This is a genomic window from Dokdonella fugitiva, from assembly GCF_014138265.1.
Taxonomy (GTDB): domain Bacteria; phylum Pseudomonadota; class Gammaproteobacteria; order Xanthomonadales; family Rhodanobacteraceae; genus Dokdonella_A; species Dokdonella_A fugitiva_A.
In genome coordinates, this window is record NZ_JACGXL010000005.1 from 277357 (window position 1) to 390214 (window position 112858).

General features: G+C 70.1%; 98 protein-coding genes and 1 pseudogene (1 of these 99 cut by a window edge). 58 read left to right on the top strand and 41 right to left on the bottom strand.

All coding sequences use genetic code 11. From position 1 onward, the window contains the following. Together FHW12_RS15930 and FHW12_RS15935 are read left to right on the top strand one after the other, a co-directional pair. On the top strand, window positions 1–156 hold the final stretch of the coding sequence (locus FHW12_RS15930; protein WP_182532026.1) for a queuosine precursor transporter. 600 nt of this gene lie to the left of the window's left edge; the window shows 156 of its 756 coding nt (coding positions 601–756); its start codon lies off the left edge, out of view; the stop codon is at window positions 154–156. A gap of 134 nt (window positions 157–290) precedes the next feature. After that, window positions 291–725 carry a Rid family hydrolase gene (locus FHW12_RS15935; RefSeq protein WP_182532027.1) on the top strand — a complete coding sequence of 145 codons (435 nt, stop codon included), beginning with the start codon at window positions 291–293 and terminating at the stop codon, window positions 723–725. Window positions 726–764: 39 nt separating this feature from the next. Here the strand turns inward: FHW12_RS15935 and FHW12_RS15940 are convergent, their stop codons facing one another. After that, the gene (locus FHW12_RS15940; RefSeq protein ID WP_182532028.1) at window positions 765–2120 is read right to left on the bottom strand and encodes an MATE family efflux transporter; all 1356 of its coding nucleotides are present in this window, start codon (window positions 2118–2120) and stop codon (window positions 765–767) included. A 294-nt stretch (window positions 2121–2414) separates the two neighbouring features. Between FHW12_RS15940 and FHW12_RS15945 the strand changes: the two genes are divergently transcribed. Next, complete coding sequence (locus FHW12_RS15945) at window positions 2415–3572, top strand: class I SAM-dependent methyltransferase (protein ID WP_182532029.1); 1158 nt, start codon at window positions 2415–2417, stop codon at window positions 3570–3572. On the opposite strand, the gene FHW12_RS15950 is transcribed toward FHW12_RS15945, so the two are convergent. Then, window positions 3569–4267, bottom strand: a complete 699-nt coding sequence (locus FHW12_RS15950) for a hypothetical protein (RefSeq protein WP_182532030.1) — start codon at window positions 4265–4267, stop codon at window positions 3569–3571. The genes FHW12_RS15945 and FHW12_RS15950 overlap by 4 nt on opposite strands. An 81-nt stretch (window positions 4268–4348) precedes the next feature. Here FHW12_RS15950 and FHW12_RS15955 point away from each other — a divergent pair, with 81 nt between their 5' ends. The 4 genes and pseudogenes from FHW12_RS15955 (at window position 4349) to FHW12_RS15970 (ending at window position 7936) form a co-directional block, all read left to right on the top strand. Next, window positions 4349–4924, top strand: coding sequence for a TetR/AcrR family transcriptional regulator (locus FHW12_RS15955; RefSeq protein ID WP_182532031.1), 576 nt, complete (start codon window positions 4349–4351; stop codon window positions 4922–4924). Window positions 4925–4981: 57 nt separating this feature from the next. Beyond that, window positions 4982–6631 (top strand): annotated as a pseudogene (abc-f, locus tag FHW12_RS15960) (ribosomal protection-like ABC-F family protein); the annotation flags it as partial. Window positions 6632–6958: 327 nt separating this feature from the next. Continuing rightward, the gene (locus FHW12_RS15965; protein WP_182532033.1) at window positions 6959–7399 is read left to right on the top strand and encodes a hypothetical protein; all 441 of its coding nucleotides are present in this window, start codon (window positions 6959–6961) and stop codon (window positions 7397–7399) included. A 45-nt stretch (window positions 7400–7444) separates the two neighbouring features. Then, window positions 7445–7936 carry a hypothetical protein gene (locus tag FHW12_RS15970; protein WP_182532034.1) on the top strand — a complete coding sequence of 164 codons (492 nt, stop codon included), beginning with the start codon at window positions 7445–7447 and terminating at the stop codon, window positions 7934–7936. Window positions 7937–7942: 6 nt separating this feature from the next. Here FHW12_RS15970 and FHW12_RS15975 read toward each other — a convergent pair whose 3' ends face one another. Then, window positions 7943–8758 carry a transglutaminase-like domain-containing protein gene (locus FHW12_RS15975; RefSeq protein ID WP_182532035.1) on the bottom strand — a complete coding sequence of 272 codons (816 nt, stop codon included), beginning with the start codon at window positions 8756–8758 and terminating at the stop codon, window positions 7943–7945. A 254-nt stretch (window positions 8759–9012) separates the two neighbouring features. Here FHW12_RS15975 and FHW12_RS15980 point away from each other — a divergent pair, with 254 nt between their 5' ends. Genes FHW12_RS15980 through FHW12_RS15990 form a run of 3 tightly spaced genes read left to right on the top strand, consistent with a single transcriptional unit; the run spans window position 9013 to window position 11196 of the window. Beyond that, entirely contained in the window at window positions 9013–9399 is a 387-nt protein-coding gene (locus FHW12_RS15980) for a YajD family HNH nuclease (RefSeq protein ID WP_182532036.1), read from the top strand. Between the two features lie 22 nt (window positions 9400–9421). Next, window positions 9422–10486 carry a class I SAM-dependent methyltransferase gene (locus tag FHW12_RS15985; RefSeq protein ID WP_182532037.1) on the top strand — a complete coding sequence of 355 codons (1065 nt, stop codon included), beginning with the start codon at window positions 9422–9424 and terminating at the stop codon, window positions 10484–10486. Beyond that, window positions 10483–11196: a pseudouridine synthase gene (locus tag FHW12_RS15990; protein ID WP_182532038.1), complete on the top strand. Its 714-nt coding sequence runs from the start codon at window positions 10483–10485 to the stop codon at window positions 11194–11196. The genes FHW12_RS15985 and FHW12_RS15990 overlap by 4 nt, the downstream gene beginning before the upstream one ends. 196 nt (window positions 11197–11392) lie before the next feature. On the opposite strand, the gene FHW12_RS15995 is transcribed toward FHW12_RS15990, so the two are convergent. Next, the gene (locus FHW12_RS15995) at window positions 11393–12871 is read right to left on the bottom strand and encodes a PLP-dependent aminotransferase family protein (RefSeq protein ID WP_182532039.1); all 1479 of its coding nucleotides are present in this window, start codon (window positions 12869–12871) and stop codon (window positions 11393–11395) included. Window positions 12872–12956: 85 nt separating this feature from the next. Between FHW12_RS15995 and FHW12_RS16000 the strand changes: the two genes are divergently transcribed. Further along, the gene (locus tag FHW12_RS16000; protein WP_182532040.1) at window positions 12957–13763 is read left to right on the top strand and encodes an MBL fold metallo-hydrolase; all 807 of its coding nucleotides are present in this window, start codon (window positions 12957–12959) and stop codon (window positions 13761–13763) included. A gap of 10 nt (window positions 13764–13773) precedes the next feature. Beyond that, on the top strand, window positions 13774–14250 hold the full coding sequence (locus FHW12_RS16005; protein WP_310735262.1) for a cupin domain-containing protein: 477 nt from the start codon (window positions 13774–13776) through the stop codon (window positions 14248–14250). 1 nt (window position 14251) lies between these two features. On the opposite strand, the gene FHW12_RS16010 is transcribed toward FHW12_RS16005, so the two are convergent. Next, window positions 14252–15103: an NAD(P)H-binding protein gene (locus tag FHW12_RS16010; protein WP_182532041.1), complete on the bottom strand. Its 852-nt coding sequence runs from the start codon at window positions 15101–15103 to the stop codon at window positions 14252–14254. A 143-nt stretch (window positions 15104–15246) separates the two neighbouring features. On the opposite strand from FHW12_RS16010, the gene FHW12_RS16015 reads away from it, so the two are divergent. From FHW12_RS16015 to FHW12_RS16025, 3 genes are all read left to right on the top strand, one after another. Then, window positions 15247–16197 (top strand): AraC family transcriptional regulator, encoded by a 951-nt coding sequence (locus FHW12_RS16015; protein WP_182532042.1) that lies wholly within the window; start codon window positions 15247–15249, stop codon window positions 16195–16197. Between the two features lie 464 nt (window positions 16198–16661). Next, window positions 16662–17840: an SPFH domain-containing protein gene (locus tag FHW12_RS16020; protein ID WP_310735263.1), complete on the top strand. Its 1179-nt coding sequence runs from the start codon at window positions 16662–16664 to the stop codon at window positions 17838–17840. A 5-nt stretch (window positions 17841–17845) separates the two neighbouring features. Continuing rightward, the gene (locus tag FHW12_RS16025; protein ID WP_259393098.1) at window positions 17846–19327 is read left to right on the top strand and encodes a hypothetical protein; all 1482 of its coding nucleotides are present in this window, start codon (window positions 17846–17848) and stop codon (window positions 19325–19327) included. A 296-nt stretch (window positions 19328–19623) separates the two neighbouring features. On the opposite strand, the gene FHW12_RS16030 is transcribed toward FHW12_RS16025, so the two are convergent. Together FHW12_RS16030 and FHW12_RS16035 are read right to left on the bottom strand one after the other, a co-directional pair. Then, window positions 19624–20106, bottom strand: a complete 483-nt coding sequence (locus FHW12_RS16030; protein WP_182532043.1) for a YajQ family cyclic di-GMP-binding protein — start codon at window positions 20104–20106, stop codon at window positions 19624–19626. 88 nt (window positions 20107–20194) lie between these two features. Next, a complete protein-coding gene (locus FHW12_RS16035) occupies window positions 20195–21103 on the bottom strand; it encodes a DUF2167 domain-containing protein (RefSeq protein WP_182532044.1) in 909 nt (302 codons plus the stop codon). Window positions 21104–21256: 153 nt separating this feature from the next. Between FHW12_RS16035 and FHW12_RS16040 the strand changes: the two genes are divergently transcribed. From FHW12_RS16040 to FHW12_RS16050, 3 genes are all read left to right on the top strand, one after another. Next, window positions 21257–22048 (top strand): phosphodiester glycosidase family protein, encoded by a 792-nt coding sequence (locus tag FHW12_RS16040; protein WP_182532045.1) that lies wholly within the window; start codon window positions 21257–21259, stop codon window positions 22046–22048. 161 nt (window positions 22049–22209) lie between these two features. Further along, window positions 22210–23625 (top strand): MBOAT family O-acyltransferase, encoded by a 1416-nt coding sequence (locus FHW12_RS16045; protein WP_182532046.1) that lies wholly within the window; start codon window positions 22210–22212, stop codon window positions 23623–23625. Window positions 23626–23640: 15 nt separating this feature from the next. Then, complete coding sequence (locus tag FHW12_RS16050; RefSeq protein WP_182532047.1) at window positions 23641–24867, top strand: hypothetical protein; 1227 nt, start codon at window positions 23641–23643, stop codon at window positions 24865–24867. A 199-nt stretch (window positions 24868–25066) separates the two neighbouring features. On the opposite strand, the gene FHW12_RS16055 is transcribed toward FHW12_RS16050, so the two are convergent. The 3 genes from FHW12_RS16055 to FHW12_RS16065 form a co-directional block, all read right to left on the bottom strand. Beyond that, window positions 25067–25687: a DUF1415 domain-containing protein gene (locus FHW12_RS16055; protein WP_182532048.1), complete on the bottom strand. Its 621-nt coding sequence runs from the start codon at window positions 25685–25687 to the stop codon at window positions 25067–25069. Beyond that, window positions 25684–27051, bottom strand: a complete 1368-nt coding sequence (gene dbpA / locus FHW12_RS16060; protein WP_182532049.1) for an ATP-dependent RNA helicase DbpA — start codon at window positions 27049–27051, stop codon at window positions 25684–25686. The genes FHW12_RS16055 and dbpA overlap by 4 nt, the downstream gene beginning before the upstream one ends. Window positions 27052–27554: 503 nt before the next feature. Then, on the bottom strand, window positions 27555–28022 hold the full coding sequence (locus FHW12_RS16065; RefSeq protein ID WP_182532050.1) for a hypothetical protein: 468 nt from the start codon (window positions 28020–28022) through the stop codon (window positions 27555–27557). Window positions 28023–28453: 431 nt separating this feature from the next. On the opposite strand from FHW12_RS16065, the gene FHW12_RS16070 reads away from it, so the two are divergent. The 4 genes from FHW12_RS16070 (at window position 28454) to FHW12_RS16085 (ending at window position 31564) form a co-directional block, all read left to right on the top strand. After that, on the top strand, window positions 28454–30025 hold the full coding sequence (locus tag FHW12_RS16070) for a hypothetical protein (protein ID WP_182532051.1): 1572 nt from the start codon (window positions 28454–28456) through the stop codon (window positions 30023–30025). A gap of 388 nt (window positions 30026–30413) precedes the next feature. Beyond that, the gene (locus tag FHW12_RS16075) at window positions 30414–30728 is read left to right on the top strand and encodes a DUF3658 domain-containing protein (RefSeq protein WP_182532052.1); all 315 of its coding nucleotides are present in this window, start codon (window positions 30414–30416) and stop codon (window positions 30726–30728) included. Window positions 30729–30777: 49 nt separating this feature from the next. Continuing rightward, the gene (locus tag FHW12_RS16080; RefSeq protein ID WP_182532053.1) at window positions 30778–31146 is read left to right on the top strand and encodes a hypothetical protein; all 369 of its coding nucleotides are present in this window, start codon (window positions 30778–30780) and stop codon (window positions 31144–31146) included. Continuing rightward, window positions 31136–31564, top strand: coding sequence for a hypothetical protein (locus tag FHW12_RS16085; protein ID WP_182532054.1), 429 nt, complete (start codon window positions 31136–31138; stop codon window positions 31562–31564). The genes FHW12_RS16080 and FHW12_RS16085 overlap by 11 nt, the downstream gene beginning before the upstream one ends. Here the strand turns inward: FHW12_RS16085 and FHW12_RS16090 are convergent. After that, entirely contained in the window at window positions 31561–32808 is a 1248-nt protein-coding gene (locus FHW12_RS16090; RefSeq protein WP_182532055.1) for an NAD(P)/FAD-dependent oxidoreductase, read from the bottom strand. The two genes, FHW12_RS16085 and FHW12_RS16090, sit on opposite strands and share 4 nt — an antisense overlap. Window positions 32809–32841: 33 nt before the next feature. Between FHW12_RS16090 and FHW12_RS16095 the strand changes: the two genes are divergently transcribed. Continuing rightward, complete coding sequence (locus FHW12_RS16095; protein ID WP_259393100.1) at window positions 32842–33891, top strand: sulfite exporter TauE/SafE family protein; 1050 nt, start codon at window positions 32842–32844, stop codon at window positions 33889–33891. Here the strand turns inward: FHW12_RS16095 and FHW12_RS16100 are convergent. After that, complete coding sequence (locus FHW12_RS16100; protein WP_182532056.1) at window positions 33824–34552, bottom strand: AraC family transcriptional regulator; 729 nt, start codon at window positions 34550–34552, stop codon at window positions 33824–33826. The genes FHW12_RS16095 and FHW12_RS16100 overlap by 68 nt on opposite strands. An 80-nt stretch (window positions 34553–34632) precedes the next feature. Between FHW12_RS16100 and FHW12_RS16105 the strand changes: the two genes are divergently transcribed. The 4 genes from FHW12_RS16105 to FHW12_RS16120 all read left to right on the top strand — a co-directional run bounded on the left by FHW12_RS16105 (window position 34633) and on the right by FHW12_RS16120 (window position 38787). After that, window positions 34633–35577 carry a proline racemase family protein gene (locus tag FHW12_RS16105; protein ID WP_182532057.1) on the top strand — a complete coding sequence of 315 codons (945 nt, stop codon included), beginning with the start codon at window positions 34633–34635 and terminating at the stop codon, window positions 35575–35577. Window positions 35578–35632: 55 nt separating this feature from the next. Then, window positions 35633–36538 (top strand): dihydrodipicolinate synthase family protein, encoded by a 906-nt coding sequence (locus FHW12_RS16110; RefSeq protein ID WP_182532058.1) that lies wholly within the window; start codon window positions 35633–35635, stop codon window positions 36536–36538. A gap of 20 nt (window positions 36539–36558) precedes the next feature. Beyond that, window positions 36559–38136, top strand: a complete 1578-nt coding sequence (locus tag FHW12_RS16115) for an aldehyde dehydrogenase family protein (protein ID WP_182532059.1) — start codon at window positions 36559–36561, stop codon at window positions 38134–38136. Between the two features lie 78 nt (window positions 38137–38214). Beyond that, the gene (locus FHW12_RS16120) at window positions 38215–38787 is read left to right on the top strand and encodes a hypothetical protein (RefSeq protein WP_182532060.1); all 573 of its coding nucleotides are present in this window, start codon (window positions 38215–38217) and stop codon (window positions 38785–38787) included. A gap of 198 nt (window positions 38788–38985) precedes the next feature. Here FHW12_RS16120 and FHW12_RS16125 read toward each other — a convergent pair whose 3' ends face one another. Beyond that, window positions 38986–39351: a YciI family protein gene (locus FHW12_RS16125; protein WP_182532061.1), complete on the bottom strand. Its 366-nt coding sequence runs from the start codon at window positions 39349–39351 to the stop codon at window positions 38986–38988. A 235-nt stretch (window positions 39352–39586) separates the two neighbouring features. Here FHW12_RS16125 and FHW12_RS16130 point away from each other — a divergent pair, with 235 nt between their 5' ends. Then, complete coding sequence (locus FHW12_RS16130) at window positions 39587–40480, top strand: acyltransferase (protein WP_182532062.1); 894 nt, start codon at window positions 39587–39589, stop codon at window positions 40478–40480. Between the two features lie 214 nt (window positions 40481–40694). Here FHW12_RS16130 and FHW12_RS16135 read toward each other — a convergent pair whose 3' ends face one another. From FHW12_RS16135 to FHW12_RS16155, 5 genes are all read right to left on the bottom strand, one after another. After that, window positions 40695–41045, bottom strand: a complete 351-nt coding sequence (locus FHW12_RS16135) for a DUF3147 family protein (RefSeq protein ID WP_182532063.1) — start codon at window positions 41043–41045, stop codon at window positions 40695–40697. Between the two features lie 27 nt (window positions 41046–41072). Continuing rightward, on the bottom strand, window positions 41073–42269 hold the full coding sequence (locus tag FHW12_RS16140) for an NAD(P)/FAD-dependent oxidoreductase (protein WP_182532064.1): 1197 nt from the start codon (window positions 42267–42269) through the stop codon (window positions 41073–41075). Continuing rightward, complete coding sequence (gene hutI / locus FHW12_RS16145) at window positions 42266–43495, bottom strand: imidazolonepropionase (RefSeq protein WP_182532065.1); 1230 nt, start codon at window positions 43493–43495, stop codon at window positions 42266–42268. Before hutI ends, FHW12_RS16140 begins: the two co-directional genes overlap by 4 nt. 148 nt (window positions 43496–43643) lie before the next feature. Next, window positions 43644–45038 carry a hypothetical protein gene (locus FHW12_RS16150; protein WP_182532066.1) on the bottom strand — a complete coding sequence of 465 codons (1395 nt, stop codon included), beginning with the start codon at window positions 45036–45038 and terminating at the stop codon, window positions 43644–43646. Window positions 45039–45192: 154 nt separating this feature from the next. Next, window positions 45193–47826: a fibronectin type III domain-containing protein gene (locus FHW12_RS16155; RefSeq protein WP_182532067.1), complete on the bottom strand. Its 2634-nt coding sequence runs from the start codon at window positions 47824–47826 to the stop codon at window positions 45193–45195. A 196-nt stretch (window positions 47827–48022) separates the two neighbouring features. On the opposite strand from FHW12_RS16155, the gene FHW12_RS16160 reads away from it, so the two are divergent. Continuing rightward, window positions 48023–49441 (top strand): formimidoylglutamate deiminase, encoded by a 1419-nt coding sequence (locus FHW12_RS16160; RefSeq protein ID WP_182532068.1) that lies wholly within the window; start codon window positions 48023–48025, stop codon window positions 49439–49441. Window positions 49442–49474: 33 nt separating this feature from the next. Here the strand turns inward: FHW12_RS16160 and FHW12_RS16165 are convergent, their stop codons facing one another. After that, window positions 49475–50713: an ectonucleotide pyrophosphatase/phosphodiesterase gene (locus FHW12_RS16165; protein WP_182532069.1), complete on the bottom strand. Its 1239-nt coding sequence runs from the start codon at window positions 50711–50713 to the stop codon at window positions 49475–49477. A 71-nt stretch (window positions 50714–50784) separates the two neighbouring features. Beyond that, on the bottom strand, window positions 50785–51387 hold the full coding sequence (locus tag FHW12_RS16170) for a cysteine dioxygenase (RefSeq protein WP_182532070.1): 603 nt from the start codon (window positions 51385–51387) through the stop codon (window positions 50785–50787). A gap of 181 nt (window positions 51388–51568) precedes the next feature. Between FHW12_RS16170 and FHW12_RS16175 the strand changes: the two genes are divergently transcribed. Continuing rightward, complete coding sequence (locus FHW12_RS16175; RefSeq protein WP_182532071.1) at window positions 51569–52627, top strand: NADH:flavin oxidoreductase/NADH oxidase; 1059 nt, start codon at window positions 51569–51571, stop codon at window positions 52625–52627. A 45-nt stretch (window positions 52628–52672) separates the two neighbouring features. Here FHW12_RS16175 and FHW12_RS16180 read toward each other — a convergent pair whose 3' ends face one another. After that, window positions 52673–53932, bottom strand: coding sequence for an MFS transporter (locus FHW12_RS16180; protein WP_182532072.1), 1260 nt, complete (start codon window positions 53930–53932; stop codon window positions 52673–52675). Window positions 53933–54076: 144 nt separating this feature from the next. Here FHW12_RS16180 and FHW12_RS16185 point away from each other — a divergent pair, with 144 nt between their 5' ends. Further along, a complete protein-coding gene (locus tag FHW12_RS16185; protein WP_259393102.1) occupies window positions 54077–54775 on the top strand; it encodes an AraC family transcriptional regulator in 699 nt (232 codons plus the stop codon). Here the strand turns inward: FHW12_RS16185 and FHW12_RS16190 are convergent. The 5 genes from FHW12_RS16190 to FHW12_RS16210 form a co-directional block, all read right to left on the bottom strand. Next, window positions 54757–55314, bottom strand: coding sequence for a GNAT family N-acetyltransferase (locus tag FHW12_RS16190; RefSeq protein ID WP_182532074.1), 558 nt, complete (start codon window positions 55312–55314; stop codon window positions 54757–54759). The genes FHW12_RS16185 and FHW12_RS16190 overlap by 19 nt on opposite strands. A gap of 82 nt (window positions 55315–55396) precedes the next feature. After that, entirely contained in the window at window positions 55397–56281 is an 885-nt protein-coding gene (locus FHW12_RS16195) for an Hsp33 family molecular chaperone HslO (RefSeq protein ID WP_182532075.1), read from the bottom strand. A gap of 142 nt (window positions 56282–56423) precedes the next feature. Beyond that, entirely contained in the window at window positions 56424–56774 is a 351-nt protein-coding gene (locus FHW12_RS16200; RefSeq protein ID WP_182532076.1) for a hypothetical protein, read from the bottom strand. 202 nt (window positions 56775–56976) lie between these two features. After that, a complete protein-coding gene (locus FHW12_RS16205; protein ID WP_182532077.1) occupies window positions 56977–59997 on the bottom strand; it encodes a serine/threonine-protein kinase in 3021 nt (1006 codons plus the stop codon). Beyond that, window positions 59994–60557 carry an ECF-type sigma factor gene (locus FHW12_RS16210; protein ID WP_182532078.1) on the bottom strand — a complete coding sequence of 188 codons (564 nt, stop codon included), beginning with the start codon at window positions 60555–60557 and terminating at the stop codon, window positions 59994–59996. The genes FHW12_RS16205 and FHW12_RS16210 overlap by 4 nt, the downstream gene beginning before the upstream one ends. Window positions 60558–60687: 130 nt before the next feature. Here FHW12_RS16210 and FHW12_RS16215 point away from each other — a divergent pair, with 130 nt between their 5' ends. Further along, the gene (locus FHW12_RS16215; RefSeq protein WP_182532079.1) at window positions 60688–63165 is read left to right on the top strand and encodes a right-handed parallel beta-helix repeat-containing protein; all 2478 of its coding nucleotides are present in this window, start codon (window positions 60688–60690) and stop codon (window positions 63163–63165) included. A gap of 147 nt (window positions 63166–63312) precedes the next feature. Here the strand turns inward: FHW12_RS16215 and mfd are convergent, their stop codons facing one another. Next, window positions 63313–66807, bottom strand: a complete 3495-nt coding sequence (gene mfd / locus FHW12_RS16220; protein ID WP_182532080.1) for a transcription-repair coupling factor — start codon at window positions 66805–66807, stop codon at window positions 63313–63315. A gap of 252 nt (window positions 66808–67059) precedes the next feature. Here mfd and FHW12_RS16225 point away from each other — a divergent pair, with 252 nt between their 5' ends. Beyond that, complete coding sequence (locus FHW12_RS16225) at window positions 67060–68172, top strand: efflux RND transporter periplasmic adaptor subunit (RefSeq protein WP_182532081.1); 1113 nt, start codon at window positions 67060–67062, stop codon at window positions 68170–68172. Window positions 68173–68185: 13 nt separating this feature from the next. Continuing rightward, on the top strand, window positions 68186–71311 hold the full coding sequence (locus FHW12_RS16230) for an efflux RND transporter permease subunit (protein ID WP_182532082.1): 3126 nt from the start codon (window positions 68186–68188) through the stop codon (window positions 71309–71311). A 43-nt stretch (window positions 71312–71354) separates the two neighbouring features. On the opposite strand, the gene FHW12_RS16235 is transcribed toward FHW12_RS16230, so the two are convergent. Together FHW12_RS16235 and FHW12_RS16240 are read right to left on the bottom strand one after the other, a co-directional pair. After that, window positions 71355–71846 carry a carboxymuconolactone decarboxylase family protein gene (locus FHW12_RS16235; RefSeq protein WP_182532083.1) on the bottom strand — a complete coding sequence of 164 codons (492 nt, stop codon included), beginning with the start codon at window positions 71844–71846 and terminating at the stop codon, window positions 71355–71357. A gap of 169 nt (window positions 71847–72015) precedes the next feature. Further along, a complete protein-coding gene (locus tag FHW12_RS16240) occupies window positions 72016–72591 on the bottom strand; it encodes a GNAT family N-acetyltransferase (RefSeq protein WP_182532084.1) in 576 nt (191 codons plus the stop codon). 130 nt (window positions 72592–72721) lie between these two features. Between FHW12_RS16240 and FHW12_RS16245 the strand changes: the two genes are divergently transcribed. From FHW12_RS16245 to FHW12_RS16265, 5 genes are all read left to right on the top strand, one after another. Further along, entirely contained in the window at window positions 72722–73093 is a 372-nt protein-coding gene (locus FHW12_RS16245; RefSeq protein WP_182532085.1) for an MmcQ/YjbR family DNA-binding protein, read from the top strand. Between the two features lie 30 nt (window positions 73094–73123). Continuing rightward, entirely contained in the window at window positions 73124–73465 is a 342-nt protein-coding gene (locus FHW12_RS16250; protein ID WP_220484491.1) for an MmcQ/YjbR family DNA-binding protein, read from the top strand. Between the two features lie 76 nt (window positions 73466–73541). Then, window positions 73542–74450 carry a cation diffusion facilitator family transporter gene (locus tag FHW12_RS16255; RefSeq protein ID WP_182532086.1) on the top strand — a complete coding sequence of 303 codons (909 nt, stop codon included), beginning with the start codon at window positions 73542–73544 and terminating at the stop codon, window positions 74448–74450. Window position 74451: 1 nt separating this feature from the next. Beyond that, window positions 74452–75579, top strand: a complete 1128-nt coding sequence (locus FHW12_RS16260; RefSeq protein WP_182532087.1) for a sensor histidine kinase — start codon at window positions 74452–74454, stop codon at window positions 75577–75579. Continuing rightward, window positions 75572–76342 (top strand): LytR/AlgR family response regulator transcription factor, encoded by a 771-nt coding sequence (locus FHW12_RS16265; protein ID WP_182532088.1) that lies wholly within the window; start codon window positions 75572–75574, stop codon window positions 76340–76342. Before FHW12_RS16260 ends, FHW12_RS16265 begins: the two co-directional genes overlap by 8 nt. Before the next feature lies 1 nt (window position 76343). On the opposite strand, the gene FHW12_RS16270 is transcribed toward FHW12_RS16265, so the two are convergent. Next, on the bottom strand, window positions 76344–77117 hold the full coding sequence (locus tag FHW12_RS16270; protein ID WP_220484492.1) for an MBL fold metallo-hydrolase: 774 nt from the start codon (window positions 77115–77117) through the stop codon (window positions 76344–76346). 96 nt (window positions 77118–77213) lie between these two features. Beyond that, on the bottom strand, window positions 77214–77651 hold the full coding sequence (locus FHW12_RS16275; RefSeq protein WP_182532090.1) for a hypothetical protein: 438 nt from the start codon (window positions 77649–77651) through the stop codon (window positions 77214–77216). 162 nt (window positions 77652–77813) lie between these two features. On the opposite strand from FHW12_RS16275, the gene FHW12_RS16280 reads away from it, so the two are divergent. Further along, window positions 77814–79769 (top strand): pyrroloquinoline quinone-dependent dehydrogenase, encoded by a 1956-nt coding sequence (locus tag FHW12_RS16280; protein ID WP_182532091.1) that lies wholly within the window; start codon window positions 77814–77816, stop codon window positions 79767–79769. Window positions 79770–80016: 247 nt separating this feature from the next. Here FHW12_RS16280 and FHW12_RS16285 read toward each other — a convergent pair whose 3' ends face one another. Beyond that, entirely contained in the window at window positions 80017–80514 is a 498-nt protein-coding gene (locus FHW12_RS16285) for a Slp family lipoprotein (RefSeq protein ID WP_182532092.1), read from the bottom strand. Here FHW12_RS16285 and FHW12_RS16290 point away from each other — a divergent pair. Beyond that, window positions 80513–80962: a GNAT family N-acetyltransferase gene (locus FHW12_RS16290; protein WP_182532093.1), complete on the top strand. Its 450-nt coding sequence runs from the start codon at window positions 80513–80515 to the stop codon at window positions 80960–80962. The genes FHW12_RS16285 and FHW12_RS16290 overlap by 2 nt on opposite strands. Before the next feature lie 50 nt (window positions 80963–81012). Here FHW12_RS16290 and FHW12_RS16295 read toward each other — a convergent pair whose 3' ends face one another. Beyond that, a complete protein-coding gene (locus tag FHW12_RS16295; protein WP_182532094.1) occupies window positions 81013–82428 on the bottom strand; it encodes a hypothetical protein in 1416 nt (471 codons plus the stop codon). A gap of 128 nt (window positions 82429–82556) precedes the next feature. On the opposite strand from FHW12_RS16295, the gene FHW12_RS16300 reads away from it, so the two are divergent. Further along, window positions 82557–84779: a winged helix-turn-helix domain-containing protein gene (locus FHW12_RS16300; RefSeq protein ID WP_182532095.1), complete on the top strand. Its 2223-nt coding sequence runs from the start codon at window positions 82557–82559 to the stop codon at window positions 84777–84779. Here FHW12_RS16300 and FHW12_RS16305 read toward each other — a convergent pair. Then, a complete protein-coding gene (locus tag FHW12_RS16305) occupies window positions 84776–85963 on the bottom strand; it encodes a cation:proton antiporter (protein ID WP_182532096.1) in 1188 nt (395 codons plus the stop codon). The two genes, FHW12_RS16300 and FHW12_RS16305, sit on opposite strands and share 4 nt — an antisense overlap. A gap of 141 nt (window positions 85964–86104) precedes the next feature. Between FHW12_RS16305 and FHW12_RS16310 the strand changes: the two genes are divergently transcribed. The 3 genes from FHW12_RS16310 to FHW12_RS16320 all read left to right on the top strand — a co-directional run bounded on the left by FHW12_RS16310 (window position 86105) and on the right by FHW12_RS16320 (window position 90120). Then, window positions 86105–87571: a WS/DGAT/MGAT family O-acyltransferase gene (locus FHW12_RS16310; protein WP_310735265.1), complete on the top strand. Its 1467-nt coding sequence runs from the start codon at window positions 86105–86107 to the stop codon at window positions 87569–87571. A gap of 438 nt (window positions 87572–88009) precedes the next feature. Continuing rightward, a complete protein-coding gene (locus FHW12_RS16315) occupies window positions 88010–88330 on the top strand; it encodes a hypothetical protein (RefSeq protein WP_182532097.1) in 321 nt (106 codons plus the stop codon). A gap of 164 nt (window positions 88331–88494) precedes the next feature. After that, a complete protein-coding gene (locus FHW12_RS16320; protein ID WP_182532098.1) occupies window positions 88495–90120 on the top strand; it encodes a hypothetical protein in 1626 nt (541 codons plus the stop codon). A 27-nt stretch (window positions 90121–90147) separates the two neighbouring features. On the opposite strand, the gene FHW12_RS16325 is transcribed toward FHW12_RS16320, so the two are convergent. After that, a complete protein-coding gene (locus FHW12_RS16325) occupies window positions 90148–91878 on the bottom strand; it encodes a tetratricopeptide repeat protein (RefSeq protein WP_182532099.1) in 1731 nt (576 codons plus the stop codon). A gap of 175 nt (window positions 91879–92053) precedes the next feature. Here FHW12_RS16325 and dapB point away from each other — a divergent pair, with 175 nt between their 5' ends. The 6 genes from dapB (at window position 92054) to FHW12_RS16355 (ending at window position 95983) form a co-directional block, all read left to right on the top strand. Then, on the top strand, window positions 92054–92857 hold the full coding sequence (gene dapB, locus FHW12_RS16330; protein WP_182532100.1) for a 4-hydroxy-tetrahydrodipicolinate reductase: 804 nt from the start codon (window positions 92054–92056) through the stop codon (window positions 92855–92857). Window positions 92858–92974: 117 nt separating this feature from the next. After that, window positions 92975–93580, top strand: coding sequence for a hypothetical protein (locus tag FHW12_RS16335; RefSeq protein WP_182532101.1), 606 nt, complete (start codon window positions 92975–92977; stop codon window positions 93578–93580). A gap of 134 nt (window positions 93581–93714) precedes the next feature. Continuing rightward, window positions 93715–94221 (top strand): hypothetical protein, encoded by a 507-nt coding sequence (locus FHW12_RS16340; RefSeq protein WP_182532102.1) that lies wholly within the window; start codon window positions 93715–93717, stop codon window positions 94219–94221. Between the two features lie 110 nt (window positions 94222–94331). Beyond that, on the top strand, window positions 94332–95177 hold the full coding sequence (locus FHW12_RS16345) for a helix-turn-helix domain-containing protein (RefSeq protein WP_182532103.1): 846 nt from the start codon (window positions 94332–94334) through the stop codon (window positions 95175–95177). 30 nt (window positions 95178–95207) lie between these two features. Beyond that, entirely contained in the window at window positions 95208–95567 is a 360-nt protein-coding gene (locus FHW12_RS16350; RefSeq protein WP_182532104.1) for a VOC family protein, read from the top strand. Window positions 95568–95569: 2 nt separating this feature from the next. Continuing rightward, window positions 95570–95983 carry an SRPBCC family protein gene (locus FHW12_RS16355; protein WP_182532105.1) on the top strand — a complete coding sequence of 138 codons (414 nt, stop codon included), beginning with the start codon at window positions 95570–95572 and terminating at the stop codon, window positions 95981–95983. Here the strand turns inward: FHW12_RS16355 and FHW12_RS16360 are convergent. Next, window positions 95974–96588, bottom strand: a complete 615-nt coding sequence (locus tag FHW12_RS16360) for a TetR/AcrR family transcriptional regulator (protein WP_182532106.1) — start codon at window positions 96586–96588, stop codon at window positions 95974–95976. The genes FHW12_RS16355 and FHW12_RS16360 overlap by 10 nt on opposite strands. Before the next feature lie 50 nt (window positions 96589–96638). Here FHW12_RS16360 and FHW12_RS16365 point away from each other — a divergent pair, with 50 nt between their 5' ends. Further along, the gene (locus FHW12_RS16365; RefSeq protein ID WP_182532107.1) at window positions 96639–97130 is read left to right on the top strand and encodes a hypothetical protein; all 492 of its coding nucleotides are present in this window, start codon (window positions 96639–96641) and stop codon (window positions 97128–97130) included. A gap of 3 nt (window positions 97131–97133) precedes the next feature. On the opposite strand, the gene FHW12_RS16370 is transcribed toward FHW12_RS16365, so the two are convergent. Further along, a complete protein-coding gene (locus tag FHW12_RS16370) occupies window positions 97134–98564 on the bottom strand; it encodes an aldehyde dehydrogenase family protein (protein ID WP_182532108.1) in 1431 nt (476 codons plus the stop codon). A gap of 144 nt (window positions 98565–98708) precedes the next feature. Here FHW12_RS16370 and FHW12_RS16375 point away from each other — a divergent pair, with 144 nt between their 5' ends. The 3 genes from FHW12_RS16375 (at window position 98709) to FHW12_RS16385 (ending at window position 104693) form a co-directional block, all read left to right on the top strand. Continuing rightward, window positions 98709–99281, top strand: a complete 573-nt coding sequence (locus FHW12_RS16375) for an ECF-type sigma factor (protein WP_182532109.1) — start codon at window positions 98709–98711, stop codon at window positions 99279–99281. Between the two features lie 75 nt (window positions 99282–99356). Further along, window positions 99357–101876: a choice-of-anchor Q domain-containing protein gene (locus tag FHW12_RS21645; protein ID WP_182532110.1), complete on the top strand. Its 2520-nt coding sequence runs from the start codon at window positions 99357–99359 to the stop codon at window positions 101874–101876. Between the two features lie 126 nt (window positions 101877–102002). Continuing rightward, a complete protein-coding gene (locus FHW12_RS16385; RefSeq protein WP_182532111.1) occupies window positions 102003–104693 on the top strand; it encodes a serine/threonine-protein kinase in 2691 nt (896 codons plus the stop codon). On the opposite strand, the gene xseA is transcribed toward FHW12_RS16385, so the two are convergent. After that, window positions 104680–106035, bottom strand: coding sequence for an exodeoxyribonuclease VII large subunit (xseA, locus tag FHW12_RS16390; RefSeq protein WP_182532112.1), 1356 nt, complete (start codon window positions 106033–106035; stop codon window positions 104680–104682). The two genes, FHW12_RS16385 and xseA, sit on opposite strands and share 14 nt — an antisense overlap. A gap of 61 nt (window positions 106036–106096) precedes the next feature. Then, the gene (locus FHW12_RS16395; protein WP_182532113.1) at window positions 106097–107557 is read right to left on the bottom strand and encodes a phospholipase D-like domain-containing protein; all 1461 of its coding nucleotides are present in this window, start codon (window positions 107555–107557) and stop codon (window positions 106097–106099) included. 91 nt (window positions 107558–107648) lie between these two features. Here FHW12_RS16395 and FHW12_RS16400 point away from each other — a divergent pair, with 91 nt between their 5' ends. The 3 genes from FHW12_RS16400 to FHW12_RS16410 are packed head-to-tail and all read left to right on the top strand — an operon-like array spanning window position 107649 to window position 111321. Further along, the gene (locus tag FHW12_RS16400) at window positions 107649–109319 is read left to right on the top strand and encodes a hypothetical protein (protein WP_182532114.1); all 1671 of its coding nucleotides are present in this window, start codon (window positions 107649–107651) and stop codon (window positions 109317–109319) included. Window positions 109320–109364: 45 nt separating this feature from the next. Continuing rightward, on the top strand, window positions 109365–110615 hold the full coding sequence (gene ispG, locus FHW12_RS16405; protein WP_182532115.1) for a flavodoxin-dependent (E)-4-hydroxy-3-methylbut-2-enyl-diphosphate synthase: 1251 nt from the start codon (window positions 109365–109367) through the stop codon (window positions 110613–110615). Then, window positions 110608–111321, top strand: coding sequence for a phosphatase PAP2 family protein (locus FHW12_RS16410; protein ID WP_182532116.1), 714 nt, complete (start codon window positions 110608–110610; stop codon window positions 111319–111321). Before ispG ends, FHW12_RS16410 begins: the two co-directional genes overlap by 8 nt. A 32-nt stretch (window positions 111322–111353) precedes the next feature. On the opposite strand, the gene FHW12_RS16415 is transcribed toward FHW12_RS16410, so the two are convergent. Then, window positions 111354–111950, bottom strand: a complete 597-nt coding sequence (locus FHW12_RS16415; protein WP_182532117.1) for a hypothetical protein — start codon at window positions 111948–111950, stop codon at window positions 111354–111356. Beyond that, the gene (locus FHW12_RS16420; protein ID WP_182532152.1) at window positions 111947–112816 is read right to left on the bottom strand and encodes a DMT family transporter; all 870 of its coding nucleotides are present in this window, start codon (window positions 112814–112816) and stop codon (window positions 111947–111949) included. The genes FHW12_RS16415 and FHW12_RS16420 overlap by 4 nt, the downstream gene beginning before the upstream one ends. Between the last annotated feature and the right edge of the window lie 42 nt (window positions 112817–112858).

Consider the following 112858-nt stretch of genomic DNA (forward strand, 5'->3'; position numbering starts at 1 on the left):
ATGAAGGTGCTCGTCGAGATCGTGCTGACGCCGGTGACGTACGCGGTGATCGGCTTCCTCAAGCGGCGCGAGGGCGTCGACACCTACGACGAGCACACGCATTTCACGCCGTTCAGCCTGCGCGACGAAGGCGAGCAACGCACGCCGCGCCCATGATCACGGGAGATTCCCCGATGAACGCTTCGACATCCTCCGGGAGCGGCGCAAGCCGCGATGTTCTTGCTGTGCAGACGTCGAAGGCCGCAGCGCGCGCCGTTCGCGCCTCGCTGCGAGGCCTGCTGCTCGGGATCATGCTCGCCTTCGCCGGTCACGCATCCGCCGCTGACGACGCCGAGTACTTTCCGGTCACCCACGCACCGCCCGGCATGAACCTGCCGTTCTCCGAAGCGGTGCGGGTCGGCGGCATGCTCTACCTGTCGGGCGAAATCGGCACGGGCGCCGACGGCAAGCTCGTCGCCGGCGGCATCGCGGCCGAAGCGAAGCAGCTCATGGACAACATCGGCGGCACGCTCGCGCGCCACGGTTCGTCGTGGGATCGCATCGTGCAGTGCACGGTCGCGCTCGCCGACATCAAGGACTGGCCTGCGTTCAACGAGGTCTATCGCGGCTACTTCAAGCAGCACTTCCCGGCGCGCATGGCCTACGCCGCCAGCGGCCTCGCCCTCGGCGCGCGTGCCGAGGTGCAGTGCAACGCGCTCGTCGATCGAGCTGCCCGGCACCACTGAAGCCGCGACGGGCGGCCTTCGGCCGCCCGTCGTGGTGCGTCACGCCGGCGTCGGCACCACCTCGCGCGTGCGCCGGCCGATGTCGCGCAGGAGCAGCGTGATGATGAGGATCGCCTGCAAGGTCACCGTCGCGACCGACACGTACCACACCTCGTGCAGTTCGAAGCCGGGTCGCGTCGACAGCCAGTAGGCGACGCTCGCGAACACGGTGACGCGCGTGGCCGTGCAGTAGAGCGGCGGCAAGGTGTGGCCGAGCGCCTGGAACATGCCGGCGCAGGTGAAGATCAGTCCCTGCGCGACGAAGTTCCACGAGATGATGCGCAGGAACTCGCTGCCGATGCGCACGACCTCGGCGTCCTTCGTGAAGAAGCCGACGAGCAGGTCCGGGCGCCAGTGGCAGAACAGCGTGAGCACGGCCATGATCACGCTGCCGATCAGCGCGGCCTTGTCGAACGTCTCGCGCACGCGCGGCAGCAGGCGCGCGCCCGCGTTCTGGCCGGCGAGCGGCGCGACCGCGAAGGCGACCGCCATCGCCGGCAGGAAGATCGCCTGCATCACGCGCGAACCGACGCCGAAGCCCGCCTGCGCGGCCGGCCCGAACGGTCGGATGATGAGGTAGACGAGGGCGAGGAACAGGAACATCAGCGCGAACTCGCCGCCCGGCGGCACGCCGATCTTGAGGATGCGCTTCCAGGTCGCCGGATCGGGCCGCAGCAGCGCCGCGTCGACGCCGACGTATTTCTCGAGGCGCGCGAAGTACGCGACCATCATCACGACGCCGACCGCGATCGCCAGCGAGGTCGCGAGACCCGCGCCGGCGATGCCGAGCGGCTTGCCGGTGCCCCAGCCCGCGATGAGGACGGGCGCGAGGATCGCGTTCAGCACGACCGTCGCGACCTGCACGACCATGCCCGGCTTGGCGAGGCCGGTGCCGCGCAGCGCCGAGCCCATCGCGATCAGCGCGAACTGCAGCGCGAGCCCGGGCAGGAACCAGTGCAGATAGGTCGTGCCCTGCGCGGCGGTCTCGGCGTCCGCGCCGAGCGCGCGCGCGTACGTGCCGGCGAGCGCGTAGCCGCCGGCGAGCGTGATCGCGGCGAACAGCGCCGCGAGCAGCAGGCTCTGGTTGAACACGAGGTTCGCGTCGGCCTGGTTCTTCGCGCCGACCGCGCGCGCGATCAGCGCCATCGCGCCGACGCCGAGCACCTGGGTCAGCCCCATGATGAAGAACTGCAGGTTGCCGGCGGTCGCGACGCCGGCGATCGCGGCGTCGCCGAGTTGCGCGACGAAGTAGAGGTCGACCAGCACGTACAGCGTCTGGAACAGCATGCCGATCGCGATCGGTACCGCGAGTGCGACGAGATGGCGCGTGATCGAGCCTTGCGTCAGGTCCTTCATGGCGGCGTTCCCGTGGAAGAGGGCGGCGCATTCTGCGCCGTCCGCGACCGCCTGTCGCGACTCGTTCGGCGCGCCGCATGGCGGTACAATGTCGACGAGGGGATCGCTCTCGCCGAGCGAATTCCGCCCGCTGGAACGGGGGCCGGATACCGCGATGACGCTGCCCTCGACCGCGCACGGACTCCGTCGCCGGGCGCAAGCAGCCGCAGCGCGATCGCTGCAGCGAAGGCCCCCGCGCGATCGCCGCGACAGTGCGAGACGCGCCATCCGTTTCTGCTTGTCGTGGAGTCCCGAGTGCCGGATCGCAACGAATCGTCGCTGTACGCCCAAGTGTCGGCGATGTGCGCGGACGCGCGCTGCCTGCGCGCGGTGCTCGCCCAGGCGCAGGGCCTGCCGGCACGGGCGCCGTTCGAGGCGCGCATCCACCCGCGCGACCAGATGCTGCTGCATTCGCTGCGCGAGCATCGCGACGCGGGCGCGGCGTTCAGCCAGTACTTCGCGATCGCGTTGCAGCAATACGCAGCGGCGAACGAGGTGGTGCGAGCCGTGTTCGGCGACGCCCGCGACCTGCGCGTGCTCGATTTCGCCTGCGGCTACGGTCGGTTGCTGCGCTTCCTCGGCCTCGCGTTGCCGCGCGGCCAGCTGTGGGCGTCGGAGTTGCAGGAGGACGCACTCGCGTTCGTCGCCGACGCGTTCGGCGTGCCCACGATCGCGTCGCACGCGGATCCGGCGCGGTTCGATCCGGCACAGCGTTTCGACGTGATCTGGGTCGCCTCGCTGTTCTCGCACCTGCCCGACGCGCTGTTCGACGCCTGGATGCGCCGGCTGTACGGCCTGCTGACGCCGCGCGGCGTGATCTGCTTCAGCGTGCGCGACGTCGCGTTGCTGCCGCACGGCGTCGCCGCGCCCGTCTCCGGCCTGGCCTATTCGGGCGCGAGCGAGAACGCGGACCTCGGCGCCGACATTTACGGTACGACCTACGCGGACGAAGCACGCGTGCGCCGCGCGGTGCACGCCGCGGCCGGCGGCGAGCGTCCGCTGCATCGGCTGCGGCGCGCGCTCGCGAACGAGCAGGATCTCTACGTCGCCGCCGCCGATCCCGCGCGCGACCTGTCCGTGCTGGCCGGCTTCCGGCGCGGCGCCTGGGGCTGGCTCGACCGGCGCGAACTGCGCGACGGCCGGCTGGAGCTCGAAGGCTGGGCCGCGTCGCTCGACGACGGCGCGGTCGCGGCGGTCGAGCTCGAGATCGACGGCCGCGTGCACGCGTGCACGACCGGAATCGAACGTCCCGACGTCGCCGCCGCGTTCGGCGACGCGCGCCTCGGCCGCGCCGGCTGGCGGTTCGAGACCACGCTCGGCGCGCGCGTCACGCAGGCATTCGTCGTCGCCAGCGCGCGTTCGCTCACCGGCGAACGCGCGTTGCTGTACGTGGGCACCGTGGGCGCCGCCTAGGCGACGGGGTGCGCCGCCGCGGACAGGCGTCCGCGCAGCAACTGCACGCCGAGCGCGACGTTCCATGCGCTCGCGCAGAGAACCGCGAGCAGCATCCCGCGCACGTCGAGCGTGAGCCAGCCGCCGAGTAGCGCGAGCGCGAGGGCGCCGCCGACGAGCACGCCGCTCGCGCCGAGCAGGCGCTGGGTGCGCGTGCGCAGGATCGCGAGCGACCACAGCACGATCGCGATCGCGCGCGCGACCTCGCCGAGGTCGGCGAGCGACTGGTTCATCGCCCAGCCGAAGTGCAGCAGCGCGCGCAGCTGTTCGAGCGCGACCGTGTCGGCGCCCGCGTAGTGTGCGGCGACGCGACCGACCGCGAAGCCGTTGATCGTCGCCGCGCCGATGCCCGCAGCCGTACCGATCGCATAGGCGACGAGCGCCGCGCGTACGAGCGGGCGGCCGGCGCCGAACACGCGCGAGAATTCCGCGAAGCCGAACAACAGTGCCGCGAGCAGCGCGATCAATGCGCCGTGCACGACGCGGTTGAGCGCACCGACGCGCGCGACCTGCTCGACGAACACCGCCATGTCGCGCGTCGATCCCGACGGGTGGTGTGCCATCATCAGCAGCGCGAGCAGCGAGGCGGCGACGATGATTGCGCCGGCGGTACGCATGTCGGAGAAGGGAAGCGCGGAAGGGGAGCGTTCGGTCATGGCATCGTCCTGGAAGTCGGGCTGCGCGGAGCTTAGCGGCAGGCGTGGCTCGTGCGGCGACGCGCGGACGCGATTCCGGACATGTCGGCGCGATCGTCCGGAAACGGCAGCGTCGCGATGACCGGCGAGCGCGGCGCGGCACGCGAGGACGCACGCCGGCGGCGCACGCGCAAGGCGTTGCAGCAGGCGTTCATCGCACTGTTCTTCGAGCGCGGTTTCGACGAGATCGGTGTCGCCGACGTCGCCGCGCGCGCAGGCGTCGGTCGTTCGACCTTGTACGAGCACTACCGCGGCAAGGACGAATTGCTGCTCGACACCGTGCGCTATCCGTTCGACCGGCTCGCCGTCGTCGTCGAAGCGGACCCCGCGGCGGCGGACGTCGTCGCGGCCTTGCGCCACTTCTGGGACAACCGCGCGAACGCGCGCGCGCTGCGGCGCGATTCGTCGCGGCGCGCGCTCGCGCGCGTGTACGCCCGGCTCGTCGCCGCACGCCTGGCGAAGCGGGCCGACGCCGGTGCGGCGACCGCGCGCACGGCGGCGCTCATCGCGCAAGCCCAGCTCGGCGTGCTGCTCGGCTGGCTCGCGGGCGACATCGACGCGACGCCCGAGCAACTCGCCGGCGCGCTCGTGCGGATGGTCCGCGGCTTGTCCGGATGATGCCGGGAAGGCGCGCGTCGGCTACACTATGCGGCTCCGCGATACCTTTCGAACCCCATGATCGCTCTGAAGAATTTCGCCCTGCGACGCGGCGAACGCCTGCTCCTGTCCGACGTCGACATCGCCCTGCACGCGGGCGCGAAGGTCGGCGTGGTCGGCCGCAACGGCTGCGGCAAGTCGAGCCTGTTCGCCGTGGTGATGGGCGAAATCGAGCCCGACAAGGGCGACATCGACCTGCCGAACCGCCTGCGTATCGCCAGCGTCGCGCAGGAAACGCCTTCGCTGCCCGATCCCGCGATCGATTTCGTCGTCTCCGGCGACACCGAAGTGCACGCGGTGCTCGAGGCGGAACGCGCCGCGACCGCGGCCGAGGACTGGGACGCGGTCGCCGCCGCGCACCAGAAGCTCGCCGAGATCAACGGCTACGACGCCGAGGCGCGCGCAGGCCGCCTGCTGCACGGCCTCGGCTTCAAGCCGGACACGCACCGCATGGCGGTGGCCGAGTTCTCCGGCGGCTGGCGCGTGCGCCTCAACCTCGCGCGCGCGCTGATGATGCCGTCGGACCTGCTGCTGCTCGACGAGCCGACCAACCACCTCGACCTCGACGCGGTGCTCTGGCTCGAGCAGTGGCTGCAGAAGTATCCGGGCATGCTGCTCATGATCTCGCACGACCGCGAGTTCCTCGACGGCCTGTGCACGCACACGCTGCACCTGCACGAGCAGCGCGCGAAGCTCTACAGCGGCGACTACACCAGCTTCGAGCACCAGCGCGCCGAGCACCTGCGCCTGCAGCAGATCGCGTTCGAGAAGGAGCAGGCGGAGCGCGCGCACCTCGAGGCGTTCATCGCGCGCTTCAAGGCGAAGGCGAGCAAGGCGAAGCAGGCGCAGTCGCGCGTCAAGCGCCTGGCCAAGCTCAGCGGCACCGAAGCGGTGCGCGCCGAGCGGCAGATCCGCATCAACTTCCCCGAACCGGTCAAGCTGCCGCACTCGCTGCTGCGTCTCAACCACGTCGACGCGGGCTACACGCTCAAGGGCAGCGCGCACGCGGGGCCGTCGGACCACGCGATCGTCGAGGACCACGGCCACGCGGTCATCGTCAAGAACGTCAAGTTCGGGCTCGAGGCCGGCGACCGCATCGGCCTGCTCGGTCCGAACGGCGCGGGCAAGTCGACGCTCGTGAAGACACTCGTCGGCGAACTGCCGCTGCTCTCGGGCGAACGCACCGCCCACCCCGACCTCGTACTCGGGTACTTCGCCCAGCACACGGTCGAGTCGCTGCACGAGGGGCAGACGCCGATCGACCACCTGCGCGAGATCGCGCCGGGCGTGTCGACGCAGGACTTCCGCGACTACCTCGGCCGCTGGAACTTCCCGGGCGACCGCGCGTTCGAGGTCATCGACGGCTTCTCCGGCGGCGAGCGCGCACGCCTCGCGCTCGCGCTGATCGCGTGGCGCAAGCCGAACGTGCTGCTGCTCGACGAACCGACCAACCACCTCGACCTCGAGATGCGCGAAGCACTCGCCGAGGCGCTCAGCGACTTCGACGGCGCGATCGTGCTCGTCTCGCACGACCGCCACCTGACCGGCCTCGTCTGCGACACCTTCTGGCGCGTCGCCGACGGCAAGGTCGAGGAGTTCAAGGGCGACCTCGACGAGTACGCCGCGTGGCTGCGCGCGCGCGGCTCGGGCGGCGGCACGCCAGAGCAAGGCAAGGGCAAGCGCGCGGCGTGACGGCAGGGCGGCACGCGCATCGCGCGTGTCGCCGCACTCGGCATCGTTACGGCGCCGCAACCTGGATCAAGCCGCGCTGGCGACGGATCCGGCGCTGCGCCTTGATCCGCCTACGCGCCTTCTTTCTGTGGGAGCGCCGGAAGTCGCGATGCTTTTGGACCGAGGGCTGAAGAGCATCGCGGCTTCCGCCGCTCCCACGACGAAGCTCGCGCATCGGCGGCAACCCCGCGTGCTGCGCACCCGCGTTGCATCCTTCCGTGGTCACCGGCGCGCCGCGCCGCCACCGACGAACGGAGATCCGCGATGGCCTGCTTCCCGAAGATCGACCAACCCTGTCCGCTCGGCATCGATGCGCAGCGACGCATCGCCGGCTTCTGCGGTCATTGCAGCAAGGCGGTGCACGGACTCGACGCGATGAGCGACGCCGAGCGCATCGCGTTCGTGCGCAACGCGCCGGGCCCGATCTGCGTGTCCTATCGCGTGCGCCGCGGCGTCGCGCTCGGCCTCGGTGCCGCCCTCGCGATATCGGTGGCCGTGCCGGGCCAGGCCGATCCGGTCGGCACCGAGATCCAGGCGAGCGTCGCCGCGGGCGTCGCGACGACCGCACCGCCGCCGCCGCCGCCGCCGGAACCGCAGGTGCTGCTCATGGGGGGCGTCAGCGATCCGAAGTCGGTCGCGATGGTCGACGACGAGGACGACGACGTGCCGGAACTGCCGATCGTGCACGAGGCTGGCGCGCGCTGATGCGCTTGCCGTAACCTGTCGGCGACACCCTCGCGAGGAGGACGCATGGCCTGCTTCCCGAAGATCGACCAGCCCTGTCCACTCGGCATCGACGAGCAGCGGCGCATCGCAGGCTACTGTGGTCGTTGCAGCAAGGCGGTCCATTCGCTCGACGGCATGAGCGATGCGGAGCGGGTCTCGTTCGTGCGTGCGGCGAAGGGGCCCATGTGCGTCACCTATCGAGCCGCGGGCCGTGGTGCCGCCATCGGACTCGGGGCGGCGCTTGCGCTGTCGGCGCCGGCGGCGCAGTCGCAAGACACGTTGCCCTATGCACCGCAGGTGCAATCCCAACCGACGCAGCCGACGCCGCCGCCACCCGGCATCTACGGCTATCCGTCGTCCGCGCAGGAACACGTCGACCTGTCCGACCAGAAGATCGAATCGATCACCATCACGGGCGGCGTCAGCGACCCCGCGACCGTGGAGTTCGTCGACGCGAGCGACGCATTGCCCGAGCTGCCGCTCGTCCACGAAGCGGATCCCGCCGCACCGCGCTGAGGTGCGTCAGCCGGCGTCCTTGACGACGCCGGCTGCTCCGACGATGTGCATGCGCGCGATCGTCTGCATCTCGCCGCGGAAACCGTCCGGCGTGCCGTCTCCGATGCTGATCGCGATATGGCTCGCGTCGAACTTGCCGAGCGCGGCATCGTAGCTCTTCCAGCGCCGCCCATCCCACGCCTGCACCCACATGTGCGGGCTGAACGCGTGTCGTTCGCCGAGGAAGTGGCTCGCGTACGAAACGCCCGCGACGACGCGCGTCGGGATGTGCCGCGCGCGGGCCGCGGCGGCGAGCAGGATCGCGAACTCAGTGCAGTCGCCGCCGCGCGAGATCAGCGCCTCGGTCGCACTCTGGTATTCGCGGAAATCGATCGTGCCGGTCAGCTTGCGCTGCACCGCGAGCACGAGCTGGTTCATCTGCGAATCGACTGTGCCGCCGGTCGCCGCGCGCGCGAACGCGATCACGCGCCGATCGCGGCTCTGCACCCACGCGTTCGGTTCGAGGTAGTGGCGCAGGTCGTCCGCGCTCGGCGGCGTTTCCTCGCCGCACTCGGAGCAGATCGTGAGCTCGGTTGTCGCGCCGTCGTCGCGCACGTGCTGTTCGTACGTCTCCGGCCACGCCCAGGGTGCGCCGAGCATCTGCACGCGGAAGCGGATCGTGCCCGCGCGGGCCGACTCGGGGATGCGGTACGGCGAGGCGACGAGCAACGACCGCAGGCCGCGTTCGATCTCCTCGTTGCTCGGCTTCGGTTCGCCGGCGCCGGCGCCCCACGCGACGAGCAGGGCGCAGCAGAGGAGGGCGGGGCGCAAGGTCGATCGCATGTATGGAATCCAGAGTCGATGGGACGAGCGTGCGCGATGGCACGTGCGATGTCCAACGCGATCACGCGGCTGGCGGGGTCGCGCGGCGCCCGGTGTGCGCGTGGAACACCCGGTGCCGCTCAAGGCCGTCGGGTTCGAGGCACTCGGTGCCGAGCTCGCCGCCGCCGCGCGGCGGTCGTCGCCGCGGTCGCCGCCTGGGGATGCGCGCGGGAGACGCGTTAACATGTGTCTCCCCCACCGCCGCCCCGTCCTGCATGAGCACGCGCAAGCCCGACGACGACAAGCTCGACCGCATCGTCGCCGCGGCGCGCCGCGCGGCGGAGCAGCGCGAACTCGGTTACCGCGAACGCGCGTTGAAGATGTATCCGTGGGTGTGCGGCCGCTGCGGCCGCACGTTCACGCGCGCGAACCTGCAGGAACTGACGGTCCACCATCGCAACCACGACCACGACGACAATCCGGCCGACGGCAGCAACTGGGAGCTGCTCTGCGTGTACTGCCACGACAACGAGCACTCGCGCTACATCGATCACGTGCGCGGGGCCGGCTACGAGACGCCGCCGCCGACTTCGGCCGCTGCGACGTCGAACCCGTTCGCCGACCTCAAGGCGCTGCTCGCGCGCGGAAAGGGCGAGGCCTGATGCCGCCGGCGCACCGCCCCGCATGAGCGCGGTCGACGTCGAGGACGTGCTCGACGCGCTGTTCCTGCCGCTCGCACAGGGGCAGGTCGTGTTGCCCGACCGCGCGCACGCGGCTCACGACGCCGTGTTCCTGCGCGCGCGCACGGGAGCCTGGGTCGCGCGCTGGCGCGACGCATTCTCCTGCGTGCAGACGTTCAAGCCGTTCGCCGACGCGCTCGAGCGCAGTGCTGCGCGGCTCGTCGACGTGGCACCGTCGAGCGCGCCGCTCGTGCTGCTGCTGCCACCGCGCCAGCGCGACGAGGCGCGCGCGCTGTTCGCGCGCGCGGTGCGCATCGCCGCGGGCGGCGGCATCGTCGTCGCGTGCCAGCCGAACAACGAAGGCGCGCGCTCGGGCGCGGCCGATCTCGAACGCCTCGCCGGCGCGGTGCAGGGTGCGTCGCGGCACAAGTGCCGCGTCTACTGGACCGCACCGCTCGACGCGCGCGTCGACGCGGCGCTCGCGGCCGAGTGGGGCGCGCTCGATGCACCGCGACCGATCGCCGACGGTACCTGGTCGAGCCGTCCCGGCCTGTTCGCGTGGGATCGCGTCGACGCCGCGTCCGCGCTGCTCGCCGAACACCTGCCGTCGATCCTCGGTCCGCGCGTCGCCGATCTCGGCGCCGGCTACGGCTACCTCGCCTGCGAAGTCGCGCGGCGTTGCGCCGGGGTGGAAGCGCTCGACCTCTACGAGGCGGAAGCGCGCGCGCGCGAACCCGCCGAAGCGAACCTGCTCGCCGCCCTCACGACGGACCGGCGCGCGATCGCGACCGCGTTCCTCTGGCACGACGTCGCGCGCGGACTGCCGCGACGCTACGACGCGATCGTGAGCAACCCGCCGTTCCACCAGGGCCGCGCCGACGACCCCGGGCTCGGCCGCGCATTCATCGAAGCGGCGGCGGGCGCGCTCGAGCCGCATGGCATGCTGCTGCTCGTCGCCAACCGCCATCTCGCCTACGAGGCGACGCTCGGCGTGCGCTTCGCCGCGGTGCGCACCGTGGTCGAGCGCGACGGTTTCAAGGTCATCGAAGCGAAGGAACCGCGATCGTGAAACTCTTAAAGCTCATCGCCAACCTCGGTTACGGCAGCCGCAAGGAGGTCACGCAGATGTTCCGCGAGGGACGCGTGACCGATGCCGACGGCGAGGTGCTCTACGCCGACGACAAGGTCGAGCACGCGCGCATCCGCCTCGACGGCGAACCGCTCGATCCACCGCCCGGGCTCGTGCTCATGATGCACAAGCCGGTCGGCTACACCTGTTCGACCAAGGACGCGGGCCGCATCGTCTACGACCTGCTGCCGTCGCGCTGGCGCGCGCGCAGTCCCGCACTGTCGACGGTCGGCCGGCTCGATCGCGACACCTCGGGCCTGCTGCTGTGGACCGACGACGGCGCGCTGCTGCACCGGATCATCTCGCCGCGCGCGGCGGTCGTGAAGGTGTACGAGGCGACGCTCGCGCACGACCTGCGCGGCGACGAAGCGGCGTCGTTCGCGAGCGGCACGCTCGTGCTCGAGGCGGAAACGACGCCGCTCGCGCCCGCGAAACTCGAGGCGCTCGGCCCGCGTCGCGCGCGCCTGTCGATCAGCGAAGGGCGCTACCACCAGGTGCGGCGCATGTTCGCCGCGGTCGGCAACCACGTCGACGCCTTGCATCGCAGCGCGATCGGCGGGCTCGTGCTCGATCACCTGCCGGCAGGCGAGTGGCGCGCGCTCGGCGCGGACGACGTCGCGACGGTCTTCGCCGCGCCTGGCGCCAAGTAGCGCGGTACGCGCGAAGCGTGGCGCCGATCAACCCCGGCCTCGAAAGCATCGCGGCTTCCGCCGCTCCCACAGAGAGCACGCTTTTTCATTGTGGGAGCACCGGTCTTCCCAGAAGGCATCGCGACTGAAGTCGCTCCCACAGGAGCGGCCTTCTGTGGGAGCGGCGGAAGCCGCGATGCTCTGCAGCCCTCGGCCCTCAACCTTCAAGCGCCCGCGCGAAACGCTGCAGCGCGGGCGCGATCTCGTCCGCGTCGATGACGCCGTAACCGAACGTGAGCGCGGGTCGCTGCAGCGGTTCGCGCGAGTATTCCCCGGCCGACATCGCGCCGGGCACGTGCACGCGCGCCTTGGCGAACATCGCGTCGGCGAGCACGGGAGCGCGGATGCGTGCGGCGAGATGCAGCCCCGCTTCCGACGGGATCGGTTCGAACCAGTCGCGCAGGTAGCGGTCGAGGCCGTCGAGCAGCGCCTCGCGGCGTTCGGCGTAGATCGGGCGCATGCGGCGCACGTGGCGTGCGAGGTGGCCCTCGCGGATGAATGCCGCGAGCGTCGCCTGCGCGATCGCGTCGCCGTGCGAATCGGTGCAGTGCTTGACCGTGACGAGCGCGTCGCGCGCCCACGCCGGCGCGACCACGAAACCCTTGCGCAGCGCCGGGAACAGGCTCTTCGAGAACGTGCCGATGTAGAACACGAGCGCATCGCGATCGAGCGTCTGCAGCGCGTCGAGCGGGCGGCCGCCGAAGCGGAACTCGCCGTCGTAGTCGTCCTCGAGCACGACCGCGCCGTGCGTGCGCGCGAAGTCGAGCAGGGCGATGCGCCGGCGCATCGACAGCGCGACGCCGGTCGGCGACTGGTGCGACGGCGTCACGCTGACGATCTTCACGTCGGGCGGCAAGCGGTCGACGCACAGGCCTTCGTCGTCGACCGGGATCGAGACGAGCTGTGCGCCGGCCGCGGCCATGGCCGCGCGCACGGGTGGATAGCCGGGTTCCTCGAACGCGACGCGCGTCTTGCCGGGCGTCACGAGCAGGCGCGCGAGGAGGTCGAACGCCTGCTGCGCGCCGGAGGTGACGACGACGCTGTCCGCCTTGCACGCGACCGCGCGCGCGAACGCGACGTGCTGCGCGATCGCCTCGCGCAGTTCCGCGATGCCTTCCGACGGCGGATAGCTGAAGGGCACCTTCGACCACGCGCGCAATGCGTGCGCGGACAGCTTGCGCCAGATCTCGTGCGGGAAATGGCGATGCTCGGGCACGCCGAGGCGGAACGAACGCGGCGGCAGGCCGCGCGGCGACGAACTCGCGAGGAACGGCGTGCGCCAGAGCGGATTGAGGCGCGGATCCTCGAGGCCGAGCGGTAGCGGCCGCGCCTTCGCGGCGCGCCGCGCCGCGACGCTCGCCGCGGCGAGTTCGGCGACGATCGCCTTCGCGCCCGCGCGCGGCACCACGTAACCCTCGGCGATGAGCAGGTCGTACGCGGCGATCACCGTGTTGCGCGCGATCGCGTAGGCGGTCGCGACGCGCCGCGTCGAAGGCAGCTCGGCCCCGGCGCACAGGCGCCGATCGAGGATCGCCGCGCGCAGTTGCTCGTGCAGCTGGCGCATGCGGCCGCCGCTTTCGCCGTCGAGCTGCAGCGGGAACGCGAACGGCGGGCCGACTGGTTCCTGCGAAGTCATTGCGACTGGTCCGATGTGAGAACCAGTGCGAGCGTACGTTATCCGTGCGCCGAATGCTCGCGCCGCTAGCGAAAGGAACCCGACCATGCCCTGCTACATCTGCGAAACCTGCGGTACGCAACACGCCGAAAGCGCGCTGTGGCCGAGCCGTTGCGTGATCTGCGAGGACGAGCGCCAGTACGTAGGCTGGGACGGCCAACGCTGGACCACGCCGGCCGAACTCGCCGCGCGCCACCACCTGCGCGTCGATATCGATGCCGGCCTGCTCGGCGTCGGCATCGCGCCCGATTTCGCGATCCCGCAGCGCGCATTGCTGCTGCCGACCGGCGCCGGCAACCTGCTGTGGGAATGCGTGAGCCTCGTCGACGACGCCGCGCTCGCCGCGCTGCGCGAGCGCGGCGGCGTCGACCGCATCGTGATCTCGCATCCGCACTTCTACTCGGCGATGGTCGACTGGAGCGAAGCGCTCGGCGGCGTCGAGATCCTGCTGCACGAAGCCGATCGCGAATGGGTGCTGCGGTCGTCGCCGCGCATCCGCTGGTGGCGCGGCGACGAACTGCGCCTGTCCGACGACGTCACCCTGATCCGCTGCGGGGGTCATTTCCCGGGCAGCACCGCGCTGCACTGGCAGGACGGCCCGCGCGCGGGCGGCGCGCTGTTCCCCGGCGACGCGTTGCAGGTCGTGATGGATCGCCGCCACGTGACCTTCATGTACAGCTACCCGAACTTCATCCCGATGGCGACCGGCGACGTGCGCGCGATGCGCGATCGCCTCGCGCGCTTCGCGTTCGAGGACGTCTACGGCTACACCTGGGGCCGCAACATCATCGGCGGCGCGCGCGCCGCGGTCGACGCCTCGTTCGAGCGCCACCTGCGCGCGGTCGCGGCGTGAGGCCGCGGTCGTGACGATCGGCATCGAAGCCCTGCGCGATGCGTTGCTCGCGCAGCACGAGCGGCATGCCGACGCGTTGCCGTGGATCGCCTCGCCGACCACCGGCCGCACGTCGAAAATGTTGCGCGTGTTCGGCGAGCGCGGTTTCGCCGAACTGCTGCGCATGGAGCCCGGCGTCGCGATGCCGCTGCACCGGCACGGCGGCGATGTGCACGCGTGGAACCTCGCGGGCGAGCGCCTCCTGCATACCGGCGAACGCATCGTCGCGGGCGGCTACGTGCACGAGCCGCCCGGCACGGTCGACTGGTGGAAGGCGGTCGGCGACGAGCCGCTCGTCGCCCTCGTCATCGTCATGGGCACGGTCGAGTTCCTCGGGCCGGGCGACACCGTGATCGCGCGTGCGACCGCGGCGAGCCGGCTCGCCGACTACGAACGCCATTGCCGCGAAACCGGCATGCGCACGCTCGACCTCGGCGACGGTGATTGACTCAGTCCTTCCACGCGCCCGCGTGCGCGGCCTCGCGCGCGAACGCGTCGAAGTCGCGCGGTGCGCGCCCGAGCGCGCGCTGCACGCCGTCGGCGGGACGCACGTTGCGGCCGTCGAGCACTTCCTCGAACAGGTAGCGCAGGAAACCGATCAGGTCTTCCGGCACCTGCTGCCGGCGCGACTCGGCGACGAACGCGTCGGGCGGCACCGTCGTGTAACGCACCGTGCGCGACGAGGCGAGCGCGATCGCTCGGATCGCCTCGGCGAAACTCAGCGATCGCGGCCCGGTGAGTTCGTACAGCTGGCCGACGTGGCGCGCATCGGTGAGCGCGGCGACCGCGACGTCGGCGATGTCGTCGACGTCGACGAACGGCTCGGCGACGTCGCCGACCGGCAGCGCGAGTTCGCCCGCGAGCACCGCGTCGCGGAAATGGCCTTCGCTGAAGTTCTGCATGAACCAGCTGCAGCGCACGATCGTCCAGTCGGCGCCGGACGCCTGCAGGGCGCGCTCGGCACGCTCCGCTTCTTCCTCGCCGCGACCCGACAGCAGCACGAGGCGACGCGCGCCGGCGGCGAGCGCGACCTCGGCGAACGCGGCGATCGCCTCGGGTGCGCCGGGCACGGCGAGGTCGGGCGAGTAGGCGATGTACGCCGCGCCGGTGCCGGCCAGCGCCGCGGGCCAGCCGGCCGGATCGTTCCAGTCGAACGCGGGTGCGCCGCTGCGCGAACCGATGCGCACCGGCAGGCCGAGCGCGCGCAGGCGATCGGCGACGCGGCGGCCGGTCTTGCCGGAACCCCCGACGACGAGGACGGGTTTCGGGTTGGATGGGGTGGTCGTGACGGCAGGGGTCATGGGACGGGACTCGGAGGCGCGCGGGATTGCGTGGCGTCCACTGTCGGGGATCGGCGGCGTACGAAACATCCCGGAACGTCGCGATCGCTTGCCCGTTCGTCCATGGGCGTGGACGACGCGCGCTGCTGGCGCATACTCGCGCCATGGCCGCGAACGACCCCTGGATCTCGCACGACCCGCTCGGCGAAGCGCTGCACTTCCTGCGCATGAACGGCATGTTCTATTGCCGCTCCGAATTCACCGCACCGTGGGGGCTCGCGCTGCCGGCGATGCCGTCGTGCCTCATGTTCCATGTGGTGACGAGCGGCCGCTGCTGGCTCGAACTCGACGGCGAGCCGCCGCAGGCGCTGCAGCCGGGCGACTTCGCGCTCGTCGCGCACGGCGCCGGCCATCGCCTCGTGCACGAACCCGGCGCCGACTGCGCAGGCTTGTTCGATCTGCCGCGCGCCGAAGTCGGCGAACGCTACGAGGTGCTGCGCCACGGCGGCGACGGCAAGCCGACCCAGCTCATCTGCGGCGCCGTGCGGTTCGAGCAGCCGGCGGCGCGCCAGCTGGTCGCGCTGCTGCCGCGCTCGATCGTGATCGAAGCGGCGCAATTGCCGCAGCGGCAGTGGATGCAGGACACGTTGCGCTTCATGGCCGACGAGGCGGGCCAGCTGCGTCCCGGCGGCGAGACGATCGTCACGCGCCTCGCCGACATCCTCGTGATCCAGGCGATCCGCGCATGGATCGAGCGCGACCCGGCCGCGCAGGGCGGCTGGCTCGGCGCATTGCGCGACCGGCAGATCGGCCGCGCGCTCACGCTCGTGCACGCGGACCCGGCGCGCGACTGGTCGCTCGCGACGCTCGCGTCCGCGGCGGCGATGTCGCGCTCGGCGTTCGCGGCGCGCTTCAGTGCGCTGGTCGGCATGCCGGCGATGCAGTACGTCACCCGCTTGCGCATGCACACGGCGATGGCCGAACTGCGCGAGCACGGCCGCAGCGTCGGCGCGCTCGCCGAGCGACTCGGCTACGACTCGGAAGCCGCCTTCAGCCGCGCGTTCAAGCGCCACACTGGCCTGTCGCCCGGGGCGGTCCGCCGCGGCATCGCTTGACCCTGTGGCGCAAGACAAGCGAAAGACTGAAACACGAAGGACACGAAGGACACGAAGAGAAGCCAAAAAGCGGGTGGAAGAAGAGCTTGAAACACGGAGCACACGGAGCACACGGAGAAAGCAAAGCAAGGAAGGGCTCTACTATTTGAAAACTTTTCCTCTGTGTGCTCCGTGTGCTCCGTGTTTCAATCTTTGAATCTCTTGCTCTACTTCGTGTCCTTCGTGTCCTTCGTGTTTCAGTCTTTGGCTCTTCATTTAAAGCCCGGCAGCGCCAGCTGCCCGCGTCCCGCCACAACCCGCCAGCAACGCGCCGCTAGTGCGGCCGCAGCCTTGCCGCGACGTGGGTTGGAATGATCCTGCGCGAGTGATCGTCGAGTGGCTGCCGGGAAGCCGGATCGTCGCGCAAGGGCCGGCCCGCGCGACGCGGGTCGCGAATCGAGTGATCAGGTGTCATCGGGGGCAACGTGTCGGACCGTCTGCGTGCAGCGAAGGAAACCTCGCGCAAGTTTCTCAACCTCAAAACGATCGTGTTCGCGGTGGTCGTCGCGATCGGCTACACCGTGTACAGGCATCCTCCGATGGAGTCGGTCGGTCGCCAGGAAGTCGGCGTGCGGCTGAACCGCCTCACCGGCACGAGCACGCGCCTCGGCGAAGGCGTCGCCCTCGTGCTGCCGGGCATCCACGAGCTGCGTCGCTACGCGCTGCTCGACCAGACCTACACGCCGACGCGCAGCGCGAAGGCCGACGGCGAGGCGCCGTTCCAGTCGTCCGAGGGCCTCTCCCTCGGCGTCGAGTTGTCGATCCGCTACGCGATCGATCCGGCCACGCTCGCCGAGAAGGCCGCGCGCCTGCCGGACGACATCGGCAGCGAACTGGTCGAGCCGCTCGTGCAGGGCGTCGTCTACAAGGTGTTCACCCGCTACACGGTGCGCGAGATCTTTTCGAGCAAGCGCCAGGAACTGCAGGACGTGATCGAAGGTGAACTCAAGCCGCTGCTCGCCGCGGACGGCATCGCGCTGCGTCGCGTGACGATGGGCAACGTCGACTTGCCCGCCGACTACCGCGCCGGCATGGACAAGCTGCTCGCGGTCGAGCTCGAGACCGAGCAGATGCAGTACACGCTGCAGCTCAAGGAGAAGCAGGTCAAGCAATCCGAACTCGAGGCCGAGGCGGAGAAGGTCAAGCGCGAGAAGGCCGCCGAGGCGAGCGCGAACGAACAGGTGATCGCGGCGAAGGCGCAGGAAGAGGCGATGAAGCACGTGATCCCGTTCAAGCAGAAGCAGATCGAGCAGCGCCAGCTCGAAGCCGATGCCGAGAAGGCCGCGCGCATCCGCACCGCCGAAGGCACTGCCGAGGCGCGCCGCATCGAGGCCGCGGGCGAAGCCGATTCGCGCCGCAAGCTCGCCGAGGCGGATGCGTACCGCGTCGAGCAGCTCGGCAAGGTCGCGAGCGAGCAGCTCGAGCGCGACGGCGCGCTCATCAGCAAGCATCCGCTGCTGATCCAGAAGACGCTCGCCGACAAGCTGTCGGACAAGGTGTCGGTGATCATCGCGCCGCCGCCCGCGGACGGTGGCTTCATCGGCGCGAACCTCATCGGCGGTACCAAGGCGCAGGCGGTCGCGCAGACGGCGGACGGGGAGTGAATGCGATGAGAACGATCGTCTTCCTCGCGAGCCTGTTCGCATTCGCCGCCGTGCAGGCCGCGCCCGCTGCGAACGTGCCTGCCGCACCCGAACCGAACCCGACCGCGATCGTCGTGATCGACCAGGCCGCCCTGCGCGCCGCGCCGCGCGAATCGGCGCAGCAGCAGGTCGTGCTCTGGCAGGGCGACAGCCTCGAAGTGCGCGGCCGCCGCATGGACTACCTGCAGGTGTACGACCACCGGCGCGAACGCGCCGGCTACGTGCGCGCGAGCCAGGTGCGCCTGTTGTCGCTGCAGCCGCAGGACGCGGCCGGCCTGCTCGCGGTCGTGCGCTTCCTGCGCGACACGCCGGGTGCGGAGGCGCTCGGCATCGGCTACGCGGCCGCGTTCCTGCGCGCCGCGCCGGGCAAGGACATCGACGCCGAGGCGTTCGACGCGCTCGGCGCGATGGCCGAACGCCTCGCGCGTCGCGCATCGTCGAACCGCAGCAAGGCGAACGACGCGGTGATCGCCGCGCACCTGGAAGTCGTCGCGGGTTACGGTGTCGCGATGCGCAGCCTCGAGCGCGAGGGTCGCGTGCAGGTCTGCTACGACGGCGACGCGTTCCGCCGCGTGATGGCGCTGCCGGCCGGCGCCGAACAGAAGGCGCGTGCCGCGCTCGCGCTCACGCGCGAGGAATGCATCGACCCGGCGACGACGCCGTTCGAGCGTGCGAGCCTCGACGGCTGGCGCGCCGACGTGCTCGATCGCGTGCCGCGCGCGGACCTGCCCGAGTACCTGAAGAACCGCGTGCGCATGCGCACCGCGGCCGTCTGGTCGAGCCTCGCGTTCGAACGCGTGCGTCGCGGCGAGCCCGCTGCCGAAGCGGCCGCCCGCGCGCTGCAGGAACTCACCGGCGTGAACCGCCAGGAACTCGCCGAAGACGACGCCAGCGCGTACAGCGATGCTGCCGTGCGCGTCGGCGCCGTGCGCTGGGCGGCCGAACCCGCGCCGGCGAAGACGGCGATCGGCCTCGCGGTCACGACCGCGACGGGCCAGCCGGGCGAGACCTGCATCCGCCTCGTCGACGCCAAGCACGGCGACAAGGCGCCGCTGTTCCAGCGCTGCACGTACGGCACGGTCTGGACGAATTCCGCGCGCGCGAACGCTGGCGGCACCGCGCTCACGCTCGCGGTGCAACCGCTCGACGCCTGGCGCGAGATGTGGGTGTTCCACCGCAACGGCAACGAGTGGACGGTCGACGTCGTGCCGCCCGCCGGCGATGCGCCGGACGTCGGCTACGTCGAATTCGCCGGCTGGGTCCCCGGCGGCCGCAAGCTGCTCGCGGCGCGCGAGGTTCGCGTCGGCGGCCGCTTCTCGCGCACGTTCGAGGTGCTCGACCTCGACACGCTCGCGGTCGACAAGCGCGCCGACAAGCCCGATTCCCTCAGCACGTTCTACCGCTGGCAGGACCCGCTCTGGAAAGGCCAGACCGTGAGCCTGCGCTGAGGGGCCGTTGGCTGCCGAGAGCAAGATCAAGATCAAGAGACTGAAACACGAAGGACACGAAGGACACGAAGTAGAGCAAGAGATTCAAAGATCGAAACACGGAGCACACGGAGCACACAGAGGAAAAGCCTCAAACAGTAGAGCCCTTCCTTGCTTGCTTTCTCCGTGTGCTCCGTGTGCTCCGTGTTCCAAATCTTTGATTCTTTTTCCCTGATCTTTCTTTCCTTCGTGTCCTTCGTGTCCTTCGTGTTTCAGTCTTTTGCTTTGCAGCTTCTTGCATCCGGCCAGCCACACGCTCAGTCGCGGAAGTTGTCGAACTGCAACGGCACGTCGAATTCGCTCTTGCGCAGCAGCGCGATCGCGACCTGCAGGTCGTCGCGCTTCTTGCCGGTCACGCGCAGCTTTTCGCCGTTGATCTGCGCCTCGACCTTGAGCTTGGCGGCCTTGATCGCGGCGACGATCTTCTTCGCGACGGCCTGCTCGATCCCCTGCTTGACGGTGACCTTCTGGCGCGCGGTCGCGAGGTTGATCTCGGGTTCGGCGACGTCGAGGCAGCGCACGTCGATGCTGCGCGCGGTCAGGCGCGCGCGCAGGATGTCCTGCATCTGCTTGAGCTGGAAGTCGCTCGGCGCCGACGCGGTGATGACGTAGCCATCGAGCGCGAACTTCGCGTCGCTGCCCTTGAAGTCGAAGCGGTTGGACAGTTCGCGGTTGGCCTGGTCGACCGCATTGGTGAGTTCGTGCTTGTCGACTTCGGAGACGATATCGAAGGTGGGCATCGGGGATTCCGCGGCAGGAGTGCGGCGAGTGTAGCGGCAGCACGGGAGCCGGACATGCCCGGCTCCCGCAGGTGGCTGCACGTGGCGATCAGGCCTTGCGCGAGAAGAACTTCTTGATCGCCGCGCCGGCGGCGACGACCGCGATCGCGACGAGCTTGAACGACTTGGCGAGGAATGCGGCCGCGAGCGCCAGCAGGCCGAGCTTCTTCGCGGCGACGCCGCCGACCAGCGCGGCGAGGCCGTAGGCGGCGAGCTTGTCGGTGGACGCGTTGTAGTCGGCGTAGCGCTTGCCGTCGTTGAACGCGACCGCGGCGAGCAGGTTGCGCGCGATCGGCTTCTGCGCCTCGATCTTCGACGACGAGGTGATCAGGTCGAGCGAGATGTAGCCCTCGCGCCCGAGTACGTAGGTGTTGTAGTTGACGGTGTTGTCGGCATCGGCGGCGGCGCCCTTGTCGCGGCCCTCGACCGACCAGACCAGGCGCTGCGTCGCGGCGTCGTACGCCGGCGGTTCGATCCAGCGCGTGACCTCGAGCGCCGGGATGCCCATGCGCACGCGGTTCTCGTTGGCGGCTTCGGTGCCGTCCTTGAGGTTCTGCAGCAGCTCGTCCGCATTCCAGTGCTGCGCGTCCTCGTCCTTGATGTAGCCGGACGGGTCGTAGTCGATCGACACCATCCACTCCTCGGCGTCGTCGTCGCCCGCGTTCGGCGGGAACACGAGGCCGATGAAGTTGTCGTCCGCGCTGTTGCCCATCGCTTCCATGAGTTCGGTCGCCTCGCGCTTGGGCACGAAGCCGTAACCCTGCGGCAGGCGCAGCGTCGCCTGGTCGCCCAGCGCGATCGTCTGCGGGCCGTGCTGCATCGCCTTCGATGCGACCTGCCACGGCGACGGGGCGGAGGAGGTGTCGTCGTCGGCCGCGTCCTCGGCGAACGCCGGGCTGATGGAGAGGCACGAAGCGAACACGAGAAAGGCCAGGCGCATCCAGCGCGAGTCACGCATGATGGTTTCCCCAGAACGAAAAATGCCGCTGTCGCGGCTCATGACGGCGCCGCAGCGGCGCGTCCCCTCGGCGAAGTCTACATGCTGGTCGGGCGGTCGCGCATAACCGAAAGCGAACGCGACCGGCGCGCGGTTTCGGCGACAATGCGGGGCATGCGCCCGCTCCTCGTCCCGCTCGCCCCGCTCGTCCTGTTCGCCCTGGCTGCCGCCGGCCCGCTCGCTGCCGCACCGACGCTGCGCACGGTGCGCGCCGGCACGATCGATTGCCGCGTGGTCGACGTCGACCTCGCGGCGGACCGCCTGGAGCTGCACTGGAAGGACGACGGTGGCCGCGCCTTCGGCACGGTCGATCGCCTGCGCGAATGGGGCGAAGGGCAGGGGCGCACGCTGCAGTTCGCCGCCAATGCGGGCATCTACGACGGCCAGTTCCGCCCGCTCGGCCTGCACGTCGAGGACGGTCGCGTGCTCCGTCCGCTCAACACCGCGCGCACGGGCGCGGGTCGCGGCAATTTCGCGCTGCCGCCGAACGGCGTGTTCTACGTCGACCGCGCCGGCCACGCGGGCGTCGTCACGACCGCGCAGTGGCAGCGCCGGCCCGCCGACGCGCGCCTCGCCACGCAGTCGGGACCGATGCTCGTGGTCGACGGCGATATCAACCCGAATTTCGACGCCGCCTCCGACAGCCTCAAGTGGCGCAGCGGCGTCTGCGCGCCGACGCCGGGCCATGCGCTGTTCGCGGTCAGCGAGGCGCCGGTGTCGTTCCACGCGTTCGCCGCGCTGTTCCGCGACGAGCTCGGTTGCCGCGACGCGCTCTACCTCGACGGCACGCTGTCGCGCTTCTGGACCCCGTCCGGTGGCTACGCGGGCGCCGCGGCGGTGCTGGTCAAGCCGTACGCGGGCATGTTCGCGGTGTTCGCCGACGGCGAGGCCGCGCCGGCCCGGTAGCCCCCGTGTTCCGGCCGTTCCGTACCCGGAACGGCATCGATTGCGCACCGCCAGCGCGCAGCGCACACTGCGCGCGCGCCGCGGGCTGCATTCGCGACGCTGCAGGGTCGAGTGACCACGCCCGCGACCGGGCTTCCATGCGCTGACCGGGGAGGGCGGCGATGGTCTTCAACTCGCTCACGTTCGTCGTGTTCTTCACGTGCGTGCTCGCGCTGCACTCGCTGCCGCTGCCGTGGACCGTGCGCAAGATCAACCTGCTCGTCGCGAGCTACCTGTTCTACGCGGCGTGGAACCCGCCGTTCGTGATCCTGCTGTGGATCTCCACCGTGGTCGACTGGTGGGCGGCGAAGAAGCTCGTCAGCGTGCAGGGCGCGAACGCGCGTCGCGCGTGGATGCTGCTGTCCGTCGTCGCCAACCTCGGCATGCTCGCGTACTTCAAGTACGGCGAGTTCCTCATGGAGAACTTCGCCGCGCTGATGGCCGGGCTCGGCGTCGCCTGGCAGCCGCCGCAGCTCGACATCGTGCTGCCGGTCGGCATCTCGTTCTACACCTTCGCGACGATGTCCTACACGCTCGACGTGTACCTGCGCCGCGCCGCGCCCGCGCGGAACTTCCTCGACTACGCGTTGTTCGTGACGTTCTTCCCGCACCTCGTCGCGGGACCGATCCTGCGCCCGACCGAACTCGTGCCGCAGTTCGAGTCGCCGCGACGCGCCGACGCGAACCAGCTCTGCTTCGGCCTCGCCCTGATGACGATCGGGCTGTTCCAGAAGGTCGTGCTCGCCGACGGCTTCCTCGCGGGACCGGTCGAGAAGGTCTACGACGGCGCGAAGATCCCCGGCGTGCTCGACGCGTGGGTCGCCACGCTCGCGTTCGGCGGGCAGATCTTCTGCGACTTCGCCGGCTACTCGACCACCGCGATCGGCGCGGCGATGTGCCTCGGCTTCGCGATGCCCGACAACTTCCGCTTCCCGTACGCGGCGATCGGCTTCTCGGATTTCTGGCGGCGCTGGCACATCACGCTGTCGGCGTGGTTGCGCGACTACCTCTACATCCCGCTCGGCGGCAACCGCCACGGCCCCGCACGCACGTACTTCGCCCTGCTCGCGACGATGCTGCTCGGCGGGCTCTGGCACGGCGCGAGCTGGACGTTCGTGGTCTGGGGCGGCCTGCACGGCAGCTACCTCGCCGGCGAGCGCTTCCTGCGCGCGCGGTACGCGCACCTGCGGCCGTCCGCGGCGCAGGCGTTCGCGCTCGGCGTGCTCACCTTCCTGCTCGTGCACGTCGCCTGGGTGTTCTTCCGCGCGCACACGTTCGGCGGCGCGTGGCGCGTGCTCGCGGGCATGTTCGCGGCGAACGCCGGCGCGGTGCCCGTGCTGCCGGCGATCGAGATCGTCACCACCGTCATCATCGTCACCGGCATCGTCGCCGCGCACGCGTTCATGCGCGCGCGCACGCTCGAGTCCGTGCTCGCGACCGTGCCGGCGCCGGTGTTGTCCGGCGCGTGGGCGCTGCTCGCGTTCGCGATCGTGATCGAACAGGGCAGCGGCAATGCCTTCATCTACTTCCAGTTCTGAGGACGCGATAGCGCCATGTCCAGCGCCGACTCCGGGATGAGCGAACGCGTCGACGAGCGCGAGCCGGTGCGCCCGGGCTTCGTGCGCCTGACCGCGTCCGATCGACCGGGCGTGGCGCAGCCCGTGCCGGTGCGCGACATCCCGCCCAGGCCATGGCCGCGCATCTTCGCGAGCGCGATGCTGATCCTGCTGGTCGCGGTCGGCGCCTGGGAATGGCGCATGCGCGCGGAAGGGCTCGAGGCGGGCGACATCGACGACGGCCCGTCGGCGTGGGCCGAGCAGCGCCGGCGCGTCGATGCGGGCGAGGCGAACGTCGTGCTCGTCGGCGACTCGCGCATGCTGTTCGACAGCGACCTCGATCGCTACGAAGCGCTGACCGGCGTGCGCCCGATCCAGCTTGCGATCGCCGGCAGCAATGCGCGCCCGTTCCTCGTCGAACTCGCCGAACATTCGCCGTTCGCGGGCCTCGTGATCGTCGGCATCGCACATACGACGTTCTTCGGCCCCGACGCTGGGCTCGGTCGCGGGGCGCTCGAGCGCTACCGCTTCGAGTCACCATCGGTGCGCGCGTCGTTCCAGCTGCATCGCGCGTTGTCGCACGCGTTCGCCTTCCTCGACGACCGCTTCCGCCTGTCGCGGCTCGTCCATTTCCTCGACGACGACTGGCGCGACGGCGTGCGCATCGGCACCGCGGAACGCCTGTGGAAGCTCGGCGTGACCGGCGACGACCGGCAGACCTGGTTGTGGCCGCGCATCGAGACCGACGTTCGCCTGCGCGACCACCAGCGCGCGGCCTGGGGCCTCGGCGCCGGACGCAAGCCGCCACCGATCGCGCAAGCCGCGATCGCCACCGCGCAGCGCGAACTGCACGACGCGGTCGCGACGATCCGCGCGCGCGGGGGCGAGGTCGTGTTCCTGCGACCGCCGTCGGACCCGCGCTTCCGTATGTTCGAGGAGCAGCAAATGCCGCGCGCGCAGGCCTGGGATGCGCTGCTCGCCGCGGGCGGCGTCATGGGCCTGCACAGCGACGACGATCCGGTGATGCACGCGCTGGTGCCGCCCGAGTATTCGCACCTGTCGCGCGCGTGCGCGACGGTCTACACGGACGCCTACGTGCGTGCACTCGCCTTGCGCACGCCACGCGTCGCACTGCGCCCCGGCGCGCCGCCAGCGCTCGTGCCTGCCGATTGCGGCATGCCCCCGGCGGATCTCGCACTGCGCGGATCAAAGAGCAAAGACTGAAACACGAAGGACACGAAGGACACGAAGGAAGAGCGCAAGAGGGAAGAGCTTGAAACACGGAGCACACGGAGCACACGGAGAAAGCCAAGGGCGAGAAGAGCTTTTCATTTAAAAGCTTTTCCTCCGTGTGCTCCGTGTGCTCCGTGTTTCAATCTTTGAATCTTTGGCTTCCCTTCGTGTTCTTCGTGTCCTTCGTGTTTCAATCTTTTGCTCTCTCCGAGCGAGCCCCTCGACGTCCGTCGTCGCCGCCTTCGGCCCACAACGCATTCCAGCCGGCATGGCCGAGCTTGCGCAGCGTTTCGATGTTGCGTTCGTAGATCGCGTTCGTGTCGATGCCCGATTCGACCGCGCGGTCGATGCTCGATTCGCGCAGCAGGTGCAGGGTCGGGAACGGCGAGCGGTTCGTCGCGTTCTCGATGTCGTCGGATGCCGCGTCGGCGAACTGGTAGTCGGGGTGGAAGCTCGCGACCTGGATCTCGCCGTCGAGCTCCATGTCTTCGAGCAGCGCGTCCGCGACGTCGAGGAACTGGTTGTAGTCCTCGAAGTCGCCGAGCACGAACGGATGCACGAGCAGGCTCGTTTCCCATTCGCCCGCATCGGCGTCGCGCAGCCACGCGAGTTCCGCGCGCAGGTCCTCGACGAGTGACTCGACGTCGGTCGTGCGGCTGACCGTGATGCGCAGGCGATCCTGCGCGAACGGCGCGCGCGCGAACGGGCACAGGTTGAGGCCGATCACCGCGCGTTCGATCCAGCGGCGCGTCGCGGCGATCGCCTCGTCGTCGGTCGGCGTATCCGTCGCGTTCGCGCGCAGGTCGCTCACAGGCGCACCACGCGCACCTTGCGACCCTTGATGCCGCGCGCGCGCAGGCGCTCGAGCGCCTTGCCGGCGTCGGCGCGGCGGATCGCGACGTAGGAACGCGTCGGGAACACGTCGATCTTGCCGACCGCGTCGCCGGCGAGGCCGGCGTCGCCGGTCAATGCGCCGAGGATGTCGCCGGGGCGCATCTTGTCGGTGCGGCCGGCGTCGAGGCGCAGGGTCGCCATTGCCGCGTGCAGGTCGTCCACTTTCGCAACCGTGCGGATCGCGCTCCAGTGCAGCGGCGCGTCGCGCAGCGTTTCGAGCGCCTTCGCGCGCTGCATCTCGCGCGGCGCGACGAGGTTGAGCGCAAGGCCCTTCGCGCCCGCGCGCGCGGTTCGGCCGATGCGGTGCCGGTAGGTGTCGCCGTCGTGCGGCAGTTCGTAGTTGATGACCGCGGCGAGGTCCTTGATGTCGAGGCCGCGCGCGGCGACGTCGCTCGCGACGAGCACGCTGCAGCTGCGGTTGGCGAAGCGCACGAGCACTTCGTCGCGGTCGCGCTGCTCGATGTCGCCGTGCAGCGCGAGCGCGTCGATGCCGGCGCGGCCGAGCGCCTCGACCACCTCGTCGACGTCGCGGCGCGTGTTGCAGAACACGACGCTCGACTCCGGCCGGTACTGCGCGAGCACCGCGGCGAGCGCGGCGGGCTTGCGCGCGAGCTCCGCCTCGAACCAGCGCTCGTCGATCTCCGGCTGTTCGTCGGCGCCTTCGATCGTCACTTCGAGCGGCTCGCGCAGCAGTTCGCGGCCGATGCGCCGGATGTCGTCCGGGAACGTCGCCGAAAACAGCAGGCCCTGCCGCTTCGGCGGCAAGTGCTTGACGATCTCGCGGATCGCCGGCTCGAAACCCATGTCGAGCATGCGGTCCGCCTCGTCGAGCACGAGCGTGCGGATCTTCGCGAGCGGCAGCGCCTGCCGCTCGATCATCTCCTGCACGCGCCCGGGCGTGCCGACGATCACGTGCGAATCCTTGCGCAGCGACGCGAGCTGCGGCCCGACCGGGATGCCGCCGGTGAGCAGCTGCACCTTGAGGTTGGGGATCGTCGCCGCGAGCCGGCGGATCTCCCGCGCGACCTGGTCGGCGAGTTCGCGCGTCGGGCACAGCACGAGCGCCTGCGGCTTGACGAACGCGGGATCGAGCCGGTGCAGCAGGCCGAGCCCGAACGCGACGGTCTTGCCGCTGCCGGTCGGCGCCTGCGCGACGACATCGCGCCCGCCGATGAGCGCCGGCAGCGTCGCCGCCTGCACGGGCGTCATCTCGGCGTACCCGAGCGTCTCGAGCGAGCGGTGCAGGGCGGGGGGGAGGGGGATCGAGGAGAAGGAAGGCATACGCGATTCTCGCAGGTCGCGCGTAGAGTTGCGCGAGCAGGCGTGGCTCGCCTTACTGTGGGAGCGCCGGAAGGCGCGATGCTCTCGATCATGGTAGGCCGGACGATCGCAGGCGCCCGGTGCGTCGGGCGCCACGTCCGACGGATGCGGAACGGAACGGCGTCGGTCCAGCTCGGAGCTTCAATGTCCGAGTTCGGAGCTCCGATGTTGGAGCGCCGAGCTCCATCGATGCGGCGCGGCGCTCGACCCTTGGAGCGTGGAACTCGATCGTCAGGGCGTGGGGCCTCGCTGTTCCGGCCCGCCGCTCGGTGTATACGGCGCGGAGCTGGGTATGCCGAGCGCGGAGCGCCGGCGTCGCGGCTCGATTCCGCGTCGACGCAGCCCATTTCCGCGACGCTGCCGCCGCGAGCTGCGGCGTTCGAGCTGCGATGCCGCGACAGACAACAAAAAAGCCGCATCGCTGCGGCTCGAAGGTCTTTGCGAAAGGAACGGAACCGCAGGCGCTACGCAGCTTTCTCCTCCGTCGCGCGGGTCCGCTTCACGAACCGCGTTCCCAGCGCATCGCGCAGGCTTTCCAGGCCCTGGCGCTTGCCGGCGACCTTGAGCAGGGCATACCCCTGCAGCGACGTCGCCATCACGTCGCTGCCGAGCGCGGTCTGCGTGTCGTTCGCGCGCTCCGACAACCGCGCGAGCCGCTGCGCACGCGGACGCAGCCGATCGAGTGCGGTCAGGTCCGCCACCGCATCCGGCACCGACACGGTCGCCGGCACGATCTGCGGGTTCTGCTGCAGCAGGCTGATCGTCTGGCGGCAGAACGCCTCCGACTTCTCGCCCATCTTCGGCATCGCACGCCGCTGCTCCGGCGTCAGCGCGACCAGCCCCTCCAGCTGGCTCTCGATCGCCGCCAGCGCCTGGTCCAGCGCTTCCAGCTGTGCATCGCTCAGGGTCAACGAAACAAGGTTCTGCGTCATATGGCTCACTCCCTATCAGGACAGATGGCGGTCGGGAGCCCTGTGGCTGCCGACCGGCGTGCCGGGTGGCACGGGAGGATTGGAACAGGGGGGCGTCGCAAAAGCTGCGACGGTTGGAGAGGGGAAGCCATCCGCGAATAGGGCAGGGCCGAGATCATGCGTGCGGATTGCGGTGCGACCCCGCGATGCCGGTGCGCTGCATCGCCTGATACGCCCCCGTTTCCGACCTCGTAATGCATTACACCCCGGATACGAGCGATTGCGCGCCCCGCGCACGACCCGGAAGGCCGCCCATGCACGGCGGCAATCGAATGATTTGCTGGAGAAATCCACCTTGACGCATGGACGAACGTCGAGCACGATGCCACGCAACACTCCGCTTCCGGCGTCTATTTGTAGTTGGGTGGCATTGACCAAATCTGGGGGCACAAATGCAGCTTAATGATCCTAAGCTACTTAAACTCCGGCAATTGATAACCGAGAATCTGCGCGTTCAGCGTGGTGGCAATGATGAAGTACCTTACATAGATGTGGGCAACGCGCTTGTGGATGCGTCGGCGCGTCAGAACCACACGATTTTCGCTCGAAGGGGTTGTGGCAAGACCTTGCTGCTCCATCATTCAACGCGCACCCTCGATGATTCGATCAAGTCGGTGTACCTCAACTGCGAAGACTTTAAGCGGCATTCCTTTCCGAATGTTCTGATCGAAATTTTGGACGCGCTGTTCGGAGAACTTGAGAGCCATCTCTCAGGATGGTTCGGTCGAAAAAGGAGATCCCGTCAGATCATCCATGGCATTCGTCAGGAACTCGCCCGAAAGCGCACGGCCGCCGACGAACACGAGGAGGCGGTGCGCACGGTAGCAGCAAGCGAGCAAAGTCGATCGCTTAATGCCTCGGCAGGCGTCAAGGGCGTTGCTCCTGGCGTCGAGTCGCAGATTGGGGCAGCCCTTGGTGAGAGGACAAAGGCCGAGACGGAAAAGACGTTCAAGGTGCAGAGTAGCAAATTACGTGACCTCGACATGTGGTTGCCTAAGCTAAAGCAGGAAGTTAGAGAGTTCTTCGCCGCCTCTACGAACGTAAAGGCGGTACTACTTCAAATCGATGATCTCTACCACCTAAGACGGTCTGATCAACCCTATGTAGTCGACTACATTCATCGTCTATGCAAAGACCTTCCCCTGTATTTCAAGATCGCGACGCTTCGGCATGCATCGACTCTTTATGTGGATCGCGAAGGCCAACCGATCGGTGCACAGGAGCGTCACGACTACCAGCCCATTAACATTGACTACACCTTTAGTGACTTCCGGCGTACTCGAGATCAGAACTGGCAGATCCTTCAAGAGTTCGGAAAGTTAGCCGGCTTGCAGGGAGCCGACATTTCATCGTTGTTTAAGGGGGAAGGTTTTGATCGCTTGGTAATGGCGGGCGGAGGAGTGCCGCGAGATACTCTATCCTTATTCCTAGAGGTACTTAGTACCGCGCAAAGTCAGGGCGGCGATCGCATTGGCAAAGATGAAGTACGAATTCTGAGTCGCTCGAACTTCGAACGTCGAATCGAAGAGCTCAAGCAGGACTCTGAGGGTGGCGAGCAGGACACCCTAATGCGCGGAATCTATGTGTTGCGCGAGTTCTGTCTTGAGAAGAAGTCAAATGCGTTTGTTATTTCTGAGCGATTGCTGCAGCAACGCGACGACCTGCGGAACCTGGTCTACCGACTGCTTGACTATCGGATCGTGCACAACGCCGGCGCGGCTCTAACCCATAAGTCGCAAGCGGGTACCTATCAAGCGTTCGTGATTGATATTGGATGCTATGCCCATCTTCGCAAGTTGGAAGGTAGGTTCAACGAGCTCGACATTTCTTCGGTCGATGCTAAAGAGAGACTCCGTTCGATGCCTATTCTTGGTGACGATGAGTTTAAGAACCTGTGGGAATCCGCCCCGGCAGAGTTGGAAGCCGAACTGTTGAAGGATCCCGTTGCCGATGATGCCACCTAACCTTGCGTTCGACCGGACGCGCGGCCGTTGCTTTGCGTTGCGAACGCCCCTGTGGGCGCGCGCCGCTCAAGTTAAACGTTATGCGTCATAAAGTCGGCCGCTGGTGAACCGAGAGTCCGAGTCCTGATTGCAGAGCGCTTGGCCGACCGCTGCCGGGTGATCTGCCGGTTCAGCGAACCGTACTCTGAACCCATCGCGCCAGGATCCCTCTACGAGCGTCCCGCGTTCGGCGACGAGTTTTTTTCGCTCCACCGCATCGCGCGTCGGGACGGCTGGACGCTGACCTTTGAGACCTTTACGACGGACTACAAACCGTGGTCAGAGCACCTTATTCGGTCGGACCGGTCGCCTGGGTTTAGGCAGGGCGCTAATGATCGCAAGGAGCGTCATGACAGCTTCAGAGGAATACGAGCCTTCTGATGTCTCACCGGACGCCGGTGAGCTCGAATCGATTGCAGCTCTCCGCCCGTACCAGATTCAGGCAATAGACGAAGCTCTTATCAGCGTTGCAGATGGCAGTGGGCGCAAGCTTGCCTTCATCGTTGGCTCCGCGATGGGCGATACTTCATCGCGGGTTCCAGGCATTCCTGACGCCTTCTACGTTCAGCGTGTGGATGCCTTGGTGTTACAGGGACGGCTGGAGTCACGCGGCGACGCTTCTCGTATGCAGTACTGTGAGATCCGGCTTCGGCAGGCCGACTAGGTTTCACCCGCCCAGGTGGCCGCTCCCTGGATCAACAGAGGCTCGCGCGATGGCAACTCGCAAGTACATGACGGCGCGTCAGCTCATGCTCGGCACCTGGCGATCCGATCGGCTGCGAACCGAATCGCAATGGGTATGGCCGAAGAAACTTGCCGCTCAGCGCAGGCACGACTTCTTCGCGATCTTTGGCCATCTCGCGCATAGGTTCACTCGTACGCGTTGCTACACGACATGCGAAGGCAGGACCACATCCGTTCCTTACCGTGTTGTCTGGGAGGGATTCAACGTCTTCCCTCAGCTCGTTGTCGTCTATGGCGACGGGCCAGATGAGAGAGCGCAACACATATTCTTCGACACCAGCAACTCCTACTATGTGCAAGGTGGTAAGTGCGCCGAGTTCTTCAAGCGTGAAGACTAACTGCTCGCTCAAGCGCAGGCTCGGACTCTTCGTTCTGGGGTGCATGGCGCTTATTTCGCTGGGTTGCAGTATCCCCACGAACGGAATCAAACCCGATGGGACGCTGGCCATCTACATGTATTCGCCGGACAGGTTTCGTGTCGGCACGAGCTACTTCACCGAAAGCACCCTCGAGGTCGCGCTCAAGCGCTTGAAGCGGGCTTCGGGAGTTCGTGAGATCGAAGCGTTCATTCCAAGCGCACTGCTCGGTTCCGACAAGCTGAGCTGTCAACCTGTTCGCAGCTGGTATTTCAGCGTGAAGGAGCGCTTCCATTGGCGCTTCTTCGAGTGGACGCCAGGAGACGAGGCTTCGAAGCGCGAGCTAGCGTGTGATATCCCCGTCCTGGCAGCGATCGGGTCTCACGCGATCCAGGGTTAGCGATGGCGCCCGAATCGCTCGATCGCAAACGCAGCCACTGACGCATCGCTTCGCCCATCCAGCAACGCAGCGATCCGTTCCCCCGTCACCGCCGCGAGCGTCAACCCCAGGTGCTGATGGCCGAAGGCGTAATGCAACGCGGGGAATCGCCGGCTGCGGCCGATCGCGGGCAGGTAGTCGGGGAGGGTGGGGCGGGCGCCGTACCAGAGGGAGGGTTCGCCGCGCACGGGCAGGCCGAGCTGTTCGACGTGGTGCGCGAGGCGTTGCCATTTGCGCGGGTCGGGCGGCGTGTCGCGGCGGGCGTATTCGACGAAGCCGGCGGCGCGCAGGCCACCGCTGAAACGGGTCACGATCATCGAGCGGTCTTCGAACACGACCGGCGGCAGGTCGGGCCAGTCGTGGTCGCTCCACTGCAGGTGGTAGCCGCGCTCGGCGACGAGTGGCGTGCGGATGCCGAGCGGTTCGAGCAGGTCGCGCGAGCGCACGCCGGCGCAGACCAGAACGCGATCGGCGTCGAGCAGGTCGCCGTTGCCGATGCGCACGCGAAGATGTCCGCCTTCCTCGACGAGCGCTTCCACGGTTTCGTGGCGGCGTTCGCCGCCGGCGTGCTCGAACGCGCCCGACAACGCTTCGGCGAGCTGCAGCGGATCGGCGATCTGCGCGGTGCCTTCGAACGCGATGCCGCCTGCGAGCGGCGCGGGTATCGCGCCTTGCAGGCGTGCGAGGTGTTCCGTTGCGAGCGCGTCGAAGCGTGTCGTGCCGATGTCGGTCGCGCGCCAGGCGCGCTCGCCGCGCGCTGCGGTCGCGGCGCTTTCCCAACACACCCAGTGCCCGGTTTCACGAAGCAGCTGCGGCACCTCCAAGCGCGTCGCGAGTCGGCGCCATGCCGGCAGCGCGTCGGCGAGCAGGCCGCGCAGTGCGGCCTGTCCGGCCTTGAACGTCGATGGCGTGCACGCGCGCAGGTAGCGTGCGATCCACGGTGCGAGCGCGATCGGGTTGCGGATGTCGAGCGGGCCGCCGAAGGCGACGTGGCGGCGCAGCGCGGAACGCAGCATCGCCGGCGATGCCAGCGGTTCGGTCTGTTCGGTCGCGATGTGCCCGGCGTTGCCCCACGACGGCGCGATCCGCGCGCGATCGGGGTCGACGAGGGTCACGCGCGCGCCGCGCTGTTGCAGTGCGAGCGCGCACGCATGGCCGACCACGCCGGCGCCGACGACCAGCACGGAATCCGAAGCAGGCGTCATGTCGGTGCGTTCCCAGGGTGCTTCGGATCGAGCATGCTAGGCGCGGGAGCGCCGGCGGGCTATGCCGTAATCCGCATCCGCGGTGCGGATGCGGTGCAATTCCGGCGAGCATGCGGCTGCGATCATCCTGCGCATCCACCGAACAGGGGGCGAGTCATCGACACGGGTCCGGCCATCCTCATCGGCGCACTGGTGCTGCTCTCCCTCGGCTATGCCGGGCGCTGGTTCGCGCTCGAACGACAGCGCGCGCGCGAGGCCGCCGGCATGCCGGCGCAGCCGCGCCGTCCCGGCGTGCTCGACCTCGCGACCGGCTTCGTCGCGAACTTCCTCGACACGCTCGGCATCGGCTCGTTCGCGACCACCACGGCGATCTTCAAGCTGCGTGGCTGCGTGGCGGACGAACGCATTCCCGGCACGCTCAACGTCGGACATGCCTTGCCGACGGTCGCGCAGGCGTTGATCTTCATCGCCGTGGTGAAGGTGGACCTCGTGACCTTGCTGGCGATGATCGCGGCTGCGGTCGCAGGCGCGTGGTGCGGCGTCGGCGTCGTCTCGCGCCTGCCGCGGCGCGCGATCCAGATCGGCATGGGCGTCGCGCTGCTGGTCGCGGCGGCGTTGTTCGTGGCGACGAACCTCGACTGGCTGCCCGGTGGCGGTGTCGCGCTCGGCTTGTCCGGCACGCGCTTGTGGTTCGCGGTCGCGGCGAACTTCCTGCTCGGCGCGTTGATGATGCTCGGCATCGGCCTGTATGCGCCGTGCCTCATCCTCGTCAGCCTGCTCGGCATGGATCCGATCGCGGCGTTCCCGATCATGATGGGTGCGTGCGCGTTCCTCATGCCGGTCGGCGGCGCGGCGTTCGTGCGCAGCGGCCGCTACGACCTGCGTGCCGCGCTCGGCCTCGTGCTGGGCGGCATCCCGGGCGTACTGCTCGCGGCGTTCGTGGTGAAGTCGTTGCCGGTGGTGTGGCTGCGCTGGCTGGTGGTCGTCGTGGTGCTCTACGCGGCGACGCAGATGCTCATGGCGGCGCGGCGTCGCCCGGCAGCTTCCGGTAATCGCGCGGCGTCACCCCGACCATCGCCTTGAACTGGCGACTGAACGCGCTCTGGTCGCTGAAGCCGCAGGCGAGGCCGATCGCGGCGATGGTGTCGTCGCCGCGCAGCTGCTGCATGGCCGCGTCGATGCGCAGGCGCGTGAGCCACTGCTGCGGCGTGAGGTGGAACACGCGGCGGAACTGGCGTTCGAGCTGCGACAGCGACAACCCCGCGAGTTCGGCCAGCGCCTGCATGCGCACGGTTTCGCCGTAGCGCGCTTCCATGCGGTCGAGCACGCGGCGCAGGCGCGCGTAGCCCGGATGGCGTCCGTCCGGTTGCGCGAGGTCGCGCGAAATGCCGATCAGTCCCGTCACCGTGCCGCCATCGCGCAGCGGCGTCTTGCGCGTGAGGCACCAGCCCGGTGCGCGATTGGGGAACACGTGCGTTTCGAGCTGGTCTTCGATCGCATGGCCGCGCAGCACGCGTCGATCCTGCGCGGCGTACGCTTCGCCGAGCCGGGCCGGGAACAGTTGCGTCGGCGTGCGTCCGATTACGTCCTCGCGGCGGCGCAGGCCGAGGCGCGAGACCAGCGTGAGGTTGGCGTGGGTGTAGCGGCCGGCGGTGTCCTTGAGGAAGAACACGACGTCGGGCAAGCCGTCGAACAACGCTTGCAGCGCATCGGCGTCCACGCGTGTCGGCGGAGCGGGGCTCATCGGCGGATTATGCCGATTTCCGCATCGCCATGGCGGGATCGCGGCTAGACCGGCGCGGCCGCGCGCCGCATCCTGCACGCATGCACTCGATCGACTACATCGACTCCCACACCGGCGGCGAACCCACGCGCGTGGTGCTGTCGTCCGTGCCCGGCATGGACCGCGGCAGCCTGGCCGAACGTCGCGCCGCGTTCGCGCGCGAACATGATCGCTGGCGCAGCGCGATCGCCTGCGAACCGCGCGGTTCGGACACGATGGTCGGCGCGCTGCTGCTGCCGCCGGTCGAAACCGGATCGGTCGCGTCGGTGCTGTTCTTCAACAACGTCGGCACGCTCGGCATGTGCGGCCACGGCACGATCGGCCTCGTGCGCACGCTCGCGCACCTCGGTCGCATCGGCGTCGGCCGGCACGCGATCGACACGCCGGTCGGCACCGTCGTCGCCGAGCTGCACGACGACGGCCGTGTGTCGATCGACAACGTCGAAAGTTGGCGCCATGCGCGTGCCGTCGCCGTCGACGTGCCCGGCCATGGCCGCGTGCACGGCGACGTCGCCTGGGGCGGCAACTGGTTCTTCATCAGCAAGGACGCGCCGCTGCCGCTCGACTACGCACACTGGCGCGAACTCACGACCTACACCGAGGCGATCCGCACCGCGCTCGAATCGGCGGGCATCCGCGGCGAAGACGGCGCGGAGATCGATCACATCGAACTCAATGCCGCCGCGCAGGATCGCGCCAACCACGCGCGCAACTTCGTGCTCTGCCCGGGGCTCGCCTACGACCGCTCGCCGTGCGGCACGGGCCTCTCGGCCAAGCTCGCCTGCCTCGCCGCCGACGGCGACCTCGCGCCCGGCGCGATCGTGCGCATGGAGAGCGTGATAGGCAGCGTGTTCGAAGGCCGTTACGCCGACGCGGGCAACGGTCGCATTCGGCCGCGCATCAGCGGGCGCGCACACCTGATGGGCGAGGGCCGCCTGCTGATCGAAGACGACGATCCGTTCGCCTGGGGCATCGATGCCCGTTGAGCACGCCGCAGCTTTCGCATCCACTCCGACTGATTCCGTATCGAGAACGCACCCCATGACCAAGGCAAGCTTCTGGCGCGGCGTCGTGCCCGCCATCACCACGCCGTTCGACGAACACGGCGCGGTCGACCACGCATTCCTCGCCGCGCACGCGAACGCGCTGATCGACGCCGGCTGCACCGGCATCGTGCCGCTCGGGTCGCTCGGCGAAGGCGCCACGCTCGCGTTCGACGAGAAGCTCGCGATCGTGAAGACGCTGGTGCAGGCGATCGGCCACCGTGCCGCGGTGATCCCGGGCATCGCCGCGCTGTCCACCGCCGAAGCCGTGCGCCTCGCGCAAGCGTCGGAGCAGCTCGGCGCGCGCGGCCTGATGGCGCTGCCGCCGTACGTGTACTCGACCGACTGGCGCGAGATGGGCGCGCACATGCGCGCGGTGCTGCGCGCGACCAAGCTGCCGGTGTTGCTCTACAACAACCCGGTCGCGTACAAGACCGACTTCACGCCCGAACACATCGCCGAACTCGCCGGCGAGTTCCCGCTGCTCGAGGCGGTGAAGGAATCGAGTTGCGACATCCGCCGCTTCGCCGGCATCCAGGCGTTGCTCGGCGATCGCCTCGACCTCATGGTGGGCATGGACGACGCGATCGTCGAAGGCGTGTCGATGGGTGCGGTCGGCTGGATCGCCGGCGTGGTCAACGCGTTCCCCGCGGAATCCGTTCGCTTGTACGAGATCGCGAGGAGCCAGGGTTCGGCCGCCGCGATGGGCCTCTACGCGTGGCTGCTGCCGCTGCTGCGCATGGACACGGTGCCGAAGTTCGTGCAGCTGATCAAACTGATGCAGGAGCGCGTCGGCCTCGGCAGCGAGCGCGTGCGCGCGCCGCGCCTGGTGGTGCAGGGCGCCGAGCGCGACGCGGCGTTGAAGGTGATCGACCACGCGATCGCGACGCGACCGACGGTGTGATCGTTTTGCAGGAGCCGGAGATGGAACAGGTGTTGATCGCAGGTGAATGGCGCGCCTCTGCGGAGCCCGCCGGGAGCTTCCGTGCCGTCGATCCGACATCGGGCGAGGCGATCGGGCCCGCGTTCCCGCGCTCGGGCGCGCAGGACGTCGAAGACGCCGTCGCGGCGGCGACGGCGATCGCCGACGAACTCGCGGCGACGTCGCCCGCGACGATCGCCGCGTTCCTCGAACGCTACGCGGACGGCATCGACGCGGCGAAGCACGAACTCGTCGCCACCGCGCATGCGGAAACCGCCTTGCCGAGGACGCCGCGCCTCGCCGACATCGAGCTGCCGCGCACGAGCGGGCAGTTGCGCCAGGCGGCGGCAGCCGTGCGTGCCTATGCGTGGACGCATCCGGTCATCGACACGAAGGCCGGATTGCGTGCGCACTACGCGCCGCTGGGCAAACCCGTGCTGGTGTTCGGGCCGAACAATTTTCCGTTCGCGTTCAACGCGGTCGCGGGCAGCGATTTCGCATCCGCGATCGCGGCGCGCAATCCGGTGATCGCCAAGGCGCATCCGTCGCATCCGGCGACGAGCCGCCTGCTCGCGCGGATCGCGCACGAGGCCGTGCTCGGTGCGGGTTTGCCGGCGGCGAGCGTGCAACTGCTCTACGACATCGACGGCGCGCTCGGGTTGCGGCTCGCGGGCGATCGTCGCATCGGTGCGATCGGTTTCACCGGCAGCCGCAGCGGCGGGCTCGCGTTGAAGGCCGCGGCAGACCCGGCCGGTATCCCGATCTATGCCGAGATGTCGAGCGTGAACCCGGTCTTCATCCTGCGCGGCGCCCTGCGCGAACGCGGCAGCGCGCTCGCGCAGGAGTATTTCGCGAGCGGCACGATGGGCAGTGGCCAGTTCTGTACCAATCCCGGCGTCGTGATGGTGCCCGCGGGCGCCGAGGGCGACGCCTTCGTCGACGCCGCCGCCGCTCACTTCGCCGCGGCGGCGCCGGCCGTGCTGTTTTCCACGGGCGTGCAGAAGCACCTCGTCGACGGCGTAGCCGCGTTGCGCACCGCGGGTGCGGCCGTGGTGGCCGGCAAGGCCGCTGCCGAAGGCCCCGGCGCGCGCTATACGCCGAGCCTGCTCGCGGTGTCCGGTGCGGACTTCCTCGCGCAGGCGCGCGCGCTGCAGCAGGAAGCGTTCGGCCCGGTGTCGCTGGTCGTGCGCTACGCCGATGCGGCGCAGGCCGAAGCGATCGCGCGTGCCTTCGACGGCAACCTCACCGGCAGCCTGTTTACCGCGACCGATCACAGCGACGACGCCGACGCCGCGCGCATCGCGGCCGCCTTGCGTCCGCGCGTGGGCCGCTTGATCAACGACAAGTGGCCGACCGGCGTCGCCGTCAGCGCCGCCATGCAGCACGGCGGCCCGTACCCCAGCACCAGCCATGCCGGTTTCACCTCGGTCGGCATGCCCGCCGCGATCCGCCGCTTCGCCGCGTTGCACGCCTACGACAATGTGCGGGACGACCGCCTGCCGGCGGAGCTGCGCAATGCCAATCCGGGTGGCGTGCAGCGGCTCGTCGATGGCGCGTGGACGACGGTCGATATCGCCTGAACGTTCCTGCGAGCGACGAGATAGTCGCTCCTGTCGTCCTGATACGATCGCGGCCTGCCGTCGCGAGGGGACGCGTCCGTGGAACAGTACGTGTATTGGCTGTCGCAAAGCCGCCTGCCGTTCGGCGTCGGCGTCACCGTCGCGTCGTGGGTGGTCCTGTTCGTCGTGAACCATGTGCTCGTCCGGCGCGCACGCGCGGAGAACGAGGCGCAGGCGACGGTCGTCATGGAAGGGAAGGCGATCCTGCGACGCGGTTCGCAGCCGTTGTTCGTGCTGCTGCAACTGCTGTTCGCGGCAGCGTTGTTCTTCGTGGCCGGCGTGCTCGGCGGCGTCGCTTTCACGTTCTTCGCGGGCGGGCAGCTCGTGTCGATCGCGTTTACGCTCGGCCTCAACCTGCAGAGCCTGCTCTCGGCGCGATCGCTGGTTCGCGACGGCGGCGCACGAGGCTCGCTCACGCTGTCGACCGACTACGTGTTCGCGCAGGGCGCGCAGCGCATGGCCGGCGCAGCGGTCACGAGCGCGCTGCTCGGCATCCTCATCGCGCATGCGGCGCCGCTTGGTGGGGCCTTGCTGCTCGGTTCTACCGCGGCCGGACTCCAGCGTCGTTCCCGCCAGGCGCGGGCTGCAGCCAACCGCATCGAGGGTCGATGATGACCTCTGTACTGCGATCGTTCGCGGTCCTCTTCGGTTCGAAGCGCGGCGACTCGATCGCCATCGCAGGAGCGGCTTCAGCCGCGAACGCGCCCCTGGCAAGGACGCGGTCGAGCATCGCGGCTTCCGCCGCTCCCACAGAGGTAGGTCATCGCGGCTGAAGCCGCTCCAACGGGAGGTCAGGAGGCCCGTTGGGGATCAGGTGGCTGAATCGGGGCCGCCGCATTCCATCTGGCGCACTTCGCATTCGATGTTCCACTCGTCGCCGTGCACCTTGAGGAAGCGCTCGGTCAGCTCGATCGCATGGTCGAGCGAGGTGGCTTCGAGCACCGCGAAGCCGCCGATCACTTCCTTCGATTCGGTGAACGGGCCGTCGGTGAGCGAGAGCTTGCCGTGGGCGTTGCGCACGCGCTTGCCTTCGGCGGTCGGGCGCAGGCCCGCGGTGTCGACGAGCGTGCCTTCGCGCGTCATTTCCTCCATGAGCTTGCCCATGTCGGCCATGAGCTTCTCGCTCGGCACGAGGCCGCTGTTTTCGTTGATGCGGATCATCGACAGGAATTTCATCGGGTTTGCTCCGGGTTCGTGAAGGGGATGACGCCGGGCGTTTTCGCCGGCTTCGTCAGGACGACGAACGGGGAGAGGCGGAATCGACATGAGGCGCGACGAGCGGTCCCGGCGATGTCGGTCGCGCACAGGGTGCGCTCCTACCGGGTAGCCGCGACGATCCGCCGCCGCGGTCGCGGTCGCCTCGGCGCCCGATCCCGGTTAGGCTGCGACTCGCTTCCCCGCCCGGAATCCCATGCCGACCTGGTTTCGCGCCGCGCTCGCGTTCGTCCCGATCGTCCTCAGCACGCTCGTGCACGTCGTGCCGCTGTTCGCGGTGACGCTGTTCAAGGCGCTGCTGCCGTTCGCGCCCGTGCGCCGCGCCTGCAATCCGCTGCTGACCGGCATCGCCGAGAGCTGGATCGGGTTCAACAGCCGCATGATCGACCTCTGCACATCCACGCGCTTCGTCGTGGACGAGCAGGCGAGCCTGCATCGCGACGGCCATTACCTCGTGCTCGCGAACCACCAGAGCTGGGTCGACATCCCGGTGCTGCAGAAATGCTTCAACCGGCGCATCCCGCTGCTGCGTTTCTTCCTCAAGAGCCAGCTGTTCTGGGTGCCGTTGATGGGGCTCGCGTGGTGGGCGCTCGATTTCCCGTTCATGAAGCGCTACACGCGCGAGCAGATCGGGAAGCGCCCGGAGCTCGCCGGGCGCGACATCGAGGCGACGCGGCGCGCCTGCGAGAAGTTCCGTTCGATTCCCGTGGCGGTCATGAACTTCGTCGAAGGCACGCGTTTCACGCCGGCGAAGCATACCGCGCAAGGGTCGCCGTACGCGCACCTGTTGAAACCGAAATCCGGCGGCGTCGCGTTCGTGATCGACGCGATGGGCGAGGGCTTGCAGGCGATCCTCGACGTGACGATCGCCTATCCCGACGGCAAGCCGACGATGCTGGACCTGTTCGGCGGGCGCATCCGCGAAGTGCGCATCGACGTGCGCGAACGAGCGATCCCGCGCGAGTTCATCGGTGGCGACTACCAGAACGACGCCGCGTTCCGCGAGCGCTTCCAGGCGTGGATGAACGCGCTGTGGCAGGACAAGGACGCGACGCTTGCCAAGATGCTGGGGGAAGAGAGCAAAGCCTGAAACACGAAGGACACGAAGGACACGAAGGAAAAGCTAGGATTCAAAGATTGAAACACGGAGCACACGGAGCACACGGAGGAAGAGCTTTCAAACCGTAAAGCTCTTCCTTGCCTTGCTTTCTCCGTGTGCTCCGTGTGCTCCGTGTTTCAAGCTTTTCCCTGATTTGCTTTTCCTTCGTGTCCTTCGTGTTTCAATCTTCGCTTCCGCCTTCCCGCTACAGGCGTACGCCGAAGCGCGCGGCGACGAGCACGGTCAGGAAGTAGAGCACGATCGTGAGCGCACACGCCGCCGCGAGTGCCCACCAGAAACCGACGCCGTGGCGCAGCAGCCAGGGCAGCGCGAGGAACATCGGCAGCGACGGCAACACGTACCAGAACGTCGCCTCGGCGTGCGCGGCGATCCGCTCGCCGTCGCCGGTGTCGCGCCAGAGCCAGAGGATCGCCAGCAGCGAGACGAGCGGCAGCGAGACGACGAGGGCGCCGAACGGCGGACTGCGCCGCGCGATCTCCGACACCGCCATCACGATGATGCCGGACACCAGCGCCTTGATCAGCAGGTAGGCCATGCGCCGACTATACGCCCTCGATGCGCCTCACAGCGCCATGCCGCACGCGTGTCCCGACGCCCACGCCCATTGGAAGTTGTAGCCGCCGAGCCAGCCGGTGACGTCGACGACTTCGCCGATGAAGTAGAGGCCGGGCACGCGCCTGGACTGCATCGTCGACGAGGACAGCTCGTCGGTGTCGACGCCGCCGAGCGTGACTTCGGCGGTGCGGTAGCCTTCGGTGCCGCTCGCGACGAGTGGCCAGGCGGCGAGCACGCCGGCGATGTCGCGCAGCTGCGCGTCGTCGAGCTGGCGCATCGGCCGGTCCGGCAGCCAGTGCTCGCACAGGCGTTGGGCGAAGCGTTTCGGCAAGCGCTCGGCGAGCACGGTGCGCAGCTCGCTCGCGCCGCGTTCGGCGCGTTGCGCGCGCAGCCAGGCGAGCGCGTCGTCGCCGGGGAGCAGGTCGAGGCGCAGGTCGTCGCCCGTGTTCCAGTACGAGGAGATCTGCAGGATCGCCGGGCCGCTCACGCCGCGATGGGTGAGCAGCATGAAATTGCGGAAGCTCGCGCGACCGCAATGCGCCTCGACCGGTACCGCGACGCCGGCGAGATCGGCGAGGCGTTCCTGGTGCTTGCCCGACAGGGTGAGCGGCACGAGGCCCGCGCGCGTCGGCAGCACGCGATGGCCGAAGCGGCGCGCGAGGTCGTAGCCGAAGCCGCTCGCGCCCATGCTCGGGATCGACAGCCCACCGCTCGCGACGACGAGCGCCGGCGCGCTGAACATCCCGCGCGCGGTGTCGACGTGGAATCCGCCGTCGCCGTGGCGCACGTGCTCGATCGCGCACGACGTCTCGATGCGCACGCCGCCGTCGGCGCATTCGTCGAGCAGCAACCGCAGGATCTGCTTGGATGAGTCGTCGCAGAACAGCTGGCCGAGTTCCTTCTCGTGCCAGGCGATACGGTGGCGATCGACGAGCGCGATGAAGTCGGCCGGCGTGTAGCGCGCGAGCGCGGACTTGCAGTAGTGCGGGTTGGCCGACAGGTAGTTCGCCGGCGTCGCGCCGGTGTTGGTGAAATTGCAGCGGCCACCGCCCGACATGAGGATCTTCTTGCCGACGCGGTTGGCGTGCTCGACCACGAGCACGCGCTTGCCGCGCTGGCCCGCGGTGAGTGCGCACATGAGGCCGGCCGCGCCGCCGCCGACGACGATCGCGTCGAACGGATTCTCAGCGCCGCCGGGACTCATCGCGTGATCGCGCGACCGCCGACGTGGATCGCGCGCGCGAGCGACCCGCCGATCCAGTAGCACAGGTCCGCCGGCCGCTCCGCGTCCCAGACGACGAAGTCGGCGCGCAGGCCGGGTGCGAGCATGCCGCGGTCGGCGAGGCCGAGCGCGCGTGCGCCGTTGACGGTCGCACCGCGCAGCGCTTCTTCCGGGGTGAGGCGGAACAGCGTGCAGGCCATGCCCATCGCGAGGCGCAGCGACAGCAGCGGCGACGTGCCCGGGTTGAGGTCGGTCGCGATCGCGATCGGTACGCCGGCGGCACGGAACGCGTCGATCGGTGGCAGCTTCGTCTCGCGCAGCGCGTAGTACGCACCCGGCAGCAGTACCGCGACGCTGCCCGCCGCGGCCATCGCGCGCGCACCCTCGTCGCTGGTCCATTCGAGATGGTCGGCCGACAGCGCGTCGAATTCCGCGGCGAGCGCGGCGCCGCCGAGGTCCGACAACTGGTCGGCGTGCAGCTTCACGCGCAGGCCGTGTGCGCGCGCGGCGTCGAACACGCGACGCGTCTGCGCGGGCGTGAACGCGATCTTCTCGCAGAACGCATCGACGGCGTCGGCGAGGCCGGCGCGCGCGGCGGCGGGCAGGATCGCGTCGCAGACGAGCGTGATGTAGTCGTCCGGGCGTCCCGCGTATTCGGGCGGCAGCGCGTGCGCCGACAACAGCGTGGTGCGCACGCCGATGCCGAGCGTGTCGCCGAGCCGGCGCGCGACGCGCAGCATGCGCAGCTCGCTGTCGACGTCGAGGCCGTAGCCGGACTTGATCTCGACGGTCGTCACGCCGTCGGCGAGCAGCGCCTTCGCGCGCGGCACGGACTGCGCGTACAGCGCATCGTCGTCCGCCGCGCGCGTCGCGCGCACGCTCGAGGCGATGCCGCCACCCGCGCGCGCGATCGCTTCGTAGCTCACGCCTTCGAGGCGCTGTTCGAACTCGTTGGCGCGATCACCGCCGAACACGAGATGGGTGTGGCAGTCGACGAGGCCAGGCGTGACGAGTGCGCCGTGCGCGGATTCGACGCGTGCCGCGAGCGCGGCCGGGTCGCCGGGCAGGTCCGCCTGTGCGCCTGCGAACGTGATCGCGCCGTCCTTCCAGGCGAGCGCGCCGCGTTCGACCAGGCCGTACGGCGCGCCGCGTGCCTGCATCGTCGCGAGGCGCGCGTCGAGCAGCAGGCCGTCCCAGTCCGGTTTCATCGAGCGTTCTTCCGCGCAGGCGAGGGTACGATTATCGCAGCGCGGGCCGTTCGTGTGCGAACGCCGGGCAAAACGAAGGGCCGTCCGGGGGACGGCCCTTCGACCGATGCGCGCGGAGCGGACCGCGCGCATCGGGTGCTGCGGGGGATCAGCCGTCGAAACCGTCGGCGAAGATCTGGTCGAGCAGGAGGCGTGCGGCACCGAAGTCGTAGTTGACGCCCGACTTCAGCCAGCTGCCGGCGACGTAGATGCCGTCGTGGAACACGTGCACGTCGGCGACGACGTCGCTCTGGTGGATGTTGCCGAAGTCGATCTGCGTGAGCAGGAAGTCGCTCGTGCCGTCCAGGTAGTAACGACCGACGAGCCAGTCGCTGTCGCCGCCGGTCGGCGTGTAGTTCGCCGCGACGACGTAGCCGACGTTCGGCTGCACGGCGACGCTGTGGAAGCCGAGCGAGTCGCCCGCGGTCACCGTCGCGTAGCCGTTGGTGCCGTCGCCTCCGCTGAAGCTCGCGTCGTAGGCGCAGGTCGAGCCGCGGCGCTTGGCGATCAGCGCGCTGTGCACGGTGCCGGACATCTGCGCGTAGCCGACCGTGATCATGTCGTCCTCGCCGCCGCCGCCCGGCACGAGCGCGAGGCCGAGCAGTTCGGTGTCGCGCGAGTTGCTGCCGTCGACTTCGAACACGCATTCGTCCGACTGCGAGAGCTGGTCGACCGTACCGTCCGCTTCGAGGCGGACGATCAGCGCGGAGCTGTCGTTGCCGCCGACGACGTCGGTCTTGCCGACGCCGACGATCTTGCCGTTGGAAGCGATCGCGACCGCGTTGATCTGGTGGCGGATGAAGTTGTTCGTGCGCATCAACTGGATGCCGGAATTGCTCAGGCCGAAGCTGTGGTCGAGCGCGCCGCTCGTCTCGAAGCGCATGAACGCGGCGTAGGTGTCCGAGACATTGGCGACCGCGGTCGTGCCGGCCATGACGATCTTGCCGTCGGGCTGCACCGCGATGCCGTACGGGATGTCGCGGCTCAGCGACGGACCGGGTTCGATCGACGCGCTCACGCACGAGGTGAGCGTCGAGTTGAACAGCAGCGGGACGCCGCCGGTCGAGAACGCGCAGACGACGAAGTCCCAGTTGTCGGCGGTGGTCTTCTTGTAGCCGCCGACGAGCAAGCTGTTGCCGCGCATCGCGATGCCGGCGGTGTTGAACAGCTCGCCCTGCGAGGTCTGCGTCATCGCGCGGCCGTCGGTACCGAAGTTGTCGTCGATGAGGCCGTTCGGCAGCAGGCGCGTGACGCCCATGCGGGCCACGCCGTTGGCGTCGCGCACGGTGCCCGAGATGTACATCGAGCCGTCGGGGCCGATCACGCTGCCGCTGGCGAAGTCGGACATGGTGCCGCCGTAGTCGAATGAGATCGGCGACTTGCCGGAGCTGAGGACGCCCCAGTTCGTGTCCAGCGCCCCGTCGAGCGGGGTGGCGGCAGCGAAGCCGGCCTGCAGCAGGCCGCAGGCGAGCAGGGTGCGGAACATCGTGGTGTTGGCGACCATCGCGGTACTCCTTCGTGCGCGTCGGAATGAGCGCTCGGCCTTGCATACGGGAGGGCGATGGGCGAGGGATCACGGCCCGGGCGGGAATTTCCCTCGCGGGCAAAAAAAAGGGGCCGCATGGCGGCCCCTGAAGCAACGCTGCGCGGGAATCGTGCTATCGCACGACCATCTCGAAGCCGTCCGCGAAGATCGTGTCGTTGACCGCGAGTTCGGGCACCAGGCACCACTCGGTGAGCGTGCCCGTGTCGGAAGCGGCGTTGTCGGACACGTTCAGCGTCCAGGTGCCCGCGAGCGAGAGGCCGGCGAACGGTGCGAGGCCGGGCGCATTCGGCGACAGCGTGCCGCCGATCGCCGGCGGCGTCGCGCTGCAGGCGTCTTCGACCGGCGAAGCCGCCGCATCGTCGAGCAGCACGTCGATGTCGTTGTTGCTGCAGCCGAAGCCGGTGCCCGTGTAGCCCGGGCGATCGATCACCGCCGAGCTCGCCGCGTCCTTCGACAGCGTGAACTTGAGGTCGCCGACGTAGGTGTGCGTCGCCGTGATCGACAGCTTGAGCGAGTTGATCATCGACGTATCCGTTAACGTGATCGTGTCGTTCACGCCGGTCGGGTTGTTGTCGGGGATCGCGAGCGCGGGGGAGTGGCAAATCACATTGGCGGTCGTGAAGCTGAATGCTGCCGAGAACGTGCCGTCGCCGCAGCCGTTGGTCGGCTTCACGTGCCAGTAGTACGTCGTGTTCGGGCTCAGGCCGCTCGCGGCGTAGCTCGTCGTCGTGATGCCGGCCTGGGTCGCGACGATGTTCGTGAAGCCGGCATCGGTCGCGACTTCGATCGTGTAGCTCGCCGCGCCGGCGAGCGCGTCCCAGGTCAGCGTGGCGCTCGTGCTGACACCGGTCGCGCCGTTGGCCGGCGTCTGCAGGTTCACGGAGCCGGACAGCGGACCGGCGACGGTGAGTGGGATCGTCTTGCTCACCGTATCCGCGCCGCTCGTACCTGTCACGAGGATATTGAAGAACGAGCCCGGAGCCAGCGGCGAGATGCCGCTCAGCGTGAGCACGGAGGCGCTCGACGGCGGGGTGAGGCTCGGTGGCGCGAAGGTGCCGTTGACGCCCGAAGGGGCGCTCGACGCGCTGAAGGCTACCGTACCGCTGAAACCCGCGTCGTACGTTGCCGCGATGTTCACGGTCGCCGTATCGCTCGTGACGCACGCCGACACGGCGGTCGGATCGACCGTGAAGTTGAACGGCGTCATGCCGATGCCGTCGATCGCAGTCACGCCCGAGCTGGTCGGATCGAGCCAGTCCTTCATGCGCGTGGTCGGCGTGCCTTCACCGTCCCAGGCGACCGAGAGCTGGCCGTAGAAGTCCGACAGGTCCGCGCCGGTCGCGCCGCAGGCGGACGGGCCGCCGCTGAGCACGCCGACGAGGCGCTGGCTCGCGTTGTACAGCGGCGAGCCCGACGAACCCGGCTCGGTCACGCCCGGCGGCAACGAAGCCGGCTGCGGCGCGGGGATATTCGGCAGGATCGGCGGGGTCGGATCCCAGAACGAATGCCAGTGCGTGTTGGTGCCGCCGCTGATGCCGCCGACCTGGAAATCCTGCTCGACGAAGGTGATGCGCTTCTCGTCGACGTTCGGATGATGGATCGCCGCGCATTGGCCGGCGTCGGAGTTCGCATTCGGGCCGGGCGCGCAGTGCGCCGGCGTCGAACCATGGTCCCAACCCGCCCAGAACAGGTTCCAGGCCGGATCCGGCGTGCCGTTGAGGCGCACGAGCGTGTTGTCGGAGCAGACCGCGCCGTTCGTGCAGTCGGTGCCGCTGAACGGATTGCGCGTGCGCGCGAGGAAGGTCGAACCGCTGCTCGTCGTCGTCGGGCGCGGCACCGGATTGCCGCTCGCGGCGCTGCCCGGCGTGCGGCAGGTCGCCGACTCGTAGTTCCAGTAGACGACGATGCCGGCGGGGTTCGCCACGACGTTGCAGTGGCTCGCCGTGATGAACAGCATGCTGCGGTCGCCGGCGGTGTTGTTCACGAGCGAGCCGGTGCAGGTGTCGGTACCGGACATCGTGTACGCGCCGACCGAACGCCGCGGGTTGTTCCACGGATCGGACGAGTCCATGCAGGCGACGTCCATGTTGCACGCGCCGGACTGGATCGCGTCGGGCGAGCAGGCCGACTTGCCTTCGCCGGTGAGGTGCAGGCCCGGTTGCTCGTAACCCTTGCTGTGCGTGCCGAAGCCGCGGTAGCCCTGGTTGATCTTGCCGAGCACGAGGTCGACCTGGTTGCGCTCGCTCGTCGCGACGTCGAGTTCGACCATGACGTCGGTCGAGATGATGATCGGCGTCCACAGCTGGCCGAGCGCGTTGTGCGAAGCGGCGTCGTACGGACCCGCGAGCTGCGCGTGGTCCTTGCTCGCGTAGATGAATACGCGTGCGCTCGCCGGGACGTGGAAACGCGTGAAGCCGAAGTTGAGCGAAGCGGCGTCCTGCGCCTGCACGCGATAGCGCCAGATGCTGCGATCGCCCTTCTGTTCCCAGGTGCCGCCGGTGCGCACGTCGATGGTACTGTCGTGCGCGATCGCAAAGCGCATCGGATTGCCCGCCGCTTCGCGCAGTGCGTCTTCTTCCGCGATGGTCTTGAGGTCGAGCGCGCCGAAGCGTGCGGTGGCGACCTCGTCGATGGACTTGAACCCGGCACCGAAACCAGTCGGTGCGGCGCCGCCCGTTGCTGCAGCCGCGACACTCGAGACGAGCGCCAGTGCGGCAGTGAGACATCTGTACTTGAGCATCATCATCCCCGATCAGCCCAGACAAAAAGTTCCCCTGTCCGCCGAGCCTAGCACCGGGTCGGACACGTTTGAACCGCCTGTGGAAGGAGGGGTGCAAGCTGAACATGAACGCAGCGCGCGAACGCGCATGAACGCGCATGAACGCGCTGGAAAACCCGGTCCGGCGCGGCTAGGCTCGCCGCTCCACCGCGACGGACCGATCATGCAGCCGACCCGCCATCACGCCGACTACGCCTGGCTGCCGAGTGGATTCGTGCACGACGTGGATTTCGCCACCGACGCGTCCACGGGCGGTGGCGCCACGCTGCAGTCGGTGCACGTGGACGCGCCGCGCGCCGCGACGGCATCGCTCGGGCGCATCGTCGTGCCCGGCATGCCGAACCTCCATTCGCACGCGTTCCAGCGCGCGATGGCAGGGCTCGCCGAGCGAGGCGCGCCGCAGCAGGCGGAAGACAGCTTCTGGAGCTGGCGCGAGGTCATGTACGCGTTCGCCGGGCGCATCGGGCCGGACGACCTGCGCGCGATCGCGGCGCAGCTCTACGTCGAGATGCTCGAGGCCGGCTACACGCAGGCGTGCGAATTCCATTACCTGCATCACCAGCCCGATGGTCGTCCGTATGACGACCCTGCGGCGATGTCGCTCGCGCTGGTCGAGGCCGCGCGCGAGGCGGGCATCGGCCTGACGCTGTTGCCGACGCTCTACGTGACCGGCGGGTTCGACGGCCGCCCGCTGTCCGAGCGGCAGCGTCGCTTCGGCCACGACGTCGACGGCTACCTGCGCCTGCTCGAACGCCTGCGCGCGATCGACGAGCCCACGTTGAACGTCGGCATCGCGCTGCATTCGCTGCGCGCGGTGCCGCCCGATGCGATGCGCGCGGTGCTCGCCGCGATCGACGCGATTCCCGCGAGCCCGCGGCAACGAACGGCCGCACGCATGCCGGTGCACATCCACATCGCCGAGCAGATCGGCGAAGTACAGGATTGCTTGGCGATCCGCAACGCGCGGCCGGTCGAATGGCTGCTCGACCATGCGCCGGTCGACGCGCGCTGGTGCCTCGTGCACGCGACGCACCTCAGCGACGACGAGACGCGCCGGCTCGCCGCGAGCCGCGCGGTCGCGGGGCTGTGCCCGACCACCGAGGCGAATCTCGGCGACGGCCTGTTCCCGCTCCGCGCGTACCTCGACGCCGACGGCGTGCTCGGCATCGGATCGGACAGTCACATCTCGGTGTCGCCGGTCGAGGAACTGCGCTGGCTCGAGTACGGCCAGCGCCTCGTCACGCGCCACCGCAACATCAGTGCGAGCACGGCGACGCCCAGCAGCGGCGAAACGCTGTACGCGCGCGCGCTCGCCGGTGGCGCCGCGGCGGCGGGCGGCGCATTGGCGGCGTTCGCGCCGGGCCACCGCGCGGACTTCGTCGTGCTCGACGACGCGTCGCCGCTGCTCGCCGGACGCACGCCGCAGCAGTTCGTCGACACCTGGCTGTTCGGCGGCAATGCGAACCTCGTGCGCGACGTGATGGTCGGCGGCGAATGGGTCGTGCGCGAGCGGCGGCATCGGGACGCCGAGCGCATCGCGCGACGCTATCGCGACGTCGTCGAGCGTCTCGCGCGCGGCTAGGAAGACGGGCGGCGGCAGGTCGCCGCCGGAGGGTCAGCGCGCGCCGTCGCGCAGCAGGCCGGCCACCGCGGCGACGTCGCCGTCGTTCGGGCGCGGCGCGACGCCGAGCAGCTTCGCGAGCAGTGGATAGACGTCCACGTTGTCGAACTCCGGTACGACCGCGCCGCGGCGGAAGTCGGGACCGCGCGCGACGAACAGCGCGCGCATCGCCGGGTCGTCGTTGTCGTAGCCGTGCTCGCCCGGCGAGTAGTGGCCGCCCTTGTCGTCGTAGCCGTGCGACGTGATGTTGCCGCCGTGCTCGGCGAGGCAGAGCAGGGACGGGATGCGCGGATGCGTGCCGTAGTGCAGGCGCGCCGGCACCTCGCCCTTGCGCCAGCACTGCATGTGCGGATGCGGTCGCAGCAGCACTCGCTCGATCTCGGCGGTCTTGCCCGGGTGCGGCTCGATACCGGCGAGGATGCCGTAGTTGGCGACGTCGACGTCGGCGAGCGGCACGATGTCGTCGAGGTAGGTGCGCCGCTCCGGCGACGTCGCGGCCTGGCCGTGGTCGGACACCACGACGAGATCGGCCGCGTCGAGTCGCCCGCGTGCGCGCAGGCCGTCGACGAGACGCGCGATTGCCGCGTCGACGTCGGCGAGCGCGGCGTCGACCTCGGCCGACTCGGGGCCGTGCTCGTGGCCCTCGTGGTCGACCTGTTCGAAGTAGAGGGTGAGGAAGCGCGGCCGCCGCGCCACAGGCAGGTCGAGCCAGGCGAGTACCTGGTCGACGCGCGCGTCCGGCGCGACCTTGCCGTCGAACGGCTTCCAGTAGGTCGGTCGCACGCCGGCGATCGCGACGGTCGAACCCGGCCAGAACATCGTCGCGCTGCGTACGCCCTGCTTCTCGGCCGACACCCACAGCGGTTCGCCGCCCCACCAGCGCGGGTCGTCGATCGTCACTTGTTCCGTGTAGACGAAGCCGTGCTCGAATGCGGGATCGGTCATGCGGTTGTTGACGATGCCGTGGTGATCCGGGTACAGCCCGGTCACGAGCGTGTAGTGGTTCGGGAACGTCAGCGTGGGGAAGGCGGGCTTGAGCGCTTCGGCGCGCACGCCGTCGGCGGCGAGCGCGGCGAGCGTCGGTGTGCGTCCGCGCGCGAGGTAGTCGGCACGGAAGCCGTCGATCGAGACGAGGATCAGCGGCGTCCGCTTCGTCTCCGCACCGCGCGGTGCGACGCCGCTGCAGGCGGCGGCGACGAAGCAGAGCAGGGCGAGCAGGACGGCGCGACGCATCGACGGTTCCGCGGACGATCGAGCCGCGTATCGTCGCCGAAACCCGCGCGCGTGCCTAGCCGCGGCTGGACTCAGTGCGCGTGCGTCGCGCCGATGCGGCCGTCGACCTGCGCGCGCGTCGGCACCGGCACGTAGCGGCCACCGCGGCCGACGTCGAAGTTGCGATAGTGGTCGAGCAATCCACCGTAGACGTGCAGCGTGACCGCGGCGCGGCGCGCGGAAAGGTTCGTGCAGCGATGCGCGTGTCCCTGCGTGCCGAGGAACGCGCAGGATTGCCCTTCCTCGAGCACGGTGGTGCCGACATGGCGCAGGCCACGCTCGTCGCCGAGTTCGTAGTCCTCGACGCTGAGCGTGCCCTGCAACACCATCTCGATGCCCCACAGTCCCGCATGATCGTGGATCGGCGTCGCGTAACCGGCCGGCCACACCATGATCACGCCGGTGTAGCGGCCGTCGCGTTCGCATTCGTAGAGCCAGCGCGTGAATTGCTGCGGGTGCTCGTCGCAGATCGCGCGCAGCGCGCGGCGGTCCTTCGGCGAATACCACACCGCCTCCCGCAGGCCCGCGTGCACGCGATCGAGCGAGGGGCGCTCGATCGAAACCGGTTCGTTGCCGAGGCACGACGCCATGTAGGCGCGGACACTGCGCGTGACATCGAGATCGATCGGCGACATGCGGCCACCCCGGGTCCGTGAGCGATGTCCACTGCATCACAATCTTCGTTAATTCTTCGCTAAGCGCGCGCCCCCTATCCGGGCGGTTTCTCGAACTTCGTTCAAGACATCAAGTTAGTACATTGATTCGGCGGAGATCGCGTCGGATATGATGCGCGACCCATGGCGCGAGGCGCATCGCATGTCCGGTCTGTTCGATCCCCTCGCGCTCGGCGACGTCGTCCTGCGCAACCGTATCGCCGTCTCGCCGATGTGCGAATACTCTGCCGTTGATGGCTTGCCCGACGACTGGCATCTCGTGCACTTGGGCAGTCGCGCCGTTGGCGGTGCAGGCCTCGTGTTCACCGAGGCGACCGCGGTGTCGCCGGAAGGCCGCATCTCGCCGGCCGACACGGGCATCTGGAACGACGCGCAACAGGCCGCGTGGGCTCGCATCGTCGCGTTCGTCGCCTCGCAGGGTGCGGCCGCCGGCATCCAGCTCGCGCACGCGGGACGCAAGGCGAGCACCGACGTGCCGTGGCGCGGCGGCAAGCCGCTGCACGGCGACGCGGCATGGACGGCGCTCGCGCCGAGCGCGATTCCGTTCGATGCGGGGTATCCGGCGCCGAGCGCGCTCGACGACGCCGGCATCGCGAAGGTGATCGCCGATTTCCGCGCCGCCACCGTGCGCGCGGCGGCAGCCGGCTTCGGCGTGATCGAAGTGCACGCGGCGCACGGCTATCTCATCCACGAATTCCTCTCGCCGTTGTGCAACGCACGCGACGACCGCTGGGGCGGCGACCTCGTCGGTCGCGCGCGCCTGCTGCGCGCGGTCGTCGCCGCGGTGCGCGACGCCTGGCCGCGACCGCGGCCGCTGGTCGTGCGCGTGTCGGCGACGGACTGGGCGACCGGCGGATGGGACATCGACGAATGCGTCGAACTCGCGCGCTGGCTGCGCGACGACGGTGTCGACCTCGTCGACTGCTCGTCGGGCGGCGCGGTGCCGCACGCGAAGGTGCCGGTTGCGCCCGGCTACCAGGTGCCGTTCGCCGCGCGCATCCGTCGCGAAGCCGGCATCGCGACCGGCGCGGTCGGCCTCATCACGACCGCGGCGCAGGCGAACGCGATCATCGAGCGCGGCGAGGCGGACCTCGTCCTGCTCGCACGAGAGACGCTGCGCGATCCGTACTTCCCGCGCCGCGCCGCGGCCGAACTCGGGGTGTCGATCGAGGCGCCGCCGCAGTACCGGCGCGCGTGGTGAGCGCGTAGGGCGCGGCAAGCGCGCAGCGCCAGTCCCGCCGTCGCGTCAGACCGTCCGTGCCAGCCGGTGCGGATTCGGCAGGAACCACGCGAACAGGCCGAGCGCGGGCAACCACGCGCAGATGCCGTAGACCGCTTCGATGCCGATGTGGTCGGCGAGCTCGCCGAGCACCGCGGCACCGAGGCCGCCCATGCCGAAGGCGAAGCCGAAGAACAGGCCGGCGATCACGCCGGTGCGGCCGGGCACGAGTTCCTGCGCGTAGACGATGATCGCGGAGAACGCCGACGAGAGGATCAGGCCGATCACGATCGTCAGCACGGTGGTCCAGAACAGGTTCGCGTGCGGCAGCAGCAGGGTGAATGGCAGCACGCCGAGGATCGATCCCCAGATCACGTAGCGCCGGCCGATGCGGTCGCCCACCGGGCCGCCGACGAGCGTGCCCGCCGCGACCGCGCCGAGGAACGCGAACAGGTGCAGCTGCGCGTCCTGCGCGCCGAGCTGGAATTTCTGCATCAGATAGAAGGTGTAGTAGCTGCTGATGCTCGCGAGGTAGAAGTACTTCGAGAAGATCAGCACGCCGAGCACGAACAGGGTCGCGACGACGGTGCGGCGCGGCAGGCGCGATGCGCGCTGCGCGATGCCGGCGGCGCGATGCGCACGGATGTGCACGCGGTACCAGCCGCCGATGCGCGCGAGCAGCACGATCGCGACGAGCGCGGCGATCGCGAACCAGGCGACGCTGCCTTGCCCGCGCGGCATCACGATGAACGCCGCGAGCAGCGGGCCGCTCGCCGAGCCGACGTTGCCGCCGACCTGGAACAGCGACTGCGCGAGGCCGTGCTGCCCGCCCGACGCCATGCGCGCGACGCGCGAGGACTCCGGATGGAACACCGACGAGCCCGAGCCGATCAGCGCGGCCGAGAGCAGCAGCACCGGGAAGGTCGTCGCCTGCGACAGCAGCAGCAGGCCACTCAAGGTGAACCCCATGCCGATCGCGAGCGAATACGGCATCGGTCGCTTGTCCGTGTAGATGCCGACGAACGGCTGCAGCAGGGATGCGGTGAGCTGGAAGGTCAGCGTGATCAGGCCGATCTGGCCGAAATCGAGCGAGAACGATTGCTTGAGCAACGGATAGATCGCCGGCAGCAACGACTGGATGAGGTCGTTGAGCAGGTGGCAGATGCTGAGCATCGCGAGGATCGGGAATGCGGTGCGCGCGGCGCTGGCGGCGGGATCGTCGAGCGGCTCGGGCGGCGTCACCGGGGCGTCGGGGAGCGCGCCGGCGGCGGGGGAGAGGTTCTGCATGCGTCTATTGGACATCGCGGGGGTCGTGCCCGCATTATCGAATAGGTCAGGTTTCCTTGCGTTCGGGCCAACATGCGCAATGTCCATGCGAGCCGGGCGGATGCCTTGCCCGGGCCGATCGTCGCCACCGCGAACGAGTTGCCGATGAACCATCGCGTGCCGCCGCATCGGCACCGGCGCTCGCAGCTGCTGTACGCGGCGACCGGCGTCATGCTCGTCGGCACCGAAGCCGGGCGCTGGATCGTGCCGCCCGAACGCGCGGTGTGGATTCCGGCCGGCATGCAGCACGAAGTGAATTCGCTCGTGCACGTGAGCACGCGCAGCATCTACGTCGAGCAAGGCGTCGACGCGGCGCTGCCGGCCGATTGCCGCGTGCTCGGCATCTCGCCGCTGCTGCGCCAGTTGCTGCTCGAGACTGCGGACCTGCCACTGCCGTACCGCAAGGGGTCGCGCACCGACCTCGTGTTCTCGCTGATCGTCGAGGAGATCCGACGCGCGCCGGTACTGCCGCTCGACATCCCGTTCCCGGCCGACGCGCGGCTGGCCGCGCGCTGCCGCGCCTACCTCGCGCAGCCGTCGCCGCACGAGACGATCGACGACTGGTGCGCCGACCTCGCGTGGAGCCGGCGCACGTTCACGCGGCGCTTCCGCGCCGAGACCGGCATCAGTTTCGCGGAATGGCGGCGCCAGGCGGCGATCTTCGCCGCGCTGCCACGCATCGCCGCCGGCGAATCGATCACGACGATCGCGTTCGACCTCGGCTACGAGAGCGCATCGGCGTTCGCGACGATGTTCCGCCGCGTGACCGGCGTCGCACCGAGCCGCTACCTCGCGCCGGGCTGATCGAGCGGCAGCAGCATGACGCGGTCGCTCTGGCGATCGCCGCCGACGTCGAACGTCTTGCTGCCGACGTCGACGTAGCCGCATTTCGCGTAGAAGGCGATCGCGCGCGGGTTGCGCTCCCACACGCCGAGCCAGAGGCCGCGCGCGCCGAATCCGCGTGCAGCCGTGCACACCGCCTGCATCAGCCGTTGCGCGACGCCGCTGCCGTGGGCGGCGCGGTCGACGTAGAAGCGCTGCAGCTCGACCGCGTCCGCGGCACCGACGCATGCGGGCGCTTCGCCGCGATGCACCTGCGCGTAGGCGACGAGTTCGCCGTCGAGCGTCGCGAGCAAGGTCGCCGTGTCCACGTCGGCGAGTTCGCGCGACTGCTGCTCGACGCCGTAGGTCGCGTCGAGGAACGCCTGCAGATGGGCCGGATCGTTGGCCGCGCCGAACGTGTCGGCGAAGCTGCGCGCCGCGAACGCGGCGAGCGCGGCGGCGTCGGCGGGGAGGCCGCGGCGGATCGCCAGTCGGTCCATGAAGATGTCGGCGGTCGTCATGGGCGCGTGCAGGTTCGCATCGGTCGTGCGCGTGGCGGCAGGAGCAGCGGCGTCCACGCGCACGGGGCCGCCGCGCGACGCATCAATGCCGTTTCGCAGCCGGCGGCGCGGTTTCCACCGCACGGAAGATGTCGCCGACGTCGTTCTCGTCGAACACGTAGCGGCGGTTGCAGAACTCGCAGTGCACCTCGATCGAACCCTGTTCGGCGAGCGTCGCGTCGGCCTCGTCGCGACCGAGTGAGCGCAGCATCGCCTCGACGCGCTCGCGCGAGCAGGTGCAGGCGAACACGAGCGGCTGCGCCGGCTGCAGGAGCACGTCCTCCTCGTGGAACAGGCGCAGCAGCAACACTTCAGGCGGCAATTCGAGCAGTTCGCGCCGCGTCATCGTCGCGAGCAGATGGCCGACGCGGTTCCAGCCGTCCTCGTCCGCGTTGCCCAAGCCGCCCTCGCGCGCGACCTGCTGCAGCATGAGGCCGCCGCAGCGACCGTCGCCTTCGGCGAGCACGATGCGCGTCGGCAACTGCTCGGAACGCTCGAAGTAGTTCTCGAACGCGTGCGCGAGGTCACCGCCTTCGACCGGCACCATGCCCTGGTAGCGCGTGTCGGTGATGCGGTTCTCGATCGTGATCGCGAGGCGCGCTTCCGGATCCAGCCCGATCGCTGCCGCCGGCGGTGCGCCGGCCCAGCGCGCGATGCCGCGCACGCAACCGTCGTGCGTGCACTCGGCGAACAGCAGGCGCAGCGGGCCGTTGCCTTGCAGCTGCACCGACAGGCGGCCGTCGAACTTGATCGTGCTCGTGAACAGTGCGCCCGCGGCCACGGTCTGCCCGAGCAGGTCGCCGAGCGGACCGGGGTAGTCGCCGTTCGAGCGCAGGTCCTGCCAGCTCTGCTCGAGGCGGACGAACGCGCCGCGCACGCCCGCGCGGTCGAGCTGGAACCGGTGCAGCAGGTCGTTCGGCGCCTTCATGGCACGCCCGCTGCCGTGTCGCGATGTTCGTCCAATGCCGCGCTCCGTGTCGATTCACGGAAAGTCTAGCGGCGCGGCCTCGCGGCAGGCAACGAAAACGCCGGCGGCCCGCGGGCCGCCGGCGCCGGATCGACGCTGGGCGTCAGTGGTCGTCGCGATCGTGGTTCTTGTAGTGGGCGATGACCCACTCGTTCTTCTCGTACGGTTTTTCCGTATCGAGCTCGATGTTGACACCGCCGCGCGTGATGTACGTGCGGTACGTTTCCGGCAGCTCGTTGGCCGAGCGCCAGTCGTCGCCTTCGCGCCAGTAGTACACCTTGGTTTCCGGAGCGAAGTAGATGTCGTGGTCGCCGTAGTAGACGTAACGATGATGGCCCTTCTTGACCACGGTCGTGGTCGTGGTCTCCGTCGTCGTGGTCTGCTGGGCGACCGCCGGCAGCGCGGTCAGGGCGATCGTCGCGGTCGCAATGATCAAGCTGGAACGAAGGTTCATGGCATTTCCTCGTTTGGCAATCGGAAGAACATCGGCGGACGGACCGACCGTTGTTCACCGACGGAGGCTACGCCGTGCCGCTGAACCGCAGCGGCGAAACGGATGAACGGGACAGGCCGCATTCACGCGCAGGACGACGATCGATGACGCACGGCGCATGGCCACGATTTCCGCGGTGGTTCGCGCGATACGACGATCGCGTTCAGGCGACGCCATGGCGCGGCCGGCGCGCCGCCGCGAGTTCGCGGCGCACGGCGTCGAGGCGTTCGCGCAACGCGTGCGTCGCTTGTGGATGCGTTTCGAGCAGCGCCGCCGCCTGGTCGAGCGCGGCGGTCGCGTCGGCCGCGCGATGCTGCGCGGCGCGCGCGCGCGCGAGTCCGATGCGCGCCTCGACCGCGCTGCGCACGTGGGACTCGCCCGATGTGGCGAGCAGGCCGGCGGCGGTTTCGAACGCGTCGGCGGCCGCGTCGGCGTCGCCGCGGGCGAGATAGGCGTCGCCCAGCGGCAACAACACGCGTGCACGGTCCGGGTGCGTCGGCGGATAGACCTCCTGTGCCATCGCACGGGCGCGTTCGAGGGTCTGGATCGCGCCGCCGACGTCGCCCGCATCGAGTTGCACGTGGCCGAGCCCGGCGAGCGCCTCGACGACCCGCAGGTGGTGCTCCGGAAGGCTTGCACGGTACACCGACAGGGCTTCCTCGAAGGTCGATCGCGCCTCTTCGAGCTGGCCGGCGATGCGCAACGTGGAAGCGAGGTTGGCGAGTGTGAAGCCGATCCGCTCGCCGCCCGTGCCGAGCGTGTCGCGGCGGATCGCGAGCGCCTGTCGCAGCAGGTCGACCGCCTGCGCGGCATCGCCGCGGTCGCGCTCGATGAGGGCGAGGCGTTGCAGGCCGTTGGCCATCTCCGAGTGGTGGCGACCGAGCACGCGCTGCCAGATCGCGAGCGCGCTGCGTGCTTCGCTTTCGGCCCGGTCGAGATCGTTGCGGGCCTGCGCGACCTCGGCCAGCAGGTCGTGCAGGCTCGCCGCATGCGCCGATTCGGGCCCGAAGGCGTCGTGGTCGATCGCGAGCGCTTCGTTCACGAGCGTTTCCGCGTCGCCGTGACGGCCCTGGTAGCTCGCGAGCGCGGCGACCCAGTACAGGCTGTCGGCGACCGCCGGATGATGATCGCCGAACAGCGCGCGGCGCATCGCCAGCGCATCGTCGAAATCGCGCCCGGCGGCGGCGAGGTCGCCCGCGGACAGCTCGAGCTTGCCGAGTTCGACCAGCGTCGTCGCCACGCTCGAATGCCGCCCTCCGTGCAGGCGGCGCTGTTGGTCGAGGCTGTCGGCGAGCAGCACGCGCGCTTCGGCGTAGTGCGCGCGCCCGGCGAGCACGTGCGCGAGGCTCTCCTCGTCGTCGGCGCCGCGCTCGTCCGGCGGGCGCGCGAGCCGGTGGTCGATGTCGAGCGCGGCGCGCAGCGTGCGCTCGGCGTCGTCGTTGCGTGCGGTGTCGGCGTACACGCCGCCGAGCCCGGCCAGCGTGCGTGCGCGCAGCGCATCCGGCGCGCCGGTCCGCTGCAGCGCGAGCGCCTCGTCGAGGTCGCGCTCGGCGTCCGCGTAGTGTTCCTGCAGGCGCTCGGTCGCGGCGAGTTCGACCAGCGCCGCCGCGAGCACCGGTGCATCCACGTCGGTCGCGCGCAGCAGGGCGACGCCCTGCGCCTGCAGCGGCAGCGCGCGGGCATACAGGCCCAGTCGCGCGTGCAGCGAGCCGATCAGGCGCAGCAGCTCGGCGCGCAGCGCCGGCTGGTCGGCGAGTTCACTGTTCGCGCGGCGTGCGCCTTCGTCGAGCAGCTCGCGCGCGGTGACCGTCTGGCCGCGCGCACGATCGGGATCGGACACGTCGAACACGCTGGTGAGGAACGCCTCGACCGCTTGCGCGCGCTGGCCGGCGATCGTGCTCCGCCGCGCCTCCCACAACACGCCGCCGATCGCCGCGAGCGTCGTCGCGACGATGACCAGCGTGGCCGCGCAGGCGAGCGCGTGGCGTCGCAGGAACCGCTGCACGCGACGCACGCGACGCGCGCCCGGCTGCGCGCGACCGTCGAGCCATGCGTGCAAGGCTTCGGCGAACGCGGCGACCGACGGATGGCGCTCGTCCGGTGCCTTGCACAGCGCACGCTGCACGATCGCATCGAGGTCGCCGCGCAGTTGGCGGCGCAGCGTGGCCGCATGGGTGCCTCGCGCCGCTGCCGCCGCCTCGCGCAAGGCGGGCGCGTCCATGCCGGGGCGCTGCAGCGCGCGCACGAGCGGCTCGGGCACTTCGTCGACGATCGCCTTGGGCCAGCTCGTCGCGCCGCTGTCGGCGCCGGCATAGGGCAGGCGGCCGCAGGCGAGTTCGTACAACAGGACCCCGAGCGCGTAGACGTCGGTGAGCGTCGTGACCGGTTGCGCGAGTACCTGCTCGGGTGCAGCGTACTCGCGCGTCATCGGCCGCGTGCCGGCGTCGGTCTGCATCGCTTCGGCATCGGCGTCGAGGAACTTGGCGATGCCGAAATCGAGCAGCTTCGGTTCGCCGGCCGCATTGACGAGGATGTTCGACGGCTTGAGGTCGCGGTGCACGACCAGGTTGCGGTGCGCGCACTGCACCGCGTCGCAGACCTTGAGCAGCACGCGCACGCGACCGGCGAGATCGAACCGGTGGGCGTCGCACCAGGCGGTGATCGGTTCGCCCTCGACGAATTCGAGCGTGAAATACGGTACGCCGTCCGCATCGAGGCCGCCGTCGTGGAGTGGCGCGATGTTCGGATGCGCGAGTCGCGCGAGGATGTCGCGCTCGCGCAGGAAGCGCTCGCGCAGTCCGCGCGTCGGCGTGTCGTGGTCGATGCGCTTGAGCGCGACCTGCTGGCGGAACTGGCCGTCGGCGCGTTCGGCGAGATAGACGCTGCCCATGCCGCCGCGACCGAGCAGGCGCAGCAGCCGGTAGGCGCCGACGCGCGTGCCGACGCGTTCGTCCGCGTCCTCGCCCGCGTGCGCGCCGAGCAGGCCCCGGGCGATCGCGGCGCCGCGATCGAGCGCTCCGGCCGGCGCCGCGTGCGCGGCGAGGAGGGTGCGCAGCTCGGCGGCGAAGTCGGGATCGGCGTCGCCGAGCTCGCGCAACCACCGCTCGCGCACGCCCGGATCGAGGTCGAGCGCCGTCGCGAACGACGCGCGCAGGCGTTCCCAGCGCGACGGCTCGGCGTTCACGACGCGACGGTGCCGAGCTCCCGCCGCAGGAACGCGCGGGCGAATTCCCAGTCGCGGCGCACCGTGCGCTCGTGGCGCTGCGTCGCCGCGGCGATCTCGCTGAAGCTGAGCCCGGCGAAGAAGTGCCACTCGATCAGCTGCGCGAGGTCGACGTCGTGCCGTTCCAGCGCGCGCAGCGCGCGGTCGATCTCGAGCAGGCTGCCGAGGTCGGCGTCGGCGAGTTCGAGCGCAGCGTCGATGTCGGTGGCGACGCGATCGCCGCCGCGCTTCTGCGCGTGCCGGCGGCGGGCGTGCTCGATGACGATCTGGCGCATCGCGCGCGAGGCGAGCGCGAAGAAGTGGTGCCGGTCGTGCAGCGGGCCGCGCGCGTTCGCGTCGAGCCGCACGTACAACTCGTGCACGAGCGCCGTCGCGGTCAGCGTCGCGCCCGGCGCGCGACGCAGCGTCTGCCGCGCGCGTTCGCGCAGCTCCGCGTAGACCGCCGCATAGGCGCGGGCGGCGGCCTCGTCGTCACCGCCTTGCGCGGCGTTCAGCAGATCGGTCAGGGATTCCGTCGCCAAGGCAGGTACCCGCTTCGAAGGCGTGCACAGTGTAGCGCCGCGCGCCGGGCGGGGCGGCTTGCCCGCTTTTCGCGCCGACCTGCGTGTAGCGCTGTCAGGCGGGGCCCGTCGCCCCGGAGAGGAAGCGCCCATGGCTGTCGATGCGAGGATATCCACTGCGTGCCTGTACCGGCGCGCGTTCGCCGCCCTGATGCTCGCGGCCATGGCGGTCGCACCGGTCGCACGTGCCGGATCGGCCGACTACTGCGCCGACAGCTTTTCGGCGCTGCAGGACGCGCTCCAGCGTGCGCGCACGAGTCCGCTGAACATCCAGGTCGTGCAGGGCACCTATCACATCGGGACGAGCGGCTCCGGCATCCCGATCGCCGCCGGCGCGAACCTGCGCGGCGGATACACCGCGGGTTGCGCGGGTCGCGACATCGAACTCGGCAATACGGTGATCGTCGGCGACTTCGACCTGCACCCGCGCGGCAACCTGACGATCGAGGGCATGACCTGGCACGGCGGCCTCACGATCTACCACGACGAGGACCTCGACGATCCCTCCGTGCCCGACGGCAGCGAGATCGCGATCCGCCGCAGCGCGTTCGTCGGCGACGCCGAAGGCGGTGGCATCGACGTCGAGTGGATCGCCGACGACGACGGCGCTACCGTGCGCATCGTCGACAGCGTCGTCGCCGGCAATTCGCTCGCCACGACCGCCTCGGGTATCAGCCTCTATGCGGCCAACGACGAGAGCCTCTCGTTCGAGCTCGTCAACGACACGATCGTCGACAACCTGCAGGGTGACGGCGTCAATGCGCAGATCAGCAGCAGTGGGGCGCTCCTCTACATCGACAACACGATCATCTACGGCAACTCGCAGGGCTCGCATCACGACCTCGTCGTCGATTCGCCGTTCTTCTCGCTGATCGACGACGACGTCGGCACGCACAGCTATCCGTCCCCGATCATCCCGCCGATCGGCCTCACCGGCGTCGATCCGAAGCTCGACGCGCAGTATCGCCCGATCGAGTCACCGCCTTCGCCGGTGATCAACACCGGCAGCAGCGACGTGCGCGGTGGCCTGCCGTCGACGGACCTGCCGGGCCGCGCGCGCGTGATCGGTACCGCCCCGGACCGCGGCGCGTTCGAGTCGGGCGTCGACGACAGCTTCCTGCAGACCGTCACCAATACGAACGACAGCGGTGCGGGTTCGCTGCGCACGGCGATCACCGGCGCGAATGCGCACGGCAGCGGCTTGATCACGTTCGACATCGGCAGCGGCTGCGGGCCGCACGTGATCACGCTGCAGTCGCCGCTGCCGTCGGTCACCGTGCCGCTGATCGTCAACGGCTACACCCAGGCCGGCGCGCTGGTGAACGATCTCGATCGCGGCACCGACGCGAAGTTCTGCGTCGTCCTCGAGGCCGGCGGCGCGTCCGTGACGAAGGGGTTGCAGATACCGACCGGCGCGGGCGACGGCGTCTCGCTGTTCGCCAAGGGCCTCGCGTTCAGCGGCTTCTCCGAGGCCGCGATCGCGCTCGGTTCCGGCAGCGGCAGTTCGATCGGCGGCAATCGCTTCGGCGGCAGTGCGTCCGGGCATGCGTTGCAGCCGAACGGCGCGGGCATCCGCGTCGACGCGAACGCGCACGACACGCAGATCGGCAGCGACGATCCGGCCGACCGCAACATCATCGGCGGCTCGAGCGACGGCAGCGGCATCCTCGTGTTCGGCAGCCTGTCCGGTTCGACGCCGGTCGGCAGCCACGACAACCAGATCATCGGCAACCTGATCGGCGTCGACTGGAGCGGTGGTGCCGACGGCCACTACACGAGCCTCGCCAACGGTGCGCGCGGCATCTATCTCGCCGGCCACGACAACGAGATCAGCGGCAACTTCATCGGCGCCAACGCGCAGGCCGGCATCTACGTCGCCAACGGCGGCGCACGCGGCAACACGATCGAGAACAATGCGATCGGCTTCTTCGCCGAAGGCATCGACCTCGGCAACGGTGCGGCCGGCGTCCGCCTCGACGGCGACGCCGGCGACGCGCCGAGCGCGAACGTGATCCGCTACAACGCGATCGGCTACAACGTGGGGCCGGGCGTGTGGATCGGCATCGGCCGGCAGAACCGCACGCGGCAGAACCAGATCTTCGCGAACGGCGGGCTCGGCATCGACCTCGATGTCGCCGGTATCCAGGCGAACGACAACGACGGCGCCGCGCCGCCCGCGGACTACGCCAACCGCGGGCAGAACTACCCGACGCTCTCGAACGCGCTCGGCGGTGGAGACACCGGGCGCTTCACCGGCCTGCTCGAATCATCGCTCGGCGACTACCGCATCGACTTCTACGGTACGCGCGGCGGCTGCCCGGTCGACGACAACCGGCAAGCCGAGTACTTCATCGGCACGGTGAGCGTATCGATCACCAAGGCGGCGATCGGTGGCAACGGCGCGGCCTCGATCGGCGCCTACCTGCATTCGAAGGATGCGCCGCTGCGTGCGGGCGACGGCATCATGGCGACGGCGACCGACGGCAGTGGCGACACGTCCGAGCTGTCGGCGTGCATCGTCTACCAGGACGACGTCATCTTCGCGAACGGCTTCGAGTTCGCGTTCTGAGGCGCATCGCCGCGCGGTGCGAGCCGCGCGGCGGCGTGGATTGACCAGCATGGATTGAACACGGAGCACACGGAGAAAGCGAAGGAATGAAGAGCTTTTCCTTTGTAGCTCCGCGTTTCAGGCTGTTGCTTTCCCGACGAACTCGCCTCAGGCGGCGATCCGCGCGCCGAGCGTGCGCAACAGGTCGTTCGCGGCGCGCAGGCGTTCGCTCGCGCCTTCGAGCGGCAGCTTGAAACGCAGCTTGTCCTGGCCGTCGAGCGCGTACACGCGTGGCTGCGACTGGATCAGGCGGATCACCGTGAGCGGCTCGACCGCAGGGTTCGGGCGGAAGATCACGCGACCGCCGCTCGCGCCGAGTTCGAGCTTGCGGATGCCGAGCGGCGTCGCCGCGAGCTTGAGCGCGGTCACCGCGAACAACTGCTTCACCGGATCCGGCAGCAGGCCGAAGCGGTCGACCATCTCGACCTGCAGTTCGCGCAGCGCGTCCTCGTCGCGCGCGCTCGCGATGCGCTTGTACAGCGTGAGGCGCGTGTTGACGTCGGGCAGGTAGTCGTCCGGGATCAGCGCGGGCAGGTGCAGCTCGACTTCGGTCTCGTGCTCGCTGGTGAGGTCGAAGTCGGGCACCTTGCCTTGCCTGAGCGCGCGCACGGCGCGATCGAGCATCTCGGTGTAGAGCGAGAAGCCGACTTCCTCGATCTGCCCGCTCTGTTCCTCACCGAGCAGTTCGCCCGCGCCGCGGATCTCGAGGTCGTGCGTGGCGAGCGTGAAGCCGGCGCCGAGTTCGTCGAGCGAGGCGAGCGCCTCCAGGCGCTTCTCCGCGTCGGCGGTGATCGAGCGGCCCTCGGGCACCATCAGGTAGGCGTAGGCGCGATGGTGCGAACGGCCGACGCGACCGCGCAACTGATGCAGCTGGGCGAGGCCGAAGCGGTCGGCGCGGTTGATGATGATCGTGTTCGCGCTCGGCACGTCGATGCCCGACTCGATGATCGTCGTCGCGACGAGCACGTTGAAGCGTTGCCGGTAGAAGTCGAGCATGATGAGCTCGAGCTCGCGGTCCGGCATCTGGCCGTGCGCATAGCGGATGCGCGCTTCGGGCATGAGCTCGGCGAGCTCGCGCGCGGTCTTCTCGATCGTCTCGACGTCGTTGTGCAGGAAGTACACCTGGCCGCCGCGCGCATGCTCGCGCTGCAGCGCCTCGCGCACGAGCGCGACGTCGTACGGGCTGATGAAGGTCTGCACGGCGAGGCGGTGCGCCGGCGGCGTCGCGATGATCGACAGGTCGCGCAGCCCCGCCATCGCCATGTTCAAGGTGCGCGGGATCGGCGTCGCGGTGAGCGTGAGCAGGTCGACTTCGGCGCGCAGCTTCTTCAGCGCTTCCTTCTGGCGCACGCCGAAGCGCTGTTCCTCGTCGATGATCACGAGGCCGAGGTCCTTGAAGCGCACGTCGGACTGCACCAGCTTGTGCGTGCCGATCATGACGTCGATGCGACCGTCGGCGAGCTTCTCCAGCGCCGTGTCGATCTCCTTCTTCGACTTGAAGCGCGACAGCACCTCGACGCGGATCGGCCAGTCGGCGAAGCGGTCGCGGAAATTCTGGAAGTGCTGCTGCGCGAGCAGGGTGGTCGGCGCGAGCACGGCGACCTGCTTGCCCGCGGTCGCGGCGGCGAAGGCAGCGCGCAGCGCGACTTCGGTCTTGCCGAAGCCGACGTCGCCGCAGACGACGCGATCCATCGGCTTCGACGCGGCGAGGTCGGCGAGCACGGCTTCGATCGCGGTGGTCTGGTCCGGCGTCTCCTCGAACGGGAACGCCGCGCCGAACTGGTCGTTGAGTTCGCGGTCGATCGCCAGCGCCGTGCCCTGGCGCGCTTCGCGCTGCGCGTAGATCGCCAGCAGCTCGGCGGCGACGTCGCGCACCTTCTGCGCGGCCTTCTTCTTCGCGCGCTCCCAGGCGTCGCCGCCGAGCGCGTGCAGCGGCGCGAGTTCGGGCGCGGTGCCGGAGTAGCGCGAGACGAGATGCAGCTGGGCGACCGGCACGTACAGCTTGTCGCCCTTGGCGTACTCGATCGCGAGGAACTCCGACGGCTCCTCGCCGAACTGCGCGCGGCCGCCGACGTCGAGCTTGATCAGGCCCTGGTAACGGCCGACGCCGTGGTCGATGTGCACGATCGGCGCGCCGGGCACGAGCTCGGACAGGTCGCGCAGCACCTGCTCCGGATCGCGCGCGGCGCGTTTGCGCCGGCGCACCTGCTGCACGCGCTCGCCGTGCAGCTCGCGCTCGGTCAGCACGGTGATCGCCGGATCGGTCAGCGCGAAGCCCTGCTCGAGCGGTGCGGCGGTGATGCCGAAGCGGTTGCCGTCGTCGATGAAGTCGCGCCAGCCGGCGTAGGTCTGCGGGCGCAGGCGCGCGGCGGCGAGCTGTTCGATCAGCGCTTCGCGGCGGCCGGCCGAATCGGTCGCGATGAGCACGCGGCCGGGGTAGGCGGCGACGAAGCGGCGCAGCGCTTCGCCGGGCTCGTCGCCCTTGCGCGCGAGCGGCAGCATCGGCGCCGGCTGCGTGCCGAGGTCGATCGCGTGGCGTTCGGCGGCGCCGCCGTCGGCGTCGGCCGCCGGCGCATTCGACACGATGTCGACGCGCAGCGCGACGTTCAGGTGTTCGCGCAGCTGCTGCGTCGTGAGGTACAGCTCGATCGGCGGCAGCACCGGGCGCTCGACGTCGTGCGCGCGCTGGGCGTAACGCTCGCCGGTCTGCGTCCAGAACGCCTCGGCGGCGTCGAGCGCGCCGTCGCCGAGCACGAACAGCGCGTCGTCGGCGAGGTAGTCGAACAGCGTCTCGGTCTGCGCGAAGAACAGCGGCAGGTAGTATTCGATGCCGGCCGGCGTCGCGCCTTCCTTGATGTCCTGGTACAGCGGGCAACGGCGCGGATCGATCGGGAAGCGCTCGCGCAGCGTGTTGCGGAACGCCTTCGCCGATTCCTCGGTGAGCGGGAATTCGCGTGCGGGCAAGAGGCGCACCGCGTCGACCTTGTGGTCCGAACGCTGCGTCTCAGGATCGAACGTGCGGATCGACTCGATCTCGTCGTCGAACAGCTCGATACGGTACGGCGCCGGGCTGCCCATCGGGTAGATGTCGAGCAGCGCGCCGCGCACGGCGAAGTCGCCCGGTTCCTGCACCTGCGGCACGTTGCGGTAGCCGGCCGCTTCGAGGCGGCGCTGCTCGTGCGCGATGTCGAGCTTCTGGCGCAGTTCGAGCACGAGGCTCGAGCCGCCGACGTAGCCGCGCGGCGCGAGGCGCTGCATGAGCGTCGCGACCGGCACGACGAGCACCCCGCGCGCGAGCGTCGGCAGGCGGTACAGCGTGGCGACGCGCTGCGAGACGATGTCCGGGTGCGGCGAGAACAGGTCGTAGGGCAGGGTTTCCCAGTCGGGGAACTGCAGCACCTCGACGTCGTTGCCGGCGAACACCGCGAGTTCGGCCTCGAGCGCGTGCGCGGCATGCGTGTCGCGTGCGACCGCAACGACGAGCCCCGCGTGCGAGCGGGCGGTCTCGGCGAGGGCGAGGGCGAACGCGGAACCGTGCGGCGCCTTCCAGTAGCGGCGCTGACGGGGCGTGGTCGGCAGGGTGGGTCGGATCAGTCGGGTCATGCGTGACGTCGGCGGGTGCGTCCGCGGCAACGGTGCGGCGCAGGGTCGCGCATTCTATCAGGCGGCGACGATCCGCAGGCGCGCGCGACGGCCTCGTGCGAAATGATGCCGATCGCCCGGATCGCAAGCAGCGCGTGCCTGCCTGGGCCGATCGTCATGCGAGGTCTTTACTTCGCATTTACCGGTGCGCCGGGAACCCCGGCATGCCGATCGGCGACAATAGCGGGATCGATGGAATGGAGCGGACGGCGGATGGACGGGCGGCAATTTCTGCAACGCGGTGCGAAGTTCGGCGGCACGATCGTGGCCTGCGCGCTCACGGCCTGTTCGCGCGATCACGCGCCGCCGAAGGCACCGCCCGCGCCGGTCGTCGTCGCGGTCGCGGCGGCGCGCGACATGCCCGTGCTGGTGACGGCGCCGGGCAGCGTGGAGGCGATCAACAGCGTCGCGGTGAAGTCGCTCGTCGACGGCCAGCTGCTCGAATCGCGGGTCTTGGACGGCGCCGACGTCACGGCGGGCCAACTGCTGTTCCGCATCGATCCGCGACCCGCGCAGGCGGCCCTGCAGCAGGCGCTCGCCCAGCAGGCGAAGGACGAGGCGACGCTCGAGCAGGCGCGCTCGCAGGTGAAGCGCTACGAGGACATCGCGGCCAAGGGCTATCTGTCGGCCGACCAGATGGAGCAGTACCGAACGAATCTCGACGCCGCGCGTGCGAGCGTGAAGGTCGACGAGGCGAACGTCGCCGCCGCGCGCGTCACGCTGTCCTACACCGACATCCACGCGCCGCTCGCCGGCCGCATCGGCCGCATCCTGATCCAGCCCGGCAACGTCGTGAAGGCGAACGACACCAATCCGCTCGTCACGATCAACCAGATCGAGCCGATCTACGTGAACTTCTCGCTGCCGTCGGCGCAGCTCGGACGCGTGCAGGCGGCGCAGAAGGCGGCGCCGCTGGCGGTGCAGGCGAGCGTGATCGGCGTCGACAAACCGGTCGAAGGCAAGGTCGCGTTCATCGACAACGCGGTCGACACGAGCACGGGCACGGTGCGCCTGCGCGCAGAGTTCCCGAACGCCGAGCACATGCTCTGGCCGGGACAACTCGTCGGCACGAGCCTCACGCTCGGCCACGATCCGAATGCGGTCGTCGTGCCGGGGCAGGCGGTGCAGAACGGTCCCGACGGCACCTACGTGTTCGTCGTGCGCAGCGACCAGACCGCCGAGCAGCGACGCGTCGGCGTCGCGCGCGTCGTCGCCGGCGAGGCGGTGATCGAGAAGGGGCTCGCGGCCGGCGAGACCGTCGTGGTCGACGGCCAGTCGCGCGTCGAGGACAAGGCGGCGGTGAAGGTCATGCCGGCGTCGGGTTGACGGAGCGGCGACGATGAGCGTTTCCGAGATCTTCGTCCGCCGCCCGGTGATGACCACGCTGGTCATGATCGGCATCCTCGTGTTCGGCATCGTCGGTTACCGGCTGCTGCCGGTGGCGGCACTGCCGAACGTCGACTTCCCGACGATCCAGGTCTCGGCGAGCCTGCCCGGCGCGTCGCCGGAGACGATGGCGTCGGCGGTCGCGACGCCGCTCGAGAAGCAGTTCTCGACGATCCCCGCGATCGACTCGATGACCTCGTCGAGCGCGCTCGGTTCGACCAGCATCACCCTGCAATTCGCGCTCGACCGCAACATCGACGCCGCGGCGCAGGACGTGCAGGCCGCGATTTCCGCCGCGCTGCGCCAGTTGCCGACGCAGATGACGACGCCGCCGACGTTCCGCAAGGTGAATCCGGCCGACTCGCCGATCTTCTTCGTCGCATTCACGTCGAAGACGCTGCGCCTGTCGACGCTCGACGAATACGCCGAGAACACGCTCGCGCAGCGCATCTCGACCGTCAACGGCGTCGCCCAGGTGAACGTCTACGGCTCGCAGAAGTACGCGGTGCGCATCGATCTCGACCCGGACGCGTTGTCGACGCGCGGCCTCGGCATCGACACGGTCGCCAATGCGGTCGGCAAGGGCAACGTGAACCTGCCGACCGGCACGCTGTACGGACCCAACCGCATCTACAACGTGATGGTCGGTGGCCAGTTGTTCGACGCGGCCGCGTTCGGCGACCTCATCGTGACCTACCAGAACGGCGCTCCGGTCCGCCTGAAGGACATCGCCCGGGTCTACGACGGCGTGCAGAACGACAAGGGCGGTGCGCTCATCGACGGCGAACAGGGCGTCGTGCTGGCGATCCAGAAGCAGCCCGGCACCAACACGATCCAGGTCGTCGAAGACATCAAGAAGATGCTGCCCGCGTTCCAGCGCACGCTGCCGGCGGGCGCCGACCTGCGCGTGATCTACGACCGCTCGCGGAGCATCCGCGAATCGGTCGCCGACGTGAAGTTCAGCCTCGTGCTCGCGCTGGGCCTGGTCGTGCTCGTGATCTTCGTGTTCCTGCGCAACCTGCAGGCGACCCTGATCCCGTCGCTGGCGCTGCCGATGTCGATCGTCGGCACGTTCGCGGTCATGTACGCGCTCGACTTCAGCATCGACAACCTCTCGTTGATGGCGCTCACGCTCGCGGTCGGCTTCGTCGTCGACGACGCGATCGTCATGCTCGAGAACATCTCGCGCCACCTCGAGATGGGCAAGGACCGCCTGCGCGCGACGCTCGACGGCGCGAAGGAGATCGGCTTCACGATCGTGTCGATGACGCTGTCGCTCGCGGCCGTGTTCATCCCGGTCGTGTTCATGGGCGGCATCATCGGCCGCCTGCTGAAGGAATTCGCGATCACGATCGTCGCCGCCGTGCTCGTGTCCGGCTTCGTCAGCCTCAGCCTCACGCCGATGCTGTGCAGCCGCATGCTCAAGCCGCTGCACGGCGGTACGCACGGTCGCCTCTACCAGGCCTGCGAGCGCGCGTTCGACGCGACGCAGTCGCTGTACGGACGCACCTTGCGCGCGATCGTGCGCCATCGCTTCATCGTGCTGCTGACGTTCTTCGCCCTGGTGGTCGCGACCGGCGTGCTCGCGGCGCGCGTGCCGAAGGGCTTCCTGCCGAACGACGACACCGGCCAGCTGTTCGTGTTCACCCAGGCGGCGCAGGACATCGGCTTCGACGCGATGATGGACAAGCAGCGCCAGGCCGCGGAGATCCTGCGCCGCAACCCGAACGTCGAGAGCGTGTTGGCGTTCGTCGGCGCGGGCGGCAGCAGCGCGACGCTCAACCTCGGCCGCATGATCGTCAACCTCAAGCCGCCGCACGAGCGCAAGAGTGCCGACGCGGTCGTGCAGGAGATCCGGCCGACCCTGCAGGGAATCGCCGGCCTGCAGGCATTCGCGCAGAACCTGCCGCTGATCCGCATCGGCGGCAAGCTCACCAACAGCACCTACCAGTTCGTGCTGCAGGACACCGATACGAAGCGCCTGTTCGAATGGACGCCGAAACTCGTCGCCGGGCTGTCGAAGCTGCCCGGCTTCCTCGACGTCAACAGCGACATGCTCATCGCGAACCCGCAGCTCGACGTCACGATCGACCGCGACGCGGCGGCCGCGTACGGCGTCACGCCCGACGCGATCGAGAATGCGCTGTACTACGCGTTCGGCCCGGCGCAGGTGTCGACGATCTACACGCCGACCGACCAGTTCTGGGTGCTGCTGCAGGTGGATCCCGCGCGCCAGGCCGATACGTCGGTGCTGTCGTCGGTCTACGTGACGCCGACCCTGCCGCCGAAGGCGAGCGTGGGCGACGCGACCGCGACGCCGACGAGCCAGCTCGTGCCGCTGTCGGCGGTCACGCACACCGGCCAGTCGGTCGGGCCGGCGACGATCAACCACCTCGGCCAGGTACCTGCGGTCACCGTGTCGTTCAACCTCGCGCCCGGCATGTCGCTCAGCGACGCGGTTTCGGGCGTCGACCGCGCGGTCGCGCAATTGCACATGCCCGACACGATCAGCGCCTCGTTCCAGGGCACCGCGCAGCAGTTCCAGGACTCGCTGTCGGGCATGGGTATCCTGCTGCTGCTCGCGGTGTTCGTGATCTACCTCGTGCTCGGCATTCTCTACGAGAGCTTCATCCACCCGCTGACGATCCTCTCGGGCCTGCCGACCGCGGTGTTCGGCGCGTTGCTCACGTTGATGGTGTTCGGCAAGGACCTCGACCTGTACGGCGCGGTCGGCCTGATCATGCTGATCGGCATCGTCAAGAAGAACGCGATCATGATGATCGACTTCGCGCTGGAGAAGCAGCGCGAGGGCGAGGATCCCGAGCACGCGATCCTCGACGCCTGCGTGATCCGCTTCCGGCCGATCATGATGACGACGTTCGCCGCGCTGATGGGCACCTTGCCGATCGCGCTCGGCTTCGGCGCCGGCGCGGAGGCGCGGCGGCCGCTCGGCCTCGCCGTGGTCGGCGGCCTCGTCACGTCGCAGCTGCTCACGCTCTACATCACGCCGGTCATCTACCTGTATTTCGAGCGGTTGCAGCAGCGCCTGCGCCGGCGCAAGGCGGCAGCGGCCGCGTGAGGCGAGCCGGGCGCGACGCGGCCGTCGCGCCCGGTGCATGCGCCTACTTGCCGGTCGCCTTCGCCTCCTGCTTCGCGTGCTCCGAGGCGTAGCGCATCATCGCGTCGACCTCGTCGCGGAACGTCGCGAAGTCGACCTGCGCGCCGTTGATGACCGTGCTCCAGTGGCGCGTCACCGCGGCCATCGCGACGGCTTCCTTGATTTCCTCGTCGCTGGCGCCGTCGGCCTTCGCGCTCTTCGCGTGGAAGTACACGCAGTACTGGCACGGTATCTGCGCCGCGACGGCGAGGCCGATCAGCTCCTTGACCTTCGGCGACAGCGCACTGTCGCCGCTGAGCTGCACGGCCTTGAACTCGTCCCAGGCGCCGGCGATGCCGGCATCCGGGAATGCCTCGACGAAACCGGGCACGCGCCCGAACATCCGGCGCATTTCCGCCTTCGCGTCCTGCGCGCCCTGCGTGGCCGGTTCGCCGGCGCCGGCGGAGGCGCCAGCGACGACCAGCGACAGTATTGCGATCGACAATTTCGTTTTCATGCATGCTCTCCCGACATGGACGGTGGTGCAGGCGCGAGCGGACCCGGCCGCGGTCCTCGAATCGCGGGTGGGATGTCTGCAGCGTGCGTGCAGCCGAAGGGACCGGGCGAGCGCCGGGAAGCTGTCATCGCGCGCATGGCCGCGTCGTCGCGGCCGCGGCGGTGATCGCTCAGGAACGGGGCGCGGGAAGGGAGCGCAGCTTTCGCGCGAGGTCGAACCGCACGCGCACGACGCCGGCCTCGTCGGGCACGCGTTCACGCACCGCACCGAGGCGGTGCGAGAAATCGAGCATCAGCGCGTTGTCGGCGAGCACGGTGCCCCACAGCTCGCGCAGGCCGCGCCGGCGCGCTTCCTCGATCAGGCGGCGCATCAGCGCACGGCCGATGCCGATGCCTAGCATCTGCGGATCGACGATGAGCGCGAACTCGGCCGAGTCGCCGGGCGGGGCCAGGTGCAGGCGCGCTTCGCCGCGCACTTCGCCGTCGTCGTCGACGACGACGTAGGCGGCCGTGGTCGCGCGGTCGATGTCGGCGAGCCGATGCGCGGCTTCATCGGAAAGCTCGTTCATGCGATGGAACGTGCGCTGGCGCACCTGCTCCGGCGTGAGCCGCGCGAAACCACGCTTGAGCGCCTCGACATCGTCGCCGCGCACCGGTCGCACGCGCAGGACGCGACCGTCGGCGGCGCGGAACGCGCGACCGCGCCGCTGCGCTGGACTGCGGTTCGGCGAACGGCTTGCGGTCATGCGGCCCCCGTGCGAGCGACCGGCGAAGCATGCCATGCGTCGCCCTCGCGCGCCTTCGCCCCGCGCGGACGCGGGTTCCCGCATCCGTCGCGAGGGGCTACGATGCGTGCTTTGGCGCGGAGTCGACACGATGGACAAGCCGGTCACGGGTCTCGGCGACGCGGATCTGGACGATCTCTGCGCGCGCTGGCCGGGCGCCACGCGCTCGATCAAATGGGAGGTCGACCTCGTCTGGAGCGTCGCGAACAAGATGTTCGTCGTGTACTGCACGCTCGGGCCCGATCGGGGCCGCCTGTCGTTCAAGGTCGATTCCGACCGATTCCTCGAACTCACCGCGCAGCCGGGCATGGCGCCGGCGCACTACATGGCGCGCGCGTTCTGGGTCAGCGTGACCGAGCCCGAGCGCTACGCGCGCGACGAACTCGCGGGTTTCGTGCGTCGATCGTACGAACTCGTGCGCGCGAACCTGCCGAAGAAGACGCAGGCGGCACTCGGCGAATGAGCGCGGGCACGACGCCGGTGCGGTGACGCGATGCCCGGCATCGACGCCGACGACTTCCGTCGCCTCGCGCTCGCCTTGCCCGGGGCGGTCGAAGGCGCGCACATGGGGCACGCCGACTTCCGCGTGCGCAAGAAGATCTTCGCCACGCTCGGCGCGCCCGATGCGCAGTGGGGCATGGTCAAGCTCGCGCCGGAGCAGCAGGAACTGTTCATCCGCGTCGACGCCGCGTTCACGCGCGCGAAGGGTGCCTGGGGGCGGCAGGGTTGCACGCTCGTGCGCCTCGACGCGGTGAGAGCCGACGTGCTGCACGACGCGCTGACCGCGGCGTGGCGCAACATCGCGCACGGTCCGAGCGCGCCGCCGGGCCGCTAGGCGAGACCCACGTCCTACCGTTTTGCGCTCGACCCGCCCTACACTGGCGGACCCTGATCCACGGAACCGACCGCGCATGTCCGGCAAGGCCGACTCCCTCAAGACGATCTTCTTCGCGCTCGGCGCGAATTTCGCGATCTTCGTGTCGAAGGCCGTCGCGGCCGCGCTCACGGGTTCGGGCGCGATGACCGCCGAGGCGGTGCACTCGCTCGCCGACTGCGGCAACCAGGGCCTGCTCTTGCTCGGCCTGAAGAACGCCAAGCGCCTGCCGTCGCCGGACTATCCGCTCGGCCACGGCAAGGCGATCTACTTCTGGTCGTTCCTCGTCGCGCTGCTGCTGTTCACGGTCGGCGGTGCGTTCTCGATCTACGAGGGCCTGCACAAGCTGCACGAACCCGAACCGCTGCGTTGGCCGTGGCTCGCGGTCGGCGTGCTCGCGTTCGGCGTGGTCGCCGAAAGCTTCTCGATGTGGGGCTGCATGCGCGAGGTGAACAAGGCGCGCGGCGACCACAGCCTCTGGTACTGGTTCCGCGAGAGCAGGCAGAGCGAGCTCATCGTCGTGTTCGGCGAGGACCTCGCCGCGTTGCTCGGCCTCGTCTTCGCGCTGGCCGCGGTACTGCTGACGATGATCACCGGCAATCCGGTGTTCGACGCGATCGGCACGCTCGCGATCGGCGTGCTGCTCGTGTTCGTCGCACTCTTCGTCGCGATCGAGGTCAAGGCCCTGCTGATCGGGCAGAGCGCCGATCCGGAGCTGAAGGCGGCGATCAATGCGTTCCTCGAGCAACGGCCGGAGATCGCGCGCGTGTTCAACGTGATCACGCTGCAGCTCGGCGTCGACGTCATGGTCGCGATCAAGGCGGAGATGCGCGGTGATCTCTCCGCACGCGCGTTGGTCGAGGCGATCAACGCGGTCGAGGGTGACCTCAAGGCGCGCTTCCCGGAGATCCGCTGGTCGTTCTTCGAGCCGGACGTGGCGGACTGAGATGAAGGGCATGGCCGGCGTCGACGCGGAGATCCCGGCGGCCGCAAGCGCGGGCGGCGCCGTCGTAGCGAGCAGCCGCTGGCGGCCGTGGCTCGCCTACGCGGCCGCGTGGCTCGGCCTCGGCCTGTGGCTCGGCATCAACGTCGTCATCGGCCACCGCAACAGCGGCCGGGAGATCCCGGCGTGGGAACCGATGAGCTGGGAGCTCAGCAGCGTGGTCGTCGTCGCGGTGCTCGCGATCGGCATCTTCCGCTTCGAGCGGCGCCATCCGCTGTCCGGTCCCGACTGGCTTCGGCGCGTGCCGTTGCACGTGCCCGCGGCGATCGCTTTCTCGCTGTTGCACACGCTCGGCATGGTCGGCATCCGCAAGGTCGTCTACGTGCTCATGGGCAGCCGCTACGACTTCGGCGATCCGCTGCTCGGCTTCGCCTACGAGCTGCAGAAGGACCTCATCAGCTACGCGCTGATCGCCGGCGCCTGCGTCGCCTGGCGCGCGCAACGCGCACGGCGCGAGCGCGAGCTCGCCGTGCTGCAGCTCGAGCGCGACCTCGGCCAGGCGCGCCTCGCGCAGCTGACCGCGCAGATCGAACCGCATTTCATGTTCAACACGCTCAACGCGATCTCCAACCGCATGCACGAGGACGTCGAAGCAGCCGACCGCATGATCGCCGCGCTCGCCGTGCTCATGCGCGTCGCGCTCAGCGAGACCGGCGACACGCGCGTGCGCGTGGTCGACGACGTGGTCTGGCTCGAACGCTACTTCGAGCTCATGCGCGAGCGCTTCCGCGGCAAGCTCGAGACGCAGGTGGAAGTCGAACCGGCCGCGCGCGACGCGCGCATCCCGCGCCTGCTGCTGCAGCCGCTCGTCGAGAACGCGTTCGAGCATGGCCTCGCCTCCGGGCGCGGGCGCGTGCAGGTGACGATCGGCGCGAACGAGACGACGGTGTTCTGCACGGTCGAGGACGATGGCCGCGGCCTTTCGCCGGACTACGCACCCGGCGTCGGCCTTTCCAACGTGCGCCACCGGCTCGAGCTCATGTATCCGGGCCGGCACCGCTTCGCGATCGCACCGGGACGCATCGCCGGCACGCGCATCGAGATCGAACTGCCGTTCGAACGCGATGCCTGAAGTCCGCGTCGCGATCGTCGAGGACGAGCCGCCCGCGCGCGCGAAGCTGCGTCGCCTGCTCGCCTCGCGCGCGGGCTGGCGCATCGTCGGCGAGGCGGAGGACGTCGCCGGCGGCACGGCGCTGCTGCGCGACGCGGCGCCGGACCTGCTGTTCCTCGACATCCAGCTCGGCGCGGAGAACGGCTTCGACGTGCTCGCGCGCACCGCGCCGCCGCATCCGCTGGTCGTGTTCACGACCGCGTACCACGAGCACGCGCTGCGCGCGTTCGACGTCGCCGCGCTCGACTACCTGCTCAAGCCGTTCGACCGCGCGCGCTTCGCGCAGTGCCTCGAACGCGTCGCCGCGCGCCTCGCCGAACGCAGCGGCGACGACGGCGGCGCCGACGACGAGGAACGCCTGCGCCGCGTCGGCGACCTCGGCCGCGCGGGACGCCTGGTCCGCCTCGTCGTGCACGAACGCGGGCGTGCGCGCATCGTGCCGGTCGCCGACGTGCTGCGCCTGTCGGCGTCGGGCAACTACGTCGAGGTGCACACGCGCGAGCGCCGCCATCTCGTGCGCGCGACCCTGTCGCGCCTCGCACAGCGGCTCGATCCGGGCGAATTCCTGCGCGTGCATCGCTCGCACCTCGTGCGCGCGGACTTCATCGCCGCGACCGCGCCGCATGCGCACGGCGACCTCGCGCTGACCCTGCGCGACGGCACCGAGCTGTTGCTGAGCCGGCGCTATCGCGCGCTACTGCCCGCGGACTGGCGTGGCGGCTGAATCAGGCGGCGCCCGCGAACGCGGTCGCGACGCCCGGTGCGAGCCAGTGCAGGCGGTGTTCGAGCGCGTGCGCGCGGAACGCGGCGTCGATCTCGCGCCGCGATTCGGTGAAGTGCGCCCAGCCTTCGTAGTGCAGCGGGACGATCGTCGCCTGCTCGAACGCGCGCGCGAACTCGACGCCCTCGTCGGCGGTGAAGGTGAGGTGCGACGGGCCCGCGACAGCGACGTGCGCCGCGCCCATGTTGAGCACGGCGACGTCGACCGGGAAGCGTCGCGCGACTTCGGCGACGCCGTCGTACCAGACCGTGTCACCGCTCACGTAGACGGCACCGCCGGCGTCGCCCACGCGTTGCAGCACGAAGCCGACCACCGGGCCGCGATCGCCGCCGTCGGGGCCATGGCGCGCGGGCGTCGCGGTGATGCGCAGCGTGCCGCCGTCGGGCAGCGCGACGTCGTGCATCTGCCACGGCGCGAGGCCGATCGCCGGCGTGCCGAGCCTCTGCGCACCGGCCCGCGTGGTGAGCACGACGCCGGCCTCGCCGAGCATCGCGCGCCCGGACGTGTCGAGGTTGTCGAAATGGTGATCGTGGCTGAGCAGCACGACGTCGATGCGGCCGAGCGCCGCGCGCGCGAGCGCAGGGCCTTGTGTCTTGTGCAGCGAATAGGACGCGGCGCGGTACTCGCCGCCGGCGACGTCGAAGGTCGGATCGGTCAGCAGGCGCAAGCCGCCGATCTCGACGAGGGCGGTCGGGCCGCCGATGTAGGTGATGCGCACGTTGCCTCGGTGGCAGGGGGAGCGCTGCCCTTGTTCGGGACGCCTCGCGCGCATTTCAACCCCGCGCGCCACGCGTCATGCGGCATCCGTCATCCGTCAGGGAGGAGACCCTTCGGCCTCGATGTAGTTGACGTGCACGACGCCGACACGGCTTTCGCGCGTGTCGGGGTTGACGCCGCGCGGATAGCGGATCTCCAGGTGCGACTCGTCGAGCCAGGTCACGCGCAGTTGCAAGGGTGAATAGGAGCCTGCGCGTACGAGCGCGGAGCGCGCGCTGAAGACCGTCTGGCCCCCGCCCGCGGCGAGGCCCTTGGCCGACACCGAGATGTCCGTCCGCAGTTCGCCTTCGCCGCACTGGTGGTTCTCGACCGTCGCACGCGCGTCGCCGGCGGCGGACGGGACATCCATGACGGGATAGACCATGCATACGGTACCGGGCCCGGCGCCGCGGGTCAGGAGGAGCAGCAGGCCTGCGAGCTGCATCGCACCGAATGCGGCGAGGATGCCGATGGCGACTTTCGCGAACGTGCGCATGGCGTTTCAGTCGGAGGCGGTCGGCCGATTGTCGGGCGCGCCCGCGGCGACCGCAAGGCGATGTCCCGCCCGCGTCGTCGTTCGTCCCGTTCGTCCCTTCGTGCTTGTCGAGGCACGGCGCCGCGCGTCCAATCTCCGCAGGGACTGGGAGGAAGGGCGACGATGAGGACGATCCTGCTGCTCGCCGGGCTCGCGACCGCGCTGCCCGCGCACGCCATATTCGAATGGAACGCGTACGGCGGCGACGGTCGTGGCCAGCGCCATGCGCCGCTCGCGCAGATCACGCCCGCGAATGTCGCCCGGCTCGAACTCGCGTGGTCGTTCCGTACCGGCGAGCTCGGCGACGGCTTCGCGCGGGCGCGCGCGGCGCTCACGTTCGAAGCGACGCCGCTGATGATCGACGGCACGCTCTACTTCGACACCGCGACCGGCAAGGCGTTCGCGCTGGATGCGGCGAGCGGCCGCGTACGCTGGCAGTTCGACGCGAAGGTGCCGCGCGGCCTCGACTATTCGGAGATGGCTTCGCGCGGCGTGAGCTTCTGGCGCGACGCGCATGCGGACACCGCTGCGCCATGCGCGCGGCGCATCCTGTTCGCGACGATCGACGCGCGCCTGATCGCGCTGGACGCCGCGGACGGCAAGCCGTGCACGGACTTCGGTCGTGGTGGCGAAGTCATGTTGTCCAAGGGCGTGCGCCTGTCGGAACGGCGCGTCGGCCAGTACGAAGTCACCTCGCCACCGGCGATCGCCGGCGATGTCGCCGTGGTCGGCTCGTCGATCGGCGACAACGGCGGTACCGATCTCGAACTCGGCGTCGTGCGCGCGTTCGACCTGCGCAGCGGCCGCGAGCTGTGGCACTGGGATCCGATCCCGCGCGCCGCGAAGGTGCCCGCCGATGCGGCCGATCCGGACTTCGGCGAAGTCGATTCGCAGCAGGCGCACTGGACTGGCGCGGCCAACGCGTGGGCGCCGCTCGCGGTCGACGCCGAGCGTGGCCTCGTGTTCGTCCCGACCGGATCGGCGAGCCCTGATTTCTTCGGCGGCGTGCGACCGGGCGACATGCAGTGGGCGAACTCGGTCGTCGCGTTGCGCGCGGCGACCGGCGAATTGGTCTGGGGGCGCCAGCTCGTGCATCACGACCTGTGGGACTACGACGTCGCCTCGCAACCGATGCTCGTCGATCTCGAACGCGACGGGCGCAATATCCCCGCGCTCGTGCAGCTGCACAAGACCGGGCAGGTGTTCGTGCTCGACCGCGAAACCGGCGAACCGCTGTTCCCGATCGAGGAGCGCTCGGTGCCGCAGGACGCGGTCGAGGGCGAAGTGCCGTCGGCGACGCAACCGTTCTCCGCGTTGCCGCCGCTCGTCTCGCACGCACCGGTGAAGCCCGAGGATGCATGGGGCCTCACGTTCTGGGACCGCAACGCCTGCCGCGATCGCATCGCCGCGTTGCACAGCGAAGGCATCTACACGCCGCCGAGCCTTGCCGGCACGATCGAGCGCCCCGGCTACGCGGGCGGTTCGAACTGGGGCGGCGGCGCGTGGGATCCGCAGCGGCGGTTGCTGGTCGCGAACGTGATGGAGCTGCCGTTCGTCGTCGCGCTGATCCCGCGCGACGAACTCGACGCGCAGTACGACTCGGGCACGTACGAAGGCTGGGAATTCGCCTCGCAGCGCGGTACGCCCTACGGCATGCGGCGCACGCTGCTGAAGTCGCCGCTCGGCGCGCCGTGCACGGCGCCGCCGTGGGGCAAGCTCGTCGCGGTCGACCTCGCCCGCGGCACGATCGCTTGGTCGAAGCCGCTCGGCACGTCGCGCGATCGTGCGCCGTGGCCGTTCTGGGACATCGAAGGCGCACCCGGCATGGGCGGCCCGCTCACGACGGCAGGCGGCCTCACCTTCATCGGTGCGACCACCGACAACTACCTGCGCGCGTTCGACACGTCGACCGGCGCGGAAGTCTGGACGATGCGCCTGCCCGCCGGAGCGCAGGCGACGCCGATGAGCTACGAAGCGGGCGGACGCCAGTACGTCGTCGTCGCGGCCGGCGGTCATGCGAAGCTCGGGACGACGCGGGGTGACTATCTGCTGGCGTTCGCGTTGCGTGAGGGCGAGTAACGCGCGTTTCGGATTTGCCTTTCCCGTTTGCGGGAGCGGTAGGGTGGGACGCAGCGCGCGAAAGCATCCGGGTCGCGCGATGGCGCTGCGATGCGAGTCCCACCGCAACGATCCCGACGAAGCGGTACCGCGGTGTCGGCGCACGATGGGACTCGCGTCGCAGCGCATCGCGAGTGCACGCGTTCTCGCGCGCTGCGTCCCACCCTACGCCGCGACGATGCGCTTCCGCGCGTCGGCGGCAACCCACTCACCGGATCCCGACCCCCACGCCGACACCGAAACTCCAATGGCCGCGGTCGTCGGGGAAGTCCCGCGGCCACAAGTGCACGTCGGCGCGCGCCACGCGCGGGTGAACGACCTCGCTACGGTCGATCGTGCGCAGCTCGCTGCCGGCGATGCGGCCGCGCAGGCTGAGCCAGCGGCCCGCGGGGTAGTCCATCGGTTCGACGAAGCCGGGCAGCACGAGCACGAAGCGTCCCTGCGACGGCGCGCGCGTGTCGGGACGCTGGCCGCGCGCGAGCGGATAGGCGACGAGCTGCACTTCGGTGGTGTCGGCGAGGTTCTCGACCGCGACGATCTTGCCGCCCCAGACGACTTCGCCGTCGTGATAGCGTTCGGGGGCCGCGGCGACCTCGGCGATGGTCGGCGAGGTCGCGGGCCCGTCCTTGAAGACGGGCGTCGCGCAACCTGCGAGTGCGGCGAGCAACAGGATCCACGAGAGCAGGCGGAAGGACGGGCAGGGCATGGGCGAGCACCACGAGCGGACGGTCGACGGCATCCTATTCTCCACCGATCGCGCACGCCTGGACATCGATTCGATCCACGCCTTCCTCGCGGGCGAGTCGTACTGGGTGCCCGGTATCCATCGCGAGCTGGTCGAGCGCTCGATCGAGCGTTCTCTCTGTTTCGGCGCCTACGAAGGCGAGCGCCAGCTCGGCTTCGCGCGCGTCGTGACCGACGGCGCCGGTTTCGCCTACCTGTGCGACGTGTTCGTCGTCGACGCGGCCCGCGGGCGTGGGCTCGGCAAGCAGCTCATGGAATTCGTGTTCGCCCACCCGGACCTGCAACGCGTGCGCCGCTTCATGCTCGCGACGCGCGACGCGCACGGCCTGTACGCGCAATACGGCTTCACGTCGCTCGCGAACCCCGACAAGTTCATGGAGCGCTACGACGCCGACGCGTTGTCGCGTTGAGGCATGTCGCTGCAACGCCTGCCGCGCGCGCGGCAGGCGCCGTGATCCGTTCAGCCGCCGTCGAAGCCGTCGCTGAACAGTTCGTCGCGCGTGTAGAAGTAGGACGCTCCTTGGTAGAGGTTGTCGCCGACCTTGCGCCCGTACGCGCCGACGAGGAACGTGCCGCCCGAGATGCCGGCCGAGAAACCGTAGTACGGGAACAGGTCGGCCGGATCGCCGGACGGATGCTCGTACGCCTGCAACAGGTTCCAGTCGCCCGCGGCATCGAGGCCGAACAGGTCGACGCGGCCCTGGCCCGAGCCGTAGCCGGGATAGGTGACGACCGCGCGATCGCCCGACAACGCGACGGACACCGCGTAGAAGATGTCGGTTGCACCGTCGGGAGCGAGGATCTTCTGCGTCTGCGTCCACGTGCCCGCGTCGAGCGTGAACGCGTAGAACTCGCCGAGGAAGCCGTTGCCGACCGGCACGCCGACCAGGGCGTGTACGTCGTCGTAGCTGACCGACAGGCCGAATGCGTCGTTGGTGACGCCATCCACCGCGACGATCTCCTGTGCCTGCGTCCAGCTGCCGCCGATGTCCTCGTAGAGGAACACGGCGCCCTGCGCCGCGTTGTCGCCCACCTTGGCGTTCGGCGAGCCGATCATCACGCTGCCGCCGTGCGCGGCGACCGCGTAGCCGAACTGGTCGTTGGCGACGCCGTCCGGGTTGATGATTTCACCCGACGGTTGCAACGACTCGCCGGTCACGCCGGAATACGCGTAGACGGCGCCCTGGCCGAAGTTGCCGTTGATCGTCGCGGCATAGGCGCCGACGAACGCGTGATCGCCGTCGAGCGTGACCGCCGCACCGAAGTAGCTCTGGTCGGTGCCGTCGGCGGCGACGAGTTTCTGCGTCTGCGTCCACGTGCCGCCCGCGTAGCGGAACACGTAGGTCGCGCCTTGTTGCGCGTGGCCGCCGACGCTCGCGAAGTGGGCACCGACGAGCGCGGTGTCGCCCTGGATCGCGACCGCATAACCGAAGAAGTCGCCGGCGACGCCGTCGTCCGCGGTGAGCACGCCGGTCTGCACCCAGCTGCCGCCTTCGTTGCGGAAGATGTAGGCGCGACCGGGGCCGGCCGGAATGCCGCCGGTCGTCGATCCGGGTTGCGGCGCGCTGATGATCGCGACGTCGCCGTCGATCGCGACGGCGGCGCCGAACGTGTCTTCCTGGATGCCGTCGGTGGCGAGGATTTCCTGTTCGAGCCACGGCACACTGCCATTCGGGGAGGGCGCGGCGACGCGCGAGACTGCCGTCGGCGGGGTCCGCACATGCTGCAGCGCCGCGAGACGGGCCGGGATCAACGCCGGCACGGCGCTCGCCGGCGTGGCCACGCTGCTCGCGACGGCAGGCGTGGCCGCACTCGCCGCGACGATGGCGACAACCGCGGCGGCGAGCGGCAGGAAGGGATGCAGGAGCTTCGACACGGATGTTTCCTCGCCAGCGTTGGGGGAGCACAAGGGATACGACATCGGCTATCGTCCGCCCTGTGCAGCGCCGTAGGCGTGGGTGTAATTTCCGTGTGATCCATGTGTGACGGCCCTGCCGCGTGACCATGCTCGCGAAAACCGCAATCCTGGGTCGCGCCGTCTACCGGTTCGGCCCGTTCCAGCTCGACGCCGCGGAGCGCCGCCTGCTGCGCGACGACGCCGAGGTCGCGCTCACGCGCAAGTCGTTCGACCTGTTGCTGCTGCTGGTCGAGCATGCGGGGCGGCTGCAGTCGCGCGAGGCGCTGTACGCGGCACTCTGGCCCGACACGATCGTCGAGGAGCACACGCTCACCTGGCACCTCAGCGCGTTGCGCCGTGCGCTCGGCGACACCGGCGACGCGCCCGCGTACATCGAGACCGTGCGCGGGCACGGCTACCGCTTCGTTGCTGCGGCGCAAAAGATCGACGCCGCCGACGAGGCGGGTGCCGCCGAGGCGACGCCGCTGGCAGCCGAAGCGCAGCCCGAGGTCGTCGCGGCGCCTGCGGAGCCGGCGACGGCCCCCGCGCCGACGGCGACACCCGCGTCGCGTCGTATCGCGGCCGCGCTCGCGCTGCTCGCGATCGCGATCGTGGCGTCGTTCGCATGGCACTTCGACGTACGCGTGCCCGAAACGCCGGCTGCCGCGAGTGCACCGCCGCATTCGATCGCGGTGTTGCCGTTCGCCAACCTCAGCGCCGATCCCGCCAACGCGTATTTCGCGAGCGGCATCCAGGAGACGATCCTCGCGCAGCTGTCCGGCATCGGCGACCTGCGCGTCGTCTCGCGCCGCTCGACGGCTGCGTACGAGAGCCGCCCGGCCGACCTCGCCGACGTCGCGCGCGAACTCGGCGTCGCCAGCGTGCTCGAGGGCAATGTGCAGAAGTCGGGCGCCGAAGTGCTCATCAACGTGCAGTTGATCGACCCCGCGAGCGGCACGCAGCTGTGGGCGCACAGCTACCGGCGCACGCTCGCCGACGTGTTCGCCGTGCAGAGCGACGTCGCCGAGCAGGTCGCGTCGGCGCTGCAGGCGAAGCTGCTGCCGGCGGACCAGAGCCGGTTCGCGCGCCTGCCGACGCAGGACGCGCAAGCGTACGACCTGTTCCTGCGCGCCGAGTATTCCGCGTTGCAGGTCGAGATGGGCACGGCCAACGACCGCCACGCGGCGACCGCGCTCGCGCGCTCGCTCTACGAACAGGCGATCGCGCGCGATCCCGCGTTCGCGCTCGCCTACGCTCGCCTTTCCTACCTCGAAAGCCATGCCTACTGGCTGCCGCTCGACCACACGCCCGCGCGCGCCGCCGCGGGCTTGCGCGCGGCGCAACGTGCGCTCGAGCTCGATCCCGACCTCGCCCAGTCGCACCTGGCGATGGGCTACGCGCACTACTACGGCCGGCGCGACTATCCCGCCGCACTCGCCGAGTTCCGCCGTGCCCTGCGCGACATGCCGAGCAACGCCGACGTCAACGCGTCGATCGCGAACATCCAGCGTCGCCGCGGCGAGTGGGACGACGCGCTCGCGGGCTATCGCCGTGCCGAGGTGCTCGACCCGCGCAACCCGCAATGGTCGATGCTCGTCGGCGACACGCTGACCAACATGGGGCGCTACGCCGAAGCGGACGTCGCCTACGCGCGTGCGCTGGTGATCGATCCGCACAGCGCGACGAGCGCGATCAGCCAGGCGTTCTCGCGCGAGATCGGCGGCGATTCGCACGGCGCGGCGCAGACGCTCGCGCGCCTGCCGGCCGATGCGAATCCGGACGGGTTCGCGACGACCGCGCGCTTCGTCGCGGCGTGGCTGCGCCGCGACGCGGCGGCTGCGCTCGCCGTGCTCGATGGCGCGCCGTCGACGATCGAGGCGCCGTGGACGCCGAGCTCGATTCCGACCGACCTGCTGCGCGCGCAGGCGTGGGAACTCGCCGGCGACACGGCTCGTGCGCGCGACGCCTACGAACACGCGCGTGCCGCGTTGCAGGCGCTGCTCGAGAAACAACCCGACGATCCTGCCGCGACCAGCCTGCTCGGCCTCGCCGAAGCCGGGCTCGGCCACGCCGACGCCGCGCTCGCGGCAGGCCGGCGCGCGGCCGAGCTGCTGCCGCTGGCGACGGACGCCGTCGACGGGCCGTGCTACCTGCTGTCGCTCGCCGAGATCGAGATCCGCGTCGGCGACCCGCGCAAGGCGGTCGAGCTGCTGCGGCACCTGCTCGACATGCCGGCCGGTCGCGAGATGTCGCCGTCGCTGTTCGCGCGCGATCCGCGCTTCGACACGGTGCGCGACGCGGTCGGCCGCGCGGCGAAGGCGCAGCCCTAGCCCTGCGATCGTGCGGCGGGCGCACGTCGCAGCAACAGCGACAGCACGGGCGGCGTCACGATCGAAGTCAGCAGCGACATCGCGACGATGACCGCGTAGGTCTGGTTCGAGAACACGCCCGCGGCGAGGCCGAGGCTCGCGATGACGACGCCGACCTCGCCGCGCGGCACCATGCCGACGCCGACGATGAGCGCGCCGCGACGGCCGAGCGAGAGCGCGCCGAGCCAGCCGCCGGCGAGCTTGGACACGATCGCGATGATCGTCACCACCGCGAGCATCCACAGCGCGCTCGGGTCGGCGAACACGGACAGGTCGATCTTCGCGCCCGTGACGACGAAGAAGAACGGCGTCAGCAGCGCGAGCAGCGGTTGCATCTGGTGCTCGAGTTCCTCGCGCTGCGGCACCTCCGAGGCGATCATGCCGGCGAGGAACGCGCCGATGATCGCGGCGAGGCCGAACTCGGTCGACAGGTACGCGAGGCCGAGGCAGATCGCCAGCGCGATCGTCAGCGGCGAGAGCGGATTGATCGGCCTTTCGAGCCAGTGCGCACGAGCGCGCATCACGCGCGTGCCGACCCAGCCGATCACGACGACGAAGCCGATCGCCTGCGCGAGCACGAACAGCAGCCCCTTGATGTTGACGCCTTCGCCGCCCTGCAGCGAGGTGACGACACCGAGCAGCAACATCGCGAGGATGTCGTCGATGACCGCCGCGCCGAGGATCACCCGGCTTTCGATGCGCGACAGCGCACCGAGCTCCTGCAGCACGCGCGCGGTGATGCCGGCGGAAGTCGCGACGAACGCGGCCGCGACGAACAGCGACTTGGTCCACTCGAAGCCATTGCCGTGCGCCCACAACGCGCCGAGCGCGAACGGCACGATCACGCCGAGCACGCCGACGAGGAACGCACTGCGGCCGACTTTCTTGAGTTCGTCCAGGCGCGTCTCGAGGCCGACCGCGAACAGCAGCAGCACGACGCCGATCTCGGCGAGGACGTCGAGCGGCGTGCCGGCGGCGATCTGTTCCGCGTTCACGAGGCCGAGGGCGGAGGGGCCGATCGCGCAACCGGCGACGATCTCGCCGACGACGCCCGGCAGCTTGAGGCGCTGCGCGATCTCCGCGCCGATCTGCGCGGCGACGAAGATCGCGAACAGGCTCAGCAGGATTTCGGCACCGTGATGCATGGGATTCATCCTCGAGGGCGACGTCCAGGAACGTGGCGCGATCGGTCGGGCGCGTCGCGTTGCGTTTTTTCGCCGCGCGCCCGATCCTACAGGAAGCGCAAGGCGGCACCCACGTCGCCGCGCCCGCGGGGGAGGTCGAGAGTGTCCGAACTGGAAGGTGGCGCGCGCGAGGCGATGTCGAAGGTGGACACCGCCTGGTTGCGCATGGAGCGGCCGACCAACCGCATGATGATCACCGGCGTGCTCATGTTCGCCGGCCCGCTCGATCCCGCGCGGATCAAGGCGCTGCTCGCCGAGCGCTTCCTCGCGTTCCGCCGCTTCCGCCAGAAGGCGGTGGTCGGCGTCAACGGCGCCTGGTGGGAAACCGACGGCGACTTCGACATCGACTGGCACGTGCGCGTCGCGGCGTTGCCGGGTGCCGCGGACAAGGCCGAACTCGAGGCGTTCGTGAGCGATCTCGCGTCCTCGCCGCTCGACATGTCCAAACCACTCTGGCAGTTCCACGTCATCGAGGGCTACCGCGGTGGCGGCGTGCTCATCGCGCGCATCCACCATTGCTACGCGGACGGCCTCGCGCTCGTGCAGGTGCTGCTGTCGCTCACCGACACCGCGCCGCAGGCGCAGGCGCAGGCGGAACTCGCGAAGACCTGGCTCAAGCGCGATCGCGGCAGCGTGCTCGAACGCCTGCTCGAGCCGATGCAGGGCGGACTGCACAAGGTGGTAGCGCTCGGCGAGAAGACCTGGGCCAGGCTCGCGCAGATGATGGCCGACCCGGCGGTCGCCGCCGAGTTCGCGCACGAAGGCAGCGAGATCACGCGCGAGCTCGCGATCGCGCTCACGCTCTCGGACGATCCCGTCACCTCGCTCAAGGGGCGGCTCGGCGTCGCCAAGCGCGTCGCCTGGGCCGAGCCGTTGCCTCTCGAGGAAGTGAAGACGCTAGGCAAGGCGCTCGGCTGCACGGTCAACGACGTGCTGCTCGCGTGCGCGGCAGGTGCGCTGCGCGGTTACCTGCGCGACCAGGGCGACGACGTCGACGGCCTGACGATCCGTGCGACCGTGCCGGTGAACCTGCGTCCGCTCGAGCACGCGAAGAAGCTCGGCAACCATTTCGGCCTCGTGTTCCTCGACCTGCCGATCGGCGAACCGAATCCGCTGCGTCGGCTCGAGCGCGTGGCCGCGTGCATGCGCGACCTCAAGGGGCGGCGCCAGGCGGTCGTCGCGTTCGGCCTGCTCGCCGCGCTCGGCATGGCGCCGGCGGCGCTGCAGGGACCGGCGCTCGAGCTGTTCAGCCGCAAGGCGACCGCGGTCGCGACCAACGTGCCTGGCCCGCAGCAGCCGCTGTTCATGGCCGGCGTCGAAGTGCGCGAACTCATGTTCTGGGTGCCGCAGACCGGCTCGATCGGCCTCGGCCTGTCGATCCTCAGCTACAACGGCCGCGTGCATTTCGGCGTGATCGGCGACGGCAAGCGCGTGAAGGACCCCGACGCGATCGTGCAACGCTTCGACGAGGAGTTCGAGAAGCTCATGCTGATCGCGCTGATGGAGGATTGGAGCGAGGACTTCGGCGCGCTCGACGCGGCGGCGACGCTCGTCAAGTACGGTGGATAGCGTCGGCGCCGGCCGCGGCACGCGGCGAGGCCGATCGGCCACGCCATGTAGCCGAGCAGGAGTGCGCAGCCAGCCGGTGGCGCAGCCGGTATCTGCGCTTGTTCCGCTTGCAGCCACGCGCTCGGCGCGACGTAGGCGATGAAGGCCGCGAGGCCGAGCAGCGGCGCGAACGCGACTGCGCGCCGCCATCGCCTCGCCATGCGCCACCGGCCTGGACATGCGATCCCGCCCGTGGGTCCGTTGGGTGCCATCCGCGACTCCGGTGCCGCGCTCAAAACGGCGGCTTTCCCGACATGTCGAAGCAGAGGCGTCGATTTCGACAGAACCGGCGCCTGCATCGCCGGGGTTCCGGTGGTTCCGATTGACGCGGCGCAACGCCGTGACACAATCGCCCGGACGGCGGCCGGGTCCGCCGTTTTCTTTACCAGGGGAATATCGATGTCGAAGCCGTACTGGGTGTGCGCACTGGCGCTCGCGATGACCGCGTGCTCGTCGGGTTCGGACAAGAATGCAGCGACTGCCGAAGACCTCGAGCACGCCGATCGCGTCGCGAAGGAAGCCGAGGCGCAGCTGCAGAAGAACGAAGCCGAACTCAAGAAGAGCATGCGCGAAATGCTCGCTGCGGTCGGCAAGTCGTGCGACCGCGTCAAGGAATTCGAGCAGGAGTCCGACACGCGCCTGAAGATCACCTGCAGCTACAACGGCGACGTCATCCACTACGTGGTCGACAAGTCGAGCAACACCATCGAGGAACGTTAGGCGCGCCGCGCTGCCGTGACGACGGCGACCTGCTGCGCGAACCCGCGTGGCCGGTGCCCGCGCAGCAGTGCCAGCGGACGGTCAGAATTGCGACCGGCGTCGGACACGCGCATGCGCCAGGCTGCCGTGCACGTGGAATGGCGCGCGTCGTTCGGGGATTTTTCATGGGGTTGATGGGAATCGTGGCGTCGGTCGTCGCGCTGGCTTCGATCGAGGCTGTTGCCGTCGAGACGCCGGGTGTGCCGATCGCATTCAAACCTGCCGCCGTCGTCGACGCGCAGGGGCGCATCGACGTGTGGGCGTTGCGGCGCGACGTCGCCGAGGTGGAGGCGCACCTCGCGAGCGACGACACCGACCATTGCTGGCCCGAGGGCGACGAAGGCGAGGAGCCGAGCGCGGCCGAGGCGGCGCGCGCGGAAGCGGCCTCGCGCGCGTGCGTCGCGGCGACCGCGCAGGCGTACGCCGACTATGCGCGTTATCGCGACGCGCTCAATGCGGCCTGGCTCGCGCCGCTGCGCACGGCGATCGAGCACGGCGACGCGGTTGCCGAAGTGATCCTGCGCCAGTGCAGCACGACGCCCGTACTCGATCGCCGCGGCATCGAATCGACCTGCGACGACGACGAGGCGCGCCAGGCGATCGCGCGCACGCGCCTCGGCAGGATCGGCTTCGTCCCGGCGATGGACCCGCAGCGCGACATCGTCAACTGGCAGCGACAACCGGACGGCAAGCGCGCGCTGCGCGAGAACCAGCAACGCGTGCTCGAGGCGTTGCGCCACGGCGCGATGGCCTTCGACTTCATCGACATCGACGCCGGCGGCAACGTCGCACGCGACGCGGACGAGTTCGACGCGTTCCGCCGCTGGGCGGTCATCGAAGCGGTGATGCAGGATGCGCCGCGCGCGTTCACGATCCTGCCGCATACGAACAGTGCAGGCTGGAAGACCGCGGCGTTCGCCGAGTTGCACCTCAATCGGACGTCGCTCACGCCGGGCTTCCTCGCCTGGGGACCCGAGCTCTACTACGGCGGGTCGCCGAGTCCGTGGAGCGGGATCGACTACTGGCGTTCGGGTCCGAAGATCGTCTTCTACGGCGACGCCCAGGTCGCCGCGGCGGGGCCGGACGTAGCCGCGTTCCGCCGCGAACGTGCCGACACGCTCGCGGCTGCCGAAGCCGGCGTCGACCGCTACCTGCAGCAGGATCCGCGCTGGGCGGTATTCCTGCTGCATCGCGTGGGGCACCACGAATGGGTGCCCGACGGCATGCGCAGCGACACCGGTCGCCTCGATGCGAGCTGGGACGGCGAGTGGGAACTCAAGCGCGAGGCGACGAACTGGCTCGGGCCGATGCACGAGGCGCGCGGCCATGCGCGCATCCGCCGTGACGCCGACGGCAACGCGCGAATCGACGTCCACGCCGAACAGGCGGCCGAGCCGGTGCGCGACGTCGAGGACTGTGCCCTGCGCTACAGCGGAGGCCTCACCTATTTCCCGCAGGTGACGGCCGCCGGGCAGAGTCCGCAGCTGACCACGCTCGGCTACTTCTACGACGGCGGCGGCACCAAGCCGGGCAGTTTCGGCGCAGACGGTGCCAACGCCGCGGCGGTCGCGCCATTCGATCCGCGCAAGCGCTATCGCCAGGTGCTCATGCAGTGCGCGAATGCGGAAGCGGCCGACAACGATCGCGTGCGCTTCCTGCTGCTCGCCGGCGACGTGCTCGTCGAGTTCGCGGTCGCGACGCCGTTCTCGGGCAAGGATCTGCACGTGCGCCACTACGAGCGCACGCGCTGATCCACGCGTGGCGATGCGCGTGCAGCGTCAGAGCACCGACGCGGTCAAGGCGACGTCAGCGTCCTTCCAGGCCGCCTTCAGGCGCTGCCCGGTCGCGGCTGCATCGCGCGTGCGGCGCTGTGCCTTCTGTGCGGCGGCGAGCCCGTGCAGCGCCCAGCCGTTGTCGGGATGCTGGCGCAGGTCCTCGCGGTAGACCGCCTCGGCCTCGGCCGCCTTGCCGGCCTTCAGCAATTCGGCGCCGAGCAGGTGGCGCACCGGCACGAACCAGTCGGCCGGTTCGTTGTAGGCGAGGCGATCTTCCTTCGCGGCCGCGTCGCGCAGCAGCGCGATCGCCTCGTCGCGCTGGCCGCGCGCGAGGGCGATGCGCGCGCCGGCGACCTGCGAGGCGACCGCGACGAGATCGCCGGCGCGGTTGAGCCCCGCCGGCGCGTCCTTGGGCAGGCTCGTCGCGATCGCGTCGAGCGCGGCCTTTTCACGCGCCGCATCGTCGGGCTTGCCGGTCGCCGCGTACGCACTCGCGCGCACGTAGTGCCACGCCGCGCGCATCGCAGGCAGGTCGGCAGCAGGTTCGGGTTCGGCGAGGAGGTCGGACCAGCGCGCGAAGCGCTCCATCGCGAACCACGGCTGCGCCGCGTACCAGTCCAGCCCCGCGCCCATGTGCAGCATCATGTCCGACAGGTGCGTGCGCATCGTGCGCGTGGCCTGCAGCGATTCGGCCGAGCGGCCCTGCATCGCAGCCGCGTAACCGAGGAACTGGTAGTTGTGCGCGAGGTACATGCCGTAGTACGTCCATTCCGCCGGCTTCGCGCGGTCCATGTAGGCGAGGTCGACGCGCACGCCTTCGCGGTTCGCCGCCGCCGATTCCGCGTAGCGGCCGACGCGCTGGAAGATGTGCGACGGCATGTGCACGATGTGGCCGGCGCCGGGTTCGAGTGCGGGCAGACGCTCGGCAGCGGCGAGCGCTTTCTCCGGATGCGGCGAGGCCTCGACCGCGTGGATGTAGTAGTGGTTCGCGCCAGGGTGCTGCGGGTTGCGCGCGAGCACGCGCTCGAGCGTCGCGACGATCTCGTCGGTGCCCGGCGCGGCGACGCCGTCGTTGCTCCAGAGCTTCCACGGATTCGCGGTCATCAGCGCTTCGGCGAAGAACACCTGCACGTCGTCGTCGTTCGGAAAGCGTCGCGCGACCTCGCGCATCGCGTTCGCGTAGGCGACGTTGTACGGCTGCATCGCCTCGGGCGAGAGTGCGTCGGGACCTGCGTAGCGCGTCGCGAGTGCCGCCGCGAGCGCCTGTTCGACCGGCGCTGCGTTCGCGGCGTGCTGCTGCGCGGCCTGCACCGACTGCCACAGCGCCTTCCAGCGATCCGGCATCGCGGGCATGTTGTAGTTCGGCCCGAGTGCTTCACCCGCGCCCCACCAGCACATCGCGCACTGCGGATCGAGTTCGATCGCACGCGCGAACGAACGCGCGGCCTCGTCGTGGTTGAACGCGTAGATGAGGCGCAGCCCCTGGTCGAACCAGGCCTGTGCTTCGGGCACGCGCGTCGTGACCGGATGCGCGTACGTGCCGAGGTCGTCGAACAGGCGCGCACCTTGCGCCCACTGCGCGAGCGTCGGACCCGGCGAGGCGGGCGACGCGGGAGCGGGCGGCTGCGCCGTCGTCGAAACGTGCGACGAGGCCTGCGACGCGGGGGCATCGGGCCGCGCGCAAGCGGCCGTGGCGAGCGTGAGGACGACGGTCGTTGCAGCGATGCGGTTCATGACCCCTCCAGCGTGGACGAGCTGGACACCCGTGCGGCGCCACGCGCCGTCTTCGCATTCTGCACAATGACCCGCACGATGTGCGATCCCTTGCGCGCGCGCCGTTGCGGCGCGCGCGCAGGCACCGATAATCGCGCCCGGGATCCGGCCAATAGGGCCGAACGGGAGAGCTTCGATGCGGATCAGGACATGCCTCGCGGGCGCGACCGGCTGGGCCGGCTCGGAGCTCGCGCGCGGGATCGCCGCCGCGTCCGACCTCGAACTGGTGGGCGGCGTGTCGCGCAGCGGTGCGGGACGGAGCCTCGGCGAGCGGATCGGTGATCCGCGCCTGGATGGCGTGCGCCTGCATGCGACCGCGGCCGAAGCGCTCGCCGCGGGTTGCGACGTGTTCGTCGAGTACACCGGGCCCGAGTCGGCGAAGGCGAACGTGCTCGCCGCGCTCGAACACGGTGCGCACGCCGTCGTCGGCACGTCGGGCCTCGCCGACGATGACTACGCGGAGATCGACGCGCTCGCGCGGGCGCGCAGCCTCGGCGTGCTCGCCTGCGGCAACTTCGCGCTGACCGCGGTGCTGCTGCAGAAATTCGCCGAGATCGCCGCGCGGCACCTGTCGCACTGGGAGATCATCGATTACGGCAGCGCGGGCAAGCGCGACGTGCCGAGTGGTACCGTGCGCGAGCTCGCCTTGCGCATGTCGCAGGTGAAGCCGCCGGAGCCGACCGTGGCGGCGGAACAGGCGATCGGCCCCGCCGCGACGCGCGGCGCGAGCCTCGCCGGCACGCAGGTGCATTCGTTGCGCCTGCCGGGCCAGGTGCTCGGCGTCGACGTCGTGTTCGGCATACCCGACCAGACGCTCGTGCTGCGCCACCAGGCCGGCAGCAGCGCGAAACCGTACGTCGACGGCGCGCTGCTCGCGATCCGCCGCGTGTCCACCCTCGTCGGCGTGCATCGCGGACTCGATCGCGTGCTCGATGCATGACGCGCCCGCCACGAGGCGCGAAAAATATGCGAACATCTTCGTAGATGGCGGCATGCTTCGATGCGATGCGCGTCGCATCGAGGCGCGACCGGATCAACGCATTTTCGCGGAGCTTCCATGGGCAAGCCGTTGCGGATGTTGCTGTCGCTTTCGCTGGTGTCGTGCGCGGGTTGCGCAGGCGTGCGCCTCGCGCCGCTCGGCGAGCACGCACAGGTGGTGCTCGTCGGTGCGAACGCACCCGCGGACGCGGCCGAAGTGAACTACCTGCGCGTCTACCGCGACGTCCGCTGCAACGGCGCGCGCACGCGCGGGCTTTCGACCGGGACGGAGGACCCGAGCGACAAGTCGCTCGAGGTCGAAGGATCCCAGCGCGTGTTCCTGTTCGGCACCTCGGAGCGCTGGGCCACGCGCGGCGCCGAGGGCGACCCCGGCGCGGTGGACCTGGTCGGCAACCGCTGCGAGTACCTCGTCAGTTTCATCACCGAACCGGCCCATACCTATCGCGTCTCCGAGGATGCGGGCGAAGCGGGCTGCCGCATCTCGGTGGTCGACGAGCAGACGTCGCGGCCGCCGCCCGATCTCACGGAGCACGACTCGACCCTGTGCAACGAGCTCGGGCGCAAACGACAGCCCACGTCGGTCACGCCGCGACAGGCGGCGTGCCGGAAAGACGTGCCGCCCACTGCGGCCGACTACGTTCCCTCGCTCGCGCGTTGCACCTGACGGCGGGCGCCGACGGGACACTGATGCGCCCGGGCGGGATCGCCCGCGGATTTGCGCTATCGTGCGCATACCGGCCGGCATGTGGCGGGCGCCACATCGCACGTCGCCGGTTTGCGAGTCGGAGGAGAGTAGCGATGAACGCCTTCCTCAGGTGGCTGGCATGCGCGGGCGCGGGGCTCGCGCTGGTACAGGGGGTCGCATCCGCGACCGAAGACAAGGGCGAGGGCCGCGCCGAGAAGATGCTCAAGGCTCGCGGTGTCGCACCGACGGCGGCGCAGATCGATGCGAACGCGACGCTCGAGGCGATCCTCGACCGCTCCGGCGCCGATGCGTGGTCGCACGACAAGGGCGCGCGCATCCAGGGTACGCTCGTGCAGGTCGAGGACGAAGCCGACGGCGACACCCACCTGGCGATCGCGCCCACGGGCGGCGAGACGAACACCGCACGCTGGATGATCGTCGAGGTGACCAAGGCGTCGCGCGCGCACGATCCGTCGCTCGCGTCGGCGAAGCTGAAGGCGCTGCGCGGCAAGCACGTCGCGGTCACGGGCTGGCTCTACTACGAGCCGGACGACGCCTCGGAGGACCCGCGCGGCACGCGCTGGGAGCTGCATCCGGCGACGCGGATCGAAGCGCTCTAGCGTGAGGTCGGCGCGGCGCGCGGTCGGCGCGCCCGGCGGGCGCGCCACGGGCATCATGCGCGCAATCGCGGCGGTTGCGGCCGCCGCGGTACCCCGCTAGCCTCGTTTCGATGCAGGTTTCGACGCTCCTCGAACGACCGTTGCTCGCGGTGCGCGACTATCGTTGCGAGGCCGGGCCGTCCGATCGCCCGTTCGTCGAGTGTTTCCGCGAGCATTCGATCTCGTACGTGCGGCGTGGAAGTTTCGGCTGCCGCGCGCGCGGCGAGCGGCACGAACTCGTGGCCGGTGCCTTCCTGATCGGCCACCCCGGCGACGAGTACCTCTGCACGCACGACCATCACGCGGGCGGCGACGAATGCCTGTCGTTCCACTTCGAGCCCGCGCTGATCGATCGCCTCGACGTTCGCGGCACGACCTGGCGAGCGGGAGCGATGCCGCCACTGCCCGAACTCGTCGTGCTCGGCGAACTCGCGCAGGCGGCCGCCGGCGGCGGCAGCGACGTCGGTCTCGACGAAATCGGCCTGCTGCTCGCACAGCGCCTGCTCGACCTGCACGCGGGCCGCGCGCGCCCGCGCGATGCGGCGAGCGCGAGCGATCGTCGCCGCGTGGTCGAGACCGCGCTGTGGATCGACGCGAACGCCGCCGAGCCGATCGACCTCGACGCCGCCGCGGCCGAAGCCGGCCTCAGTCCGTTCCACTTCCTGCGCACGTTCGGCCGCGTGCTCGGTGTCACGCCGCACCAGTACCTCGTGCGCGCGCGCCTGCGCCGCGCCGCGCGCCTGCTCGCCGATGACGCGCGGCCGGTCACCGACGTCGCCTACGAGGTCGGTTTCGGCGACGTGTCGAACTTCGTGCGCACGTTCGGGCGGGCCGCCGGCATGTCGCCGCGCGCGTTCAGGCGTACCGCGCGCGGCGACCGCAAGATTCTCCAAGAACCGTCCGCCGCAGACGCCTAGGCTGGTCTCTTCCAACGACGGGAGAGCAGCATGTACGATCATCTCGGCCTCAAGGTGAAGGACCTCGGCGCCAGCGCGCATTTCTATCGCGCAGTACTCGCGCCGCTCGGCCACGTCGCCGACGCCTCGGGCAGCGGCTTCGGGCCGCCCGACGCGCCGGGGCTGTGGCTTTACGAGCACGCGCAAGGTGCGACCGGCGGTACGCACGTCGCGTTCCGCGCGGCGAACCGCGCCGCGGTCGACCGCTTCCACGCGCAGGGCCTCGCCCACGGCGGGCGCGACAACGGCGCGCCGGGGCTGCGGGCGGACTACGCGCCCGACTACTACGCGGCGTTCCTGCTCGATCCGGACGGCAACAACGTCGAGGCGGTCTGCATGGAGGCGCGCTGAGCATGGCGACGATCGTGCGCGAGTTCCTGCTCGACGCGGCGCCGGAGGAGGTCTGGGACGCCGCGCGCGACGTCGGCGCGCTGCACACGCGGCTCGTCCCGGGCTTCGTCGTCGACACCGTGCTCGAGGACGGCGCGCGGCGGGTCACGTTCACCGGCGGCTTCGTCGCGCGCGAACGCATCGTCGACGTCGACGACGCGCGCCGGCGCATCGCCTGGAGCGTGGTGGGCTCCGCGCACCGCGAGCACCACAGCGCATCGCTGCAGCTGTTCGCCGACGGGGCGCGCACGCGCGCGGTATGGATCGCCGACGTACTGCCGAACGACGCCGCGCCGGCCGTCGACGCGATGATCGGGCAGGGCATCGCGGCGATGCAGCGCCGCTTCGCCGCCCCCTCGCTCGCGGCTCAGCGGTAGTCGTCGACCGCTTCGGCGACGAGGCGCTGCACGAGCGCCTCGATCGCCTTCGCGCCGCGGCCGCGCAGGCACAGCATCGCGTAGAACTCGAAGCTGGTCAGCGCGAACAGCACGTCGACGAGGTCGGCGTCGGCCTTCTCGCGGCGCGGGAACAGGCGGCGCACGAGTGCGCCGAGCGCGTGCCGGCGGCGTTCGGTGCGCTCGGCGAGGCTCGCGGCGAGGTCGTCGTCGAGGCGGATGACCGCGTGGAAGCGCGGCATCGCGCTGCGATGCGTGGCCCAGAAGCGGCAGAACACGCCGACGAAATCGCGCAGCGCCGCTTCGGGGTCGGCCTGGCCGATCACCTGCGGCAGGTCGAACAAGCCGCCCACGCGCGCCATGTCGTCGAACAGCGCTTCGAGCAGGCCGCGCTTGGACGCGAACCGGTTGTAGACGGTCAGGCGCGTCACGCCGGCGACGCGCGCGACGCCGTCGAGGGAGAACGCGGGCTGCTCCGGCCCGCCCGCGAGCACGTCGCGCGCGGCGGCGAGGATGCGCGCACGCGTTTCGTCCGCGGCGGCATCGCGCACGGCACTGGAATAGGCACGGGGTCGCTTGACAGTCATCGAATTGGATATACAGTGTGTATATTCGATTGGCGATCGGGAGTACGGACGTGTTCGATATCGCTTTCATTGTGCTGGCGCGGGCGATCCATGTCATCGCCGGCGTGACCTGGGCGGGGGCGATGTTCCTGCTCGCGGCGGCGATCCTGCCGGCTGCGCGCGATGCCGGCGGCGGCGCCTGGTTCGGCGCGCTCATGCGCCGCATCGGCCCGTTGTCGGGCATTTCGGCGCTGCTCACCGTGCTGTCGGGTGCCTATCTGTTCTTCGGGTTGCACGCGCACGACGTCACGCTTGGCGGCTGGGTGCTGCGCACGGGCGCGATGGCGGCCGTGCTCGCGATGGTGGTCGGCTTCGCGGTCGGTCGACCGGCCGGGCTCGAACTCGCGCGCCTGCAGCAGCCGGGCGAGGACACGCCCGAGCGTCGCCAGCGCATCGGCATGCTCGGGCGCCGCGTCGCGCTCAGCGTGCGCGCCACCGCCGGGCTGATGGCGTTGTCGGTGCTCGCGATGGGCGTGTTCCGCTACGTCGTCGCGCTCGGCTGAGGTTCAGCCGCGCAGCACCATGAGGCGGCGCTCGGTCATGTCCTCGATCGCGTAGCGGATGCCTTCGCGGCCGAGGCCGGAGCGCTTCACGCCGCCGTACGGCATGTTGTCGACGCGGAAGCTCGGCACGTCGTTGACGACCACGCCGCCGACCTCGAGCCGGTCCCACGCGCGCGTCGCGTGCGCGAGCGAATCGGTGAATACGCCGGCCTGCAGGCCGTAGTCGGAATCGTTCACGCGCGCGAGCGCGTCGTCGAAGTCGTCGAATGCGCAGAGCAGGGTGACCGGGCCGAATGCCTCGAGCCGATGGATCTTCGCGTCGCGCGGCACGTCCTCGAGCACGGTTGCTTCGAGCCGGTTGCGCTCGCGCCCGCCGCCGCAGAGACGTTTCGCGCCGGCGCGTTCGGCTTCGGCGATCCACGTCGCGAGGCGCTCGGCCGAGGCTTCGTCGATGAGCGGACCGAGGAACGTGTCGCGCTCGCGTGGATCGCCCGCCTTGAGCGCCTTCGTCGCGGCGACGAAGCGAAGGCGCAGTTCCGCGTAGACGGATCGATGCGCGTAGACGCGCTGAACCTTGATGCAGCTCTGGCCCGACTGGTAGTAGCTGCCGAAGACCAGGCGTTCGACCACGCGGTCGATGCGCGCGCCGCCCTGGTCCGCATCGACGATGCAGGCGGCGTTGCCGCCGAGCTCGAGCACGACCTTCTTGCGGCCCGCCTTGGCCTTGAGGTCCCAGCCGACCTGGCCGCCGGTGAACGAGAGCAGCTTGAGGCGTTCGTCGGAGACGAATGGCCCGGCGTCCTCGATGCGGCACGGCAACACCGAGAACGCGCCCTTGGGGAGGTCCGTCGCGGCGAGCACCTCGCCGATGATGAGCGCGCCGATCGGCGTCTTCTCCGATGGCTTGAGTACGAACGGGCAGCCCGCGGCGATCGCCGGCGCGACCTTGTGCGCAACGAGGTTGAGCGGGAAGTTGAACGGCGTGATGAACGAGCAGGCGCCGATCGGCACGCGCTGGACGAAGCCGCGATAGCCGTCGGCGCGCCTGGAGATTTCCAGATTCAGTACCTCGCCGTCGATGCGCACGGCTTCTTCGGCGGCGACGCGGAACGTGTCGACGAGGCGCGTGACTTCGCCTTCGGCATCCTTGATCGGCTTGCCCGCCTCGATGCACAGCGCGAGCGCGAGTTCGTCCTGGCGCTCGCGGAAGCGCGCGACGCACTGCTCGAGCACGGCCTGGCGCGCGTAGGGCGGGAACGCGCGCATCGCGGGTTCTGCCGACGCTGCCGCGGCGATCGCGTGTTCGATCATGCCTGCGTCGGCGAGGGCGACGCGCGTGGCGACCTCGCCCGAATACTTGTCGCGCACCTCGAGCGCCTCGTTCGGCTGCACGGCTTCGCTCGCGAGGTAGCAGGGATAGCGGTTGCGCAGCATGGGATTCTCCGGGTGCGACGGGCGCGAGCGCCTACTCTAAGCAAACGCGCTGAACGCCGGCAGCATCGCCGTGCACGCCTGCGCGCCGATGGCGCGCCCCGTGTTCCGGCGTGGACGATCCTCGCGGCCTGCTAGACTCGCGCCATGGCGAACGGGGCAGGGGACACGGCGGAGATCGAGGCGCTGCTCGACGGCGTGCGCAACGGGCGCGCGGACGCGACCGACCGCCTGTTCGCGCTGCTCTACGACGATTTCCGCTCGCAGGCGCACGTGCTGCTGCGCGTCGGTCCGCGCCAGACCCTGTGCACGACCGAGCTCGTCAACGAGACCTGGCTGCGCCTTTCCGGCCGCACGCTGTCGGTCGAGAGCCGCCGACACTTCTTCAACCTCGCGGCGCGCGCGATGCGCCAGCTGCTGATCGACCGCGCACGCGTGCGTGGCGCGGGCAAGCGTGGCGAAGGCGGCGAGGCGCTCACGCTCGGCGCGGCGTCCGACGTCGCCGCCGACGAGCCGTTCGACGTGCTCGCGCTCGACCGCGTGATGACTGAACTCGCAGCGACCGATCCGGCGCTGGCGGAACTCGCCCAGATGCACCTGTTCGGCGGTCTCGGTTTCGGCGAGATCGCCGAGCTGCGCGGCGTCAGCGAACGCACGGTGTTCCGCGACTGGCGCACCGCGCGCATGTTCCTGCTGCGCTTCATCACCGGCACGGACTGACGGCGCCACCGGGCGCTGTCAGTGGCGCGCCCGCGCTTTCGTAAGGATCGTCAGGACCCTTGCGGAGATCGCGTCGTGTCGTACCCCCGTTCCACCGGCCTGTCCGGCCTGCTGCTGTTCGTCCTGCTCGCCTTCTGCGCGCCCGTGCACGCGACGACCGTCTGCGTATCGAGCGCGGTCGCGCTGAAGAACGCGCTGACCGCGTTCGACCTGCAGCCGGACGGGTCGACCTATACGATCAAGGTGGTGCAGGGCACCTACCCGGTCGGCGCCACGCTCGCGCAGATGTACGGCGAGATCGGCGGAGGCGAGGTCAACCTCAAGCTGCTCGGCGGCTACGCGGACGGCTGCGGCAGCCGCACGCCCAATCCCGCCAACACCGTGCTCGACGGCCTCGACGCGGCGCATTCGGGCATCGGCTTCCTCATGCGCGGCGACAGCAGCGCGTTGATCGAAGGCATCACGTTCACGCGCTTCAAGGGCGCCGGCAACGTGCCGTACGCGGAGAGCGAAGTGCTGCTCATCGACGCCGAAGGCAGCGGTTCGGACGCGCAGGTGTTCGAGGTGCGCCAGTGCCGCTTCACGCACAACAGCGGGCAGAACATCGTGCGCATGTCCGGTGCGCAGCTACGCTTCGTCAACAACCTGATCTGGGACAGCACGCTCGCGCAGGAAGCGCAGGGGGTCGACAAGGGCGCATTCACGGTGACGCTCGACGCCGACCTCGACGCCGCGGTCACCGCGACCAACAACACGATCGTCGGCACCACCGGCGGCCCCGGCATGCGCATCGGCACGCTCATCACCGGCGACAGCGGCCGCCTCAGCGAAGTGACCGACAACATCCTCTGGAACAACCCGTCGCTCGACATCCAGTTCACCGGCGGCACCGACTACGTCTATCCGCTGACCGCGAGCTACAACCTGTACGCGACGGCGAACGCGAACTTCCCGCAGAGCCCGACCGACCTGCATTCGGATCCGCACTTCGTCGACCTCGCCAACGGCAACCTGCATCTGGCGAGCAATTCGCCGGCGATCAACAAGGGCGCGTTCCTGCAGCTTTCCGGCTTCCCGGCGCGCGACCTCGCCGGCGGCGCGCGCGTCGTCGGCAGCCGCATCGACCTCGGCGCCTACGAGTCGTCGATCGACGACTCGACGACGGCGATCGTGACGAGGACCTCGGACAACGGCAACAACGGTTCGCCGACGCCGGGCTCGCTGCGCGCGGCGATCAAGGCCGCCAACGCCGCGGCCGGCCCGTACACGATCCGCTTCAACGTCGCCGGCAGCTGCCCGCGCCTGCTGTCGCTCGCCGCGCCGATGCTCGACGTCACCGGCGACGTGACGATCGACGGCACCACCCAGGCCGGCTGGGCGCCGAACACGCACTACGGCGCGTTCGACGCGAACCTCTGCTTCTACGTCAACGGCGCCGGCAACGCGAACACGCCGTGGGCGCTGCACGTGCCGTCGAGCGCGCCCGCGAGCGCGCGCCTGGTCGTGCGCGGGCTCGGCTTCGCGGGCTTCAACGACGCGGCGATCAAGCTCGAAGGCGGCCATGCGCATTCGATCGCGGGCAACCAGTTCGGCGCTGTCGCGTTCACGCCCGCGAACGCTAGCGCGATCCGCGTGACCGGCAATTCCGGCGGCGCGTTCATCGGCGGCTACGACGACGAGGCTGCGGTCAACCTCGTCGCCGGCAGCAGCAGTTCGGGCATCTATCTCGACAACGCGGCCGGCGGTTCGGTGGTCGCCAACAACGTGATCGGCTTCCAGGCCGACGGCCTCGTCGGCGGCCCCAATGCGAACGGCGTGTACGCGTTCAACTCGAAGAACAACGTAGTCCAGTACAACTACATCGGCAACAACCTCTCGAGCGGCGTGATCCTGTCCGGCAGCGGCTCGAGCGGCAACCGCATCCAGTACAACACGATCGGCATGGCCTACGACGGTTCGCCCGCGGGCAACGGCAGCGCCGGCGTGCTGGTCAGCTTCGCGGCGAAGGACAACACGATCGGTGCGCCGCTCAACGCGACCTGGGGCGGCAACCTCGTCGTCGCGAGCGCGGGCGCGGGGGTGTGGATCTCGCCGTCGGGCGGCACCGGCAACAGCGTGCTCGACAACGCGTTCCAGGGCAGCAGCGGACTCGACATCGACCTCGCTTCGGTCGGCCCGAGCGCGAACCAGGCGACCAATCCCGCCGCGGGTCCGAACGCGTTGCAGAACTACCCGGTCCTCGCGAGCGCGACGCGCGACCTCGTCAAGGGCATCGAAGTCGTCGGCGGAACGCTGACGAGCGCGCCGAACACGACCTATCGCCTCGATCTCTACTATGCCACGGTGTGCAGTTCCGCCGCCGCGGGGCGCGGGCTCGCGCAGGTCCCGCTGATGCGCACCGCCGTGACGACCGGTGCGCTCGGCAGCGTGCCGTTCACCGCGAGCGTGCCGTTCTCGTGGGGCGGCCTGCCGCTCGGCGTGATCAGCGCGACCGTTACCGATCCCGCCGGCAACACGTCCGAACTCGGCAATTGCATCGGCGAGACCGACAACGATCCGATCTTCGCCGACGGCTTCGAGGACGCCCACGGCTGACGCCCGCTCGCGCCGTCGACGCGCGCGCGTCGTGCGGGCCGCGCGGCGATTCCGGCGGGCGAAGCACCGGAATCGCGTGATACTTGCGGCATGCCGCATTAGGATGCGCGTCGACGGGGAGTCTCGATGGACGCAGACAACGACCGCATCGAACGGTTGCGCCGCGCGCTCGTGCTCGCGCGCGCGGGACTCGAGCGCGCGCCCGCCGAGCGCGCCGCGTGGCTCGCGCACGAGACCGCGGGCGACGACGCCTTGCGCGATGAAGCCTGGGCCTTGCTGCAACTCGACGGCGCACCGCAGCACGCGTTCGAACGCATCGGCGAGGGCGCCGACGAGCCGGTCGATCCGCTGCTCGGCTCGACGGTCGGGCCGTTCCGCGTCGACCGCCGTATCGGCAGCGGCGGCATGGGCACGGTGTACCGCGCGACGCCGGTCGCCGGCGTGACGCGCCAGCCGGTAGCGCTCAAGGTGGTCAAGCGCGGCATGGATTCGGAGGACGTGCTCGCGCGCTTCATGCGCGAGCGGCAGATCCTCGCCGGGCTCGCGCATCCGAATATCGCGCGCCTCCTCGACGGCGGCCTCACCGGCGACGGCCGGCCGTGGTTCGCGCTCGAGCTCGTCGACGGTGACCCGCTCACCGCGTGGTGCGACGCGCGCAGGCTCGGCCTCGCGCGGCGCGTCGAGCTGTTCCTCGGCGCCTGCGAGGCGGTCGCGTACGCGCATCGCAACCTCGTCGTGCATCGCGACCTCAAGCCGCCGAACGTGCTCGTCACCGCCGGCGGCGAGGTCAAGCTGCTCGACTTCGGCATCGCCAAGCTGCTCGACGGCGCCACCGACGCGACGCGCGCGACGCGTCTCGCGATGACGCCCGAATACGCCGCGCCCGAGCAGTTCTCGGACGGCCCGATCACGACCCAGACCGACGTCTACCAGCTCGGCCTGCTGTTGCACGAACTGCTCGCGGGACTGCGCGCGCAGCGCAGCGGCGAAGGCGGCAACACCGCGCGCTTCGATGCCGACGACGACGGCCTGCTCGCAGAGCGCGCCGCTGCGCGCGGCACCACCGCCGCCGCGCTGCAGCGATCCCTGCGCGGCGACATCGCGCGCATCGTGCGGCGCGCGATGCACCACGACGTCGCGCGACGCTACGCGAGCGTGGCCGCGCTCGCCGACGACCTGCGCCGCTGGTTGCGCAACGAGCCGGTCAGCGCGACCGACGACACGCTCGCCTACCGCGCGCGCATGTTCCTGCGCCGGCATCGCGCCGCCGCGGGCGCGGCTGCGGCGGTCGTGCTCGCACTCGGCGTGGGCCTCGGCCTCGCCTTGCGCGAAGCCCGCGAGTTGCGCCGCGCCGAGCGTTCGACCGAGAACGCGCTCGGGCTGCTGGAGGACGTGTTCCTCGGCGCCGACCCCTGGCGCTCGAAGGGCGGCGACACGCGTGCGACCGACCTGCTCGCGCATGCGCGCAAACGCATCGCGGCGGACAGCGCGCACGATCCGGCGATCGCCGCGCGCCTGCTCGGCGAGATCGGCGCCGTCTACGTTTCACTCGGCGACCGCGCGTCGGCGGAAGGCACCTTGCGCGAGGCGGTCCGCGCCGGCGAACTCGCCGGCGCGGCGGCGGCGCTGCAGACCGATGCCGCGCGTGCGCGCCTCGCGCACTACCGCCTCGTCGTCGACGGCGATCGCGGCGCGCTCGCCGACCTCGACGCGGCGATCGCGGGCCTGCGCGCGTCCGGCGATGCCGGCCGCCTGCCGCTCGCGCAGGCGCTCGAATTCAAGGTCGACGATGCGTTCAACACGGGCGACTACGCGTCGATCCCGCCGCTGTCGAACGAAGCGGTGCAGCTGTACAAGGCAGCCTCGGGCGATGCATCGATCGAAACCTCGGGTGCGCTCGGCAACCAGGCGTCGCTGCTGCGCGCGATCGGTCGCCCCGCCGACGCGCTCGCGCCCGCGGCCGAAGGCTGGCGCATCGTCGGCAAGCTCGGCGACGCGGCGCCACCGGGCGCGTACCTCTACGCGGAACAGCAGTACGCGGGGGCGCTGGCCGCGAATGGCCGCGGTGCCGAAGCCGAGCCGCTGCTGCGCGACGCGCTCTCTCGTGCGCGCGCCGAGATGTCGACGGACCGCGATCTCGTCGACGGCATCGCGTGGGAGCTGGCCAGCACGCAGGCGACGATCGGCCGTTTCGACGATGCGGCGAGCGGCCTGCGCGAACTGCTCACGCGCATCGACATGAAGAGCGCGAACATCGCCGCCGTGCACAACATGCTCGGCAGCGCGGAGTTCGCGCGCGGCCGCGCGCAGGCGGCGCGCGAGGCATACGCGGATGCGACGAAGCTGCTCTGCGGCGAAGATCCGACCACGCCGCCGTGCGTGGTCGTGCGCCTCAATCTCGCCGAAGCGCTCGTCGCGGTCGGTGCCGCGGAGGCGGCGCCGGCGCTGCGCGCACTCGACGTCGACATCGGCAGCGCCGATGGCCGTCCGCGGCGCCGCTGGCAGCTGCTCGAGGCGCGTCGTCTCGCCGCGGCGGAGCAACTCGACGCCGCGCGCGCACAACTCGCGCCGTTGCTCGACGCGGCGCGCGCGGCGCCGACACCGGCGCTCGACGATGCGAACGTGCTCGCGGAAATCGCCGGCATCGAAGCACGCGCGGGCGAGCGCGATGCAGCGCTCGCCGACTACCGCGCGGCGGAACGCCGCCTCGCCGCGATCTGGGTCGGCGAACCGCCGCAGCTCGCGACGATCCGTGCGCGCATCGCGCAACTGGGTGGCACGACGGACGCCGCAGCGGCGGTGGTCAGCGGTCCTTGACCGCGACGGCGATTTCGCCGTCGGCGAGCCGCGCACGCAGCGCACGGCCGGGCGGAGCCTGCGTCACGGAGCGCACGACTTCGCCGCCATCGGCATCGAGCAGGATCGCGTAGCCGCGCTCGAGCGTCGCCAGCGGGCTGACCGCATGCAGGGTGCGCGCGAGTTCGCCGAGCCGCGCGCGGCGTCGCTCGACGCCGTGCCGCGTCGCCAGGCGCAGGCGGTCGATCAGCGCGCGCGCGAGCTCGTCGCGTCGCGCGAGCAGTGCGGCGGGATGCCGGGCGAACAGGCGCAGGCGCAGCTGGCGCGCACGCGCGTCGCGGCGTTCGAGCGCACCGTGGACGCGTTCGAGCAGGCGCCGGCGCAGCGCGTGCAGGCGCTCGTCCGCGCGCGCGAGGCGCGCCTGCGGGCGCTGCGCATTGAGGCGGGCGAGCAGGTGGTCGATGCGCTGCGTGCGCGATTCCAGCGCACGCCGCAGCAGCTGCAGGGCGCGCTGGTGCTGCCGCTCGAGCGCGCGCGACAGGTCGCGCACGTCCGGCACGAGCAGCTCCGCCGCCGCCGACGGCGTCGGTGCGCGCAGGTCCGCGGCGAAGTCGGCGATGGTGAAGTCGATCTCGTGGCCGATCGCGCTGACCACCGGGATCGCGCTCGCGCGGATCGCGCGGGCGACGCCCTCGTCATTGAATGCCCACAGGTCCTCGAGCGAACCGCCGCCGCGGGTGAGCAACAGCACGTCGTGCCGTCGCGCGCGCGACGCGGCGTGCAGCATCGCGACGATCGCCGCCGGCGCCTCGCGGCCCTGCACCGGTACCGGCAGCACCTCGACCATGGCGAGCGGGAAGCGGCGCGCGATCACGCTGAGCACGTCGCGCACCGCGGCACCGCTCGCCGAGGTGAGCACGCCGATGCGGCGCGGCAGCGGCGGCAGCGCGCGCTTGAGCGCGGCCTCGAACAAACCCTCGGCCGCGAGCTTCGCCTTGAGCTGCTCGAACGCGCGCTGCAGTGCGCCTTCGCCGGACTCCTCGAGCGAATCGACGATGAGCTGGAACTCGCCGCGCGCTTCGTACAGGCTCACCCGCACGCGCGCGAGCACGTGCATGCCGTCGGCCGGCTTGAAGCGCAGCCAGGTGCTGCGCGGCCTGAACATCGCGCAGCGCACCTGCGCGCCGCCGTCCTTGAGCGTGAAGTACAGGTGCCCGGAGGCCGGGCGCGAGAAGTTCGAGATTTCGCCCTCGAGCCAGATCAGCGGCAGCGCGTCCTCGAGCAGGTCGCGAACGAGGCGCGTCAGCGCGGACGGCGTGTACACCTCGCGTGCGGCGCGGGAAGGGGCGAGCGGATCGGACATGGCGATGCTGCGCGTACGGCCGCACAGGGTACCGCAAAGCGCGAGCGTGGATGCGGCCCGTTCAGCCCGGCGGGCGCGGCACTTCCTCACCCGCCGGAGGCGCCTTGCGCCGCAGGTCGACGTAGCGCGCGACGAGCGCGACGCCGATCCAGACCGCGAGCAGCGCGAGCGGCCACGCGACGAGGCGCGGCCAGAGCAACGCGAGCACGGCGGCGGCGAGCAGCACGATGCCGGCGACGAGCAGCGGCGTGCATTCGGCCGGGCCGAGCACGCGCCGGTTGGTGATCGCGGCGCCGATCGAGTTGGCGAGGCGCAGCGCGCCGGCCGCGGCGCGACCGGAACTGCCGCCCTGAGCGCGCGCGGCGCGCGGCGCGCCTCCTTCCGCCACGCGCCGCCGCTTCGGCATCTTCAGCACGATTTCGGTCGCGCGCGCGAGATCCTGCTCGTACTGCTCTTCCATGCGGCGCGCGAACGCGTCGTCCTCGATCGCGACGTCGATCTCGCAGTTGCCGATCCAGCTCGCGAGGTTGAGGTTGCTCGAACCGACGCGCGCCCAGCGGCCGTCGGCGACCGCGGTCTTCGCGTGCAGCATCGAGCCGTTCCACTCGAACACGCGGATGCCCGCCTCGAGCAGCGGCCGATAGCCTGCGCGCGACAGCGAGCCGACCGCGGGTATGTCGTTGCTGCCGGGAACGAGCAGGCGCACGTCGACGCCGTCGCGCGCGGCGGCGATCAGCGCCTGCACGTACGGCGCGACGCCGACGAAATAAGCGTCGGTGAGCCAGAGGTTGCGGCGCGCCATGCCGGCGATGAGCTGGTCGAGCCGGTACAGGCCGGCGGTGTTCGGCACGGTCGCGACGACGCGCAGGTCGACGTGGCCGCAGGGCAGGGCGAGCGTCGCGGCGTCCACCGGCAGCGGCTCGCCGAGCTGGCTCCAGACGTCGGCGAACGCGTGCACGAACTCGACGACTGCCGGCCCGCGCACCGCGACCGCAGTGTCGCGCCACGGCTCGATGCCGCGCGCGGGGTCGCCGAGCCAGGTGCCGCTGACGCAGATGCCGCCGACGAAGCCGATCGCATGGTCGACCACGAGCAGCTTGCGGTGGTCGCGCGAAAGCCAGCCGAATGGGCTCGCGAGGCGCGGCCGGTTGTAGGCGCGCACCTCGCCGCCGGCGGCGAGCAGCGGTGCCCAGAAGCGCGCGCCCGACTGGCCGAGGCAGCCGAGCCAGTCGCGCACGACGCATACGCGCACGCCCGCGGCGGCGCGTTCGGCGAGCGCGTCGACGAACTCGCGGCCGAGGGCGTCGTCGCGGAAAATGTAATTCTCGAACAGGATCGTGCCGGTTGCGCCGCGGATCGCGGCGAGCCAGGCGTCGTAGGCGGCACGCGCGTCGATGAGCAACTCGACCTCGTTGCCGGCGAGCAGTGGTGCGCCGGCGGCGCGGCTGAACGACTGTTCGGCGAGCAGGCGCAGCGCCGAAGGGCGGGTCGTCGCCACGGGGGCATGGGCGATCGCGGTCATGCGGCCGAGTGTAGCCGCTGCCGTGGCCAGGCGGTTCGGGTGGCGCGCTCCTTGCACTTCCGGTTCAGGGCGCAGTACAAGGAGCTCGCGCATGAACGTCGCCTATCGCCGCCTCGTCGCTCCGCTGCCGTCGCCCGCCGGCGGCGCATTCGCGCACGACGCGCGTGCGCTGCACGCGTGGATCGACGCATTGCCGATGGCGAACTTCCAGATCGCCGCGCGGCGCATGCTCGACGGCCTGCAGGCGTTCAATCGCACGCGCAGCGACGGCGTGCGCCGGCTCGAGGCATTGGAGACGTTGCGCGGCGCGGTGATGCAGCTCGCTGCCGCGGCCGACAAGCAGATCGTCGGATCGAGCTTCCCGTTGCCCGCGCAGAAGCGCGAACTCGGCGCGCTCGCGCTCGGCTTCCAGGCTGAACTCGCACTCGGTTACCGCCTCGCGCTCGGCGAGCTGTGCACGCCCGCAGGCGCGGTGCCGTTCCTGCGCGGCAAGCAGGTCGTGCTCGCCGCGACGCGCGCGCTGCAGCACGGTGGCGAATGGCTCAACAAGGCGTGCCTGCTGTATCGCACGCCGCCCGCGGGTGCGTGGCAGGCGCTGCACGACGTGCATCGATTCCTCGCTTCGCTGCGCCTCGCCGACCGCGCGATCGAGGACGCGCACGGCAGCGTCGACGCGCGCACCGTCTACGTGCAGGCGCTGCTCGTCGCGCTCGCCAACCCGTACCGCTACACGCAGCGCGAGCAGGGTGAACTGGTCGCGCTCGCGCGCGTGCTCGCGCCGCTCGCACAGCTGCGCGAGCGCGGCGGAAGCGGCGACGTCGTCGTGCGCACCGACGTCGACCGCGGCCCCGGCTACCTGCCGGAGGAGAGCGCGGAAGCGGCGCCGGACGAGATATCGCTGCACCTCGCCTCGCTGCTCGGCGTCGTCGAGGAGCAGCTCGCGACGGTCGAAGGCGCACGCAGCGTGACGATCCGCGGCCGTGGCGGCCCGACCCACGCGATCGAAGCGGCGCTCGCGCGCCGTTTCCTCGCCGGGTGGAGCGCGCACGGCGAGCGCAACCACGCGCGCGTCGGCGGCGGGCACGTGCTCGACACCGTGATCGGCCTGCAGGACCTGCACGCGACGCTCGCCGGCGGCGAGGATTTCGAAACCTTCATGCAGCACGTGCGCGGCCAGGTGATCAGCCTCGCCGACCTCGACTACGGCGCGTCCTGGGCGAAGCGCTCGGGTGGCAGCACGCGCGCCATGCGATTCCCCGCGCGCGTGATCGACCAGGGCCTCGGCGGCTATCGCCTGCTGTGGGAGCGCGGCAGCGGCGGCGAGAGCGTGCGCGCGCGCGTCGCCGAGCTGGTCGGGCTGTCGTTGCCCGCCGGGCCGGACAGCGACCGCAGCGACTGGATGGTCGGCGTCATCCGCTGGATCCGCATCGACGACGAGGGGCGCGTCGACGCCGGCGTCGAACTGCTCGCGCGGCGCGCACTGCCGGTCGGCCTGCGCACGCTCGACGATGCCCGCCGGCCGCCGGTCCGCGGCGTGCTGCTCGCCCCGCTCAACGGGGGGACGCTGAATCCGGAGCCCGGAATCGACTACGATGCGCTGCTGGCATCGACCGAGATCGACCGCAGCGTGCGCGAGCTGGAACTGACCGCGCCGCCCGACCTGATCGGACCGCCGATGCCCGCACGCAGCGCGCGACTGGGTAACCTGCGCGTGCTCGAAGCGACCGGTATCTACCAGCATTTTGGGCTGACCCAGCACTGACCGCGGCGCGGCGGTGCGGGTGCCGCCCTGGAGTCAGACCGCCCCATGAGTTCCAGCGCCATCCCGGACGTCGCGCACGCGCGACGCGCGAGCGTGCCCGTCGCGGTGCGCTCGGTCGTCGTCGGCGGCCGTGCGCCGGTCGTCGTGCAGTCGATGACCAACACCGATACCGCCGACGTCGCCGCGACCACCAAGCAGGTCGCCGAACTCGCGCGCGCGGGTTCCGAGCTCGTGCGCATCACGGTCAACACGCCGGAAGCCGCGGCTGCGGTGCCGCGCATCCGCGAGCGGCTCGACATGACCGGCGTCGGCGTGCCGCTGATCGGCGACTTCCACTACAACGGCCACCAGTTGCTCGAACGCGAACCGGCGTGCGCCGAGGCGCTCGCCAAGTACCGCATCAATCCCGGCAACGTCGGCTTCGGCAAGAAGAAGGACACGCAGTTCGCCGCGATCATCGAGACCGCGCTGCGCTACGGCAAGCCCGTGCGCATCGGCGCGAACTGGGGTTCGCTCGACCAGTCGATGGTCGCCGCGCTGATGGACGAGAACCATGCGCGGGCCGAGCCGTGGGACGCCGCGCGTGTCGGCCGCGAAGCGCTGATCCGTTCGGCTCTCGATTCCGCCGCGCGCGCCGAAGAGCTCGGCCTGGCGCGCGAACGCATCATCCTCTCGTGCAAGGTGTCGGGCGTGCAGGAGCTGATCGCGGTGTATCGCGATCTCGCCGCGCGCTGCGACTACGCGCTGCACCTCGGCCTCACCGAGGCGGGCATGGGTTCGAAGGGCATCGTCGCCTCGAGCGCGGCACTCGCGGTACTGCTGCAGGAAGGCATCGGCGACACGATCCGCATCTCGCTGACGCCCGAGCCGGGCGAAGCGCGCACGCGAGAAGTGATCGTCGCGCAGGAACTGCTGCAGACGATGGGCCTGCGCGCGTTCACGCCGCTGGTCACCGCGTGTCCCGGCTGCGGGCGCACGACGAGTACGCTGTTCCAGGAGCTCGCCAAGACCGTGCAGGACCACGTGCGTGCGAAGATGCCCGAGTGGCGCCTGCGCTACGACGGCGTCGAGAATCTCACGCTCGCGGTCATGGGGTGCGTCGTCAATGGGCCGGGCGAGTCGAAGCACGCCGACATCGGCATCTCGCTGCCGGGCACCGGCGAGGCGCCTGCGGCACCGGTGTTCATCGACGGCAGCAAGGCGATGACCCTGCGCGGCGACAACATCGCGCAGGAATTCGTCGGCATCGTCGAGGACTACGTCGCGCGTCGCTACGCGTCGCGCATGCATGACTGAAGCCGGCGACACCGTACGCGCGGAAGCGCGCTTCGGCGTCGCCTTCCTGCGTCGGCACGGGCTGCTGCTCCTGCTCGTGTTCCTCGGTGTGCTGATCCCGCTCGCCGGGTTCGGCATGCTCGCGCACGAACTGCGCGAGGGCGAAGGGTTCTTCTTCGACGTACCGCTGCTCGAAGCCGCGCACGCGCTCGCGCGCGCGGGGCCCGACCGCTTCTTCGTCGTCGTCGCCGCGCTCGGCTACCAGTGGGGCGTGGTGCCGCTCGACGCCGCGCTGGTCGTCACGCTCGGCTGGCGCCGACGCATGCGCGAGGGCCTGTTCGCCGGCGTCGCGATCATCGGTTCGGCCCTGCTCAACCTCGGTGCGAAGCCGCTGTTCGCGCGCGACCGGCCGAGCCTGTGGGAGTCGATCGCACCCGAGGGCAACTACAGCTTCCCGAGCGGCCACGCGATGGGTTCGATGACGCTCGCCTGCGTGCTCGTGCTGCTGTGCTGGTGGACGCGGTTGCGCTGGCCGGTGTGCGGCGCGGCGATCGTGTTCGTCGCGCTCGTCGGAGCTTCGCGCGTATACCTCGGTGTGCACTATCCGTCGGACATCCTTGCGGGGTGGGCGGCGGCGATCGCGTGGACGTATGCGGTGTACGGAATGGTGTTTCGTGCGGGGACCAGGCCGTGGGGTGGGACGGGTGTGCGTCGCGATGGCGCGTGAGGATTTCCTCGCCGCGCGACGACGTCGCCCACCTAGTTCGAGAACGCATCCCCGCCGAGCGCCTCGCAGCGCTCTACCGCATCGACGCGACTGTGCTGCCAATGCGCGACCCAGCACTCGTCGTAGACCGAGCAGTAGCAGATGTCCATGCCCAGGCGGTGTTCGGCGGCCTTGAACAGCCGGGCGACGTCGCGCTCGTTGAGCTTGATCGGCGCGACCGTCGTCTCGCGGTTCGTGTTCGGCGGGATCACTTCGCCACCGATGCTCGAGGTCGCCATGCTCGGTGAAGTGCTCGGCGCGCCGAGTGCGACGAGCACCTGTTCCCAGTCGTGCATCGGCTTGCCGTCGAGGGTGACGCGCACGGTTTCGACCTTGGCCGGGCCGACGCCATTGTTGTTGACGGTCCAGATGAACGCGTCGCGGTCGACGTTGCTCGAATAGGTGTAGCCGATCGACAGGAACGGCCACACGCTCGCGCGCGCCTGGCTCTGCATGAGACGCGTCTGGTAGGCACCGAGCGCGAGCGCGAACACGCTGACCGCGAGCGCGAGCGCGCTGCCGAGGTCGCTGGTGGTCAGGCGGCGGGCCGCAGCCGGCGCGGCGCCGGTTTCACGCGGGGACCGGCTCATATCTGCGGCTCCGTCTTCGCGGCGATCGCTTCCGCGTGCCGCTGGCGCGCGACCTGCGCTTCGCGGCGTGCGATGTACAGGCTCGCGCCGATCACGATCGCGGCGCCGACGGCGGTCCACGCGTCGACGCGTTCGTCGAACAGCAGCCATGCGAGCGCCGAGACGATCACCAGCTGCAGGTAGCTCAGCGGCGCCAGCGTCGATGCGTCGGCGAGGCGCAGCGCATGCGTCCACAGGTACTGGCCGAGCGTGCCGAGCATGCCGATGACGACGAGCAGCGGCCACGACGCGGCCGGCGGCGACTGCCAGACCGCGAGTGCGAACGGCAGCGACAGCGGTACCCACAGCCAGGTCGTGAGCAGCACGATCGTGTCGGGAGGGTCGCTGCGCGAAAGGAACTTGATGCTGATCGTGACCGCTCCGGTCGATGCCGCCGCGAGCAACGCGACGAGGCTGCCGGCGCTGAAGCCGTCGGTGCCCGGGCGCACGATCACGAGCACGCCGACGAAGCCGGCCACGACCGCGCTCCAGCGACGCATGCGCACGATCTCGCCGAGGAACAATACGGCGCCGATCGTCACGAACAGCGGCGACGAGTACGACAGTGCGATCGCCTGCGCGAGCGGCAGGTGGGCGATCGCCCAGAAGCCGGCGAGCATGCCGAGCGTGCCGATCGCGCAGCGCACGACGTAGAACCAGAGGCGATCGGTGTGCAGTGCGTTCCAGCCGTGGCGCAGCAGCAGCGGCGCGGTCGCGAGCGCGCCGAAGAAGCTGCGGAAGAATGCGATCTCGAACGCGTGCAGGCTGTGCGAGGCGTAGCGGATGAGGATCGCCATGAGGCCGAAGCTGCTTGCGCTCGCGATCATCAGCAGCGCGGCGCGCGCGGGCAGGGGGCTGGCGGGGGAAGC

Bases quoted from the DNA above. Each gene is read 5' to 3' on its own strand.
- FHW12_RS16030 (WP_182532043.1), bottom strand. From the start codon at position 20,106: ATGCCCACCTTCGATATCGTCTCCGAAGTCGACAAGCACGAACTCACC.
- FHW12_RS16135 (WP_182532063.1), bottom strand. From the start codon at position 41,045: ATGGCCTACCTGCTGATCAAGGCGCTGGTGTCCGGCATCATCGTGATG.
- FHW12_RS16325 (WP_182532099.1), bottom strand. From the start codon at position 91,878: ATGAACCGCATCGCTGCAACGACCGTCGTCCTCACGCTCGCCACGGCC.
- FHW12_RS16035 (WP_182532044.1), bottom strand. From the start codon at position 21,103: ATGCGTGACTCGCGCTGGATGCGCCTGGCCTTTCTCGTGTTCGCTTCG.
- FHW12_RS16040 (WP_182532045.1), top strand. From the start codon at position 21,257: ATGCGCCCGCTCCTCGTCCCGCTCGCCCCGCTCGTCCTGTTCGCCCTG.
- FHW12_RS15940 (WP_182532028.1), bottom strand. From the start codon at position 2,120: ATGAAGGACCTGACGCAAGGCTCGATCACGCGCCATCTCGTCGCACTC.
- FHW12_RS15955 (WP_182532031.1), top strand. From the start codon at position 4,349: ATGTCGGCGCGATCGTCCGGAAACGGCAGCGTCGCGATGACCGGCGAG.
- FHW12_RS16240 (WP_182532084.1), bottom strand. From the start codon at position 72,591: ATGACCGCAAGCCGTTCGCCGAACCGCAGTCCAGCGCAGCGGCGCGGT.
- FHW12_RS16105 (WP_182532057.1), top strand. From the start codon at position 34,633: ATGCACTCGATCGACTACATCGACTCCCACACCGGCGGCGAACCCACG.
- FHW12_RS16025 (WP_259393098.1), top strand. From the start codon at position 17,846: ATGAGAACGATCGTCTTCCTCGCGAGCCTGTTCGCATTCGCCGCCGTG.
- hutI (WP_182532065.1), bottom strand. From the start codon at position 43,495: ATGAAACCGGACTGGGACGGCCTGCTGCTCGACGCGCGCCTCGCGACG.
- FHW12_RS16350 (WP_182532104.1), top strand. From the start codon at position 95,208: ATGTACGATCATCTCGGCCTCAAGGTGAAGGACCTCGGCGCCAGCGCG.
- FHW12_RS16335 (WP_182532101.1), top strand. From the start codon at position 92,975: ATGGGCAAGCCGTTGCGGATGTTGCTGTCGCTTTCGCTGGTGTCGTGC.
- FHW12_RS16280 (WP_182532091.1), top strand. From the start codon at position 77,814: ATGAGGACGATCCTGCTGCTCGCCGGGCTCGCGACCGCGCTGCCCGCG.
- FHW12_RS16170 (WP_182532070.1), bottom strand. From the start codon at position 51,387: ATGTCGCCGATCGATCTCGATGTCACGCGCAGTGTCCGCGCCTACATG.
- FHW12_RS16360 (WP_182532106.1), bottom strand. From the start codon at position 96,588: ATGACTGTCAAGCGACCCCGTGCCTATTCCAGTGCCGTGCGCGATGCC.
- FHW12_RS16275 (WP_182532090.1), bottom strand. From the start codon at position 77,651: ATGCGCACGTTCGCGAAAGTCGCCATCGGCATCCTCGCCGCATTCGGT.
- FHW12_RS16225 (WP_182532081.1), top strand. From the start codon at position 67,060: ATGGACGGGCGGCAATTTCTGCAACGCGGTGCGAAGTTCGGCGGCACG.
- FHW12_RS16255 (WP_182532086.1), top strand. From the start codon at position 73,542: ATGTCCGGCAAGGCCGACTCCCTCAAGACGATCTTCTTCGCGCTCGGC.
- FHW12_RS16110 (WP_182532058.1), top strand. From the start codon at position 35,633: ATGACCAAGGCAAGCTTCTGGCGCGGCGTCGTGCCCGCCATCACCACG.
- FHW12_RS16075 (WP_182532052.1), top strand. From the start codon at position 30,414: ATGACAGCTTCAGAGGAATACGAGCCTTCTGATGTCTCACCGGACGCC.
- FHW12_RS16230 (WP_182532082.1), top strand. From the start codon at position 68,186: ATGAGCGTTTCCGAGATCTTCGTCCGCCGCCCGGTGATGACCACGCTG.
- FHW12_RS16185 (WP_259393102.1), top strand. From the start codon at position 54,077: ATGAACCATCGCGTGCCGCCGCATCGGCACCGGCGCTCGCAGCTGCTG.
- mfd (WP_182532080.1), bottom strand. From the start codon at position 66,807: ATGACCCGACTGATCCGACCCACCCTGCCGACCACGCCCCGTCAGCGC.
- FHW12_RS16095 (WP_259393100.1), top strand. From the start codon at position 32,842: ATGCTAGGCGCGGGAGCGCCGGCGGGCTATGCCGTAATCCGCATCCGC.
- FHW12_RS16410 (WP_182532116.1), top strand. From the start codon at position 110,608: ATGACTGAAGCCGGCGACACCGTACGCGCGGAAGCGCGCTTCGGCGTC.
- FHW12_RS16385 (WP_182532111.1), top strand. From the start codon at position 102,003: ATGGACGCAGACAACGACCGCATCGAACGGTTGCGCCGCGCGCTCGTG.
- FHW12_RS16375 (WP_182532109.1), top strand. From the start codon at position 98,709: ATGGCGAACGGGGCAGGGGACACGGCGGAGATCGAGGCGCTGCTCGAC.
- FHW12_RS16285 (WP_182532092.1), bottom strand. From the start codon at position 80,514: ATGCCCTGCCCGTCCTTCCGCCTGCTCTCGTGGATCCTGTTGCTCGCC.
- FHW12_RS16415 (WP_182532117.1), bottom strand. From the start codon at position 111,950: ATGAGCCGGTCCCCGCGTGAAACCGGCGCCGCGCCGGCTGCGGCCCGC.
- FHW12_RS15965 (WP_182532033.1), top strand. From the start codon at position 6,959: ATGGCCTGCTTCCCGAAGATCGACCAACCCTGTCCGCTCGGCATCGAT.
- FHW12_RS16345 (WP_182532103.1), top strand. From the start codon at position 94,332: ATGCAGGTTTCGACGCTCCTCGAACGACCGTTGCTCGCGGTGCGCGAC.
- FHW12_RS16355 (WP_182532105.1), top strand. From the start codon at position 95,570: ATGGCGACGATCGTGCGCGAGTTCCTGCTCGACGCGGCGCCGGAGGAG.
- FHW12_RS16305 (WP_182532096.1), bottom strand. From the start codon at position 85,963: ATGCATCACGGTGCCGAAATCCTGCTGAGCCTGTTCGCGATCTTCGTC.
- xseA (WP_182532112.1), bottom strand. From the start codon at position 106,035: ATGTCCGATCCGCTCGCCCCTTCCCGCGCCGCACGCGAGGTGTACACG.
- FHW12_RS16250 (WP_220484491.1), top strand. From the start codon at position 73,124: ATGCCCGGCATCGACGCCGACGACTTCCGTCGCCTCGCGCTCGCCTTG.
- FHW12_RS16300 (WP_182532095.1), top strand. From the start codon at position 82,557: ATGCTCGCGAAAACCGCAATCCTGGGTCGCGCCGTCTACCGGTTCGGC.
- FHW12_RS16160 (WP_182532068.1), top strand. From the start codon at position 48,023: ATGCAGCCGACCCGCCATCACGCCGACTACGCCTGGCTGCCGAGTGGA.
- FHW12_RS16395 (WP_182532113.1), bottom strand. From the start codon at position 107,557: ATGACCGCGATCGCCCATGCCCCCGTGGCGACGACCCGCCCTTCGGCG.
- FHW12_RS16370 (WP_182532108.1), bottom strand. From the start codon at position 98,564: ATGCTGCGCAACCGCTATCCCTGCTACCTCGCGAGCGAAGCCGTGCAG.
- FHW12_RS16200 (WP_182532076.1), bottom strand. From the start codon at position 56,774: ATGAACCTTCGTTCCAGCTTGATCATTGCGACCGCGACGATCGCCCTG.
- FHW12_RS15975 (WP_182532035.1), bottom strand. From the start codon at position 8,758: ATGCGATCGACCTTGCGCCCCGCCCTCCTCTGCTGCGCCCTGCTCGTC.
- FHW12_RS16065 (WP_182532050.1), bottom strand. From the start codon at position 28,022: ATGACGCAGAACCTTGTTTCGTTGACCCTGAGCGATGCACAGCTGGAA.
- FHW12_RS16260 (WP_182532087.1), top strand. From the start codon at position 74,452: ATGAAGGGCATGGCCGGCGTCGACGCGGAGATCCCGGCGGCCGCAAGC.
- FHW12_RS16165 (WP_182532069.1), bottom strand. From the start codon at position 50,713: ATGCGTCGCGCCGTCCTGCTCGCCCTGCTCTGCTTCGTCGCCGCCGCC.
- FHW12_RS16195 (WP_182532075.1), bottom strand. From the start codon at position 56,281: ATGAAGGCGCCGAACGACCTGCTGCACCGGTTCCAGCTCGACCGCGCG.
- FHW12_RS15995 (WP_182532039.1), bottom strand. From the start codon at position 12,871: ATGACTTCGCAGGAACCAGTCGGCCCGCCGTTCGCGTTCCCGCTGCAG.
- ispG (WP_182532115.1), top strand. From the start codon at position 109,365: ATGAGTTCCAGCGCCATCCCGGACGTCGCGCACGCGCGACGCGCGAGC.
- FHW12_RS16190 (WP_182532074.1), bottom strand. From the start codon at position 55,314: ATGACGACCGCCGACATCTTCATGGACCGACTGGCGATCCGCCGCGGC.
- FHW12_RS16050 (WP_182532047.1), top strand. From the start codon at position 23,641: ATGTCCAGCGCCGACTCCGGGATGAGCGAACGCGTCGACGAGCGCGAG.
- FHW12_RS16265 (WP_182532088.1), top strand. From the start codon at position 75,572: ATGCCTGAAGTCCGCGTCGCGATCGTCGAGGACGAGCCGCCCGCGCGC.
- FHW12_RS16320 (WP_182532098.1), top strand. From the start codon at position 88,495: ATGGGGTTGATGGGAATCGTGGCGTCGGTCGTCGCGCTGGCTTCGATC.
- FHW12_RS15935 (WP_182532027.1), top strand. From the start codon at position 291: ATGCTCGCCTTCGCCGGTCACGCATCCGCCGCTGACGACGCCGAGTAC.
- FHW12_RS16010 (WP_182532041.1), bottom strand. From the start codon at position 15,103: ATGACCCCTGCCGTCACGACCACCCCATCCAACCCGAAACCCGTCCTC.
- FHW12_RS16115 (WP_182532059.1), top strand. From the start codon at position 36,559: ATGGAACAGGTGTTGATCGCAGGTGAATGGCGCGCCTCTGCGGAGCCC.
- FHW12_RS16180 (WP_182532072.1), bottom strand. From the start codon at position 53,932: ATGCAGAACCTCTCCCCCGCCGCCGGCGCGCTCCCCGACGCCCCGGTG.
- FHW12_RS16000 (WP_182532040.1), top strand. From the start codon at position 12,957: ATGCCCTGCTACATCTGCGAAACCTGCGGTACGCAACACGCCGAAAGC.
- FHW12_RS16245 (WP_182532085.1), top strand. From the start codon at position 72,722: ATGGACAAGCCGGTCACGGGTCTCGGCGACGCGGATCTGGACGATCTC.
- FHW12_RS16400 (WP_182532114.1), top strand. From the start codon at position 107,649: ATGAACGTCGCCTATCGCCGCCTCGTCGCTCCGCTGCCGTCGCCCGCC.
- FHW12_RS15980 (WP_182532036.1), top strand. From the start codon at position 9,013: ATGAGCACGCGCAAGCCCGACGACGACAAGCTCGACCGCATCGTCGCC.
- FHW12_RS16340 (WP_182532102.1), top strand. From the start codon at position 93,715: ATGAACGCCTTCCTCAGGTGGCTGGCATGCGCGGGCGCGGGGCTCGCG.
- dbpA (WP_182532049.1), bottom strand. From the start codon at position 27,051: ATGCCTTCCTTCTCCTCGATCCCCCTCCCCCCCGCCCTGCACCGCTCG.
- FHW12_RS16130 (WP_182532062.1), top strand. From the start codon at position 39,587: ATGCCGACCTGGTTTCGCGCCGCGCTCGCGTTCGTCCCGATCGTCCTC.
- FHW12_RS16090 (WP_182532055.1), bottom strand. From the start codon at position 32,808: ATGACGCCTGCTTCGGATTCCGTGCTGGTCGTCGGCGCCGGCGTGGTC.
- FHW12_RS16215 (WP_182532079.1), top strand. From the start codon at position 60,688: ATGGCTGTCGATGCGAGGATATCCACTGCGTGCCTGTACCGGCGCGCG.
- FHW12_RS15970 (WP_182532034.1), top strand. From the start codon at position 7,445: ATGGCCTGCTTCCCGAAGATCGACCAGCCCTGTCCACTCGGCATCGAC.
- FHW12_RS16420 (WP_182532152.1), bottom strand. From the start codon at position 112,816: ATGATCGCGAGCGCAAGCAGCTTCGGCCTCATGGCGATCCTCATCCGC.
- FHW12_RS16175 (WP_182532071.1), top strand. From the start codon at position 51,569: ATGTCCGGTCTGTTCGATCCCCTCGCGCTCGGCGACGTCGTCCTGCGC.
- FHW12_RS16015 (WP_182532042.1), top strand. From the start codon at position 15,247: ATGGCCGCGAACGACCCCTGGATCTCGCACGACCCGCTCGGCGAAGCG.
- FHW12_RS15985 (WP_182532037.1), top strand. From the start codon at position 9,422: ATGAGCGCGGTCGACGTCGAGGACGTGCTCGACGCGCTGTTCCTGCCG.
- FHW12_RS16290 (WP_182532093.1), top strand. From the start codon at position 80,513: ATGGGCGAGCACCACGAGCGGACGGTCGACGGCATCCTATTCTCCACC.
- FHW12_RS16125 (WP_182532061.1), bottom strand. From the start codon at position 39,351: ATGAAATTCCTGTCGATGATCCGCATCAACGAAAACAGCGGCCTCGTG.
- FHW12_RS16140 (WP_182532064.1), bottom strand. From the start codon at position 42,269: ATGAGTCCCGGCGGCGCTGAGAATCCGTTCGACGCGATCGTCGTCGGC.
- FHW12_RS16155 (WP_182532067.1), bottom strand. From the start codon at position 47,826: ATGATGATGCTCAAGTACAGATGTCTCACTGCCGCACTGGCGCTCGTC.
- FHW12_RS16100 (WP_182532056.1), bottom strand. From the start codon at position 34,552: ATGAGCCCCGCTCCGCCGACACGCGTGGACGCCGATGCGCTGCAAGCG.
- FHW12_RS16150 (WP_182532066.1), bottom strand. From the start codon at position 45,038: ATGGTCGCCAACACCACGATGTTCCGCACCCTGCTCGCCTGCGGCCTG.
- FHW12_RS16080 (WP_182532053.1), top strand. From the start codon at position 30,778: ATGGCAACTCGCAAGTACATGACGGCGCGTCAGCTCATGCTCGGCACC.
- FHW12_RS16070 (WP_182532051.1), top strand. From the start codon at position 28,454: ATGCAGCTTAATGATCCTAAGCTACTTAAACTCCGGCAATTGATAACC.
- FHW12_RS16315 (WP_182532097.1), top strand. From the start codon at position 88,010: ATGTCGAAGCCGTACTGGGTGTGCGCACTGGCGCTCGCGATGACCGCG.
- FHW12_RS16235 (WP_182532083.1), bottom strand. From the start codon at position 71,846: ATGAAAACGAAATTGTCGATCGCAATACTGTCGCTGGTCGTCGCTGGC.
- dapB (WP_182532100.1), top strand. From the start codon at position 92,054: ATGCGGATCAGGACATGCCTCGCGGGCGCGACCGGCTGGGCCGGCTCG.
- FHW12_RS15950 (WP_182532030.1), bottom strand. From the start codon at position 4,267: ATGACCGAACGCTCCCCTTCCGCGCTTCCCTTCTCCGACATGCGTACC.
- FHW12_RS16045 (WP_182532046.1), top strand. From the start codon at position 22,210: ATGGTCTTCAACTCGCTCACGTTCGTCGTGTTCTTCACGTGCGTGCTC.